Raw genomic sequence first — 115,343 nt, forward strand, 5'->3', positions numbered from 1 at the left:
CCTGCGCCCCCACCCACCGCGCCGCGTCCCCCCGCGACAGATCCGCGACCTCCACCTCCCGCAGCTCCCGCGACCGCTCCACCTGCGGCGACGCCACCTCCCTGACCGCACGCGAGTTCACGAACGCCCCCGCGACCAGCACCCCCGCCGCCGCCAGCGACAACCCCGCGGCGACCCGGACCTGCCGCCCAGGAGGCACCCCGAACCGCACCCGACCTCCCGGAATCCCGCCACCCGCTCACGCTTAGGGCACCACACCGCCAGACCGCGTCGCAACCCCGCCCCCGCTCCACCGGGCCGGAATCTTGACTGGAGACGAAAATTCATGAGAGATAAGAATTGGCGCCAAATGCCCTCTCGTGAATTCGGGGGGAGGGTACGTAGAGAACGGTAGGGCTCAGGGGACCGCGATCACGTTAGAGGTTGCCGCGATTGCTCGAAAACTCTGAAATGGGAGAGCCGCCGTTTCCGGCGTCCCTCGATGTCGAGGCACTTCTGGCGTCGGGGTGGAAACCCTATGCCTTCCACCAGTTCATTCTGAAGATTCACAGCCGCTGCGACCTGGCCTGCCGCCACTGCTACGTCTACGAAATGGCCGACCAGGGCTGGCGCGACCAGCCCCGCCGGATGTCGGAGGCCATCGTCGACCGGGTCGCGCTGCGCATCGGCGAGCACGCCATGGCCCACGGCCTCACCGAGGTCGACGTCATCCTGCACGGCGGCGAACCCCTCCTGGCCGGCCCCGACTTCATCGCGTACGCGGTGCGCGCCATCCGCCGCGCCATGGACACCGGCACCCGGGTCAACGTCAGCATCCAGACCAACGCGCTCCGCCTCGACGACACCTTCCTGCGCCTGTTCGACCAACTCGGCATCCGGGTCGGCGTCAGCCTCGACGGCGACGCCCAGGCGCACGACCGGCACCGCCTCTTCCGCGACGGCCGCGGCAGCCACGCCCAAGTCGTGGACTCGCTGCGGCGGCTGTCCAGCGGCCCCTTCCACCACCTGTTCAGCGGCCTGCTCTGCACCATCGACGTGCGCAACGACCCGGTCAAGACCTACGAGGCGCTACTCGCCTTCGACCCGCCCGCCGTGGACTTCCTGCTCCCGCACGGCAACTGGTCCACGCCACCGCCGTTCCGGGAGGCCGATTCGGCGGCGACGCCGTACGCGGACTGGCTGATGGCCATCTTCGACCGCTGGTACGGCCCGGCCGAAACCGAGATCCGCCTGTTCACCGAGATCCTGCGCCTGCTCACCGGCCGCCCGTCCCGGAGCGAGTCCATCGGCCTGTCACCCGCCCTGCTGGCCGTGATCGAAACCGACGGCAGCATCGAGCAGTCCGACATCCTCAAGTCGGCCTACCACGGCGCCGCCGCCACCCGGCTACATGTGCTCTCCCACCCGTTCGACGCCGCGCTCACCTTCCCATCCCTGGTCGCACGGCAGATCGGGATGGATGCGCTTTCCGGTACGTGTCACGAATGCGAGATCGTTTCCGTATGCGGCGGTGGGCTTTACGCACATCGTTATGACGACAATACGGGTTTTCGCAATCCCAGCGTGTACTGCCCTGACCTCTACCGGTTGATCTCCTATATAGATCGTGTTCTCGCCCGGGACGTGGCACGCTTGAGAGGACGCAGATGACTATCGTTCCCCACCGTATTTCGGAGAAGGCATTCCGGGCCATGGCGGCGGGGGCGGCGGCCCTGCGGCGATAGCCGAACCGCGGGCGCGCCGCGATCCCGTGCTCCCCGCCCGGTTCACCGGCGGCGAGCTGGCGCTGCCCTCGGCCGGATCGCTGCGCGCGCCACCGCGCGGAACACCTGATCAGATCGGCTGGGGGTCGAAGTCGCAGTCCACGCGGACGCGGCGGGCGGCGAGCTCCGCGTCGGGGTGGTTCTCGCCGTCCTGCGCCCGGTAGCGGGCCAGGGTGTCCTGGAGCATGGCCTCCGCCTCCTCCTCCGCGCCCACCGCGCGCAGGTCGAGGGATAGGTTGGCGGCGCACGCCAGTGACATGAAGTAATCCTTGCCGAACAGGGCGTGCAGACGGCCCAGGATCTCCCGGCCGAACCGGACCGCCTCCTCGGTCTCGCCCAGCGCGGCCAGGTCGGACTGGAGGTTGATGGCGCAGGTGAGGGTGTAGTCGTGCGGCCATCCCAACCGTTGCACCAGGGCGTCGACAGATGCCTGGTTCAGGCTCCTGGCCCTGGCCCGCTCACCGCACAGCCGGTACAGCACGGCCAGGTTGCCGTTGCAGGCGTGAGTGAAGGGGTGATCCTTGTCGTACACGACCGCATATCGGGGCACGGTCTCCTGAGCCAGCTCTAATGCCTTGTCCAGGTTGCCCCGCATCCGGTAGGCGTTGGACAGGTTGATCGCTGTCGCCATCGTGTCCGGGTGCTGCTCGCCGAGCAGCTGCCGCAACCGGGTGTGGGTGTCCTCGGCGAGTTCGAGTGCCTCCTCCACATCGCCCCTGCGGCGTTTGGCGATCGACAGGTCCTTGGCTGCGAGCAGCGTCTCGTGGTGGTCCAGCGACAGTTGCTGCTTGCCATAGTCGAACGCGTCCTGCCCCAGGTCGACGGCCATGCTGTAGTCGCCGCAGAGCCGCACCGCGCGGGAGAGGCCGCTGTAGGAGCCGAGCACCTGGCGCGGGCCCACCCCGCTCCTGGCCGTGCTGAGGTCGCGCAGCAGCGCTCTGAGCATGTCGCTGGCCTTGGTATATTCGCTCGTCAGCGAGTAACCGATGGCCAGGTTGTGGCGGACCCGGTACACGCTCACCGGGTTGGCCTGCTCCAGGGACTGGTAGCTGACCAGCAGTTCCTCGTACAGCTCGCAGGACCGGTGGAACTCGCCGCGGGTGCGGAGCGTGCTGCCGTAGCTGTTGGTGGCCCACAACGTCTCGGAGTGGTTGCGGCCAAGCACCTCGCGCATCTGGTCGAGCGTATCGTGATCGTTCTCGTACGCGGCGGAGTACATGCCCAGGCTACGCAGAATGTTGCCGAGGTGCTTGCGGGCCACCAGCACGTCGGCGTGCAGCGCGCCGTTCCGCTCGGTCCACCGCTCGATGAACTCATCCACGAAGCCGCGGGCCAGGTGGTAGTTGCCCGCCAGGTAAAGGTAGCGGACGGTGTTCAGCGCGAACTCGCGGACGTTCGGCTGCTCGCACTCCGCCAGGTTGGAGTGCACGATATGCGGCACGAGCTCCTCGAAGCTCTTCCAGTTGGCGTTGTCCTCGGGGTCCCTGGGCGCGCTGTGCGCCAGCAGCAGATGCACCTCGTGCCGGATATCGTGCTGCTCCTTCTCGTTGAGCTCCTCCCGGAGCAGAGTCTGGATCAGCCGATGCACTGTGATGGTTCGGGTGGCCGAGTCGATCTTGGCAAGCGCGTATCGGCCGAGTACGCTCAGCGCCCTGGTCAGCATCAGCGGATCGGCCAGAATCGGGGCAATGCGCGGGGTGTCGGCCTCGGTGCCGCGGCGAAACACGTCCCGCGGGATCGGCTCGGGCCCGAAGAACGCGCAGCAGCGGAGCACGTCGATGGCTTCGGGCAGCCGCCGCCGCAACTCGTGCACTGAGAGGCCCCACGCGGCCGCCATAGACTGCGGATAGCCTTCCGCCTTGTTGACCGCCATCAGCCGGGTGGTCTGCTGGTCCAGCAACTCGATGTACTCCTCGATGGACATGGCCGTCTCGAACATGAGGGCCCCCGCCTGCTCAAGCGCCAGCGGCAGGTCGCCGAGTTTTTCGGCCAGGGTGTCGGCCAGTTCGTCCTTGATCTCGCGGCGCACCCGCTTCTTCAGGAACGCAGCGCTTTCCTCCCGGTCGAAGACGCTTACCTGGAGGGTGGCGCCGTGGTTGGTCCATCGGGTGTTGCGGGAGGTGATCAGCACATGCCCGGTGCCGCGCGGGATGTAGTCCTCCAGGTCCGCCGGCTGGTTCGCATTGTCGAAGATCACCAGCCAACGCCGGTACGGCTCGCCGCGTTCCAGTGCCCGTTTCACCGCCGCAGCGGTCTCCTCGAACCCCATGCCCATGCTGGACGGCAGCTTGAGTTGCGGGGCCAGCGCGGCGAGCGAGGCCGGGACCAGTTCCCGCTGCTCGGCGGGAATCCAGCAGACGACGTCGTAGTGGCGGCGGTAACGCCACGCGTATTCGATGGCGAGTTGGGTCTTGCCCACGCCGCCTTGGCCCTGCAGCGCTTGCGGCTGCCCCTCCGGGACCACTGCGGTGACCTGGCCGACGCCGTCCCGCAATTTCACCAGCAGATCTTCGCGGCCGGTGAAGTGCGGATTGCGCGGGGGCACGCGTTCCCAGATGTCGGGTTGCCGGTCGGGAGTCGAATGCACGGCGCCACCTGAAAGTTCCATCTGAACCCTCCGCCCTGGCCCAGGATCTGGGATATAGCGCAATACTAAAGCTTGATTCACGGTCGCGGTGACTACAGAATCATAAGGAAGCGTGACGGGGTTTCGGGGCCACCCGCCGAGGGGGAACCCACCCTAAATCGGATATTGGGGCATCCGGAACCGAACCGATTGCGAGGAGTTCGCATGCAGGATCACGGGAGCGCCGGGATTGGCAACTACGGCATCGTGTCGCTCAAGGAACTCGAGGCGCTCAGTGTCGAGCAGGCTGCGTACGAGTATGTCAAGGCCGAGGGCGACGGAGTGGCGCGGTTCTCGAGCAGCGTGAGATAGGGCCCGCCGGCCCGGCAAGTAACGGAACGAACCGGCCCACCTGCCATCGAACTCGATATATGGTGCGGGAAAGTGGCTCGGGCCGATTCGACCGCGAGGTGGTGCCGCTACTTGAAGGAAATGACGGAGGCCGATTGGGAGCGGCTGCTCTTCCAGCTGAAAAAGGGCGCGAGCACACCCTTTCTCGGTGCCGGTGCATGCGCGGGAAGCCTGCCCTCGGGCGGTGAGCTCAGTGAACGGCTGGCGACCCGCTGGGGTTACCCGTTCGACGACAAGGCCAACCTCACCAAGGTCACGCAGTACGGCGCGATGAAGTTCGGCGAGTCTATGCATGTCAAAGAGCAGATCTGCGAGGAGTTGGCCGACACGGGCCGGGTGCCCGATTTCACCGACCTGCGCGAACCACACGGCCTGCTCGCCGGATTTCCGCTCCCAGTCTATCTGACCACTAATTACGATGACTTCGTCTACCAGGCGCTAAAGGCCAGCGGTAAAGATCCGAATGTGGCGCTCTGCCCCTGGCACGCCGGCCTCGTCTACGACGAGGATCTCTTCCGGCACAAATCGGGCTGGAATCCGGAAGCGCACGCTCCGCTGATCTATCATCTGCACGGCCGGATTCAAGATCCTGGATCCATCGTCATCACCGAGGATGATTATCTGGAGTTCGTCTTCAACCTGGCCTATGATCGGGCCGCGGAAACACCGATCATGCTTCCCTCCGCGGTCCTCCGGGCGCTGACCGTGCGCTCGCTCCTCTTTGTCGGCTACAGCCTGCAGGACTGGACCTTCCGTTTCCTGTTCAACAGCCTGCTGCGCGCGGTACCGGGAATCAATCGGCGCAGGCATGTCAGCGTCCAGCTCGCCCCCAATGTGGACAGCACGGCGGTCGGGGAGCTACAGAACCAGGTGGAGCGGTATTACGCGGGCTGGCAAGTATCGATTTTCTGGGGCACGGCGGCGCAATTTTGCGAGAAGCTTCGCGAGCGGATGGGAACGGTCACGTGATTACGGGCACCGGGAACGCGCACGTCACGGACCAGCCCTACGTCGGCTTGCGGGCCTTCCGGCGGGCCGATGGCCACAAGTTCTTCGGCCGCGAGCGCGAGTCCTACGAGGTCGCCACCCAATGGCAGGCCAACCGGCTGACCATCCTGCACGGGCCGTCCGGTGTGGGCAAGACGTCGTTGATCAACGCCGGGGTCCTGCCGCTGCTCGATCCGGACGCCACCGACGCGCTGCCGGTGGGCCGGGTCTCGCACGGCTCCGCGTTCCCGGTTGCGGGGAACGTCAGCTACCCGGCGGCCGCGCTGCCGCCGCAGCACAACCCCCACGTGTTCGCGCTGCTTTCGTCCTGGGCGCCGCAGGAGTCGCCGACCCGGCTGGCCCGCCTCACCCTGGAGAGCTTCCTGCGCAGCCGCCCCTCCCGGCAGGACCAGTTCGGTGATCCGGTCCTAGTGCTGCTCGCCATCGACCAGGCCGAGGAGCTGTTCGACGACTTCGCGCACCGGCAGTCCTATCGGGAGTGGTTCCTCGATCAGCTGAAGAAGGCGATCTCCGCGGACGAGAACATCCGGCTGCTGATGTGCATCAGGGACGATCATTTGGCCTCGATCATGCCGTACCGGTCCCAGTTGGCCGGCCATAGCCACTGGCGGGTCCGGCTCGATCCGCTCGGCCGCGAGCAGTCCAGGCAGGCGATCGAAGGGCCGCTGGCCGGGACCGGGCGCGGCTTCACCGACCACGCGGTGCGCAAGCTGCTCAACGACCTGTGCGTGGACCGGGGCGGGCTGCTCGGCGAGCGGGAGCAGGCCGAGCCAGTGCAGCTCCAGGTGGCCTGCTCCATGCTCTGGCGTTCGCTGCCGCCCGGGGTCACGAAGATCACCCCGTTCCAGATCGGGGAGGTGGTCGCCGCCGACGAGCAGGTCACCGAGTTCTTCGAGAAGACAGTGCGCGAGGTAGCCGCGGAGCACCTGGGCGGCGACATGCCCCGGCTGACGGCCTGGCTTGCCCGCACCTTCGTCACCGAGCTGGTGACCCGCCAGCGGGTCACCATCCGGGAGACGATGACGGCCGGCATGGACAACGCGCTGATCCAGGCGCTGGTGGACCGGCACATCCTGGACTCCGACCGGGGCGGCTGGTGTGAGCTCTCGCACGACCGGCTGATCCCCCCGGTGCTCAAGGCGGCCGGCCCCATCGACCTGTCCCGCCAGGTCAGCGATCCCGACGACGTCCTGAGCGCGGCCGAGCTGGCGCTGCGCGATCGGAACCTGGAGCTGGCGGAAAGCCTGGGCGAGGAGGCGCTCCAGCGGGCCTCGGGGGATGTGAGGCTGGCAGCCGAGATCGGCTCGTTCCTCGGCAATGTGGCCTACCAGGCTGAGGGGTACGACACCGCGATCGAGCGTTACCGCACCGCGGCGCAGCTATTCGAGACGCTCGGGGCGATCGACGCGGTGGCTCGGCTGCTGGTGGGCATCGGGCGGCTCAGGCTGGCGCAGGGCGAGCCCGGTCTGGCCGTGGACGAGCTCACCGCCGCGATGCGCAGATTCCGCCACGATCTCAGCATCCAGACCGCGCTGGCCTGGGCGCTCTGGCACGACGGCGCCTCGCAGGCGGCCAGGGACACCCTCACCGACGTGCTCGAGCAGGAAGGCGGCGCGTTGGACGCGCTGCAGGCGCGGGGCGAGATCCTGGCGAGCATGGGGGAGAACGCCGCCGCCCTGCGCGACCTCGATCGCGCCGGGCCGTTGCAGTGGCCCTCTACCAAGGCCGCGCACGCGCTGGCGGCCACCTGGCTGGCCGCCGACAGCGGCCACACCGAGATCGCGCAGGAGCACGACAAGGAGATCATGGAAGCCCTGGCTGACGCCCCCGACAGCGGCCCGGTCCAGCTCTACGCCGCCTGGATCAGCGCCGCCCAGGGCAACCGGGAGGCCGCCGCCGACCACGCCGGACGCGCGCTGTCGGCCAGGTCGCCGGGACTGCCCGGCCACCTGGTTCCCGAGGCGCGGCGGCTGAACTCGCTCGCCTGACGCTCAACTCAGGGCGCGCCCGGGTTGCGCCGCTCTGCGCCGCATCCCGAGCCGGCTCATCACCATGGCTACGGAGGTCACGGCGGCGAAGGCCACAGTGACCCAGAACACGGCCGCGGTGGCCTGCTGCGCGGTGAGCCGGGCCGCCAGCAGCCCGCCCAGCGGAGCCGCCAGGCAGACCGCGCCGTGCGCCATCAGCCGGTGCACGCTGACCACCCGGGCCAGCTTCTGCCGGTCCACGCTGCGGATCTCATACGTCCTGATCGACACGTTCACCAGCGCCCCGGTGCAGCCGGTGAGCACGGTGGCGATCGCGTAGGAGGCCGGCTCCCCCCAGGTGGCGATGAACAGCGCCAGTACCCAGATCCACAGCTGCGCGTAGAGCGTGTGGGATTCCGGTTTGAAGAGCCGCTGTATCGACGGCAGACGGGCCAGGCTCGATCCGATGGCGCCGCCGATGCCCCCGGCCGCCAGCACGAGGCCGACCAGGATCGAGGAAAGGCCAATCGATTCGGCCATGAAGATGATGATGACCGTGTTGATGGCCAGATTCGTGACGGCGGTGACCAGCATGGCCCTGCGCAGGAAAAGGTGGCCGCATAGCTCGCGGAATCCGCTCACCATGTCGGCGGACAATGGCCCGGTGGCCAGTTGGCGTACGCCCCTGCCGATTTCCTTCAGTACCCGGAATCGTTGCCGGCGCGGTTTTCTGGTGTGTGCCTCGCCGGACAGGAATGCGCTGGACAGTGCGAAGATTCCTGCATTCAGCAGGAATGCCCACAATTGGCCGAGGCCGAAGAACAGCCCGCCCAGCGGCCGCCCCGCGAGCACCGCGAAATGCACGCCGGTCTCGGCGGTGGCGAGTAGGGCCGGTGCGCTGTTCGGGGAGATGAGCGTGGAGAACAGCGCCGTTTCGGCGAGTGAATAGGTGACCCAGAGCGCGCCTTCGACGAATGCCGCCACGATGATGTGCGCTGCGGTCACCTGCCCGATGGCGATCGCGCCCAGCACGCTGAGCACGGCGAGACCGCGCACGGTCTCGGTGAACAGCATGATCGAGCGGGGATCGGTCCGGTCGGCCAGCACCCCCGCCGGCATGTAGAACAGCAAGCCCGGCACTGTGAGGGCGAAGGTCACCCAGCCAACCAGCATCGGCGATTGGGTGACCGACAGGGCCAGCAGCGGATAGGTGATGCCTATCGCCCGGGAGCCGAGCGTGGAGGTGGCGACGCTGCACACGGCCCGGATGAATTGTTTACGCTGCCGCCGCATTTCCGCCCGCTGCCTTTTCGCGGACGGCTCCCGCCTGGGCCTTTTCACCTACTGGTCCACGGGGCGGTCTGGTATATTGCCGCTATCGGATGTTGCCGGACCGTATTCGACCGCATATTTCGTTTCCATTCCCTCCGATTGGAGGGAATGGACCGGCCCGGTGAGTGGGGGAGAGGCGGCCAAAACTCTCCTTTACGGCCCGAAGCGGGGTGTGTGCGTAGTGGGATACCCGCACTTCAGGGAGCGTTTGCACGCGCCCTCGCGCCACTTGTGGATCTCCCGAGGAAACGAATCATACTCTGGCTGCGGTTCTCCCCGCACCAAGACACGTGGAGTCGCACAAACCTTCCACGATTAGAGTCGTGTCACCTTTATGCTGCTATTTCATCCCAATTTGGCAAAGATGCCTACCAGGTTGGCGCAGGCTATGCGAGCGCCGTGCGAGCCCCCGGGATACCGAACCTCGATAGCCCGCCGGCGGGCATGGACAACCGCCCTGATGTGGGGGAGAACCTCATAGAGGAGTGTTGACGGGGAGGCGCCTTGACCGTGCTCGTGAGCACAGCGGATGGCAGGAGACTGGCGGTTGAGGAACGGGGAGCGCCTGAGGGCAGTCCGGTGTTCCTGCTGCACGGCACACCGGGGAGCAGGCTCGGCCCGGCGCCGCGGCCGCAGGTGCTCTACCACCTGGGGGTCCGGCTCATCACCTTCGACCGGCCCGGCTACGGCCGCTCCGACCGGCTGAAGGGCCGCGCGATCGCCAGCATCGCCGCCGACGTGGCCACCATCGCCGACGATCTCGGCATCGAACGGTTCGCGGTCGTCGGCCGGTCCGGCGGCGCGCCGCATGCGCTCGCCTGCGGCGCCCTGCTGCCCGATCGCATCACCAAGGTGGCGGCGCTGGTGGGCCTGGCGCCGCCGAAGGCCGAAGGGCTCGACTGGTTCGAGGGCATGGCGGCCTCCAACGTGCGGGAGTACATCATCGGCCAGGGCGGCACCGGCGCGGTCGCGGCCAGCCTGGCCGCCGCGGCGGCCCAGATCCGCGCCGACCCGTCCAGCAAGCTGCGCCTCCTGGCCACCGAGTACACCGCGACCGACCGCAGGACCGTCGCCGACTTCGGTATCCGCACCATGCTGGTGGACAACTTCTCCGAGGCGCTCCGGGCCTCCGCGGACGGCTGGGTCGACGACATCGTGGCCTTCCGCTCCGACTGGTCGTTCGACCCGGCCGGAATCACCGTGCCCACCCTGGTGTGGCACGGCGAGCAGGACGTCTACTCCCCGGTCGGGCACGCCCGCTGGCTCGGCCGCCGGATTCCCGGCGCCATCCTGCGGATCGACCCCGGGATCGCGCACTTCGGCTCCATCGACGTCCTGCCGGACGTGCTGCTCTGGCTGATCAGGGAGCAGGCGTACTAGATCGGCTGGGGTTCCAGGTCGCGGTTGATCCGCCGCCACAGGCGGAGATCGTGGACGATCGGGTGCTCCTCACCGAGCTTGTCGGACAGTGCCTGCAAGGTCGCCGACTGGAGCTTGCCGGCGTCCTCGGTGCGGGAACTCTCGCGCAGCACGATGGCGAGATCGGCGCGGCACACCATCGTGTCCGGATGCCGGGGACCCAGCCTGTTCTCCAGACCGGTCAGGGTCTCCCGCAGCAGGGTCTCCGCCTCCGGCAGCCGTTCCAGATCCGCCAGGCAGTTGGCGACGTTGATCGCGCACGACAGCGAGTACGGATGGTCCGGCCCCAGCTGGGCACGGAACACCTCCAGCGCCTCCTCGCCGATGGACAACGCCTTCTTGGTCGAGCCCAGGGAGCGCAGGTAGATCATGAGGTTGTTGGCGGCGACCCGGGTGAAGGGGTGGGTCGGGCCGAGACGTTTGTCGTACTCCAGATAGGCGGCCTCGGCGGCCTGGCGGGCCAACTCCTTGTTGCCGAGCGCGGACAGGCAGGACGCCCGCTCCAGGTCGGCGGCCAGCGCCTCCGGCGGGGACGGGTAGTTGCGCTGGAAACTTTCCCAGACGCCCTGCGCGATGACCATCGCCTCCTGCTGCTCGCCCGCCTTGCGGAGTGAGACCGCAAGGCTCTTGGCGGCGCGCAGGGCCTCGAAGTATTCCTCCCCGAACGCCTCATGGTAGAGCTCCAGGGTGTCTCTGAGCTGGTTGATGGACTCGGTGTAGAAGCCCGCCTCGCGCAGGTCCCGGCCCAGGTTCTGGGCGCAACCGAGCGTGTCCAGGTGTTTGGGGCCCTTCACCCGGCTGTTGCGGTCGAGCGTGTCCTCGTCCAGGTCTCTGGCGCTGAAGCAGTCGCCGACCAGGCGGAACGACACCGCCAGGTTGTTGGCCGCCTTCAGCGTCATCTCGTAGTCCTCCCCGAACAGGTCCTTCCACCGCCCGTAGGTGTCCCGGTCCAGCTCCAGCGCCTCGGTGAACCGCCCGGCCGCGCGCAGGTCGGCGGCCCAGCCGAGGGTGGTCTGCAGGGTGTGTGCGTGGTTCGGACCGAGTAGCTCTGTCTGCCGGTCCAGCACCCACTTGGTGAGCTTCCTGGCCTCCTTCTCCTCACCCAGCGAGCGCTGCGCGTTGGAGACCGCGAACAGCATGTAGAGGCGCTGCCGTTCGACCTGGCCGAACTTGCCCTCCCAGAGGTTGGCCAATTGCTGGCCGAACTTGATCGCGTCGGTGTACTGGCCGCGCAGCCACAGGTAGCGGACACGTTCGGTGAGCAGCAGCCGGGTTGCCTCCTGCTGGACGCAGTTCTCCGCCTCGGACGGGACCAGGTGCGGCCAGATGATGTCGTACAGCGGCCAGTTGGCCGGGTCGTCCACCTCGCCCTTGCTCGGGCGGGCTCCGACCAGGATGTCGTGCACCAGGTGCGAGGTCGACTCGCGCTCCTCCTGGGTCATCTGGCTCTTGATCACGACCTGGACCAGGCGGTGAAGCTGGATGGAGTTGTTGCCCGGATCCACCTTGGCCAGCGCGAATCGGGTGATCTCCCGGATCAGCCGGGGCAGCATGGCCTTCTGGCCGTCCAGCATCGGATCATCCGGCAGCGCCTTCATCATCTCGTTGCTGTAGATGAGCTTCAGCGAGATCGGCTCCGCCGCGAAGAACGCGCACAGCTGGAGCATCCGGACCGCCGCGGGAGAACGCTCCTGCAGCTGTGTGAGGGAGAGGTTCCAGGTGGTCGCCACCGGCATCGGGTAGCCCGCCGGGGGGTCGGTAGACAGGATCCGCGCGGTCTGCGAGCGCAACTCGTCGATGTACTTGCTGGCCGAGACCCCGGTCTCCGCCAACCAGGCGGCGGCCTGCTCGACGGCCAGCGGCAGGTGGCCGAGCTCTTCGGCGACGGCCAGCGCCTCCGTGGGGTTCAACGTCTCCACCCGCCTGAGCATGTGCTCCAGGCTCTCCTGCTTGCTGAACACCTCCACCTCGAACGGGGTCGCGGTGGGCCCCCACGACTTGTTCCGTGAGGTCACCAGCACGTGTCCAGGGCCGTCCGGCAAGTATTCGAGGAGCTTCTCGGGGTCCCGGACGTTGTCGAAGATCAGCAGCCAACGGGCGTGCGGGTGCCCAATCCGGAGCGCCTCACGCGCCGCCTTGGCGGCCTCGACTACGTTCTCGCTGACCCGGATGTTGAGCTTGAGCGCCAGCTCGGCCAGCGCCGTGTTGATCAGTTCGGGCTGCTCAGCGGAGATCCACCAGACCAGATCGTAGTCGGCCCGGAACCGGTGCGCGTATTCCAGCGCGACCTGCGTCTTCCCCACCCCGCCGAGCCCGAATAGGGCCGCCACCTTCTGGGTGGACCCGGTGGACGGCGAGGCCCCCACCAGCTGGTCGCGCAGGTGCTCCAGCGCCGATCCGCGGCCGGTGAAGGAGATGTTCCGCAGGCCGACGTTCCAGATGGGCGGGATCAGGCCCGGATACCGGGATCCCGGTGGCGGGTGGTCGGCCGGGTACTCGCCCGGATCCCGCCCAGCCGCGCGCAGCACCGCGTCCGTCGCCTGCTGCTGGCTGAGCCGGTACAGGTCGACCGGCGGGCGGTCCGTGAACGACGTCGGCAGCCGCACGTCGGCGACCCGGAACGTGGTGATCTGGCGAGGGCCGCCGGTCAGGTCGGCGCTGATCGCCTGGGTCCAGTCCTCCATCGCCTGCGCCGCGCGGGTGAACGACGGCGACAGCAGCACCATCACCCGGCTGGCCTGATCGATCGGGTCCGCCTGCCCGCTGTTGGGGGTGAGCGCCCTGGGCGTGACCCGGCACCCCGCGTTCTCCAGCACAGAGGTCATCCAGTCCGCCCACATCCGGTCCTCGGGCGTGTAGCTGAGCACGATGTCGGCGTGGTCGACGGGCTGCCGCCGGGTGAACATCTCCAGCCACCGGACTCGAACCGCCTCCTCCATCGGCGCCAGGGCGGTGACCTTGCCGTTGGTGATCGCGGCGGTCAGCCGCTCGTACGCGGCCAGCAGCGAGCTGGGCGAGCCGGGCGTGTCCCCGAACGTGGCCAGGGTCTCCTCGAAGGCGTAGAAACGCTTGTACGGAATCTCCACCGATCCCCAGTACTGGTTGCGCTCCTCGGCGTTCATGCCCTTCGGGAACTGCTCGAACATGGACCTGGCGAACTGGCGGCCCGCGTCCAGCTTCTCCTTCTCCCCGTCGTCGATCCGCATCGGCACCGGCAGGATCCGCACGTCCCGCTTGTGGTGCCGCTCGTCGATGTAGTGCGCGACCCTGGCGGCCCCCTCGATGCTCTGGTCGGTCATGGTGAAGCAGTCGACCAGCAGGTCGGGCAGCTGCAGCGTGCACACGTCGGCGATGTCGCTCAACCCGGTCCTGCTGTCGATCAAGATGTAGTCGTAGTTGCGCTTCATGTTGTCCCTGAGCGCGTCAAGGAACCGCCCGCCGCCCAGCTCACCGTAGAAGTTGTCCCAGTTGAACCCGGACACCAGCGACGAGTAGTTCCGGTTCTCCTGCCCCGCCGAGATGAAGTCCAGCGTGCCGACCCCGGGGAACTCCCAGGACAGCGAGGTCGCGTGCGGCAGCACCTGCGCGTAGGTTATATGCAGGTCAGGCCGCAGGTCCGCGTGCGGGTCCGACTTCTGCTTCTTCGCTTCAAAGGCGTAGTCGGTGATGATGTCGATCACGCCCGGCGTGGAGGTGACCACGTCCACGTCCATGAACGGGCGCAGGAACTTGTGTAACCCTGGAGATTCCAGGTCCCAGTCCATCACCAGTACGCGCAGACCCTGGCTGGCCAGCACCCAGGCGGTATTGGCCAGCGCCATCGTGCGTCCGGTGCCACCCTTGTATGAGTAGAAAGTGATGATCTGGCCGTTAGTGTCGTTCATTTCAGCCTCCTCCAGGGTCCATCAGCCTTGGTCGTTGGGTCTTTGGCTCGACGGGGATGTCCTTCCCGATCGGGGGGATCACCAGGAACTGGTTGGTGGCCCGGCCGAGCGCGTCGGGCAGCGCGCGCCTGAACGCGGCGAAGGACGTGACCGTCTCGGTGTGCGGATCGGTGAGCCGCTCGCCGAGCACCTTCTCCAGCGCCTGGCGCAGTTCCGGCTCCTGCTCCCGCGTCTGCTCGTCGTCCAGATTCCACGGCACGATCACGCTCACCCAACCCCGCCGCAGCTTGTCGAAGTCGCTGAGCGCGGTGAGGAAGCCCGGGTGTGTGACCGCCCACGGGTCGATGATCATCACGCTGGGGCGGTCGGCCTTCTCTGACTCGCGCAGATCCGGCAGGTGATCGGCCAGCGAGCCGATCCGTGCGCGGAAGCCGTGCGCGGCGGCGATATCCACCGCGTATGAGCAAAGCGACCGCGCGTTATCTTCGCTCCGGTATGGATTCCACTCCTCGCACGCCCGCCCGTAGTAGTACGCGGTGCGATCGAGCGGTAATCGGGCCAGGTCCGGGGCGACGATGGTCAGCCGGAGCGGGCGCTCCGCCTTGTGGTCCAGGAAGGCGCTCGGCAGCGATTCGAAATCCAGCCGCTCGGAAGGCCGGATCCAGGTATTCTGCGCGGCGAAAACGATTCGGTTGGCCAGCTCCCAGGTGGCTATCTGATATTGCGTCCGCCGAGCCGCCAGCTTCGCCAGACCGTAAAAGCCCTCCTCCCGGTAGCGGGCTCCCAGTTGTTCGTTGGCGAACTGGATCCCCTTCGCCGCGAGTGGCAGGCTTTCCGGTGCCATGGGCGTCCACCACGCCGGAATGATCGCCTCTGGCGCCTGCCCGTCCGGCCCCACATGGTTGCTCAGTCTCCGGGCGAACGCGGTCCATTCGCGGCCGCAGTTGAGGCTCTCAAAATAGCGCGGCGAGTAGAGGGGGACAAAGACCCGGCACGTGGCCAGCGCTTCGGCCAGCCGTTCCTGCCACAACTGCCCGGACCTCAGGCCGATGTCCATGAAACCGGCCTGCGCCGGGTCGGTCAAGTTGGTGAGCTGCAGGATGTGTTCGCACAGGTCGCTGAACAGCTTGGCCACCCACTTGTTGGCGCGCCGGTGCGGGACATGTGTGGGAGTGTGGGCATAGCTCAAGAAGAAATAGGGCCCCGGAGAAGTCGGTCGCTGATCCATCCGCCTCCCTTCTGGGTTTCCCTTATGGAAACACAGAAGGGGCGGTCAGGGGGGCCGGTACGGCCTGATTATTCCGGCGCGCGGTGCCGGCGCATCCAAGTGATCGCGAAATCCACGGCGGTGGTTAATGGAAAGAAGTGGGAACTGCCGTGTCCGATCATGCCCATTCTGGTGCTTCCGGTCGCGGTGAAAGCCGCGCCAAGCGCCGCGAAGTCGCCATCGTGCAAGACGACATCCCGGTATTCCTGCCATCGAGGGCCTTCACCGTCGTCTGTCACGCAACGATAGAGGCGGGTGGGCGGGTCGGGCCGGTGCCGATATTCGGCGAGATGGAACGCGGTGCACACCTCGAAACCGACCCCAAGCAGCAGGACGTGGGCGCCGACGTCGTTGAGCCGGGACAGCGGGGAACGTTCGCCGAGATGGCAGTCCGGCGCGTGCGCGTCGGTCAGCTTCGCCGCTAGCGGGCCGATCGCGCTGAAGGAGGTCTGCGCGTGGCCGCTGCGGATCGAGCCGGGCAGCGCCCAGATCTCCTCGGCGATCCGGCCCATCCGCCAGGGCGGCGTCGTGGCGGGATCGAAGGCGGGCATCGACCGCCGGAACGCGTCGGTCTCGGCCGCCGTCATGCTCGCGGTGGCCTCCCGGAAGGCCGGCGAGGTGTCGGAGTTGTTGGCGGTGAAGGCGGGGGCCACCAGCGTGCCGTCCGGCCCCAGCACCTCGCGCAGCGCCGCCACCACCGCGGCCGCGCCGCCGGGGACGGGACCCAGGCGGCGTAGTGACGCGTGCACGAGCACGGTCTGTCCCGCGCGCAGCCCGAGCGCGCGCAGCCCGGCTCGCAACCCTGTCATCGAGTCCGGGCTTCGTACGCCTCCCGGTGCCGCCGCGCGGATTCCCTGGCGGCGGCCAGCGCCTCGGCGGGAACCTCCTCGGCGAGCCAGGGGGCGGCCGTCTCGCGCATCCGGGCGATGAATCGCGCGCCCAGCTCGGTGAGGGCTCCGCTGTCCGCCAGCGTCTCGATGGCGGTGGCGGTGTGCTCCCGCCACTGCGCGAAATGCCGGTGGGCGGTCGCCGGGTCGCCGGAGACATGCCGGTACCGACGCCAGAAGTCGGTGACCGCGAGGTGGGCGTAGGTGCCCTGCAGGAGCCCTTCGAGCGGGCGGGGGTCGTCCCGCCAGGGCGCGTAGAAGAGGCCGGTCTCGTGCTCGTCGTACAGGTCGAACATGTCCAGGATGGCGCCCAGCTTCACGTGCTGGAACTCGTGCACGATGAGCAGGGCCATGGTGGCGTCGTCGTGGGGCAGGGCCGCGGCGACCGCGCCGAAGGCGTGCCGCGCGGCCGAACTGACGTCCCGGCCGTCCGCCGCCGGGGACAGCGGCATCAGGGCGGTCAGCCCGGCGCGCAGGCCCGGAGCGTACTCCGGCAGGTGCGTGGTGATGAACTCCCAGGCGGTGGCGTACCGCTCACGCCAGGCGGCGAACTCGGCGTCGGACAGACGGGCGGCGGAGGGCCACTGATGGCAGCTGCGGTAAGGGTCGCAGTCCTCCAGCAGCACGCGGCGCTCGTCGTCGAGGAACCTGACCGGCTCCCATTCGCCTCTCGCCCCCGGGACGTCGACCACTCCGCCGGTCACCGAGACCGTGGCGGTCGGGCCGCGCAGCGCGCCGCGGAAGGTGCCCACGCCGGGCAGGTAGACCGCTCCATCGATCACCTCGGCGGTGAAGGAACCGGTGAACGAGCCGCTCGCGGCGGCCGCGGCGGCGGCAATGTTGCCGAGGTAGTCGGGGCTGTTCTTGCCGTCCAGCCGGTCCACGGCCCAGACCCGGACGTATGGGTGGGCGAGCACCTTGGCGACGGCGGCGGGCGCCCGCTCGTCCAGTTCGACCAGAGCGGCCCAGCTGGCCGGAGCGCTTTCCCTGACCGCCATGGCCAGTGACCGGCGCAGGCTGTTCTGGGCCTCGGCCAGGTCCTGGATCTCCCGCTCGCCGCCGAATCCGCTGGCGAGCAGGTCGAGGGTGGCGGCGGTCAGCGAATGATGGCTCATCGCGACGCTCTCCTTGATGTGGGTGATGAGCTTGAGCAGATCGTCGCAGTAGACGCTCGGGTTCAGGAAGGACCCGGCGCGGAACCGATGCGGGTAGAGGCCTCCGCCGCAGGAGTTCACGACCGGACACTGCCGGCACGTCTCGGCCAGCCCCGCCAGGCCGCGCTGCCGGGCCTGGACGCCGGGGTGCCGGGCGACCTCGTCCAGCGAGTCGTTGAAGACGTCGAAGCCGGTCGCGGGCGCGCCGTCGAAGGCGACCTTCAGCGAGTCGAGCTGCTCGTAGGAGCCGTCGGTGTCGATGACGACCAGGGTGCTCGGCTCCAGGCCGATCGCCTCGGTCATGCTGGGACGGCCGTACGTCGTCGCGATCACGGAGTCGAACAGCCGGATGCCGAACGGTCGCCCGTCCGACTCCCAGCGGTCGAAGATCTTGATCAGCCAGTCGGCGTACGCCACCGGCGATGGTCGCGGTGGGGGCTCCTCCCAGGTGGCGTGGGGGAGCAGGAAGTCGATCCTGGGCGGGTCCAGCTCGGCCAGGGCCTCGTAGACGGTGATCGGGTCGTTGGCCACGTCGATCGTGCAGAGCAGGCCGTTGTACAGCTCGGGCCGGGCGCGCAGCCGCCCGATGCCGCGGATGACCTTGTCGAACGAGCTGTTGCCGTTGGCGTAGCGGCGATGCCGGTCGTTCGCCGCGCGGTCGCCGTCCAGCGAGACGCCGACGCCGACCCGGTGCTTGCTGAAGACATCCAGGTATGCCTCGTTCAGCAGCACGCCATTGGTGTGGACCTTGAAGGTGACCTCGGTGACGCCCTCCAGCGCGCCGCGTAATGTCGTGAGGATGTCGTCCAGGCGCTGGGGGCCGGCCAGCAGCGGCTCGCCACCGTGCAGGATCACGTCGATCCTGGGCAGGCGATGGCGAGTCGCGTGCTCGGCGATACGTGTAGCGACCTGGGCACAGGTGTCCGGACTCAGGACCACCGGACGTCTTTGCCAGCTCTGATCCGCGTGCTCATAAACATAACAATGGTCGCAGGCCAGATCGCATCGACTATGAACCTTAACTACGAATTGATCCAGTGGTATGGTTTGTCCGGTCATTCTGTCCGTCCCAGGCGAAATTTAAATTGATGCCTGGAACGCTGCCACTTTGACGGTAGGGCGTGTAGTATCGCCTTTGACCCTCTGAAGCGTGTGCGGATCCAGCTGCAATTGCGCAAGCGAGACCCCCCGATTGTCGGAGATGCTCGAGGCGAACTCGCCATGTTGATTGTTCATCGCACCTGAACCCTTTCACCGGGCTATGACGTGCCACAACGCCCGTTGCTACGTCGACGCAACAGGCTGGCCTGGACGGCTGATGCTATCAGCTGTAGTGGCTGGTCGGGTGGCGTCGTTACCTAACTCTAGGGTGGCGTTGCCTAGCCCTTTGAGCTGTGTGTGCGGGTTTGCCCTTTTCTACGCGGCATCGGCGCCCGCTCCTATTCGGGACAATATTAAGCGAGGTTAATCATTTATTTGGTTATGCTAGAATCGGTCATTGCCGAAGCCGTGCTAGGCCTGCCCCGGCCGAAGTGTAGCTAGCCACAATCAGCCACGGGGGGTGGAATCGCCGGGTTCCGGGCTCAGCAGATTACCCAGAACCCGCACCCCGAATTCGAGTCCCGCCACCGGAACCCGTTCGTCGACGCCGTGGAACATGCCGAAGTAGTCGAGTTCCGGCGGCAGCAGCAGCGGTGTGAACCCATAGCCGCGGATTCCGATCCGGGCGAAGGATTTCGCGTCCGTCCCCCCGCTCATCACATAAGGAACCGGACGCGCCAGCGGATCCTCCCGCCGCAGCGCCGCGCAGAGCTCGTCGAACAGCCCGTGCACGGGCGCCGACGGAGCCTCCTCCAGGTTCAAGAACTCCCGGGTGATCTTCGGCCCCATCAGCCGGTCGATCGTGTCCAGATACTCCTGCTGCGAGCCGGGCAGGAACCGCCCGTCCACATGCGCCTCCGCCTTGCCGGGTATCGAGTTCACCTTGTCCCCCGCGCGCAGCATGGTCGGATTGGCCGAGTTGCGGATCACGCCCTTGAACAGCGCGGAAGCGGCCGGGGGCAGGCGACGGATCTCGCCGTCCAGGGCGTTGAGGTCGATCCGGGTGCCGAGCGCCTCCGCCAGCCCCTCGATCAGGGCCGCCACCTCCGGAGTGAGGTGGATGGGCCAGGTGTAGTCGGCCAGACGCGTCAGCGCCCGGGCCAGCTCGGCCACCGGGTTGTCGACGGGCGGCTTGGAGCCATGGCCGGGCACGCCACGCGCGGTGAACTTCATCCACGCGGTGCCGCGCTCGGCGACCGCCACCGGGTAGATCCTGGCCCCCTCGGCGGTGACGGTGAAGCCCCCCGACTCGCTGATCGCCTCGGTGCAACCGTCGAAGAGCTCCCGATGGTTCTCGACGACGTAGCGGGAGCCGTACGCGCCGGTGGACTCCTCGTCGGCGAGGAAGGCGAGAATCAGATCGCGGCGGGGACGCACGCCGCGCCTGGCCCAGTCGCGGACCAGGGCCAGCGTCATCGCCAGACTGCCCTTCATGTCGACCGCGCCCCGGCCGTGCACGCAGCCGCCGTCGATCTCGCCGGAGAACGGGTGGCGTTTCCACTCGGCCGCGTCGGCGGGGACCACGTCCAGGTGCCCGTGCACAAGCAAAGCGTCGGGGGAGTCGCCAGTGACGCGGGCGACCACGCTGGTCCGGCGGGGGGCCGACTCGATCAGCACCGGCTCGATGCCCGCCTCGGCGAGCAGGTCGGCCACGTGTTCGGCGGCGAGGCGTTCGCCCGGGCCGGGGTTGGTGGTGTCGATGCGGATCAACTGCGAGCAGATCTCGGCTACCTCGGTCATCGTGCCCTGTCCCTGAGTCGTCGGTTCTCCTTCCCATCGTGTCGGATCATGGACGAACGGTGGTTCACAAATGGGTCTTGCCGGTGTGAGGAGTTGGAGTAAGGCTCGAAGTCGACCTCGGGGGGCCGCGCGAGAAGGAAGGCGCCCCATGACCGAAGTCTCCTCGACCCGTCCCCTAGGCGTCAGCCGCCCGGATCTGGCCGTCACCGACCTGCCCGCCCCGGAGGAGGTGTTCAAGGTCTCCCGGATCGGGCCGAAGGAACTGATCAAGTTCGCCGTCGGCCCGAGCCTGATCGCGCTCGGCATCTCCATCGGCAGCGGCGAGTGGCTGCTCGGCCCGCAGGCCGTCGGCCAGTACGGCTTCATCGGCGTCGGCTGGGTGATCACCGTCTCGGCCCTGCTGCAGACCTTCTACAACGTCGAGATCTCGCGCTACATCATGGCGACCGGCGAGGCTCCGGTCGTCGGCTGGGGCCGCGTCCCGCCCGGCTACCTGCTGTGGGTGCCGCTCTCGGTCTTCGTCGTCATCTTCGCCTTCATCGCGGGCGGCTGGGCCGCCTCCGCGGGCCAGGGCGTGTACGCGCTGGTGCACGGCGAGGTTCCCCCCGCCGGAGCCGAGGAGCCCCGGCTGTGGGCGATCGCGCTGCTGCTCCTGGTCTTCCTGATCACCGCGGCCGCCCGCCGGGTCAGCCGGGCGCTGGAGCTGGCCAACTGGATCATGGTGGGCGCGATCCTGGCCGGGCTGCTGGTCATCGACCTGTTCGTGGTGCCGTTCAGCCAGTGGTGGGAGGCCATCCGCGGCTTCGTCACCCCGTCGGCCCCGCCCGCCGGGATCTCGGCCACCCAGCTCGGCGCGCTCGCCGGTTTCACCGCCCTCGCCTCCGGCCTGAACTGGTACGTGATGGGCCACTACCGGGACAAGGGCTACGGGATGGGATACCGCACCGGCTTCATCTCCGGTCTGCGCGGCGGGCGCACCGAGCTGCTGGCCAGCGGCGTGACCTTCCCCGACGACGAGAAGAACCGGAAGCTCTGGAAGCGCTGGTACCGGCTGCTCCTCACCGACATGTGGGGCATCTTCTTCGTCGGCGCGATCCTCGGCATGCTGCTGCCCACCATGCTGATGGCCCGCGCGGTCGAAATGTCGGGAGAACGCCCGACAACCGCGAACGTGCCCACGTTCGTGGCGGCGGCCCTCGGCGACGAGTACGGCCGGGGCATGTTCTACCTGATGCTGATCCTCGGCGTGCTCATCCTGTTCTCCACCCAGCTGGGGATCTTCGAGGCCATGGTCCGGGTCACCACCGACGCCGCCCACGGCACCAGCACCCGCCTGCGCGTCCTCATCGAGGGCGACCCCCGCCGCTTCTACTACCCGTTCATGCTGGTCCTGCTCGTGATCATCGCCGTCGTGCTGCACCTGGCGCTGCCGGTCAGCCTGGTGCAGTGGTCGGCCAACATGTCCAACCTGGGCGCGCTCATCTACCCGTTCCTGCTGATGTACCTCAACAGCAGGCTGCCGAAGGCGGCCCGACCGCGCTGGTACCACCACGTGATCCTGGTGCTCAACTTCCTCTTCTTCGGCTTCTTCTTCGTCAACTTCATCGCCGACTTCGTGGGCGACCCTCTCGTCACGTTTTAGGTAGGGCCTGGACGGCGCCCCCTCGCCGGCCGGCCGGTTGGCCGCGGACCTGGGGGAGTCAGGGACGAGATCGGGCGGGTGCGCGACGACGGGAACCTGGCCACCGAACAGCTTCCCGAGGTCGCGTCCTACCTGCTAGAGGTACAGGCCGATGCCGCCGACCGGCTCCGGCTCGATGGGCGGGCGGCCAGAACGTAGCGCGAACAGCTCGGCCAGCGTCGCCCCCGCCGGGCCGATGCCCTCGCGGGTGCCCAGCCAGGCCGCCGCCTGCTCGCTGTCCATCCGCCCCACCTCGATCTGGGCCAGGCACCGGCCCGGCCGGACCACGGCCGGGTGCAGCCGGGCCAGATCCTCGTTCGTGGTGATCGCCACCAGCACGTCACGCCCCTGGCCGAGCAGGCCGTCGGTCAGGTTGAGCAGCCGCGACAGGCCCTGTCCCGTGGACGCCTTGGCCTCGGCATGGATCAGCTCGTCACAGTCCTCCAGCACCAGCAGCCGCCACTTGCCCTCCCCGTGATCCGGGCACTCGCAGCCGACCGCGACCTCCATCAGGTAGCCGGGATCGTTGAACAGCCGCTCCGGGTCCAGCACGCAGTCGACCTGGCACCAGGTGGCCCACTCCCGGGCCAGCGTGCGCAGCAGCGTCGTCTTGCCCGTCCCCGGCGGGCCGTGCAACAGCAGCAGCCGCCCGTTCACGTCATCCGGGCGCGTCGCCATCAGCTGGTCGAGCCGCACGCTGGCGGCCCGCGGATAATTCGCCCGTACGGCGTCCCACGGCGAAGTCGTGATCTTCTTCCCCGACCGGCGGCGCCCATGCTCGCTCATCCACCAGAACCCCATGGACACCACGTCCGCGTCCTTCGGCGCCTCCTCCTCGGCGTCCTTGACGACCTCGTCCACGATCGCCACAGCGAGCTCCTCGCTGACCGCCGTCACCGCGACCGTCGCCGACTGGTTGGTGAACCGCACCACCCGCAGCGTCCACCCCTCGCCCCCGTACAACCGGGCATCAGGCCCATCCACAGCCGACGCCGACCGCAGCAACCGCCCACGCGAGGCCGTCAACGGCGCGTCCGCCCGGATCCGGTCGATCGTGACCGTCCGCGCCCACGGCTGCTCCCCCGTGGCGAACGGCGACAACGCCAGCGCGTCGATCACATCGGCCGGGCTGTCGCTGTCATCGATCCACACCTTCATCGCCAGCGGCTCCGGCGGCACGGAGAACTGAACCTCCTTAACCACATTGTCCATACCCTCATGATCCTCACCTGGGACCATGATTGTCGACACATTTTCCGTCACGGACGATGCTCACCTCCTGCTGTGACACAGGGTGTCTAGTTCCGGACCAGCAATAGGGCTTGATTGGCGTGGGACCCCTTATTCGGCTCCGTGAGAGCGATCAACGTATTGATGATTCTCCCGAGCCCTTCGATATCGGCTTGATGGCTGCCCCCGGGTTTATCACGAAGCTGGAGAGTCGCGGCGTGAAGGGCGGCGACGGAAAGCACGATATCGCGTTCACTCTGTTGTGCGGTTCGATCCAGCACAGGAGTGATCAAACCTTTCGCGTAACGGACCAGAGTGAGAACTCGTAAATCCGCGCCGCTCGCCGTCAGATTCCCCAATATGTGTTGCAGTGCCGTCGCGGGGTCTTCGAGGGAGCCGCAGCGGAGATGCTTTGAGAGGCTTTCCTTCAAGAACTCCTCAAAAGTGATCTCTTGCTTCTTCGATCCGGTGGACGAATTGATCCATGAGTTGAGCAGGCCCTCCGCCGCCGCGACCATTGTTGATAGTACTTCGAATGGCCGAGGACCGGCACCGGCACCGAGGACGCGGGCGAGCTGAAGCTTGGGGCCATGATTGAAGTCGAGCGGGAAGTGCGGGTGAGTGGCCAGGACCACCGCAATCTGCGGGCTGGCGAGGTGCATGGCCAATTGCCGGCGAGTAAGAATACCGCTGAGGGAGTCGATGTGGAAGGGCGAGCGACTCAGGGCGATACGGCCATCAAAAGTGCCGCGAAGCGAAACCGTACGGCTGTGTTTCAAATGCTGGTAGAGAACGCGCTCGAGCTTGCTGTTGAAGTCGTCTTGGCTGTCGCTAGCAGTGATCGGCTCGAATGCGGATAATCTGCTGGGATCGGCGGAAAGCTGCGCATAGGCCAGCAGGCGAGCAAGTGACCGGGCTTCGGGAATGAGCATGGAAAGGCGAAAGAAGAGATGAGTGTGACTGAGGATGAGTTCCGGGTAGCGGGCCAGCTGTTCCGGCGTCGGATCGTACGGCCACGGAGCGTCATTGGCCACAAGGCTGAACCGCTTGCCATCATGGGCCCAGATGGTGCGGCCGCCGAATGCGGGCAGACTCTGGAGATACTGATGAGTGGCTTCCGCGGGAGTGGGCAGCCGATAGGTGAGGCCGTCGTCGTAGAGGGCGTTCAGCCAGGAGACGAAGTTGGCCGCGTCCGCGACCACGATTGCGGTGGCCGGGATCGCGCTGGGATCCTGGACGGGTGTGTTGTAGCCATGTAGTTGGTAATAACGGGCAAACCGGTTCCACGCGTCAACGGTGACCAACTGCGAGCAGATCGCCGTCCCGTCATCCAGATGGACCACGTTGTGGAAGGTGCGCAGCATGGTGACCGCGTCGATGAGACGCCGCCGCCCGGCGCTGACGGTTTCGCCAGGGTCGAGTATTCGATCGAGCCTTGCCCTGACGGCGGGCTGAACCTGTCGACCCTGGTCGACGCAGGCGAACGCGAGCGCGAGAGCCCGGATCGTCCCGGAGTCCAGGCATGCTTCGATCAGGGGAGTGGAGTCGGAATCAGCGGCCCACAGGAGGCTGGCCTCCCGCCACCACGGGTCGTCGACATTGCCGGTCAACAGCTGGCGCAGATTATCGGGATATTCCTTGATCTGCGCGGCCGCGAGATATTCCTGGAGGGTGAGATGGGCGAATGAGAACAGGCCCTGCTCTCGCTCCACCAGCAGGCCGCTCTTGCCGGCTTCGCCGAGAAAGACCTCCGGCGTGGTGCTCTCACCGCAGACTTCGGCGAGGGGTTCCCTGACGACGCGCAGTGCGTCCACGGACGTGATGTCGCGCTGCCGGCTGCTCATCATGTAGACGGCGAGGTGCCGCATGACGGCCGCCTTCTGGGGTCCGGTCAGACCGGTGGGGTCGGTCAGGTTCTTGCCCTCCTGGCGGCGGTGCAGGAGAACGTCGCACATTTCCGCGTACAGCGCGGCCCGGCTGCCCGGTAGCGCTCCCCGGTAGCGGTGCACGCTCGCGATCATCGTGAGCAGGAGCGGATTCGCCGCCAGGTCGTACAACGCGGGCTGGCCGCGCAGCCGGCCGATCAGATCCAGGGCATTGCGCTCCGCGATCTCATAGACGTCTTGGTCGCGGCCCAGACGGGAGCGTCGTTCGATGGCCCGGTACCAGGAATGGAGAAACCGTGACACCTGGTCCGCTGTGAACCTCTGCACATGCAGCACGTCGGCGTTGGTCAGCGGGTTGGACAGGAAGCCGTATGGCCTGGACGTCACCACGAAGGTGTTGCGCGGATATCGGGCGATCTGATCGTGAACCCATCCCACCACGCGCTTTCGGTCCTGCTCGTCCGCGACCTCGTCCAGCCCGTCCAGCAGGACCACACAGCGGCCGCGGTCCAGCCGTCCTCGCAGCCACGCGGCCGGAATCCTGCCTCGAAGCCAGGGTGATGACGCGGCCACCTCGGCCAGGCTTTCCGGCTCCTCCGCGAGGAGTGAGGCGGTATGACCCCGCAGATAGAGCAGGACCGGGAGGCGGCGGGGACGCCAGAACTCGCGGCTGAGAACTCGCCAGTTCGGTTCGGAGAGCGCCAGGGCGGTGTATCTGGCCAGCGTCGTCTTTCCCGAGCCCGGTGCCCCCAGAACGGCGAACACTCGCCCTTCTCGCAGGAACGACGCCAGCGACCGCCGCTCACCCGACCGGCCGATCTCCTGCGATCCGGCGCCGAGCCCCGAGTCCCCGGCGGTGTCCCGCGCGGGACGAGGCTGGAGCGTCACATCCACGTACACCTGGCGCATCCGGAGCACGAACTCGCCCTGCGTCACCACGCCGATCGTCTCCATGTCGGCGACGGAAGCGCGCAATTGCCGCAGATAGACCCCACGCCGGATGTGCGGAAAGGGGGCGTTAAGCCGCGAAGGTTCGGCGCCTAGCCCCGAGCTCCCGGCGGTGTCCTGCGCGGGACGAGGCTGGGCGTTCAATTGGGAGGGCTCGGCCGCCGCCGCTGTCAGAAGGGCGACGAGGACGGTGAAACCGAAAGCTAGATATGCCCAAGTCCAACTAATTTGGCCGTCGTTGATGACTTGGTTGGCGGCGACTCCGGCCGTGACGGCGCCAGTCGCCGCCGCGATCGCCAGCGCGACGAACCGTAACCGAGGCATACCTGATCTCCAGCCCGATCTGATTGTCGTCGGCCCTCATGGCCGCGGAGCAGCATCGATGTGGGCGCCCTCGCGCGGCCCTTGTCGCGTTGCGTCCTCGTCCTCATCGTTCGCCGGAATTGCCGGTAATTTCCGGAAATTGGCCTCACTGCATGACGCTGTCGAATGTTAGTTGATCGCGACGTGGTGCTTGAGCCGCAGTGATTATATGTGTAACTTCCCGGAAACTCTGGCATACCGAGCGTGAAATTGGGCTGGCATAGGAGTGGGGCGTAGCGTAACCGGGACGTTCGACCTGGCCACTTTGGAGGATGGGTGGGGATCGATCCGTTCGTGTCGTGGGGAACGCCGTCAGGAGCAGAGTCGCGGGAGGGTTCCGGGGCGCTCGCGGGGGTGAGGCTGGCCGTCAAGGATGTCTTCGATGTCGCGGGGGAGCTGACGGGGGCGGGGCATCCGCGGTGGCTGGAGACGCATGAGCCGGCGGTCGAGGACGCGGTGGCGGTGGCGCGGTTGCGGGCGGCGGGGGCCGTACTGGCCGGGAAGACGCATACCGATGAGCTGGCCTACAGTCTGGGTGGGACGAATCAGCATTATGGGGCGCTGGAGAATCCGGCCGCGCCTGGGCATGTGTGCGGGGGGTCCTCCAGTGGGTCGGCCGCGGCGGTGGCCGCGGGGCGGGCCGATCTCGGGCTGGGGACCGACACCGCGGGATCGATCCGCGTGCCCGCCTCCTACACCGGCCTGTACGGCTTCCGCCCCACCCACGCCCGCGCCCCCCGCGAGGGAATCGTCCCCCTCGCCCCCACCTTCGACGTCCCGGGCCTGCTCACCCGCGACCTCGCCCTGCTCCGCGAGGCGGCCGGAATCCTCCTGGACGGCAGCGGAAGCGGCACGGCCACCCGGCTGTGCGTGCCCCCCGACCTGTGGGCCGACCAGTCGCCCCGGGTGGGGGCGGCACTCGCCCCGGCGATCGCCAGGCTCGGGCTTCCGGTGCACCGCACCCCGGTCGGCCACGACGTCACCGACGCGTTCGCGATCGCGCAGGCGGCGCAGGCCTGGAGCTGCCACGGCGCGTGGATCACCCAGGAACGGCCGGAGTTCGGGCCGGGCGTACAAGCGCGGTTCCGGCGGGGCGAGGGGCTCACCCGGGAGGAGGTCACGCTCGCCCGCAAGGCGCTGGACGAGGCCGCCGACCGGATCAGGGTGCTGCTCGACGGCGGCGGGATCCTGGTGCTGCCCACCGCGCCGGGCGCGGCTCCGGCGCTCGGCCGCCCCGAGGACCGCCGGCTGATGACGCTCCGGCTGACCTGCCTGGCGCCGCTGTCCGGCAGCCCGGCCCTCAGCCTGCCCGCCGGGCTGCTCGACGGCCGCCCGCTCGGCCTGTCGCTGATGGCGGCCCGGGGGCACGACGAGGTGCTCTTCGACCTGGCGGCCCGCGTCTAGGCTGATCCGATGTGAGGACGATTGACTGGGTCGACGGCGCGATCACGCTCGTCGACCAGACCCGGCTGCCGGGCGAGCTGACCTACCTGCGCATCACCACGGTCGCGGACCTGATCGACGCGATCCAGCGGCTGGCGGTCCGGGGCGCGCCCGCGCTCGGGGTCGCGGGCGCGATGGGCGTCGCGCTCGCGGCCAGGACCGGCGAGCCGATCGCGCCGCTGCGGGCGGCCAGGCCCACGGCCGTCAACCTGGCCTGGGGGGTCGACCAGGCGGCGGCGAGCGCGGACCCGCTGGCCCGGGCACTGGAGATCAGGGACGAGGACATCGCGGCCTGCCTGGCCATGGGCGCGCGCGGCGCCGACCTGCTGGCCGAGCACGCCGCCACCCGGGTGATGACCGTCTGCAACACCGGCGGCCTGGCCACCGTGGAACGAGGCACCGCGCTCGGCGTCATCCAGACCATGCACGAGCGCGGCGTGCTCGCCGAGGCCCTCGCGCTGGAGACCAGGCCGCTGCTCCAGGGGGCCAGGCTGACCGCCTGGGAACTGGCCAGGATGGGCGCGCCGCACCGCCTGATCGTCGACTCGGCCGGACCCTTCCTGCTGGCCAGGGGCGCCGCCGACGCCGTCCTCATCGGCGCGGACCGGATCGCCGCCAACGGCGACACCGCCAACAAGATCGGCTCCTACTCGCTCGCTCTCGGCGCCCGCCGTGCCGGGGTCCCGTTCCTGGTCATCGCCCCCGAGACCACGATCGACCTGGCCACTCCCACCGGCGACGCCATCCACATCGAGGACCGCGGCGCGGCCGAGGTCGTCTCCCTGGGCGGGGTGAAGATCGCACCCGACGGAACCCAGGCGCTCAACCCGGCCTTCGACGTCACCCCCGCCGACCTGATCACCGCGATCGTCACCGACCGCCGGGTGATTCGCCTGGATCGCGGCGAGACGCCGTGACACATGCGGATTCGGCCAAAGAGACACTGTTGTAGACCGTTCCGCAATACGCTCGGATACCGAACCAGATACAGGAGATCTTCGTGGCCATCGACCTCGTGACCCGCAGTGCTTGGGGCGCGCGAGCCCCGAAGGGGTCCTATTCGCCGCTCAGTTCGACGCGCGGCGTGAAAGTGCACTACACGGGCGGGCGCGTCGATCCGGCCATCATCACCGATCACGCCAAATGCGTGGCAATGGTGAAATCAATTCAGAATTTCCACATGGATGGAAATGGCTGGATAGATATTGGTTACTCGATGGTAGCTTGTCCGCATCGTAAGGTTTTCGCCGGTCGCGGGCCCAGGCATGTGCCCGCCGCCAACGGGGCCGGGCTCAACTCCGGTCACTACGCCGTGCTGGGCCTGGTGGGCAACGCCGGCCTGGTCGAGCCCACCGACGCGATCCTGCACGGGATTCTGGACGCGATCGAGTACCTGCGGGCCGAAGGCGGCGCGGGGCGGGAGATCAAGGGGCATCGGGACGGCTACAGCACCGACTGCCCGGGCGGCCCGCTGTACGCGTGGGTTCAGCGAGGCGCCCCCCGGCCCGGCGGTGGCGACCCGCCGGCGGAGCCCGGCGCGCCGCGCTGGCCGGGACGGCTGCTGAAGTACCCGCCGGTGATGCGGGGCGACGACGTGCGGACCTGGCAGACCCAGATGAAGCGCATCGGCTTCGAACTCGACGCGGACGGCGCGTACGGCCAGCGCTCCCGGGACGTCTGCAAGACCTTCCAGCGCCGGGTAGATCTTGACGATGACGGCATCGTGGGCCGCCTGACCTGGGAGGCTTCGTTCGACGCGAAGCCGTGACGCGCCGATACCGCACCCCGCTGGCGTCATAAGGAGCGCGTTCGGCTTAGCATCCACGCATGACGGTGTCACCTGTTGACCTCGCCGCCGAGTTCCCGCCCGGATCGCGGGAGCGGTGGCGCGAGCTCGCCCTCGGCGTGCTGCGCAAATCGGGCTTCGAAGGCGGCGATCCGGAGGACGCGCTGTCCTCCAGGACGTATGACGGGATCGAGATCGCGCCCCTCTACGACCGGCTGCCCACCGCCCCCCGGGTGCTGCGGCCGGGGACCGGCTGGGACGTGCGGCAGCGGCACGCGCACCCGGACCCGGCGGTGACCAGGGAGGCGATCCAGGCCGACCTCGAGAACGGGGTCACCTCGATCTGGCTGGACCTGACCTCCCTCGACCCCGCCGCGCTCCCGGCCGTGCTGGACGGGGTGTATCTGGATCTCGCCCCGGTGATCCTTGACGCGGGGCCGCGCACCGAGCAGGCGGCCACGATCTTCCTGGAGCTCGCCGCCGGGACCGCGCTGGCCGGGGGCAACCTCGGCGCCGGTCCGCTCGCCCCCGGCCTGGCCGAGCTGGTACGGCGCTGCGTCGCCGAGCAGCCCGCCGTCATGGCGGTGACCGTGGACGCGTTGCCGTACCACGACGCGGGCGCCGGGGACGCGGTGGAGCTGGGCTGCTCGATCGCGGCCGGGGTGGCGGGCCTGCGCGCGCTCACCGACGCCGGGATCTCCGCCGAGCAGGCGTTCGGCCAGCTGGAGTTCCGGTACGCGGCGACCGCCGACCAGTTCCTCACCGTCGCCAAGTTCCGGGCGGCCCGCCGCCTGTGGGCCAGGGTCGCCGAGGTCTGCGGGGTGCCGGGGGCGGCGCAGCGGCAGCACGCGGTGACCTCCTCGGCCATGATGACCGCCCGCGATCCGTGGGTGAACATGCTGCGCACCACGCTGGCCTGCTTCGGCGCGGGCGTCGGCGGCGCGGACGCGGTGACCGTGCAGCCGTTCGACGCGGTGCTCGGCCTGCCGGACGGTTTCGCCCGCAGGATCGCCCGCAACACCCAGTCCCTGCTGGTCGAGGAGGCCGGGGTGGCGCGGGTGAGCGACCCGGCGGGCGGCTCCTGGTATGTCGAGAACCTCACCGCCGACCTGGCCGAACGCGCCTGGTCGTGGTTCCAGGAGATCGAGCGCGCGGGCGGGCTCGCGGCGGCCGCTGAGACGCTGATCCCGGCGCGGCTGGCCAAAACCAGGGAGGCCAGGGCCCGGGACGTCGCCCGCAGGAAGAGCCCCATCACCGGCGTCAGCGAGTTCCCCAACCTGACCGAACGCGCCGTCGTGCGCGAGCCGGGCCCCGGGCTGCCCGCCGCGCCGGGGCGGGTCCGCTACGCGGCCGAGTTCGAGGCCCTCCGCGACCAGGCCGACGCCCGGCCCCAGCGGCCGCTGGTGTTCCTGGCCACGATCGGCCCGGTCGCCGTGCACACCGCGCGGGCTTCGTTCGCGGCCAACCTGTTCGCCGCCGGGGGCATCGCCACCGTCACCAGCGGCCCCGGCGTCGACCCGGCCGCGCTGGCCGAGGCCTTCCGCGACGCGGGCACGCCGGTCGCCTGCATCTGCTCCAGCGACCGCCTGTACGGCGAGCACGCGGAAGCCGTGGCCGCCGCGCTCCGCGCCGCCGGGGCGAGGCGGATCTGGCTGGCGGGCAAGGGCGAGTACGCCGGAGTGGACGACACGATCCGCGTCGGCGGCGACGCCCTGGACGCGCTCAGAAAGACATTCGCCGACCTGGGCATCGACGTGAAGGGGGATTCCGATGAGCATTCCTGATTTCTCCGGCATCGGGCTCGGCATCGGGAAGGACCACCTCCCCGCCCAGGACGCGGAACCTTGGGACACCCCCGAGGGCATCGCTGTGCGGGCCCGCTACGACGCCGCCGACCTCCCGGGCTATCTGCCGACCTATCCGGGGATCGCGCCGTACCTGCGCGGGCCGTACCCGACCATGTACGTCAACCAGCCGTGGACGATCCGCCAGTACGCCGGGTTCTCCACCGCCGAGGAGTCCAACGCCTTCTACCGGCGCAACCTGGCCGCCGGGCAGAAGGGCCTGTCGGTCGCGTTCGACCTGGCCACCCACCGCGGCTACGACTCCGACCATCCGCGGGTGGCGGGCGACGTCGGCATGGCGGGCGTGGCCATCGACTCGATCTACGACATGCGCCAGCTCTTCGACGGCATCCCGCTGGACAGGATGTCGGTCTCGATGACCATGAACGGCGCGGTGCTGCCCATCCTGGCGCTCTACATCGTGGCCGCCGAGGAGCAGGGCGTCGCGCCGGAGCAGCTGCAGGGGACCATCCAGAACGACATCCTCAAGGAGTTCATGGTCCGCAACACCTACATCTACCCGCCGGGGCCGTCGATGCGGATCATCTCCGACATCTTCGCCTACACCTCCGCCCGCATGCCCAAGTTCAACTCGATCTCCATCTCCGGCTACCACATCCAGGAGGCCGGGGCCACCTGCGACCTGGAGCTCGCCTACACCTTGGCGGACGGGGTCGAATACCTGCGCGCGGGGGTCGCGGCGGGCATGGACGTGGACACGTTCGCGCCGCGCCTGTCGTTCTTCTGGTGCATCGGCATGAACTTCTTCATGGAGGTCGCCAAGCTGCGCGCCGCCCGCCTGCTCTGGGCGGAGCTGGTCCGCGGCTTCGGCGCCAAGAACCCCAAGTCCCTGTCGCTGCGCACCCACTCCCAGACCTCCGGCTGGTCGCTCACCGCCCAGGACGTCTTCAACAACGTGGTACGCACCTGCGTGGAGGCGATGGCCGCCACCCAGGGCCACACCCAGTCGCTGCACACCAACGCGCTGGACGAGGCGCTCGCCCTGCCCACCGACTTCTCCGCCAGAATCGCCCGCAACACCCAGCTGCTGCTCCAGCAGGAGTCCGGCACGACCAGGGTCATCGACCCGTGGGGCGGCTCCTACTACGTCGAGCGCCTCACCGCCGAGCTGGCGGAGCGCGCCTGGGCGCACATCCAGGAGGTGGAGGAGTTCGGCGGCATGGCCCGCGCCATCGACAAGGGCCTGCCCAAGCTGCGCATCGAGGAGGCGGCGGCGCGCACCCAGGCCAGGATCGACTCCGGTCGCCAGCCGGTCATCGGCGTCAACCGCTACCGGCCGGAGGCGGACGAGCCGATCGAGGTGCTCAAGGTGGACAACACCTCGGTGCGCGACCAGCAGCTGGCCAAGCTGCGCCGGCTGCGCGAGGAACGCTCGCCCGCCGAGGTCGCCGCCGCCCTCGACGCGCTCGGCAAGGCCGCCGCCGGCACCGAGAACCTGCTCGAGCTGGCCGTCGACGCGGCCAGGGCGAAGGCCACCGTGGGGGAGATCTCCGACGCGCTGGAGAAGGTGTTCGGGCGGCACGAGGCGCGGATCCACACCATCACCGGGGTGTATCGGGAGGAAGTGGGATCCGGCATGGACGACGTGCGCGCCGCGTGCGAGGAGTTCGCGCGCGAGCAGGGCCGCCGCCCGCGCATCCTGGTCGCCAAGATGGGCCAGGACGGCCACGACCGCGGCCAGAAGGTGATCGCCACCGGCTTCGCCGACCTCGGCTTCGACGTGGACGTCGGCCCGCTGTTCCAGACGCCGGAGGAGGTCGCCAGGCAGGCGGTCGAGGCCGACGTGCACATCGTCGGCGTCTCCTCGCTCGCGGCCGGCCATCTGACCCTGGTGCCCGCGCTGAAGAAGGCCCTCGACGAGCTCGGCGCGGGCGACATCATGGTCGCGGTCGGCGGCGTGATCCCGCCCGGCGACTTCGAGGCGCTGCGCGCCGCCGGGGCCGCGGCGATCTTCCCGCCCGGCACGGTGATCGCCGAGGCGGCCCTGGACCTGCTGCGACAGCTGCGACGATGAGCGTGCGGGCCTACGCGGACGGCGTGCTGTCGGGCTCGCGCCGGGGCATCGCGCGCGCGATCACCCTGGTCGAGTCCACCCGGGCCGACCACCGGGAGCTCGCCCAGGAACTGCTCGCCGAGCTGGCGCCGCACGCGGGCAAGGCGCGCCGGGTGGGGATCAGCGGCGTGCCCGGGGTCGGCAAGTCCACCTTCATCGAGGCGCTGGGCACGCACCTGACCGGCCTGGACGCCCAGGTCGCCGTGCTCGCGGTGGACCCGTCCTCCACCCGGACAGGCGGCAGCATCCTGGGCGACAAGACCAGGATGGCGCGCCTGGCCGTGGACCCGAAGGCGTTCATCCGCCCGTCCCCGACGGCGGGCACCCTCGGCGGCGTGGCCAAGGCCACCCGGGAGGCGATGGTCGTGGTCGAGGCGGCCGGGTACGACACCGTCCTGGTGGAGACCGTCGGCGTCGGCCAGTCGGAGACCGCCGTGGCCGAGATGGTGGACACCTTCCTGCTGCTCACCCTGGCCCGCACCGGCGACCAGCTGCAGGGCATCAAGAAGGGCGTGCTGGAGCTGGCCGACGTGATCGCGGTCAACAAGGCCGACGGGGAGCACGAGATCTCCGCCAAACGGGCCGCGCGCGAGCTGAGCGGCGCGCTGCGCCTCATCCGGTCCGAGACGCCGGTGCTCACCTGCAGCGGCCTCACCGGCGCGGGCTTGGAGGAGCTGTGGGCGCAGGTGCTCCGCCATCAGGAGCTGACCGACCTGGTCGCGAAACGCCAGCGCCAGGCCGTCGACTGGACCTGGGCGATGGTGCGGGACCGGGTGCTCGGCGATCTCCGGGAGCGTACCGACGCGCTCGCCCCGCTGGTGGAGGCCCAGGTCCTGGACGGCACGCTCACGCCCGTCCAGGCGGCCGACCTGCTCTACAGGTCGAGCTCTGAACCGCCGAATCGGTCCTGAAGGAAGCGGCTCTGGGCTTTCAGGGCCTGCTCGTCGCCCTGGTAGACGGCGTCGGCCACCCTGCCGAGACCGGCCCGGAGCAGCTCCAGCTGCCCCAGGAGCTCGGCGTGGGCGGCCGGGCGGCGGGACATCGGCAGGTTGGCGTAGGCGTTGAGGCTGGTGGGCAGGTAGTCGCGGATGGTCTGCGACACCACGTGCAGCTGGTCGGGCGCGGTGGTGAGCACCTCCGCGCGGTCCAGCACCTCCTTGAGCAGCCCGCCCAGCTCCTGCGCCTGCCGCAGCACGTCGTCAGGAAATCTCCCGGGCAGCCCGGCGAGCAGGGTGTCGAGGTCCGCGCGCAGCTCGGCGGTCTCGACCTCGGCGTGGGAGAGCACCACGCGGGTGCGGTCGGGCGGGGCGAGCAGGGCGCCGATGCCGTACAGACCGGCGACGACCACCGGCCAGAACGCGCCCGCGACGCCCGCGAAGACCAGGCCGACGCCGATCAGGGCGAGGATCGAGCCGACGATGTTCTTCGTGGAGCCCAGGTAGCGGAAGATCCGCTCACTGGTAGCCACGGATCTCCTTGAAGGCGGCGGCCAGCGAGCCCGTGCGGGCGTCGAAGACCGCGCCGCCGGTGAGGGTGGCGATCCCGGTCATCTCCTCGACGTCGCTGTCGCCGAACAGCACCACGAAGGTCGGGACCGTCCGCTGCTGCTCCGGCAGGGAGCGGTAGAACCCGTCGAAGGCCGCCGCGTCGGAGCCGTCGGTGTTCTCGCCGTCGGTCATCAGCACGATCGAGGTGTAGTGGCCCGGCTCCACCGGCTCGGAGTAGGCGGTGCGGAGCGCGTCGAAGATGGCCGTGCCGCCCGCGGCCTGGAGGCTCTCGGCGAACGAGCGGATCTCGCCCAGCGCCGCCTCCGGGTCCCGTTCCGGCAGCGTGAACGCGCGGGGCGGCAGCGGCGCGTCGTTGAAGGGGATCATGGTGACCGCCTCGCGGTTGCGGAACCGGGAGAACGTGCCGGAGGCGGAGGTGTCCGCGCCGGTCAGGGTGACCAGGGCCTGGCGCAGCGCGGCGATCCTGTCGCCTTCCATGGAGCCCGAGGTGTCCAGCACGAACCTGGCTCGTGCGGGCACCCGCACCTCGTTCAGGTACGCGGCGATCAGCTCGTCGGCCGCCGAGCGCCGGTTCGGGAACGGCAGCTCCACGAGGGGCGGCGCGGTGCCGATGCCGGGCACGATCGGCCGCCGGAAGGTGGTGTTCATGATCTGCCGCTGGGTGTCCGGGGTGCGCAGCCAGGCGGCGAGCTGGTTGTAGGCGTCCTTCTTGGGGGAGGACGCCAGCAGGGTCAGCGGGTAGTCGGCGGAGACCACGCCGTCGCTCGGGTAGATCAGGGTGAGGTTCATGCCCCGCAGCACGGACTCGTAGTTGATCAGGCCGTCCACGCCGGGGCTGCGGTTGTACGCGTCGGCCAGCCAGCCGGAGGAGCCCGAGGTCAGCCGCTGGGCCGAGAAGAATCCCTTCAGCTTCGGGGTGACCGCGTCGATCTGCTCCGCGCTGAGCGCCTCGTCGGCGTCCGAGAGCGCCGCCGCCACGCCGACGAGCGCGGAGAAGCCGGAGTTGGAGGAGGCCGGGTTGGTCATGCCGAAGGTGAACTTGCCCTGCGTCGCCGCGGCCGTGATGTCCGACCACGACGGGGGAGCGCTGTCCCAGCCGAGTTCGGCGGCCTTGGCGGGCTTCAGGCCGAGCACGACCGGGGAGTTCATGATCTTGATCTCGCTGGACAGCCGTTCCCGCGCGCCGTCGATCAGCGACAGGTAGCGGTTGGAGGAGAACCAGATCGCGTCGTAGCGGCCGTCCGCGCCGCCGCTCGCCACCTGCTCGGCGCCGTCCAGGGTGCCGGTGTAGGTGAGCTCCACGTTCAGCCCGGAGTCCTTGAGCAGGGGTTCCAGGTCTTTGACCTCGCTTCCGGCGAGGATGCGGAAGGTGTCCTCCTCGCCGGAGCAGGCCGCGCTCGCCAGCAGGGCGAAGGCCAGCAGGACGTGGGCCAGGCGGGTCACTCGGCGCTCCTGGCCAGGTACGTCTGCGCGTGTTCCAGCTCCACGGTCAGGCTCGACACGGTGGTCGCCATGTTCTCGGTGGCCTGCGCGCGGAAGGTGTCGATCATGTCGATGGTGGCGTAGATGTTGTCGAACGCGCGGCGCAGCGAGTCCAGGTTGACCGTGGTCGAGGCGCTCTGGGTCTGGATCTCGGCGGCCTGCGTGCGCAGCAGCTCGCTGGTCGCCACGATCAGGTCGGAGGTGGTCTGGTTGAGGGCGCTGATCTGGTCCAGGACCAGCTTCTGCCCGGCCAGGGCCTGGGCCACCGTGACGGCGGTGCGCAGGGCCGCGATCGTGGTGGTCGTGGCGCGGTCCACGCCCTTGATGAGTTCCAGGTTGTTCTTCCGTACCAGGTCGAGGGCGAGGTAGCCCTGCGCGGAGACGGCGAGCTGGGTGAGCAGGTCCTGGTGCTTCTGGCGCACGCCGAACAGGGCGTCGGAGCGGAGCGCGACCGCCTGCTCCTCGTCGGCGGTGAGCAGGTGGTTCTCCAGCTCGGCGTCCAGGGCGGCGGCCAGCGTCGCGTACTCCTGGAGTTTCAGCATGGACTCCCAGAGCACGCGGCGCTCGCCCTCGATCGCGGCGTTGTCCTTCAGCAGCTCGTCCTGGCCGGATTTGAGGGCGCGGACGATGTCGTCCAGGTGCTTCTGCGCGCTATGAAATTTCGCGAAATAGTCGCGCAGGCCGGCGGGGATGAGGCCGAGGAACTTGCGGGCGCCGGTGGCCTGGCGAGGGTCCAGGTCGACGATCGTGCGACGCAGGGCGACCAGCTGGCCGGGGACCGGTCCGGACGCGCTCGCCACCGGGCGCTTCAGCATGCGGTTGGCCACCTGGGCGGACGAGCGGATCTCGGTGTCGCCCATGGCGGTGATGCCCGCGACCTTGCGGGTGAACTCCGGCGCGCGCGGGTCCATCGCGGCCAGCTCCGCGGCGAACCCGCGGGCCCGCTCGGCGAGTTCGGCGGCGCGGTCGGCCGGGATCGGCAGCATCGAGGCGGCCTTCTCGGCGGGCACCGGCGGAACCGGGTCGGGCGGGGTGAGTACTAGGTCCAACGGGGGATCCTCACGGGCTTCTGTGGCTTCTACGGCTTCTATGGCTTGAGGTAGCGCTCCTCGATCAACGAGATGAGCTGCTCCAAGTGGTCATATGTCGGAGGCTCGACCACGTTGACGAGGTTCGTGGTGAGCGGGGTGTTCTTGGCGAGGTTGGCGAAGACCTGGGGGTTCGCGGTGCGGAAGCCGTACCGGGCGGCGAGGGCGGCGAACTCGGGGTCCTCGGTGAGCAGGCGGCCGACCCGGGTGGCGGGCTCGTCGAAGGGGACCAGGGTGTGCTTGCTGAGCACGGTCGGCGAGGGGTACAGCAGGCGCATCTCGGGGCGGATCGCGCCGTCGGCGGCGAACAGGTGCGCCGCGTACTGGGCCTCATAGATCACGACCATGGGCGTCTTGCCCATGCCCATGGCGAGATAGTCCTCGAAGGGCGCCTCGGTCGTGGACTCGGAGTAGCCCTGGTCGAGGAAGAGCGGCGCCACCGCCTCGGCCACCTTCCCGGACTGTTCCGCCGATGTCACGACATCGTCGCCGTTGGCGACATAGCTGGTCATCGCCAGGTACATGGCGGCCGAGTTGGAGGTACGGATATCGGTGGTCGTCAGCAGGACCCGCTTACGCGCCTGATACGACGAACCCGGCAAAGAATCCCACCGAGTCCCCTTCGCCACCAAATCCAGATATTTCCGGATATCGAGGGTTTCGCCGGTGACCACGCCCGCCCGCGTCAGGGCGTCCACGATCGGCTCGAAGGTCGCCACGCTCATCGGCGAGTGGAACGGGGAGAACGTCACGCTTGCCCCGCGATCCTTCTTGATCTTCTCGGCGGCCGGCGCGCTCGACGGGAACGCGAAGGCGTACCCGCTCAGATCCACCGAACCCGCGATCTCCCGCGACCCGGCCGTGTCCACCTCGACCCGCAGCCCGTGCTTGGCGAAGGCGGCCTTGACCTGCGGGTCGTCGAAGAACGGCTTCTTCTCGGAACCGATCACCCCGCGCACCACGGTGAGCTCCGAGCCCTCCCGGTTCCCCAGCACCAGGGCCGCGGCGACTCCGCCGCAGAGCAGGAGCGCCAGCACGGCGCCAATCCAGCGTCTACTACTCATCTCACCCTGAATTATGTGAGCCGCCCGCTTTGCCCGGTGGTCCGGAAGACAGAATTCAGCGCGTGTTCATTTTGGGGTAATTGGGGGGTCGACTCCCCCCGGGGCTGCCTGTTATCCCACCCGGGCGCAGAGAACCCCTCCAGAACGCACGATTGCATTTTTTCGGTCCTGGCCTGATGTGACGATGCTTGCGTTTTCGATTACGGGGAGGCGAACGTGTACCGCGATCCGATGTTGCCGCCGGTGGTGGCCAGAGCGCTGGCGGAGTACCGCACGCTGCTGGCCGAACACGGCATCACCTGGGGAGAACCACCGCTGGGTTACGTGCGAATGATGAGCTTCCTCCGGTTCCCGGATGAGGCGTACCAGATGTCCAAAGAGCCGGACCTGGACCGGGCGTTCCGGGACGCGCTGGACGGCCATCCCACGCCGGACGGGCTGACCGTCCTGCGGCTGCTCCCCGCCGGGCTCCGGCTGGAGGCCCGCCCGCTGGCCATGCTCTCCGAGCACCCGCTGCCGTGCGTGCTGCTGATCGACTCCGCCCGCGACACGGCGACCCCCGTCCGCGTGGACGGGCAGACCCACCTCGTCCCGGCCGGCGGGGCCCGGCTGATCGAGATCACCACCGGCAGCGCCCTCACCGTGGCCGGGGAGGAAGTGGACCTGTCCGTGCTGACCAGGGCCGCCGTGCCCGCGCGGCTGCGGCTGCGGGCGGGCTTCCCGTGCCGGTGGAGCGTCACCACCACCGACGGCCAGGGATGGTATCCGGCGGGCGCCGACCGCCGCCGCGACTACCACGGCGTGCCGTTCTTCCACGGCGACGACCTGGTGCTGGACGTCCCCGCCGAACCCCTCACCGTGCGGGCCTGCCGCGGCATGGAGTACGGCACCGCCGAGACCGCCGCCCACCCCGCCCCCTGGCGGGAGACCCTGGTCGAGCTGGCCCCCGAGCGCCTCTACGACGCCGCCGCCCGCGGCTGGTACGGCGCGGACCTGCACGTGCACCTCAACTGGGCGGGCGACATCGTGGGCACCCCCGCCGCGGCCGCCGCCATGCAGCACGGCGAGGACCTGCACGTGCTCAACCTGGTCGCCGGGAACGTCGCCGGCGAGCGCGTCTACGACCGCGAGGCGCTGCAGCACTGGGCGGGCCGCGACCTGCCCTGGTCGGACGCCTCGCACGTGGCCAGGATGGGCGTCGAATACCGCAACGACCTGCTCGGCCACGTGCACGCGTTCGGCCTGACCGCGCCCCCGTCGATCTACCACACCGGCTTCCTCGGCCAGGCCGACTGGCCGCCCAACGGCGCCGCCTGCGGCGAGCTGAAGGAACTGCGGGCCGTGCTCGGCTACGCGCACCCGTTCCACGGCCCGATCCTGGAGCCCCGCGAGATCACCGGCTCCGGCGAGCGCAACTGCGACGCCCGCGCCCTGGTCGTGGACGCCGCGCTCGGCCTGGTGGACGGCATGGAGCTGCTGCACTTCTCCGAGATCTCCGGCACGGTGAGCGTCTACCGCCGCCTGATCGGCGCGGGCAACCGGCTGGCGGCCCTGGCGGGCACCGACACGATGCTCTCCTTCACCCGGCAGGACACGGTCTCCAGCCCGCCCGGCTGGGAACGCGTCTACGCGCGCCTCGGCGGCCCCCTCTCCGCCGAGTCGTTCGCGAACGCCGTACGGCACGGGCGGACCTTCGCCACCACCGGACCCTGGCTCGAACTCCGCGTGACCGACGAGAACACCGGCGTCGCCCGCGACGTCGGCGACACCCTGCACCTGCGGCCCGGCGACCGGGTCACCGTCACCGCCCGCACCATCGGCCCCGAGGTGGAGCGCCTCGAACTGCACACCGCGGGCGGCCTGCTCGCCGTCGGCCCCGCCGGTGAGCTGTCGGCCACCCTCGACGTCCTGGAGCCCACCTACGTCGTCGCCGCGGCCGCCGGCGGGCGCCACCCCCGATCGCTCCACCGCGAGGTGTACGCCCACACCAGCCCGGTCTACCTGGACGTGGCCGGACGCCACGTGGCGCGGGCCGAGGACGTGCGCTGGTGCCTGGAGTGGCTCACCCTGCTGGCGGGCACCGTGCGCGAGCACGCCCGCCTCGACTCGCCCGACCAGCTCCGCGACCACCTCGACCTGATCGAGAAGGCCGCCGCCGTCTACAAGTCCCGGCTCTAAGGTTTGACTTGGAGCGCGCTCCAGATCCCAGACTTCCTCTCAGCGCCCGATCTGGAACGGGCGCGGGAGAGGAATCCGGATGAGATACCGCACGATCGGCACGAACCCGGACACCCGCCGCGAGGTGAGCGTGCTCAGCCTCGGCGCGATGTTGTTCGGCACCGCCACCGACGAGCCCACGTCGATGGCCATCCTCGACCGGTACGTCGAGGCCGGGGGCACCTTCATCGACACCTCCGGCAACTACGCGTTCTGGATGAACGGCGGCCAGGGCGGCGAGAGCGAGGGCGTGCTCGGCCGCTGGCGGCGCAGCCGCGGCGTCGGCGACGAGATCGTCATCGCCACCAAGGTGGGCGGTCGCCCGCTCGCCCCCGGCACCAGCTACACCGACAACCCCGAGGGCCTGTCGGCCAAGGTGATCAGGGAGTCGGCGGAGCGCAGCAGGGAACGCCTCGGCATGGACCGGCTGCACCTGATGTACGCGCACATCGAGGACACCCGGGTGCCGCTCAGGGAGACCGTCGAGGGCTTCGCCGAGCTGGTCGCCGACGGCACGGTCGGCCTGCTCGGCGTGAGCAACCACTGGACCTGGCGGGTCGAGCGGGCGCGCAGCCTCGCGGCGGCGGCGGGCCTGCCCGGCTACGAGGTGCTCCAGTACCAGCACAGCTACGTGCGCCGCCGTACCGACCGGCCCTCCCAGCTGTCGGCGGACGGCGACCTGGGCGCGACCAGCGGGGACCTGCTCAGCTATGTGCGGGAGAACCCCGAGCTGACGCTGGTGGCGTACGGGCCGCTGCTCAGGGGCGGCTACGTCCGGACGGACCGGCTCGACGCGGGTCTTGACGGGCCGGGCAAGCAGCCGAGGCTGGCCGCGCTCGCCGAGGTGGCCAAGGAGACGGGGGCGACCGTCAACCAGGTGGTGCTGGCCTGGCTGATGGGCGGGGAGATCCCGGTGCTGCCGCTGGTCGGCTGTTCCTCGGTGGCCCAGCTGGAGGAGGCGCTGGGCGCGGTCGACCTGGACCTGAGCGTGGCGCAGCGGGCCCGGCTGGACGCGGCGGGGGTCAGCTGAACAGGGTCCGGCCCCAGTAGTCGCCCGCGTCCCGCACGCCCGGCGGGATCGCGAACAGGCCGCTGGAGACGTGCTTGATGTACTCGTTGAGCACGTCCTGCCGGGCCAGCGCCAGCTGCACGGGGACGAACTGGCGGTGCGGGTCGCGCTGGTAGGCGATGAAGAACAGCCCGGCGTCCAGGCGGCCCAGGCCGTCGGAGCCGTCCACGAAGTTGTAGCCGCGGCGGAGCAGGCGGGCCCCGCCGTGGCTGGACGGATGGGCGAGCTTGACGTGCGCGACGGCGGCGATCAAGGGCTGGCCGTCGGGGCCCTTCCTGGCGAAGTCGGGCTCGTCGAACTCCTTCGCCATGCCGAGGGCGGCGCCCTCGCCCTTGCTGCGGCCGAAGATCGCCTCCTGCTCGGTGAGCGAGGTGCGGTCCCAGGTCTCGATGTGCATCCTGATCTTGCGGGTGACCAGGTAGCTGCCCCCGGTCATCCAGGATGCGCCGTCCTCCTCGGCCACCCACAGGTGGTCGCGGAGCATGCCGGTGTCCTCCAGCTTCAGGTTGGCGGTGCCGTCCTTGAAGCCCATCAGGTTGCGCGGCGTGGCCTGGGCCCGCGAGGTCGAGGAGGTGCGGCCGAAACCCAGCTGGGAGTAGCGCACCGACACCTTGCCGAAGCCGATCCTGGCCAGGTTGCGGATCGCGTGCACGGCCACCTGCGGGTCGTGCGCGCACGCCTGCACGCACAGGTCGCCGCCGGAGATCTCCGGCAGCAGCGCCTCGCCGGGGAACTTGGGCAGCTCGGCCAGGGCCGCCGGCTTGCGGTCGGCCAGCCCGAACCGGCCGTCGAACAGGGACGGGCCGAAGCCGATCGTCAGGGTCAGGCCGGACGCGGGCAGGCCCAGGGCCTCGCCGGTGTCGTCCGGCGGGGCCTCCGGCACGCCGCCGACCGCGCCGAACGTCCCGGCGTCATGGCCCTGGGTCATCCGGGCGGCGGCGGCCGTCCACTCCTGCAGCAGGTCCACCAGCTCGGCGCGGTCCTTCGTGGTGACGTCGAAGGCCACGAAATGCAGGCGGTCCTGGGCGGGCGTGACGATCCCGGCCTGGTGCTCGCCATAGAACGGCACCGGGTCGGAGGCCGACCCGGAGGGCGTGGCGGTGGCGGCCTCGTCCGGCAGGGACCGCACCGCCAGCGTGCCCGCCCCCGCGGCGGCCACCCCGGCCGCGCCGAGGCCGAACAGTTTCCGGCGGCTGATGCCCGGCATATGCGCTCCTAGAATTAACTAGAAAGTCGTGATCTGGACAGCCGCAGCGGTGAATGGCCTGGTTGGCGGTCATGCGGCTGTCCATGGGACGGGTTTCTGGTTAATAGTGCTGTCTTACTGTGCCACCACGGCGGCGATCTTACTGACCGGCTCCGCCAGGGCGTTGATCGCGTCCGAGAGGACCTTCAGCTCGTCCTTGCTCAGCTCGGTGTGGAGCTTCCAGCCGTCGCCCTTACGGTGCGCCTCGAGGGCGGTCTCGGCGGCGGTGAACTTCTCGTCCAAGGTCTTCACCAGGGCCGCGTCCCGCGCCTCCAGCACCGGGCGCAGCGCCTGCACGGCGGCCTGCGAGCCCTCCAGGTTGGCCGCGAAGTCCCACAGGTCGGTGTGCGAGTAGCGGTCCTCCTCACCGGTGATCTTGCCGGTGGCCACCTCGTCCAGCAGTTCCTTCGCGCCGTTGCCCAGCTGCAGCGGCGACAGCTTCTCCGCGTTCGCCTTCTCCACCACCAGCTTCACGTCGCTCATCAGCTGGTCGGCGATCGGGCCTGAGCCGCTGATGTCCTTGGTCGCCCACAGGTCCTTCTCCAGCCGGTGGTAGCCGGTGAACTCCATGCCCTCCTCGATGACCTCCTCACGGCCGTCGATCTTCGGGTCCAGGTCGCCGAAGATCTCCGCCACCGGCTCGATCCGCTCCCAGTAGGTCCGCGACACCGGGAACAGCGCCTTGGCCTTCTCCTGGTCGCCCGCCTTGACCGCGTCCACGAACTCCTGCGTCTTGACCAGCAGCGCGTCGGTCTGGCTCCGCACGTACCGCTGGTAGCTGGCGGTGGCCTCGGCCAGCTGGGCGTCGTCGGTGAGCGGCTTGTGCTCGCCGGTCACCTTGAGCGGGCCGCGGATGCCCTTGCCGATCATGCCGGGCTTGCAGGCCGTCTCGTACGTCCCGGCCGGCAGCTCGATCACCAGGTCGCGGGTGAGGCCGGGGACGATGTTCTCCACCTCGCCCATGACCCGGTCGCCCGGGGCGTACACGTAGAACTCGGTGACCTTGCTGCCGCCGTTGGTGATCGAGAACGTCGCGGTGCCGGCCGCGACCTCGGCCGTGCCGACCTGGCAGGCGGTGTCGCTGGCGGCCACCGCCACCTTCCCGTTCCCGGCCGGGGCCGCGCCGCTCGCGGCGGGGGCGGCCGGCTCGGTGCCGCCGCAGGCGGTGAGGGTGGCCAGGGCGAGAGCGCCGAGGAGAAGGGTGTTGCGCATGGATGTACTCCCGTTACGAAATGGACTCGGCGACCTTGGCCGGGGCGGCCGGCGGGCGGAGGAAGAGGAACATCACCGGCAGCACGTAGGCCGCCCAGGCGGTCACCTCCAGCACGCTCGGCGTGGCGGTGATGTTGAACATGCCGCTGAGCAGGGCCGAATACCAGGCACTCGGGTCGAGCACGCCGCTGATGTCGAAGGCGAGGGTGTTCAGGCCCGGCAGGATCCCGGCCTCCTGGAGGTCGTGCACGCCGTATTTGAGGATGCCCCCGGCGACCAGGATGAGCAGCAGGCCGGTCCAGGTGAAGAATTTTGTGAGGTTGACGCGGATCGCGCTGGCGTAGAGGCCCCAGCCGATGAGGATGGAGGTGAGCAGGCCGAGGGTGATCCCGATGAGCGGGGTGGCGGTGGTCGCGGCGCCCTGCGCGGAGGCGAAGAAGAGCAGCGAGGTCTCCAGGCCCTCCCTGACCACGGACAGGAACGCCATCACCGCGACCGCCACCGAGCCGACCTGGAGCGCCTCGCCCAGCTTGGCCCGCAGGTCGGAGGAGATCTTGCGGGCCGCGCCGCGCATCCAGAAGATCATCCAGGTGACGAAGACGGTCGCCGCGATCGAGGCGACCGCCTCGAACAGCTCCTGCTGCTCGAAGGCCAGGTGGGCGGCGGTGAAGGAGAGCAGCGCGCCGAAGGCGACCGACAGCGCGACCGCGGCGGCGACGCCCGTCCAGACCAGGGGTAGCCTGTCTCGCCGGTCGCTCTTGACGAGGAAGGCCACCAGGATGGAGACGACCAGGGTCGCCTCCAGCCCTTCCCGGAGTCCGATGAGGTAGCTGGCGAACACGCGATCACTTCCACAAGGTGAGGCTTGCCTAATTTAGGCGAGCTTTACCTTACCCATACGCGCGGCGGGCCACGCCGGTGGGGGTGGGTCGTAATTCGTTTGATGCGCGCGGAGGGTCCGCGTAACGTGAGCCGCGTCTAATCCCCGTCCCTGGGAGTTTCCATTGAGGTTCTGAGGTCGACGCCAGCTCTGATCACTGTCTGATCGTTGGCGTCCTCGCGTGTCCATGAACACGACCTCACAGGGACGGCCTCTTCTATGTTGGCAATTCAAGATCTTTCTTTCGCGTGGGCGGATGGCACTCCGGTGTTCGACGGGGTGGAGCTCGCGTTCGGGCCGGGGCGTACCGGCCTGGTCGGGGTCAACGGATCCGGGAAATCCACGCTTTTGCGGGTGATGGCGGGCGAGCTGACGCCCAGCCGGGGGAGCGTGCGCGCGGGCGGGGTCATCGGGTACCTGCCGCAGAACCTGCCGCTCGGGGTGGCCAGGACGGTGTCCGACCTGCTCGGCATCACGGCGGCGCGCGAGGCGCTGCACGCGATCGAGCGGGGGGACGTCTCGGAGGCCAACTACGCGGCCGTCGTGTGGGACGTCGAGGAGCGGGCGCGCGGCGAGCTGGACCGGCTCGGGCTGCGCGACGTGGGGCTCGACCGCCAGGTCGCCGCGCTGTCCGGCGGGGAGACCGTGCTGGTCGGGCTGGCCGCGCGGTTCCTGCTGGAGCCGGACGTGCTGCTGCTGGACGAGCCCACCAACAACCTCGACCTGGCGGCGCGCCACCGCCTCTACGACGCGGTCCTGGCATGGAACCGCACGCTGGTGGTCGTCAGCCACGACCGGACGCTGCTCGGCCTGGTCGACCAGATCGTCGAGCTGCCGTCCACGCGGGTGTTCGGGGGCAACTTCACCGCGTACGAGGAGATCCTGGCCGCGGAGCGGTCCGCCGCCGAGCGCGCGGTGCGGACGGCCGAGGGGGACCTCAAGCGGCAGCGGCGCGATCTGGCCGACGCGCGGGTCAAGCTCGACAAGCGCGCCAGGTACGGCAAGAAGATGAACGAGCAGAAGAACGAACCGAAGATCGTCATGGGAAACCGGAAGCGGCAGGCCGAGGTGTCGGCGGGCAAACACCGCAACCTGCACGAGGAAAAGGTCGAGCAAGCCCGCGAACGCCTCACCGAGGCCGAGCAGGCCGTCCGCGACGACGCCGAGATCCGCGTCACCCTCCCCGCGACGACCGTCCCCACCGGGCGCATCGTCCTTTCCCTCCCGCTGTACGGCCTGACCGCAACAGACCACGATATTTCCGAAATTTCGGTCGATAGCGTGACTTCGGGACGCGAGCTGAGCCGGCTCGTCGTCAAAGGCCCGGAGCGAATCGCCCTGGTCGGCCCGAACGGCTCAGGAAAGACAACCCTGCTGGAGCGCATCGCGACCCACACCCGCGAGGCGGGATCCCCCGACGGCGTCCTCGTGCCGATGCGCTACCTCCCGCAACGCCTGGACATTCTCGACGACGACCTGAGCGTGCTCGACAACGTCCGCGCGGTCGCACCGGAAACCTCGACGAACAACATCCGCGCAGGTCTGGCGCGATTCCTCTTCCGGGGCGCCCGCGTCGACCAGCCCGCCGGCACCCTCTCCGGCGGCGAACGGTTCCGCGCCGTCCTGGCCGCGCTGCTGCTCGCCGACCCCCAGCTCCTGCTCATGGACGAGCCCACCAACAACCTCGACCTGGCCAGCGTGCGGCAACTCGCCCAGGCGCTGTCCGCCTACCGGGGCGCGCTGATCGTGGCAAGCCACGATCTTCCGTTCCTGGATTCGATCAGCCCGACTCGCCGAATTGACACCTCCGGACTTGTCGGTAAACAGTTGGACGGGTGATCACTCCCCGGTTCCTCGCCGCCGCCGCGGCGGCGGTCACGCTCAGCGCCTGCACCGCGGCCCCGGCCTCGCCGGGCGACCCCGTCTCCCCGGCTCCCGGCAGCGCCGCCGGCTCACCGTCGCCGTCGGGCCTCAGCCCCGCCGCCTACCGCACCACCCTGGACTCGGCGGGCGGCCCGGTGGACAGCGCGCTCAAGGACCTGTCCAAGGCCAAGACCCCCAAGACGCTCGGGGACCGGCTGACCCGGGCCGAGACAGCGGTAGGCGACGCCCTGACCCAGCTCGGACCGGTCCAGCCGCCCGCCGACATCACCACCGAGCACTCCGACTACCTGGCCGCGCTGCGCGGCATGGAGACCACCCTCGGCGATCTGCGGACCGGCGTGGAGGAGCTGTCGCTGTGCACGGCGACGGCGGTGCTGGCCCGGCTGGGCAAGTCCGACGACTTCGCCGCGCTCAAGGAGGCGGGCATCGACCTGGCCTCGCTCGGCGACTACCCGGGCGGCAAGGTCTCCGTCAAACCGCCCAAGGAGGAGAACCGCCGGCAGGCCAACGGGAAGGTGCTGCGCTCCTCCATACGCGGGGGGCGGAGCAAGCTGATCGTGAAGAACGGCGGCGGGCAGGACGCGGTGCTCACCATGATGCTCGGCAAGCGCAAGGCGGTGACGGTCTACGTGCGCAAGAAGAGCCGGGCCACCGTGCCGAACATCAAGGACGGCAACTACCGGGTGTTCTTCGCGACCGGGGTCGACTACGACAGCAAGAAACGGCGGTTCAACCGGACCTGCAGCTTCGAGCGGTTCGACGACTCGGTGCGGTTCAGGACCACGTTCAGCGGCAGCACGATCCGCTGGAGCGACTGGACGCTCACCCTCAACAAGGTCACCGGCGGCAACGCGCCGTCGAGCAAGGTCGACCCGGACGACTTCCCCGCATGACGAAGCCGCGGTCCCCCACGGGACCGCGGCCTGGAAAAGCTCAGCTGGAGAAGAGCGCGTTCACCCAGCTCTTGCGGTGGCCATGGTGGTAGCCGTGGCCGCCGTGGTGGCCGCCGCCCCAGGCCGGGCCGGGAGCGGGGGGCGGGGGAGCCGCGTTCCACTGGTTCTCCATGCGGGAGAGCGTCTCCAGCTCGCCGTAGTCGAGGAAGATTCCACGGCAGTTGTCGCACTGCTCGATGTGGACGCCGTTACGGTCAAAAGTCCGCATGTTCCCGCGGCACTTGGGGCACTGCATGAGCGTCATCTCCTTATGAGGCGTTAACCATTCACCCTACGACGGTGGCGGTGTGGCCAGGATCCTCTCGCAGGAGGAGATCAGAGCCTCTGCCGCCTCGTCAAGGGCGGTGTTGTCGCGGCGCGCGGTGGCCATTGCCGTGGCGGCCAGTTGGACCGTCAACGCGCGGGCCGGCCCGTCGAGTTCCCGCCACGGGTCGCCCGGCGAGACGGCGGTCCCCCCGGCGGCCAGGTAGGAGCCGAGGAACCGGTTCCATTCGTCCGGCGAGACGAGCCCGGACGCGAACCAGGCGGCTGGCCGGGCGAGATCCCAGGCGGGGTCGCCGTACCCGAGGTCGTCGGGGTCGATCAGCAGCCACGCGCCATCCAAGCGGATGAGCTGCCCCAGATGCCAGTCGCCATGCGCCAGGCCGTACGCGCGTTGCCGCAGATCCAGCGTCTGGTACGCCTTGCGGGGCAGATCGCCGGGTTCGAGCTGGGCGACGGCCCGGGTGACCCGCGCGGGCCCGCCCATCGGGGGTAACCCGGCGGGCAGGGGCTGGGCGTGCAGCCGCGCCAGCAGCCGCCCGCCCTCCTCCCACGGCGGCGTCTCGAGATCGTCGGGCGTGAGCGGCTCCCCGGCGGGCCAGATGGTGACAATGCGGTCGCCCACCCGGTCGGTCCCCAGCGGTTCCAGCAGCAGGCCGGGCAGCCGCACCTCTAGGCGGGCCTTCAGCTCGGCCTCGTCGGTCCCGGCCGGGTGCGCCTTCACCACGACGTCGCCCACCCTGATCACCAGGACGCGGGTGTCCTTGAGCACGGTGGGCGGGCCTGCGCGGCCGGACAGCCGTACCAGCTGAGAGACCAGGTCGGGGGGCACCGGCTCAATCTACCCGGCGGGCTCTAGGGTTGGCCGTATGAGAATTGGATTCGCGGTGCCGGTGTCCGGGTCGTGGGCGACGCCCGGCAACATGGCGCGGGTGGCGACCCGGGCCGAGGAGCTCGGCTACCACGAGGTGTGGACGTTCCAGCGGCTGCTCTACCCGGTCGGCCACACGATGGGGTCCAGCTACCGGAGCGTTCAGGACCCGATCGTCACGTTGTCGTACGTGGCGGGTAGTACCTCCCGGATCCAGCTCGGCGTGGCCGTCCTGAACCTGCCCTTCTACTCCCCGGCCATGCTGGCCAAGCAGCTCGCCAGCCTGCAGATCGTCTCCGGCGGCCGCCTGGACGTGGGTGTCGGCCTGGGCTGGGTGGAGGAGGAGTTCGCCGCCTCCGCGGTCCCGATGGAACGCCGCGGCAAGCGCGCCGAGGAGTATGTGCAGCTGCTCCGCAAGCTCTGGACCGAGGACCCGGTCGAGCACAAGGGCGAGTTCTACGCCCTGCCCCCGGTCCACCAGGACCCCAAGCCCGCGCCCGTCCCGCCGATCCTGATGGGCGGCGCGGCTCCGGTCGCCCTGCGCCGCGCGGGCCGCCTGGCCGACGGCTGGATCAGCTCCAGCCGGATGGACCTGTCCAGGCTCCACGAGCAGATCTCCATTGTGAAGGAGTCGGCCCGCGAGGCCGGGCGCGACCCCGGCGCGCTGCGTTTCATCTGCCGCGGCGTGACCCGCCCCGGGTCCGACAGCTCCGCACCGCTCGCCGGTTCGTACGACAAGATCCGGGAGGACGTCGCGGCCCTGGCCGAGCAGGGGGTCACCGAGGTCTTCCACGACCTCAACTTCAACCCCGAGTTCGGCTCCGTCGACGCCGACCCCGTCGCCTCGATGCGGCGCGCCGAGGAGGCCCTGGAGGCGCTCAAGCCCTAGGGCGTCATCTCGTAGGCCTGCGCGATCAGTTCGTAGGACCGGATTCGCGTGTCCGTGCCGTGCACCGTCGTGGTGATCATCAGCTCGTCCGCGGCGGTGCGCTTGCGCAGTTCCTCCAGGCCGGTCCTGACCTGATCCGGGTCGCCGTAGACGACGTCGGCCAGCCGTCCGTACACGAACTCGGTCTCCGCCGCCGAATACGGATACGCGGCCGCCTCCTCCGGCGTCGGGAACCGGCCGGGACGCCCGAGCCGCATCCGCAGGAACGCCAGCGCGCCCGCCATGGCCTGCCGCAGCGCCTCCTGCTCGCTCTCGGCCGCCAGCGCGGAGACCCCGATCATCGCGTACGGCTCCGCGAGCACCTCCGACGGACGGAACGAGGTGCGGTAGAGCTCCAGCGCGGGCTCGGTGCCGGCCGCGCTGAAGTGGTGCGCGTACGCGAACGGCAGGCCCAGCAGCCCGGCCAGCCGCGCGCTGAACCCGCTGGAACCCAGCAGCCAGATGGGAGGCCGGTCGTCCCCGCGCGGGATCGCCTGGACCCGGGGGTTGGCGCCGTCCAGGAAGGCGGTCAGCGCGGCGACCTCCTGCGGGAACTCGTCCGGGTCGACGTTCGCGCTGCGCCGCAGCGCCTGCGCGGTGACCATGTCGGTGCCCGGCGCCCGGCCCAGGCCGAGATCGATGCGCCCGGGATGCAACGCGTGCAACGTGCCGAACTGCTCGGCGATCACCAGCGGCGCGTGGTTGGGCAGCATCACCCCGCCGGACCCCAGCCGGATCGTGCTCGTGGACGCCGCCAGGTGCGCGATGAGCACGGCGGGGGAGGAGCTGGCCACGCCCGGCATGCCGTGATGCTCCGCCACCCAGATCCGGTGATATCCCCACTGCTCCGCCCGCTTCGCGAGCTCGGTCGCGCCCCGCAGCGCCTCGCCCGGGCTGCCGCCCTCCCCGACCGTGGCCAGTTCGAGCACCGACAGAGGAACCTCGGCCGCACCGCGCGCGACGCCGCGAATATTCTCCATGAACGCAGACAACCGGGGATGCGCTCCGGATATTTCTGGATCATCCGCGCACCTGCGATGCTTGGGGCATGACTGAACGCAAGCCCATCGACTGCTGGCTGTCGGACATGGACGGCGTCCTGGTCCACGAGGGCAAGCCCGTGCCCGGCGCCGACGAGTTCATCCAGAAGCTGGGCGAATCCGGCAAACGTTTCCTCGTCCTCACCAACAACTCCATCTACACCCCCCGCGACCTGTCGGTACGGCTCCGCGTGGCCGGCCTCAACGTGCCGCCGGAGGCGATCTGGACCTCCGCCATGGCCACCGCCGACTTCCTGTCCGCCCAGCGCCCCGAAGGCTCCGCGTACGTGATCGGGGAGTCGGGCCTGACCACCGCCCTGCACGAGGCCGGCTACATCCTCACCGACCTGGACCCCGACTACGTGGTCCTGGGCGAGACCCGCACCTACAGCTTCTCCCACATCACCCGCGCCATCCGCCTGATCGAGAACGGCGCCCGCTTCATCGCCACCAACCCCGACGCGGTCGGCCCCTCCCACGAGGGCAACCTGCCCGCCTGCGGCGCCGTGGCCGCCATGATCACCAAAGCCACCGGCGTCGAGCCGTACTTCGTGGGCAAGCCGAACCCGATGATGATGCGCAGCGCGCTCAACCGCATCGAGGGCCACAGCGAGAGCACCGCCATGATCGGCGACCGGATGGACACCGACATCGTCTGCGGCATGGAGGCCGGGCTGCACACCATCCTGGTCCTCACCGGCGTCACCCAGCGCGAGCAGATCGACCGTTTCCCGTTCCGCCCGTCCCGGATCGTCCCCTCGGTCGCGGACCTGATCGATCTGGTCGAGTAACTGCCACGCCCTGTCAGCATCCCGTGCGAGGCTGACGGGATGAACCACCTCTACCTGGAGATCGGCCCCAAGAAGGTCTTCGCCTGCTCCATCGACTGGCCCGGCTGGTGCCGCATCGGCGGCTCCGAGGATCAGGCGATCGAGGCGTTCCTCACCTATGAACCCCGCTACCGCGTCATCGCCGACCGCGCGGGCCTGCCCTTCACCCCCGGCGACCCCGTGATCACCGAACATGTCAAAGGCGACATGACCACCGATTTCGGTGCCCCCGGCGCCATCCCGCCCAGCGACCACACCCCCGTGACCGAAGCGGAAGCCGTCCGCGCCGCCGCCCTGCTCACCGCCGCCTGGGCCGAGTTCGACGCCTACGCCACGGTGGCCCCCGAAGAACTCCGCAAGGGCCCCCGGGGCGGCGGCCGCGACCGCACCAAGATGATCGGCCACGTCACCGAAGCGGAACGCGCCTACGCCCGCAAGATCGGCCTGAAGCACAAACCCCTCAAGTCCCCCGAAGACCTCACCGCCATGCGCGCCGCCATCACCGAAACCCTCGGCGCCCCTTCCGCCGGCGGCGCCGAACAGGGCTGGCCCGCCCGCTACGCCACCCGCCGCATCATCTGGCACGTCCTGGACCACCTGTGGGAAATGCAGGACCGCTCCACCTGACGAAAGTCGCGCGCATTTCCCCGGCCGCCGGGGTGACCTTCGAGCCGGTCGGAACGTGTGCCGGTCAGTCGTCGGCGCGGCGAAGACGCTTGAGGGCTGAGCGGTGTCTCTTGGTGGCGAGGCGGTGTTCGACCGCGCCTCTGGAGGGTTTGGTGGGGCGGCGCTTGCGGGGCGGGGGCGCGATGGCCTCGCGGAGAAGCTGCGCCAGGCGCATCTCCGCGGCTTCGCGGTTGCGGAGCTGGGAGCGGTATTCGGAGGCGGCGATGGTGATGGCGCCGTCGACGAGGCGGGCGGCCAGGCGGGTGAGGGCGCGGGCCTTCAGAGCCGGGGGCAGCGCGGTGGTGGCGGCCACGTCGTAGGTGAGCTCGGCGCGGCTGTCGGTGGTGTTGACACCCTGCCCGCCGGGGCCGGAGGAGCGGGAGAAGCGCCAGCTCAGCTCGGCTTCGGGGATGGTGACGGAAGCGGTGACGATGAGCGGTCCTGGCATGTGGCTCTCCTCCTCTCGGTGCTGCCAAGGGTATCTGGGGTGCATACCCACCGATCAACGGATTTATGGGGACGATACGGTCCGTGACCGCCTTGGTTCGATCGCGCCTTGGGTGACATGCGTGTGAAGTGCAACCTTCGAGATGTGAGCCGGGCCTTCCCTAACTCGTCGTCACACGTTCGGCGGGCGTTCAATTACCGTGGGTAATCCGCATGTCTGTTCACTTATGGTTTTTTCGCAGGTCAGCGGGCTAACCTGTATTCGACAACCAGGTGGTCTTTCCTGTTAGGGTGCAGGGAAAAGCGTCACGCAGAGTGTTCCTGTCCAGTGTGGCCGTCGGCGGGCTCCTTCTGACCGGAGCCGGATACGCGCCCACTCGATCCCTCCGTCAGGACCCGTTCGGGGTCGGCGTCGCCTCGGGTGACCCTTCCGCCGACGGATTCGTGCTCTGGACCCGGCTGGTCTTAGATCCCCTGGGGTTGAACGGCCGGGGTGGCATGCCGTCCCGGGACTACGACGTGCAGTGGCAGGTGGCCACAGACGAGCGGTTCGCGGACATCGTCCGTACCGGCACGGAGACGGCGTCCTGGCGGGCGGCGCACAGCGTGCACGTGGAGTTGAAGGGCCTCCAGGCGGGGCGGGAGTACTTCTACCGGTTCAAGGCGGACGGGCATGTGTCGCCGGCCGGTAGGACGCGGACCTCGCCGCCGGGGTTGTCGGCATTGTCGTTCGCGATCGCGGCGTGCGCGCACTACGAGCACGGCTACTACACGGCGTACAAGCGGCTCGCCGAGCAGGAGCCCGACCTGGTCGTGCATCTCGGCGACTACATGTACGAATACCAGCCCGACGGATACACCGCCCCCGGCGGAAACATCCGGCAGCACTCCGGCGGGCACAAGTGCGCCACCCTCGCCGACTACCGGATGCGGCACGCGCAGTACAAGAGCGACCCCGACCTGCAGGCCGCGCACGCCGTCGCCCCCTGGCTGGTCGCCTTCGACGACCACGAGATCGAGAACAACTGGGCGGGCCCCAAGTCGAGCACCGGCGCGCCCGCGTTCGAGCGCCGCCGCGCCAACGCCTTCCAGGCCTACTACGAGAACATGCCGCTGCGCCGCACCAGCGTCCCGCACGGCGCCGCCATCAAGATCAACAGGCGGGTCACCTGGGGCGCGCTGGCCCAGTTCCACCTGCTCGACACCCGCCAGTTCCGCGACGACCAGGCCTGCGAGGACGGGGTGCGCGCGGGCTGCGACGACCGTCTCGCCGAAGGCCGCACTCTCCTCGGCGAGGATCAGCACCGCTGGCTGCTGGACGGCCTGGGGCGGTCCGGGGCGCGCTGGAACCTCATCGGCCAGCAGATCATCATGGCCCAGAAGGACTTCAAGCTCGGCCCCGGCAGCGAGGTCAACCTCGACTCCTGGGACGGGTACGCCGCCGAGCGCACCGCGCTGCTCAAGGGGCTCAAGGACGTCGCCAACCCGGTCGTGCTCACCGGCGACGCGCACATGCACCACGCCGCCGAGCTCCACGCCGACCCCGGCGACCCGGACACCAAGGCCGCCGTCGAGCTGGTCACCTCCTCGATCGCCAGCGACGGCGACGGCTACCGCGACACCGAGCGCACCGCCGCGACCCTCGCCGAGAATCCCCATATTTCCTACATCGACCAGCGGCGCGGCTACATCATGGCCAGGCTCACCGAGGACGCGCTCACCGCGGACTTCCGCACCCTCGACTACATCAGCCGCCGGGGCGCGCCCGCCCGCACCTCCGCTCGCTTCACCATCCCGTCGGGCGAGCGGAGCCTGGTGTGAAGACCCTGCTCGCCGTCCTCCTCCTCCCGATGCTGCCGAGCACGGCCGCCGCCTGCCCGGGCGTCCCGGCCGACTACAACGGCGACGGGCGCCCCGATCTGGCGGTCGGCATGCCGTACGCGACGGTGGGCGGCCACGACCGCGCCGGCGCGGTCGCGCTGTTCACCGGCACGAGCGGCGGCTTCCGCAAGGGCCCGGTGATCTCCCAGGACAGCGACGGCATCCCCGGCGAAGCCGAACGCGGCGACTCGTTCGGCGCGGCCCTGGCCACCGGCGACTTCAACGGCGACGGCTGCGCCGACCTGGCCGTCGGCGCGTCGGAGGAGTTCGTCGGCCGCGAGCCGGTCACCGGCGCGGACGGCCACGGCATGGTCCACCTGCTGTACGGCTCCCGCACGGGACTCCACCACGCCAAAGTCCTCGACCTGCCGCAACACGACACCGACCGGTTCGGCGCCGCCCTCGCGGCGGGCGACCTGGACGGCGACGGCGACGACGAGCTCGCCATCGGCGCCCCCGGCTACGAGGGCGGCGGCGCGGTCGTGATCCACGGCGCCAAGATTAAAATGATCAAGAATTCCGGCACGTCGACCGACCAGTTCGGCGCCGCCCTGGCCACCGGCGACTTCGACGGTGACGGCACCGCGGAACTGGCCATCGGCGCCCCCGGCGACAATCTGGAGAAGAAGGCGGAAGGCACGGTCACCGTCGTCGAGAAGGGCCGCAGAACGCTCTACAGCCAGGACAGCCCCTGGGTGAAGGGCTTCGCGGAGAGCTGGGACTACTTCGGCTCCGCCCTGGCCGCCGCCGACTTCAACGGCGACGGCCGCGACGACCTGGCCATCGGCGTCCCCGGCGAGGGCCTGTCGGTCTACCCGCGCGCCATGGAGTACGGCGAGGGAACCGTGCACGTCATCTACGGCTCCAGCGGCGGCCTCAAGACCTCCACCACCGAAGGCTGGACCCAGAACAGCCTGGTCGGCATCCCTCGCATGTACGACAGATTCGGCTCCTCCCTCGCCGCCGGCGACCTCAACGGCGACGGCGACGCGGAACTGGCCGTGGGCATCCCCGGCGAGAACGCCGTGCAGGTCCTGGCGGGCACCAAGTCTGGCGGCCTCACCAAGAACCACAATCTCCTCATCCCCGGCCCCAAGGGCGGCGAGTTCGGCGCGGCCGTCACCATCGTCGGCGGCAACCTGATCGTCGGCGCCCCCATGCTCGGCGAGATCACCCTCTTCCGCGGCCACCGCAAGATCGGCTCCTACCCGGGCGTCACCAAGAAGGGCGTGCGGCTGGGCAAGGGCCCCGGCCTGTACGGCTACAGCCTGATCTGAACCGCCACGAACGAGATGAGCGCCGACAGCGCCATCATCCCCGCGCAGATGAACATCGCCAGCTGGAACCCGGCCGACAACACGGCCGGGTTGTCGTAGGCCTCCCCGGTCAGCCCCACGATCGGTGGGATCGCCGCCACCGCCAGCAGGCTCCCGGTGCGCGCGACCGCGTTGTTGATGCCACTGGCGATGCCCGCGTGCCGCTCGTCCGCGCTGGCCAGCACCGTCGCGGTGAGCGGTGCGACGGCCGCCGACAGCCCGAGCCCGAACACCGTGGCCGCGGGCAGCACCCCCGTCAGGTAACTCGTCCCCGCCCCGATCCCGCTCATCATCAGGAACCCGAGCCCGCACAGCAGGATCCCCGCCGTCATCGGGATCTTCGGCCCGATCCGCCGGGCCAGCTCACCGGCCCGGGGGGAGAGCAGCAGCATGAGGATCGTCACCGGCAGCATGGCCGAACCGGCCGCGATCGGCGTGAACCCCGACGACACCTGAAGTTGCAGGACCAGCAGGAAGAACACCGCGCCCATCGCCGCGTACATGAACAGGGTGACGACGTTCACCGACGTGAACGTGCGCGAGGTGAAGATGTCCACCGGGATGAGCGGATTCCGCCGGGAACGCTCGACCAGCACGAACACCACCAGCAGCGCGAATCCCCCGATCATCGGCAGGACGAGCTCCTCGATCAGGCCGTAGGTGAGCCCGGCCAGCGCGAGCGCCGCCAGCGCGGAGCCGAGCAGGTCGAACTCGCCCGACGCGCTCTCGTCCTTGCTTTCCGGCACGTGCCGGAGAGCCACCGCGATCACCAGCGCGGCCAGCGGGAGGTTGATCAGGAACACCCAGCGCCAGCCGGCCGCCTCCACGATCCACCCGCCCAGCAGCGGCCCGATAGCCGCGGCCATGCCGCCGAGCCCGGACCACAGGCCGATCGCCCGGGGCCGGTCCACCCGGGCGAAGCTCGACTGGATGATCGCCAGCGATCCCGGCGTGAGCAGCGCGCCGCCGACGCCCTGCAGCGCGCGGGACAGGATCAGGACCTCGATGTTGGGGGCGATCCCGCACAACGCCGACGCCACCGCGAACCAGACCACGCCGATGAGGAAGACCTTGCGCCGCCCGTACCGGTCGCCGAGGGAGCCGCCCAGCAGGATGAGCCCGGCCAGCGTCAGCGTGTACGCGTTGATCGTCCACTGCAGCCCGGCCACGTCGGCCGCCAGGTCGGTGCCGAGCACGCGCAGGGCCACGTTGACCACAGTGCCGTCCAGCATCACGATCCCCGACCCGAGCACGGTCGTGAACACGATCCACCGGCCGGTGCCCGACTTCAGCTGAACGGAATCCATGGGGGCTGCCGATCAGGTGAGCGCGCGGAGGATGAAGCCGGTGACGAACTCCGCCGCCTCGTCGACCGTGACCGAGCCGTCCATCAGCGGAAGGCGTTCCGCGCCCAGGACGGCCAGCACGATCCGGGCTGTCGCGGTCACGTCGGAGGTCTGGAACTCGCCCGAGTCCACGCCGCTCTGGATGATCTCGCAGAGGATGCGCTGCATGGGCGCCACGTGCGCGGCCAGCTGCTGGTAGGCGTCGGGGCCGAGGGTGGCCGACAGGTCGGCCGCGCCGGGATGCGGGTGCGCCATCAGCCCGGTGAGCTGGAGCCGGATGAACGCGCCCAGCCGCACTGAGGGGGAAGCCCCGGCCGGGAGGTCGCGGGCGTAGCTCTCCACGAAATACTGGGTGACCCGTTCGGTGAAGCTCAGCAGCAGCGACGCCTTGTCCGGGAAGTAGTTGTAGAGCACGGTCCGGGTGATGCCCGCCTCGGCCGCCACGTCCGTCATCGAGATCGCGTCGATGCCCTGGCGGCGGGACAGCCGCGCCACCGCCTCCAGGACGCGCTCCTGGGTCTGGGCGCGGTGCTCCCCGATCGTCGCGGCCGAGATCCGGGGCACGTCAGGCCGCCGCCCGGGCGAGCCGGCCGAGGTCGCCGAGGACCTCGGTGTTGAGCTGGTAGGCGAGCTTGGTCTCCCGGATGATCCGCTGCCGTTCGGCCTCGTCGAGGTCGAGCGCGTCCAGGCGGCGGCGGTACTCGTCCTTGAAGCGGGGCAGGCTGCCGATGTCGAAGTAGTAGAAGTCCACGCCGCCGCCCCTCTCGTACCCGTAGATCTTCTGCAGTTCCATCCGGATGAACTGGCCGCCGGACAGGTCGCCGAGATACCGAGTGTAGTGGTGGGCGATATATCCGCCAGGCCAGTCGGCGACCTGGTCGATCCGGGCGACCAGCGTCCTGGTCGGCTTGCTGGGCTGGATCCGGTCCGCCCAGTCCGGGCCGAAGATCGTGGTCAGGTCGCGGACCAGGGCCTGCTCCCGGTAGAGCTCGGGGAAGACGAAGGCACCCGCGACCGGGTGCCCGGCGAGCGCCTTCGAAGCTCCGTCCAGGGCCAGATAGGCGAAGTAGTGCTGCGCCACCATCTCGCCGTACGCCTCCCGGCTGAGCCGCCCGGCCATCAGGCTCTTCAGATAGCCGTCATCCTCGGCGGACTCGTGATCGCTCCAGGTCGCGGCCCGCAAAACCTCGGAAAAGCCCATCTGTTTCTCCTTAAGGGTCGTTCATGACGAAGTGTCACAAAAACAGATGAGCCCCGTCAACGCTTTGACGACAGTGTGTCATGAACCCGCCCGCACCAAGCCGATCTCAGAGGGCTGATTACACGATTACGCTCGCTCACAGCGAACACGCGCAGATGTGGGAACACGGGCGCACTCCTGTTAGTTGAGCGTGCATAACTCAACCTTTGGGAGTACGCATGACTGAGATCCTTCCGGTCCTGCCGCTGGACGACGAGGTCGTCCTGCCCGGCATGGTCGTCCCCCTCGATCTGTCCGACTCCGAGGTGCGCGCGGCGATCGAGGCGGCCCAGGCCACCGGCGCCAAGAAGCCGCATGTCCTGCTGGTGCCGCGGATCGACGGCCACTACGGGGCCGTGGGCGTGACCGCGGTCGTGGAGCAGGTCGGGCGGCTGCCCGGGGGCGAGCCCGCGGCCGTCGTGCGCGGAGTGAACCGGGCCAGGGTCGGCACCGGCACCACAGGACCCGGCGCGGCGCTCTGGGTGCAGGCCACGGTCGTCGAGCGCGTCGACGCTCCGGCCGAGGCGCTGATGAAGGAATACAAGGCGCTCACCATCACCATCCTGCAGAAGCGCGGCGCCTGGCAGGTCGTGGACGCGGTGAACGCGATCAAGGACGCGTCCGAGCTGGCCGACAGCTCCGGCTACGCGCCCTGGCTGTCGACCGCGCAGAAGCTGCTGCTGCTGGAGACCGCCGACCCGGCCGAGCGGCTGGAGAAGCTGGTCGGCTGGGCCCGCGACCACCTGGCCGAGGTGGACGTGGCCGAGACGATCCGCAAGGACGTGCAGGAGGGCATGGAGAAGCAGCAGCGCGAGTTCCTGCTCCGCCAGCAGCTGGCCGCCGTCCGCAAGGAGCTGGCCGAGCTCAACGGCGACCCGGAGACCGAGGAGCAGGACTACCGCGCCCGGGTCGAGGCCGCCGACCTGCCGGAGAAGGTGCGCGACGCCGCCCTCAAGGAGGTCGACAAGCTGGAGCGCACCTCCGACCAGTCACCCGAGACCGGCTGGATCAGGACCTGGCTGGACACCGTCCTCGACATGCCCTGGAACACCAGGACCGAGGATGAGTACGACATCGCGGGCGCGCGTGCGGTGCTGGACGCCGACCACACCGGCCTGGAGGACGTCAAGGACCGGATCATCGAGTATCTGGCCGTCCGCAAGCGCCGCGCCGACCAGGGCCTGGGCGTCGTGGGCGGGCGCCGCAGCGGCGCCGTGCTGGCGCTGGCCGGGCCTCCCGGCGTGGGCAAGACCTCGCTCGGCGAGTCGGTGGCCCGCGCGATGGGCCGCAAATTCGTCCGGGTCTCGCTCGGCGGCATCCGCGACGAGGCCGAGATCCGCGGCCACCGGCGCACCTACGTCGGCGCGCTGCCCGGCCGCATCGTCCGGGCCATCCGCGAAGCCGGGTCGATGAACCCGGTCGTGCTGCTCGACGAGATCGACAAGGTGGGCGCCGACTACCGGGGCGACCCGACCGCCGCCCTGCTCGAAGTGCTCGACCCCGCCCAGAACCACACCTTCAGGGACCACTACCTGGAGGTCGAGCTGGACCTGTCCGACGTGCTCTTCCTGGCCACCGCCAACGCGCTGGAGCAGGTGCCCGGCCCGCTGCTGGACCGCATGGAGATCGTCACCCTGGACGGGTACACCGAGGACGAGAAGGTCGTCATCGCCCGCGAGCACCTGCTGCCGCGCCAGCTCGACAAGGCCGGGCTGACCGCCGCCGACGTGGTCGTCGACGACGAGGCGCTGCGCCGGCTGGCGGGGGAGTACACCCGCGAGGCGGGCGTGCGTTCCCTGGAGCGGTCGATCGCCCGCATCCTGCGCAAGGTCACGGCCGGTCTCGCGCTCGGCACCAGGACGCTGCCCGTGCGGGTCACCGACCTGGTCGACTACCTCGGCCGGCCACGGCACGTCCCCGAGTCCGCGCTCCCCGAGTCCCGGCAGCGCACGGCGGTGCCCGGCGTCGCCACCGGCCTCGCGGTCACCGGCGCGGGCGGCGACGTGCTCTACGTGGAGGCGTCCCTGGCCGACCCGGAGACCGGCACCACCGGCGTCACCCTCACCGGCCAGCTCGGCGACGTGATGAAGGAGTCGGCCCAGATCGCGCTCTCCTACCTGCGCTCCCGGGGCGTGGAACTGGAGCTCCCGGTCGGCTCGCTCAAGGACCGCTCCGTCCACATCCACGTCCCCGCCGGCGCGGTCCCCAAGGACGGCCCCTCGGCCGGCGTCACCATGACGACCGCCCTGGCCTCCCTGCTGTCCGGCCGCCCCGTCCGCGGCGACGTGGCCATGACCGGCGAGGTCTCCCTCACCGGCCGCGTCCTCCCCATCGGCGGCGTCAAGCAGAAGCTCCTCGCCGCCCACCGCGCGGGCGTCACCACCGTCCTCATCCCCGCCCGCAACGAGCCCGACCTCGACGACGTCCCCGCCGACGTCCTGGCCGACCTCACCGTCCACCCCGTCAGCGACGTCCGCGAGGTCCTCAACCTGGCCCTCACCCCCGCCACCGTCACCCAACCAGCCGCCGCCTGACCCCATCCCATCCGGTGCGGCTCCCGTCAACCTTGGCGGGAGCCGTCTCTATGAATGAGTCACTTAGCTGTTTGACTCAATGATTTATTCATGCTGTCATGGCTAGATGCTATTCGGGACGCCGGAACTCATGCGGGAAGATCTCGCGGTCCTCGGTGAGATCGAGGACATGCGACGTGATCTCAAGTATCGCCTCGCGGAGCCTCATCGATGGGACGGCGCACTGCGGAAACACCTGCAGGCGCGGGCGATCCAGGGGTCGAACTCCATCGAGGGCTATCGCGCCAGCGTTGAAGACGTCGAATCGATCATGTCTGGCGACGAACCGACGGACGCCACGCCCAGCGTGACCCGAGAAATCCTCGGGTACAGGCAAGCACTCACATACATTGGAGAGTTGGCGCGTGCGTCGGTGTTCGCCTACGACGCCGGTTTGCTTCATTCGCTCAACTTCATGATGATCGGGCACCATCTCAACAAATCGCCTGGCACGGTGCGGCCAGGTGGGATCTATGTCCGCAACTCGCTCACCGGTGAGGTGGTCTACGAGGGACCTGACGCGCCGGACGTCCCTGAATTACTTGGCGAGTTGGTCGCATGGCTCAACACTGGAGACCTCGACCAGCCCAGTTACGTGCGCGCGGCCATGGCCCATTTCAACTTGGTTTCCATCCATCCGTGGCGAGATGGTAACGGACGCATGTCTAGGGCCCTCCAGACGCTGGTTCTCGGACGAGGCCAGATCCTCACGCCCGAGTTCTGCTCGATTGAGGAGTGGCTCGGCATTCAGGAGAACACGGTCGACTACTACCGGGTTCTATCCGATGTGAGGCGGGGCTGGACGCCGCACTCGGATACGTTGCCCTGGGTGCGCTTCTGCCTGCGGGCTCACCATATGCAGGCGCAACGGGTGCGGCGGCGGCTCGCTGACGCCTCCGAGGTGTGGCTCTTGCTTGAGGAGAAAGCCGAAGCGGACGGACTGAACACTCGCTGCGTGTCCGCGATGTACCAGGTCTTCGTGAGCACTCGGCTGCGAAGGACGGGCTATCAACAGGAGGAGTCCCTCAGCCAAGGGCAGGCAACTCGGGACATGCGGGAGTTGGCGGAGAAGGGATGGCTCGCCTCATCTGGGGAGACCAAGGCAAGGTTCTACGCGCCTGGACCGAGGATGTTGGAACTCAAAGCTGCTTATGCCCAGCGGATTCAGGTGTTGGTTGATCCCTATCGGAAGGGTTAGAGGGGCGTTTCCTGGGGGTGAGTCGGGGGTGTCAGGAGGTGTGAAGGGCGCTCCTGGGGGACTGGGATCGGGTCCCGAAAGGAGGGCCTGAATGCGATTCGTAACCCGAGTCGTGGCTGGAATCGGCTCCGCTGCGCTGTTGGTAGTCGCCGCACCGGTGGCGTCCGCGCAGGCGGCCGAGGCCTTGGCAGCCCCCGTAGCGTGGGGTCCGTACGCGTCCGGTGACGGGAAGGCGAAAGCCTCCGGAACCGTGACCGTGACGGAGAAGGTGGGGAAGGTCGGCTACTGGAAACGGTGGTGGACCTGGGAGAAGAAGTGTTCCTGGCGTGATGGCGACAGGGTCTGCAAGAAGGTCAAGGTGTGGCACAAGAAGTGGGCGCACAAGCGGGTCCGCTTCGAGGTGTTCACCGTGGACTCGACGCTGGTGAACCACAGGAGCCACGCGCGTAAGTTCCGGTGCGCGTGGGAGACCTTCCGCGTGGTGAAGAAGAACGGAGACCGCGTCCTGCGCAGTGCGAAGGCCTGCGGCGGCTCCGCGAAGCTGTCCTTCACCGTCGTGAACGCCGACCGGATCTGGGTCGACGTCTCGCGCGGCACGTTCAGCGAGCCGAAGGGCGAACACTCCGGCTGGAAGGCCGTCCACCCGGCGGTCTGACCCCGGCGGAACCGAAGGCCGCGCCCCCTGAGCGCTCAGGGGGCGCGGCCTTCGCTTGATCACCCTTCGGAGTTTCCCGTGATCAGGGGCCTGAGCAGGTGGTTAAAGCGCCTTGAAAGCGGCCGTTAACTGCTTCCGCTTATTCATTAGGCGTCAGAAATCCTTCCCGAGAGGACCCGCAATGCGATTCATCAAGAAGTTCGCGGTGAGCGCGGTCGCAGCCGCTGCGCTCATCGGGGGCGCGCTGCTTTCGCCGGCTTCGGCGAACGCGGCCGTGCCCTACTTCGACGGCCCCTGGGGCCCCTACTTCTCCTCCGACCACAAGGCCGAGGCCAGCGGCTTCGTGTCGGTCGAGAAGCACAAGACCAAGAAGTGGTACTGGGACAAGAAGAAGGTCCTGGTCAAGGAGTGCTACTGGAAGCACGGCGAGAAGAAGTGCGACTGGAAGTACGTCTGGAAGAAGTTCAAGGCCTGGAAGTGGGTGGACGAGTACAAGTTCACCGTGAAGGGCGAGCTCATCAACCACGCCTGGGACACCCACCACAAGAAGTACAGGTGCGCGTGGGCGACCTTCAAGATCGAGCCGTTCTCCGGCCCGACCTACTTCAAGAAGTTCAAGAACTGCGGCGAGGACCCGAAGCACTTCTGGTTCAGCGGTAAGAACGCCGAGCACATCTCGGTCAAGGTTTCCCGCGGCGACCACTGGGGCCCGAAGGGCTTCTTCGGTCCCTGGGGCACCGTGTACGACCACGTCTGATCCCCTCGTCAGGCCATGTGAACAGCAGTAAAGACGGCTCGCGCTCCCTCTCCCGCGCGGGCCGTACCCGTGCCCGCCGTCCTTTCCCATCGAGCGTGCGACCGATTAACGTTCGGTTCATGCACCCGGGAGCCATCGCCGCCGCCACTCCGGACAAACCCGCCGTGATCATGGCAGGGTCCGGGCGGGTCGTCACCTTCCGCGAACTCGACGAGGAGTCCAACCGGCTGGCCCACCTGCTGCGCGCGGCCGGGCTGCGGCCCGGGGACCACATCGCGTTCATGCTGGAGAACCACCCGCTGTACCTGGCGATCGCGTGGGCCGCGCACCGGTCCGGCCTCTACTACACGGCCATCAGCTCCCGCCTCCAGGCCGGGGAACTCGCGTACATCCTGAAAAACTGCCAGGCCCGCGCTTTCATCTCGTCCAAGGCCATGGAAGCGGTCGCGGCCACCGTCACCGGCGTCGAACTCCAGCTCATGCTGGACGGCGTCGCCCCCGGGTTCGCCTCCTACGAGGAGGCCACCGCCGCCCAGCCCGGCACGCCGATCGCGGACGAATGCCAGGGCTCGGACATGCTCTACTCGTCCGGCACCACCGGCCGCCCGAAAGGTGTCAAACCGGCGCTGAGCCTGGCCCCGCTCGACACGCCCGGGCCCCTGATGCGGCTGGTGAGCCTGCTGTTCGCGCCCACCGCCGACAGCGTCTACCTCTCGCCCGCGCCCCTCTACCACGCCGCCCCGCTCCGCTACTGCCTGGCCTTCCTCCGGTTCGGCGCCACCGTCGTCGTCATGGAGAGGTTCGACCCCGAGGCCGCCCTGGCCACCATCGAGCGGTACGGCGTGACCCACGCCCAGTGGGTTCCCACCATGTTCATCAAACTCCTCAAACTCCCCGCCGAGGCGCGGACCCGGCACGACCTGTCGACGCTGCGCTGCGCCATCCACGCCGCCGCGCCCTGCCCGGTCCCGGTCAAGGAGCAGATGATGGAGTGGTGGGGGCCGATCGTGCACGAGTACTACGCGGGCACCGAGGGCAACGGCTTCCTCTACGCGAGCCCCGAGGACTGGCTCAACCATCGCGGCACGGTGGGGCGGCCGCTGCTCGGCGTGCCGCACGTGTGCGACGAGGACGGCCGCGAGCTGCCGCCGGGCGAGCAGGGGACGGTGTACTTCTCCGACGGGCCGGCCTTCGAGTACCACGACGATCCCGCCAAGACGCGTTCCGGGCAGGATCCGCTCGGGCGGGGGTGGACGACGTTGGGGGACATCGGGTACCTGGACGAGGAAGGATTCCTCTACCTGACCGACCGCAGGTCGTACATGATCATTTCGGGTGGGGTGAACATCTACCCGCAGGAGGCGGAGAACTTGCTGGCCGTACATCCGAAAGTGGCGGATGTGGCGGTGTTCGGGGTGCCGGACGAGGAGATGGGCGAGCAGGTCAAGGCGGTCGTGGAGGCCGTCGTGCCGGAGGAGGCGGGCCCCGGCCTGGAAGCCGAGCTGATCGAGTACTGCCGGGCCAATCTCGCCCACTACAAGTGTCCCAAGAGCGTGGACTTCCGGGCCGAGCTGCCGCGCCACCCGACCGGCAAACTTTTCAAGCGAATTCTTCGCGCCGAGTACTGGCCACCCGAACAGCGCGGATAAGGATTCTGTACGCTTTCGCGAGGTCAGCGGGTTGATCGCTTAGCCGGGCCTTATCGCGGCTTTGTCATCGTAGAGGAGTACCGGCGGACAGCCGGGGGCTTCTGTAAGGGGATGGCACACACATGAACGCTGACGAGCCGCGCGAGCAGACTCCGGGTTCTCCGGCGAACGCTGCGCACGAGACCGGCACTCCGGCTGACCCGGAGGCTACCGGGCAGACCGAGGTCCTGAACACGCAGGGGTGGAGCCAGTTCGGGGACCGTCCTCCGGCGACCGGGCAGTTCCGGTCCGGGAACACCGCCGTATTCACGGTCCCGCCCCCACCTCCGCCGCCGCCCGCACCCGCGGCCAAGGCATCCGGGAGCGGCCTCAAGAAGGGCGGCGCGGTCCTCGCGCTCGCCGCCATGGCACTGGGCGGCGGGGTCGCGGGGGCCCTCGTCACCAACGCCATCTCCGGCCCGCAAACCGTGATCTCCAGCCCTGTCGTCAACTCCGGTTCGTCCACCGGGACCACGATCGCCGACGTCGCCCGCCGGGTGCAGCCCTCGGTCGTGATGATCACCGTCACCTCGCAGACGGGCGGTGGCGAGGGATCCGGCGTCATCCTCTCCGACGACGGGCTCATCCTCACCAACAACCACGTCGTCACGGGCGCGGGCGACAACGCCCAGCTCAGCGTCAAGTTCAGCGACGGCCGCACCGCCAAGGCGACCCTGGTCGGCACCGACCCGACCACCGATATCGCGGTCATCCGCGCGCAGGACGTGTCCGGCCTGACCAAGGCATCCCTCGGCGACAGCGACCGCCTCCAGGTCGGTGACTCGGTGCTGGCGATCGGCAGCCCGCTCGGCCTGGAAGGCTCGGTCACCGCGGGCATCATCAGCGCCCTCGACCGTACGGTCACCTCCGGCGGCGGCCAGCCCGAGCAGCAGATGCCGCCCGGGTGGGGCCAGCTCCAGGGCTCCCAGGCGGAGCCCACCACCATCGGCGGCATGATCCAGACCGACGCCGCGATCAACCCCGGCAACTCGGGCGGGGCCCTGGTCAACGCCGCCGGCCAGGTCATCGGCGTCAACACCGCGATCGCCACCTCCGGCGGCAACGGCAACATCGGCGTCGGCTTCGCCATCCCGATCACCACCGCCAAGCAGGTCGCCGAACAACTGATCAACACCGGCAAGGCCGTCCACGTCTACCTGGGCGTCAGCGTCAGCGACGCCACCGGCGACACCCCCGGCGCCCTCGTGGGCCCCGTCACCGCCGGCAGCCCCGCCGCCAAGGCCGGCCTCCAGCAGGGCGACATCATCACCAAGATCGACGACACTTCCATCGACGCCGGTGAAACCGTGGTCGGCATCATCCGCGGTCACCAGCCCGGCGACAAAATCACTCTCACCTACATCCGCAACGGCCAGCCCACCACGGTCACCGTGTCCCTGGAGGAGAAAACCGCCACCAACTAACCACGAACCCAGATCGGCCGCGCCACTCGGGAGGCGCGGCCGATTCGCGTTTCCGGCTTGCCTGAATGATCCCGGGGTGTCGCCCCATAAGGGGTCAAAATGGAAATTTTGACACTTCATTTCGAAGCTCGCGGGAAGAAATATCGGCATATATCAGGTCGGGTGGTGCTTATCCTTCGCCGGGCCGTAGAAGTGGCGGCGATAAGCTGCCTCCGAAGGGAGCGGGGGACTCACTTCTGGGTATGCCTTCGGTTATGAGGCAGCTGCTGTCCTGGAGCGTGTGCGCGACAAGTGCCGACTGCATTGGGGTGGCGTGGCAGCCTTACGGCCGTTGCCTGCGCCACCTGGACGCCGATGAGCTGGGGGAGTGTCTCCAGAGGCTCTTCCCGGGGCAGGCGGTGGACCTGCGCGGCACCGTGATCACCGGCGAATTACTCGCCCGGATCCTGGCCGCCACTCGCCATACCATCGGCCGGGCTCGATTCGACCAGGCCAGATTCCTGTCCGCCGTCCGCTTCGGCGACGCCACGTTCACCGGCGACGCCTCCTTCGACGGCGCCCGCTTCGACGGCCTCGCCTCGTTCTTCGGCACCAGCTTCGGCGGCAACGCCAGCTTCCATCGCGTCCGCTTCGCTCGCGAATTCTCCCTGCACGGCTCCCGCGTGCGCGGCCACCTCTCCCTGGACGAGGCGGTGGTCATCAGCGACGCGCTGTTCGGCGAGGCGTGCCTGGGCTCGGCGTCGTTCCGCAGGAGCGAGTTCCACGGGTTCGCGTCATTCGACCGGACCCGTTTCCATGGGGACGCCACCTTCCGGGGCGCGCGCTTCTGGCGGGCGGTGTCGTTCCGCCGGACCGGATTCGACGGCTCGTCCGGGTTCGAATCGGTGCGGTTCGTCGGGAAGGCGTTCCTGGCGCCGTCGGCGGTGGCCAGGAAGCTGGTGCTGAGCGAGGCGCGGGCGCAGGGCGCGGTGGAGATCGACGCCAGCGGCTGCCCGGTGGTGCTGGACGGGGCCCGGGTGCTGGGGCGGCTGGTGGTCCGGCTCGGCGACGCGGACCTGGACCTGCGCGGCCTGGTCAGCCGGGGGACGTCCAGCGTGACCCGGCGCGGCGGGGAGATCCGGGTGGTTTCGGTGGACCGGCTGGACGCCGAGGAGCTGACCATCGACGGCGCCGACCTGAGCGGCTGCCACCTGCCGGGGGTGGTCGGGCCCGAGCGGCTGCGGCTGCGGGACTGCGTGTTCGCGAGCACGCCGCGCGGTGGCCACCAATTGCGGCTCAGCTGGCCGCCCCGCTGGCCCTTTCGCCGCGAGAACCGGGCGAAGAGGACGCCGCGGTTACGTAAGGTCACCTGGTTCGCGTTGGTGGCCGTGGTGACGGTGGCCGCGCTGGTGCTGTCGGCCACGCCGCAGCCGAGTTCGCGCCGCCCGATCGGGCACCGGCCCACCGTGCCGCCGGTGGCCACCCAGCACGACGGGCTGCACGGCTGAGCATGAGGGTTCCCCGAGGCCGTTGTCAGGGTTCACCCTGATGCCGCCGGGTGGCGGGAACGCGTAGCCTGTCAGGCGACCATGGAGACTTTAATCGCCGCAGAGACCGTCGAGGGGTATGTCGCCCGGCTGGGCCGTACCCTGCACGGGCCTGGGCGGTTGAAGCGGGACATGCTCGCGGAGGCGCGCGACGGCCTGCTCGACGCCGCCGAGGCTTACCAGGCCGACGGGCTCGACCGGGCGAGCGCCGAGCGGCTCGCCGTCGAGGAGTTCGGGCCGATCGAGGTGATCGCGCCCGGCTACCAGGAGGAGCTCACCGCCGGTCAGGGCCGCAGGACGGCGGCGATACTGTTCATCACCGTGCCGTTCACCGCGCTCATGTGGTCGCTGATCTGGCATGTCTTCCCGGCGGCCGAGACGGCGGCCAAGCCCGGCTGGTTCGGCGGGGTCGCGGTCACCGTCGACTACCTGCAGCTCACCACCGGACTCCTGAGCGGCCTCGTCCTGTACGGCTTGCGCCGCGGCCGCCGCCCGCGCGTGCTGACCCGCTCGCTCGGGCTGCTCGTGATCGGGCAGATGCCGGTGATGGCCGTGCTGTGCGGGGGCCTGGTCTGGGGTTCGCAGCACGCGGTGAACATGGCGGCGTACCCGCCGGGAACGGCGGCGACCTTACTCAGCGTGGTGCTGTGGGGATGGCAGCTCTGGTGCGCGGCGCGCTGTCTCAGCGTCAGCTCGAAGGTTCGCGCGACGGGTTGAGCACGCTGCCGATCACGCTGGTGAAGGCGGTCCAGGCGGACCTCTCACCCGCCAGTTCCGCGCGGCCCGCGCCGGTCAGGCGGTAGGTGCGGCGTCTGCGGCCGCCGACTATGGCCCACTCGCTGGCCAGGTAGCCCGCGCGCTCCAACCGGCGCAGGGCGGGATAGATCGTTCCGGTGGGCAGGTCGAGCTCGCCGCCGCTGCGGTCGCGCAGCGCCTCGATGATCGCGTAGCCGTGCTGCGGCTCGTGTTCGAGCACCGAGAGGAGCAGGGCGTCCAGATGCCCGCGGAGCGCGTCGGCGTTCACGCCTTTACCTTATCCGGATTCGTCATGTAGCCAGTCTACATGTAGGCTCCCTATATGTAGCCACACATAAGGAGCCTCATGGACGTTCTTGACCTGGCCCGGCTGCAGTTCGCCGTGACAGGAAGCCTGCACTTCCTGTTCGTGGCGCTGACACTCGGCCTGGCCCCCCTTGTCGCGATCATGAACACCCGCTACGTGCGCACCGGCAACCCCGAACACGAGCGGATGACCCGGTTCTGGGGTCAGATCTATGTCACCAACTACGCGCTCGGCATCGTCACCGGCCTGGTGATGGAGTTCCAGTTCGGGATGAGCTGGAGCGGGCTCTCGCACTACGCGGGCGACGTGTTCGGCGCGCCGCTGGCCATCGAGACGCTGGTCGCGTTCTTCCTTGAGTCGACCTTCCTGGGCCTGTGGATCTTCGGGTGGCACCGGCTGCCGAAACGGCTCCATCTGGCCTGCATCTGGCTGGTGGCGCTGACCGCGTACGCGTCGGCGTTCTGGATCATGGTGGCCAACTCCTTCCTGCAGAACCCCGCCGGGGCGACCGTCCAGGGCGACCGGCTGGCGCTCACCGACTTCGGGGCGCTGCTCAGCAATCCGACGCTGGTGATGGCGCTGCCCCACGTGCTCTCCGCCGGGCTGCTGACCGCGGGGTGCGTGGTGATGGGGGCGAGCGCGTACCAGCTGTACCGGCGGACCGCGGAACGGGCGTTCTTCACGACCTCACTGCGGATCGGCGTGGTGACGGCCTTCGTGGGCGGGTTCCTCACGGTCGGCTTCGGATACGCCCAGTTCGGGTTCGTCGAGACGGTTCAGCCCGACAAATGGTCCGCGAACGCGCTCGCCGGAACCGGGCTCGGCAGCATGCAGTCGATCGGCGAGACGCTGCAGCTGATCACCTTCCTGCTGCTGGTGTGCGTCAAGTGGCTGCCGCGCTGGCGGTGGGCCCAGCCGGTGCTGATGCTGCTCACGGCGCTGCCGTTCATCGCCCTGGTGCTCGGCTGGATCGCCCGCGAGGAGGGCCGCCAGCCCTGGCTCATCTACGGCAAGCTCACCGTCGCCGACGCGCTCACCCCCGGGCTGACCGCGGGGCAGATCACGCTGTCGTTCCTCGCCTTCGTCGGGGTGCTCGGCATGCTGGCCGTCGTCGACTACCTGCTGATCGCCCGCCTGGTCCGGCGCGGTCCCGGCGTGGTCGCGCTGGGCGAGCAGCCGGCCCCCCAACCCGTCCTGACTTTCTAAGGAGCTGTCGTGGAGATCCTCTGGTTCGGGATTCTCGCCGTCCTGCTGGCCGGCTACTTCGCCCTGGAGGGCTTCGACATCGGGGTCGGGCTGCTGCTGCCCTTCACCGGGGAGCGCGATCGGGCGGTGGGGGCGATCGCGCCGTTCGTGCTGGCCAACGAGGTGTGGCTGGTCGGGCTCGCGGGCGTGCTGTTCGGGGCCTTCCCGGTGCTGGAAGGGGAGGTGCTGAGCGAGCTCTACCCGGTGGTGGTGGGGTTGCTGGTGTCGTGGGTCGTACGGGACGCGGGGTTGTGGTTCCGCCGCAGGCTGGACGGGAGCGGCTGGCGGTCGTTCTGGACGGCGGCGGTCGCGGCGGGGTCGCTGGGGCTGGCGCTGTCCTGGGGTGGCGTGATCGCGGGGATCACCGGGGCGCCCGCGCTGCTGGGCGTGGTGTACGGGGTGGTGGTCGCGGTGGTGTTCGCGTTCCACGGGTGGACGTTCCTGGCGTGGCGGCTGCCGGGGGAGGCGGTGGCGCAGGGCGCGAGCCGTACCGGCCGGGGGCTGGCGCTGTCGGCGGCCGTGGCCGTCGCGCCGGTCGTGGCGCCGCTGGCGGTCCTGGCCCCTGACGTGCTCGGCGAGGCCGCCCCGTCGGCGACACTGTCGGTGCTGAGCCTTATGGTGTTGCCAGTCGTTCCCCTCATGGTGGGCGCGCAGATCTGGGTCTGGCGCGTGTTCCGGAGGGGCGCCGTTCCGACGTTCTTCTAGCCTCGGGGGAATCGTGCACCGGGATCTGATGCGGGTGCTGCCGCGGCGGCACCTGGCGGTCTGCCTGGGCGCCGCGATCGTGGCCGGGCTGCTGGTGCTGGTGCAGGCCGAACTGCTGGCCGGGGTGCTGTCCGGGCGGTTCGCGGTGAGCGCGCTGCTGCCGCTGGCGCTGGTGATCGGGCTGCGCGGGGCGCTCGGCTGGGCGCAGGGCGTCGCGGCCGGGCGCACCGCGAGCGGGGTGAAGTCGCTGCTGCGGCATCGGCTGCTGTCCCGGTTCCAGGAGCTGAGCCCGGCCGAGCATCGCTCGGGTGAGCTGGTGACGCTGACCGGGCGGGGTCTGGACGCGCTCGATCCCTATCTGACGGGATATCTGCCGTCGGTGGCGGTGGCCGCGGTGGTGCCGGTGGCAGTGCTGATCCGGCTCTTCGTGGCGGATCTGGCGACGGCGATCATCGTGCTGCTGACGCTGCCGCTGATTCCGATCTTCGGGGCGCTGGTCGGGATGACCACCAAGGCGGTGACCGAGCGGCAGTGGCGCGCGCTGGCGCGGCTGGGCGGCCATTTCCTCGACGTGGTGCGCGGGCTGCCGACGCTGCGCGCGTTCGGGCGGGCCCGCTACCAGGCGTCGGTGATTCGCGACGTGGCCGATCAGCACCGGTCGGCGACCATGCGCACGCTGCGGGTGGCGTTCCTGTCGTCGCTGGTGCTGGAACTGGTCGCGTCGTTGTCGCTTGCGCTGGTGGCGGTCCCGGTGGGGTTGCGGCTGCTGTCGGGGTCACTGGATCTGAGCACGGCGCTGCTGGTGCTGCTGCTGGCGCCGGAGGCGTATCTGCCGTTGCGGGCGATGGGGACCAGGTTCCACGCCGCGATGGAAGGGGTGACCGCCGCCGACCAGGCGTTCGCACTGCTGGGCGAGGAACGCCCCGGGGAGCCCGGGCGGCTGACAGCCCCCGAGGGCGTGCCCGAGATCCGCCTGGAGTCGGTGACCGTGCGCTATCCCGGCCGGGAGGACGCGGCGCTGACCGATGTCTCCCTGGTGATCGAGCCGGGCGAGCGGGTCGCCCTGGTGGGCCCGAGCGGAGCGGGCAAGAGCACCCTGCTCCACCTGCTGCTCGGTTTCGTCACCCCCACATCCGGCCGGGTACTGGTCGGCGGCGTCGACCTAGCCGACCTCGACCTGGACACCTGGCGCCGCCGCCTCGCCTTCGTCCCCCAGCGCCCCCACCTGTTCGCCACCTCGGTCGCCGACAACATCCGCCTCGGCTCCTCCGCCTCCCCCGACCAGATCCGCACGGCCTCCGCCGCCGCCCAAGCCGCCGAATTCATCGAAACCCTCCCGGAAGGCTACGACACAATCCTCGGCGAACGCGGCGCCAACCTCTCAGCAGGCCAACGCCAGCGCGTCGCCCTGGCCCGCGCCTTCTGCCGCCCCAACGCCGACCTCCTCCTCCTAGACGAACCCACCGCCCGCCTCGACGGCCGAAGCGAATCCACCGTCCTCACCTCCACCCGCCACCTCGCCGAAGGCCGCACCGCCATAATCGTCGCCCACCGCCCCGCCATGATCGACCTCGCCGACCGCGTAATCCACATAACCAACGGCGCAATCACCAAAGACCACGCACGCCCCGTAGGAGGCCTACGGTGACCAGCGCCTCCCCGGCCAACCGGACCGCGGGCAATCCGTCGGATGCTCCCGTTTGTGGGAGGTTTGCGTTGATCACCGCATCTTCGGCCAGTCGGCTTACGGGCATTCCGTCGGGTTCTCCCCTTCCTGGGAGGTCTGCGCTGGCCAGCGCCTCCCCGGCCAACCTGACTGCAGGCGATCTGACGGGTGCTCCCGTTTCTGGGCGGTTTGCGGTAGTTGGCACACCTTCGGTCAGTTGGACTGCGGACGATCCGGTGGGCGCTGCCCTTTCTGGGAGGTCTGCGGTGGCCAGCGCCTCCCCGGCCAACCTGACTGCAGGCGATCTGGCGGGTGCTCCCGTTTCTGGGCGGTTTGCGGTAGTTGGCACACCTTCGGTCAGTTGGACTGTGGACGATCCGGTGGGCGCTGCCCTTTCTGGGAGGCGTGCGGTGATCACCGCATTCCGGGCCAGGCTGCGGACATTCCTCGTTCTGGGGGGATTCTGATGAGTGGGTTGATTCCGAGCGGTCTGAATCGGCGGCTGGTCGTCGCCGCGCTGGCCGGGTCTGCGGCCGATCTGGCGGGGCTTGGGCTGATTGCTTCCGCCGCGTGGCTGATCACCAGGGCCGCTGAGCAGCCGCCGTTGGCCGCGCTTTCTGTGGCGATCGTCGGGGTGCGCGCGTTCGCGACTAGCCGGGGGGTCTTCCGTTATGCGGAGCGGCTCGCGGGGCATGACGTCGCGCTGCGTGCTCAGGCGGCGACGCGGGAGCGGCTCTACGAGGCGTTGATCCCGTCCGGGCCTCTCAGCCATCGTGGCGCGGATCTGCTCAGCCGCATGGTGGACGACACCGACGCGGTCCAGGATCTGCTGGTCCGGTGCTTGCTGCCCGCCATCGCCGCTCTCGTCACCGGAGCGGTGGCTGTCGTGATCGCGCTCTTCTTGTTGCCTGCGGCGGCCTTCGCTCTGCTGGCCGGACTCGTGATCGCCGGAGTCCTGCTGCCGATCGGCACGGCCGCCGCCTCCCGTCGCTGGTCGGCGCGGTTGGCTCCGGCTCGCGCCGACCTGGCCGCCCGCGTCGCCGATCTGGTGCACGGGTCCGCCGACCTCGCCGCGTACGGCGCGAAGGGGGAGGCGCTGGCCGCGGGGATGGCGGCGGACGACCATCTCGCGGCGCTTGAGCGTCGCCAGTCCCGGGTGAGTGCCACCGCGCTGCTGACCGGGGTGCTTACCCAGGGCCTCACCGTCGTCGCCATCGTGTGGATCTGCCAGGCCACCGGGACCGGCTCGGTGGCGACTGCTGTCCTGGCCCTGATGTCCCTGGTCGCCTTCGAACCCGTGCTTCCCCTGGCCGCGGCCGGAGAGCGCCTCACCGGCGTCCTCGCCGCTCTGCGCCGCCTCACCGATCTTCGATCCCTCCCGGCGGCCGTGACCGAACCGGCCGCCCCCGCCGTCACCCCGTCGGGACCGCTCACCATCGAGGTCTCCAATCTGGTGGTGCGGCACGGCGAAGCCCGGCCCGCCCTCAATGGCGTGAGTCTCACCCTCACCCCTGGGCGCCGCGTCGCCATCGTGGGCCCGAGCGGAGCCGGAAAGAGCACCCTGCTCTCCGCCCTGATGCGCACCATCGACTACGAATCCGGAAATATCACCATCAACGAGGTCGAAGCGAGAGACCTCCCCTCCGAAACCGTCCGCCACCTCATGACCGGCCTCACCCAGGACCCCTACGTCTTCCAGGCATCCTTCAAGGACAACCTCCGCCTGGCCGGCCCCGAAGCCTCAGACGAGGGACTCGCCAACGCCGTCCAGGCGGCCCACCTGGACACCTGGGCCGACCGCACCGGCTGGGACACCCCCCTGGGCGAAGACGGCCGCACCCTCTCCGGCGGCCAACTCCAACGCCTCGCCCTGGCCCGAGCCCTCCTCTACAACCCGCCCGTCCTCCTCCTCGACGAACCCGCCGAAGCCCTGGACGAACAGACCGCCGCCGCCCTGATGGCCGACCTCCTGGACGCCACCCACGGCCGCACCACCCTCCTCATCACCCACCGCCTGCGCGGCCTGGAAGCGGTAGACGAAATCCTCGTCCTGGAAGACGGCCAGATCACCCAACGCGGCACCCACACCGACCTCACCACAACCGACGGCTACTACCGCACCCTCTGGCAATCCGAAGCCATGCTCCACACCTGACCCGGCCACCACGCCGCGGCCGCCGCTCGCGTCCACCGCACAGGCCATGCTCCACACCTGACGCGGCCCCGCCACGCCGTGGTCGCCGTTCCCGTCCGCCGCACTGGCCATGCTCCACGTTCTGACGCGAGCCACTGCGCGCATCTGGACCGGCGGGCCGACCAGAGCCCATCGGCCTGAACCCGGAGATTCCGGCCACCACCAGGTCCAGCCGCCACCGGGTCTGGCCACCGATGGGCGTCCCCGGCCACCGCCGGGAGCGCCCATCGCCTTTTAGCCGAGCTGGGTGATTCGCGGTGGTTTGAGGGTGGACAGGATCTCATCGCTGCAGGAGCACGAGCCGCATCCGGGGTACATGGGCCTCTCCTCATCTAGGGTTCTTTCCTTGGAGTCTGACGCGAGAAGCCTAGGAATGCTGGGCGCGGGCACATGGTTGTGTCCGATGAAGAAGGGAGTCGTGTGTGGCGACGATCGAGGTAACCGAGAAGAACTTCAACGAGATCGCGGACAGCGGGATCGTCTTGCTCGACTTCTGGGCGGCGTGGTGCGGGCCCTGCCGGACGTTCGGGCCGATCTTTGAGAAGGCGTCCGAGGAGCACGCGGACATCACGTTCGGCAAGATCGATACGGAGGCGCAGCCCGCGTTGGCGCAGGGTTTCGACATCACCGCGATTCCCACCATCATGGCGGTCCGGGACGGCATCGTGGTGTTCTCCCAGCCGGGAGCCCTGCCGGGGGCGGCGCTTGAGGATCTGATCAAGCAGCTGCGGGCGCTGGACATGGACGCGATCCGCGCCGAGATCAACTCCGAGCTGAAGCCAAGCTAGGAAAACGAAACAGGGCCTCCCGGCGGGGGGCCCTGTTCGTCTTTGAGCACTTGGCCGATTCGGAACCGGCCGATTCGTAGCTTCCGGCCGGTTGAGCTTGCGCCTGGTTTGGAGTTCCCGGCGGCTCGAAGCTTGCGCTCAGTTTGTTTTCCGGACCGGTTTGTGGTTCCCGGACAGGTTCAGCCTTTGCGCCTGGTTCGGAGTTTCCGGACACGTTCGGTCTCCGCGCCTGGTTCAGAGTTTGCGCCTGGTTCGGGGTTCCTGGGCAGGTTCAACCCGCGGCCGGTTCGGGGTTACCGACCGGTTCGGAGTTGCGCCTGGTTCGGGGCTCCCGGATGGGTTCAGCCCTCGCGGCCGGTTCAGGGTTTTCGGCCGGTTCGGGTTTGGGGTTGGTTAGAGTTTGCGGCCGACGCCGCCGAAGCCGACTGAGGCGTGGGTGTCGGGGAGGTAGGTGTCCGCGTCGGGGCGCCAGTCGCGGGGGGCGACCAGGCCGGGGGCGAGGAGTTCGTAGCCGTCGAAGAACGGGAGGATTTCCTCGTATTCGCGTAGGGCCAGGGCTGCGGTGGCCTTCTTGTAGATCTCCAGGGCGGCTTCGCTGACGTCGGGGATCGCGGGTGCGGCGTGGGTGAGGGCCAGGTAGCTGCCGGGGGCGCTCAGGTCCCGCAGCTGGGCGACGATCTCGTATGGCTTGTCGGCTTCGTGGACGAAGTGCAGGAGCGCGAAGAGGAGGAACGCCACCGGGCGGTCGAAGTCGATCTCCTGGCTGACCTTGGCCAGCAGGTCGTCGGGCTGGCGGAAGTCGCCCATGACGACCTCCACGTTCTCGCCGCGGCTGAGCAGGGCCTGCCCGTGCGCGACCACGACGGGGTCGTAGTCGACGTAGACCACCTTGCAGTCCGGTGCGACCCGGTGGGCGATCTCGTGCACGTTGCCCTGGGTGGGCAGGCCCGAGCCGATGTCCACGATCTGGCGGATCCCGGCCTCGGCGAGGCAGTGCACGGTCCTGGCCAGGAATGCCCGATTCTCCAGCGCCGCCGCCCTGACGTCGGGGAACAGACTGGTCATCTGCTCCGCGGCGGCCCGGTCGGCGGCGAAGTTGTCCTTGCCCCCCAAGTAGTAGTCATACATGCGGGCCACATTGGGCGTATTCGGATCGACGCCGGGCGGCGGCGGCTGGCTCATCGGTTCTCCCCTGGCTGCAGAGTGACGATCATACGGGGAAATCCCGAAATATCGTCACTGGGCCCGGTAGAGTTCGGCGACCCGGAACGCCAGGTCGAGCGACTGGCCCCGATTGAGCCGGGGATCGCACGCGGTCTCGTAGCGCAGCGCCAGATCGCCCTCCACGATCGGGTGTCCGCCGCCGACACACTCGGTGACATCGTCGCCGGTGAACTCGATGTGGATGCCGCCCGGGTGGGTGCCCAGCGCGCGGTGCACCTCGAAGAACCCGGCCACCTCGTCCAGCACGTCGTCGAGCCGCCGGGTCTTGTAGCCCCCGGCCGCCTCGAAGGTGTTGCCGTGCATCGGGTCGCACACCCAGGCCACCGTCGCCCCGCTGGCACTGACCTTCTCCACCAGCATCGGCAGCGCCTCGCGAACCCTGCCCGCGCCCATCCGGGTGATGAAGGTGAGCCGCCCCGGCTCGTTGTCCGGGTTGAGCTTCTCCACCAGGGTGAGCGCCTCCTCCGGCGTGGTGGCCGGGCCCAGCTTCACCCCGATCGGGTTGCGGATCTTGCTGAAGAACTCCACGTGCGCGCCGTCCAGCTGCCGGGTGCGCTCACCGATCCAGACCATGTGCGCGGACACGTCGTAGGGCAGACCGGTGCGCGAGTCGATCCGGGTGAGCGCGTGATCGTAGTCGAGGATCAGCGCTTCGTGCGACGAGTAGAACTCAACAGTGTGGAATTCTTCGGGTTCGGCCCCGCAAGCGCGCATGAACGCGAGCGCGTGATCGATCTCGCGGGCCAGTTGCTCATACCGCTGCCCGGCCGGGGAACCCGCCACGAAGTCCTGGTTCCAGGCGTGCACCTGGCGCAGGTCGGCGTAGCCGCCCTTGGTGAAGGCGCGGGCCAGGTTGAGCGTCACCGCCGAGGAGTGGTAGGCGCGCAGCAGCCGGCCCGGGTCGGGAACCCGGGCCTCGGGGGTGAAGTCGAAGCCGTTGACCATGTCGCCCCGGTAGGCGGGCAGCTCCACGCCCTGCCGGGTCTCGGTGTTCTTGGAGCGCGGCTTGGCGAACTGCCCGGCCAGCCGCCCGATCTTGACCACCGGCACCCGCCCCGCGTAGGTGAGCACGATCGCCATCTGGAGCAGCGTCTTGAGCTTGTTCCGCACGTTGTCGGCGGTGGCTCCGGCGAAGGTCTCGGCGCAGTCGCCGCCCTGCAGCACGAAGGCCTCGCCCCGGGCGACCGCGGCCAGGTGGTCCTTGAGCTGGTCGCACTCGCCGGCGAAGACCAGTGGCGGCAGCCCCTTGAGCTCGGCCACCACGTGGTCCAACGCGGCCCGGTCGGGCCATTCGGGCTGCTGGGCGGCGGGCAGGTCACGCCAGGTATCGAGGTTCAGAGCGCTCACGACAACCCAGGTTATTGCACGGCGTCCACCGTCACCGCCCTCATGTCCACGTGGTGAGACCGTACGTGTTCCGGCAGGAAGCCGAGGCCGACCACCCGCCCGGCCAGCCGCTTCAGCGGTCCGGGGATGTTCCGGGCCGCGCCGCCGAGGTCCTGGGAGAGCTCCTGGCCGGACAGGACCTTGGCGATGACCCGGTTCTGGATCTGCAGCTGCAGGAACTGGGTGGCCACCGTCGGATACATCCGCCGCCGCTGCACCCGGGCCAGCAGCGAGTCCGGCACCGGATCGAGCACCGGGCGCCTGCGCCGCTGGGCCTTCGCCATCGGCCCGGCCAGGATGTTGGCCGCCGCCACCGCGTCCTGCACGGCCAGGTTGATGCCGACGCCGGCGATCGGGGACATGGCGTGCGCGGCGTCGCCGATCACCAGCAGCCCGGGCAGGTGCCAGCGGCGCAGCCGGTTCACGCGCACGGTGAGCACGCTCACGTCGTCGAAGGTCAGCGCGTCCGGCTCGAGGAAGGGCACCAGACGCTTGACGGTGTCCCGGAAAGCGGCCACGCCGCGCGCCTTGAGCGCCTCGTAACCGCCCTTTGGGATCAGATAGGCCAGCTGCCAGTAGGAGTCCCGGTTGATCGCCGCGACGCCGACGCCGGCGCCCGGCCGCAGGAACGTCTCCACCGGGTCGCCGTCGTGCCGGTCCAGCCGGAACCAGGCCACGTCCATCGGCGCGCCCAGCTCGACCGGCTGGAACCCGGCCGCCCGCCGCAGGCCGGATCCCCGCCCGTCGGCCGCGACGGTGAGCGCCGCCCGGATCTCCCGCTCCCGCCCCTCCTCCCGGTACTTCACGCCGCGCACGGCGCCGCCGTCCCTGATCAGGTCGTACGCCTCCGCCCGCATGATCAGCCTGAAGTTGGGCAGCCGGGCGGCGGCCGTGGTGATCATGTTCAGGAACTCCCACTGCGGCACCATCGCGACATGCCGGTACCGGCAGGGCAGCCGCCGGAAGTCGGCCAGCGGCACCAGCTCCTCGCCGGTGTTCAGCGCCAGGAACGGCAGGGTGTGGTGCGGCAGCTTCTCGAACTCCGCCATCAGGCCCAGCTCGTCCAGGACCTGCAGGGTGGACGGATGGATGGTGTCGCCCCTGAAGTCGCGCAGGAAGTCGGCGTGCTTCTCCAGCAGGGTCACGTCGATCCCGGCCCGGGCCAGCAGCAGCGCCAGCATCGCTCCCGCGGGCCCGCCGCCCGCGATCACGCACGTGGTGTCGGTCATAATTCATCACCCCTTGAAATATGGTGTCACCCGCCGGCGGCCGGCTGAAGCCGCCTACCCGGGAAAAATCCCGGCAACCCCACCAATCCACGGGGGCCCTGGTGGCGAATAGCCCAGTGTGAACGAGGTTGTGTCCATGCTCGCGGCGGGACGCGGCCCGGGGCTCGAGGAGCTGCTGGGTGAGGTCGCGCGCGGCGATGAAGCGGCTTTCGAGCGGTTCTACGACCGTGTCAGCGGCCAGGTCTTCGGGCTGATCCGTCGGGTCCTGCGGGACCGGGCGCAGGCCGAGGAGGTGGCCCAGGAGGTCCTGGTCGAGGTCTGGCGCACGGCCGCCCGGTTCGACCCGGACAAGGGGAGCGCCCTGTCCTGGGTCCTGACGATGGCGCACCGCCGCGCGGTCGACCGGGTCAGGTCGGCGCAGGCCGCCACCGACCGGGAGGAACGCGCCGCCCGGCTGGACAACGACGTCGCCTACGACCAGGTCGCCGAGGCGGTGACCACCCGCTTGGAGGGCGAACGGGTGCGTCGCTGCCTCGACGGCCTGACCGACCTGCAACGCCAGGCGGTCACGATGGCGTACTACGGGGGATACAGCTACCCGGAAGTAGCCGGGTTGCTCAAGGTGCCACTGGGCACAGTCAAGACACGCATGCGCGACGGACTGGTTCGACTGCGCGACTGCATGGGGGTGGACAAATGAACGACGACCTCCACACCCTCTCGGGGGCGTACGCGCTGAACGCACTGCCGCACCGGGATCAGGGGTTGTTCGAGGAGCACCTGGCGCGCTGCGAGGCGTGCGCGGACGAGGTGCGCGGGCTGCGCGAGACCGCGGCGCGGCTGGCCGCGGGCGTGGCCGAACCGCCGCCGCTGGCCTTGAAGCGGCGGGTGCTGGCCGAGATCGCGCAGGTGCGGCAGGAGCCGCCGAGGCCGGTCAGGACCGAGCGCGCCAACCGCGCGAATGTGGTCGTGCCGCTGGCTCCCCGCTGGCGGTCCCGGCTGGCCGTCGGGCTGGCGGCGGCCTCGGTGGCCGCGGCCGTCACGGTCGGGGTGGTGGCGGTCAACACGGTCCAGCAGCGGGACCGCACGCTGGCCGAGACCCAGAACTTGCTGGCGGCGACCCAGAACCTGCTGGCCGCGCCGGACGCCGTGGTCCGGCGGGTGCCGATGACGGGCGGCGGAGGGGCGACCATCGTGCTCTCGCCGCACCAGGGCAAGCTCATGTTCGCCTCGGACATGCCCGGGCTGCCGTCCGACCAGACGTACCAGATGTGGCTGATCGGCCCGACCGGGATCCACTCGGCCGGTCTGGTGGACGGCGGCGGCGGGGTCAGGACGGCCACGCTGACCGTCCCCGGCGAGGCGGAGCGGTTCGGCGTGACGGTCGAGCCCGCGGGCGGTTCCCGGCAGCCGACCACCACGCCGATCCTGCTCACGAAGCTCGCCTGAGCACCTCCAGGGCCCGGACCAGGCTCTCGGTGGCCAGCCCGCGGATCCGCGCGTAGGACTCCTCGGGGTACTGCCGGGGGCCGTTCTCGACCAGCAGGATCAGGTAGAGGTAGGCCCGGTAGAGCGCCACCCTGACCTCGGTGGTGTGGGTGAACAGGCCGAACCCGCCGCCGTCGTGGTATCCGGCCAGCATCGGGTCGTCGCCCTGGATCTCGCCGAAGATCGTCGGGGTGACGAAGTCGGCGATCGGGTCGCCCCAGAAGGCCCGCTCGTGGTCGATGAGCGCCTCGATCCTGCCGTCCTTGAGGAAGACGTTGCCGGGCCAGATGTCGAAGTGCACCAGCCGGGGGGTGACGATCTCGTCCAGCGCGGCGGCGTTGGTGTGGAACAGGCGGGCGATCTCCACGATGGTGGCGGGCAGCGGCGTGGCGTAGCGCACGGCGTCGTCCAGCAGCGCCCCGGCCATGACCAGGAACGCCTCCCGCCAGGTGCCGCCGGTGAGTCCCGCGTACGGGTAGCCGAACACGCCCGTGCCCGGGATCGCGTGCAGCGTGGCCAGGTGGCGGCCGAGCTCGAAGCGGATCTCGCGGTCCTGGGCGGGCTCCAGGGTGGCATGGTTCCACGGCACCCCGTCCAGGGCGGCCAGGATCAGGTAGTCGCCGCCGATCAGGGCGTCGTCGAAACCCGCGTGCAGCAGCGCGGGGAGCGGCAGGCCGGTGCCGGCCGCGAGGTCGTAGACCATCGCCTCGGTGCGCAGCAGATCCCGCTCGTAGGTGAGGAGTTTCAGGTCGGGCGGGGGGCCGACCTTGAGCACGACGTCCCGGCCGTCCTCCAGGCCGAGCCGCCAGACGGCGTTGGCGAAGCCGTCGGGTAACTCCTCGGAGGAGACCATCCCGACGCCCAGCGCGCCGAGCACGAGGGCGTCCAGTTCGGCGGCGGAGAGCCGTCGTTTCGTCCTGCTGTCCATAGATGGGAGTCCTAGTTGATGGCGAGGGTCCAGGCGGCCTCGTGCGTGTCTCCGGGCTTCAGCACGATCAGGTCGGTGCCGGAGTTGAACGCGTCCGGCGGGCAGGTCATGGGTTCGACGGCCAGCCCGCGGAAGCCGAGCCCGGTCCCGGTGCAGACCTGAACCCAGGGCAGCACCTCCGGGTCCCACGACATCTCCAGGCCGCCTTCCGGGCCGCGCACCCGCACCCGCCCGGCCGTCAGGCCGGTGAAGGCGTGGTCGATCGCCGTCTCCCCGATCTGGCGGGGGGCGCGGTAGTCGTACGGCGTGTACGTGACGTCCTCCAGCGTGACGGGCGCGAGGATGTCGTTGACGAGCAGGACCTTGGCCGCGGGCAGATCCAGCTCGTACTCCCGGACGTCCGGGCCGGAGAGCAGCCACGGGTGCGGCCCGGTGCCGTAGGGCGCGGCGGTCTCGCCCACGTTCTCGGCGGTCATGGTGGTCGTCAGGCCGTTCGCCGACAGGTCGTGCCGCAGCTCGAACCGCAGCCGGAACGGGTAGCCCGGTCTCGGCTCCAACGCGAGCGTCAGGCGGATGAACGCGTGCTCGTCCTCGACGGAGGCGAACTCCACCGCCGTCCACGGCACGTCCGCGACGAACCCGTGCAGCGCGTGACCCCGGTCGGGCTCGTTGACCGGCAGCTCGAAGCACTCGTCGGCGAACACGTATCGGGCGCCCACCACCCGGTTCGGCCACGGCGCGAGCACCGCCCCGCTGTAGAAGGGGATCGGGCCGTCCTCCGGCCAGCTCGGCAGGAGCTCGTGGCCACCGCGCCAGAGGCCGTTGACGGCGCCGCCGAGCTCGGTGACATCGGCGCGATAGCCACCACCGAGAAGTGTGAACTGGGACACGGGGGTCCTTTCTAGGCATTGGCCGTACCTGAGGCACGGCGGGACCCATATTAATGACAATTCCGGCAAGGCTGTGGGAGCGCTCCCACAGATTAAGGCGACTTTGATGGGATAGTCAACTAATTGAAATCAGGGAATCACCGCAGTTCTCCGGTCCTGATCAGGTCGCGGTACCAGTGGGCGCTGTCCTTCGGAACGCGCTTCTGCGTCTCGAAGTCGACGTGCACGATGCCGAAACGCTGGGCGTAGCCCTCGGCCCACTCGAAGTTGTCGAGCAGCGACCAGACGTGGTAGCCCTCGACCCGCACGCCCGCCTTCATCGCGCGGTGCATCGCGGCCAGGTGGCCGCGCAGGTAGGAGATCCGGTCCTCGTCGGCGACGCGCCCGTCCGCGCCCGGCTCGTCGTCGGTGGCCAGGCCGTTCTCGGTGATGACGAGGGGGACTTCGGGGTAGTCGCGCTTGACCCGGACCAGGATGTCGTGGAAGCCGTCCGGGTAGTCCTCCAGCCAGCCCGCCTGCCGGGTCCGGTGTCTGATCACCCGGCGCTGGTCGGGGCCGACGAAGATGGGCGTGTAGTACTGCACGCCGAGCAGGTCGATCGGCTCGCTGATCGCGGCCAGGTCGTCTTCCCGGATGTGGCTCCGGTCGGCGGGCAGCGTCTCCTCGGGGTAGAACCCCTTGAAGATCGGATCCAGGTAGAGCCGGTTCTCGACGGCGTCCTGCCGCACGGCCGCGTCCCTGGCCTCCTGGCTGTCCTCGGCCGGGTAGGTGGGGTGCAGGTTGAGGGCGGGGCCGATCCGGCGCCCGGGATGCTGCTCGTGCAGCAGGCGGGAGGCCAGGCCGTGCGCCAACAGCAGGTGGTGGCAGGCCACCAGGGCGCGGCCGGAGTCGGCGATCCCCGGCGCGTGCACGCCCTGCCGGTAGCCGCAGTCCACCACGGTCTTCGGCTCGTTGACGGTCAGCCAGTCGCGCGCGTGCAGCGCCCCGAAGACGATCTCCGCGTACTCGGCGAACCGGAGCGCCGTGTCCCGGCTCTCCCAGCCGCCCGCGTCCTGCAGGGCCTGCGGCAGGTCCCAGTGGAAGAGCGTCACCATCGGCCGGATGCCGCGCTCGACCAGGCCGTCGATCAGCCGCCGGTAGAAGTCCAGGCCCTTCTGGTTGGCCTTGCCGGAACCGTTGGGCTGGATCCGCGGCCAGGCCACCGAGAACCGGTAGCTCTGCAGGCCGAGGTCCCGCATCAGGTCGAGGTCCTGGGCGTAGCGGTGGTAGTGGTCGGCGCCGGGGTCCCCGGTGTCGCCGCCGCGCACCTTCCCGGGCGTGGCGGCGAAGGTGTCCCAGATGGACACCCCCCGGCCGTCCTCCTTGGTCGCTCCCTCGATCTGGTACGCCGACGTGGACGCACCCCAGACGAAGTCACTGGGGAACCTCAAGGCGTTCATGAACCTCCTAGCTGGGTTGTCAGTGTCAGCAGGAATACGCGCTTACGACGAGTTATTCCAGCCATCGCCGCGGCGTCTCCAGCATCTGCTTCACCGCGCCCAGGAACATCGCGGCGTCCCGCCCGTTGACCACCCGATGGTCGAAGGCGAGCCCGAGCTGCACGGTCTGCCGGACCGTGAAACCGCCATCATCGGCGGGCGCCACTTCCTGCTGCGTCGCCGCCAGCGACAGCGCGCACACGTGGCCCGGGTAGACGATCGGGACGGCGAGCGTGATCGCGCCGTCGTTGTGCAGGGTGACGGCGATGTTGGCGCCCTCCAGGTCCCGCTCCCGGAAGCTGCCGCGCAGCGCGGTCATCCGGTAGTCCATGAGCTCGCGGGCGACCGAGTCCAGCGGCCGCGCGTCCGCGTCGCGGACGACCGGGATGAACAGGCCCTTGCCGACGTCGATGGTCACCCCGACGTGCGCGCCCTCGGCGAGCCGGACGTAGCCGGGCTCGACCAGGGTGGCGAACAGCAGCGGGAACTCGGCCCGCTGGTCGGCGACGGCCTTCACCACCAGCTCGGATAGGCCGATCAGGGTGCGCGCGTGCTTGGACAGGTCGCGGGTGAGCTTGGCTGTGCCGGTGACGTCGATCTTGACGGCGGTGAAGGCGGCCGGGATCGTCTGGTGCGAGCGGGTGACCACGTCGCCGGTCAGCCGCTGCGCCTTGCTCAGCGCGACGAGACCGGCGCGGGCGTCCGGTTCGGGGGCGCGGGTGAGGGCCTCCACGTCCTCGCGGCGGATCACCTTCTTGCCGAGCGTGCGCACCCGCTCCGCGGGCACCCCGAGCTCGTCCATGAGCGCCCGCGCGGGAGCGGTGATGACGATCTCCCCGGCCGCGTCCTGCCGGCCCGCCGCCACGCTCACCTGCTGGGGCACGGCCTCGCCCGGCGCCTGCAACCGGGCGATGACCTGCCCGGGTTCGCAGTCGGAGCCCTCGGCCACCACCCGGCGCAGGATGCCCGCGTCCTCGGCGAGCAGCTCCTCGGCGGTCTTGGAGGTCTCCACCACGACCAGCGGATCGCCGATCGCCACCGCCTCGCCGTCGGCGGCCAGCCACTCCACCAGGATGTAGCTGGTGTCGTTGTTGTTGAGCTTGGGCACCTTGATCTCGATCACGCCAGCACCGCTCTCCTGATGGTGTCCGCCTGGACGAGGACCTCGCGTTCCAGGTGCGCGGCCGTGGGGATGATCGAGTCGGCCGCGCTGACCAGCCGGATGGGCCCGGACAGGGAGGCCCATAACTCGGGATGGAGCAGCCGGGCCACCTCGGCCCCCCAGGTGCCGCCCGCGGAGCCGTCCTCGGCCACGACGATCGTGCCCGCGCCGCGCAGCACATGCATGATGGGGGCCGGGTCGAGCGGGTAGAGGCGTTCCGGGACCAGCAGCACGCAGGTGATCTCGTGGTCGATGAGCAGGTCGCGCATGGCCTCCAGGGCGCGGTCGGTCAGCCCGCCGGGGGCGATGATCACGCAGTCGGGGGGCACGTCGCCGTCGGCGTACACGCGGGCCCAGCCGCCGATCAGCTCGAACCTGAACAGGTCGTCGACGACGCCGTCCCGGCAGATCCGCCGGGTGTAGAGGACCTTGTCCTCGAAGAGCACGCAGGGGTTCTGGCGGGCGAACATGGTGGCCAGCAGGGTGTGCGCGTCGTGGAAGGGGCTCAGCTCGTACAGGTCAAGGCCGGGGATGCCGATGAAGTGTTTCTGCAGGCTCTGGCTGTGGGTGGGGCCGTAGCCGCGCCGGCCGCCGGTGGGGCAGCGGACGATGAGGGGGATCGGGACGCGCCTGCCGTACATGGTGGTGGACTTGCTGGCGAAGTTGAGCAGCTGGTCGAAGGCGAGGGCGGCGAAGTCGCCGAACATGATCTCGACGATGGCGCGGTCGCCCGCCAGGGCGAGACCGGCGCCGACGCCGACGATGCCGCCCTCGCTGAGCGGGGTGGAGATGACCCGGGAGCCGTGCTTGGCGGACAGGCCCTTGGTGATCTTGAAGGCGCCGCCGTAGGGGTCGGCGATGTCCTCGCCGAGCACGTGCACGGCGGGGTCGGCGTCCAGCAGCGCGTGCAGCGCCTCGTTCAGGTGCTCCGCGACCCTCATCACCGCTCCCATTCGGAAGCCGGGCGGATCAGGACGTCGTCGACCATCCGGGCGATGAAGGCGCGCTGCTCCTCCTCCAGGCGGGCGAACTGCTCGGGGAACGCCTCGGCGTAGCGCGGGTGCCAGTCGCCCTCGGCGGCCTCGCGCAGCTCCTCCGGGGTGCGGGTGTCGTCGCCCTTGCTGTGCGGCCCGGCCCGATGCACCGCGATCTCCGCCACCACCGGCCGGAACTCGGATCTGACCACGGCCGCCAGCGGGGCCAGCTCGGCCCTGATCACGTTCACGTCCACCGACTCGATCCGGTGGTGGAGCACGCCGAACCCGGCCGCGCGGCCGGCGATCGAGCCGGACAACTGCGCGGTCGTCGGCGTGGACTGGGCGATCCGGTTGTGTTCCACCACGACCAGCAGGGGCGCCCGCCACAGCTGCGCCATGTTCAGCGCCTCGTAGACCGACCCCTCACCCCACGTCCCGTCCCCGATGTACGCGCAGGCGAGCCGTCCCGGCGTGACCCGCTTCAGCCGCAGCGCCACCCCGACCGCCACCGGCAGGCTCTCGCCCTGCACCCCGGTGGACAGGAACCGCTCGTGGTAGACGTGCTGGCTGCCGCCGACGCCGTTGCAGACCGCCCCGGCCCGGCCCATGATCTCGGCCAGCAGCGCGTGCGGCTCGTCGTGCCTGGCCAGGAAGTGGCCGTGGCCGCGATGGTTGCTGAACACGTAGTCGTCCGGGTCGAGCAGACCGCTGACCGCGACGGGGACGTGCTCCTGGCCCAGGCAGGTGTGCGTGGTGCCGTTGAGCTGGCCGCGCTCGAACAGGCGCAGCAGCGCCCGCTCGAAATGCCTGATCCTGAGCATGCGCCCCAGATCCGCGTCGGCCACAGGCGTGAGGGCCCGCACCCGCTCCTGAATCGCGCCGATCATGTCGTCGCTATCCTGCCTTCCTTCGTACGGGCCGCGAGCGCCGCCAGCGCGGCCTGCCGCCGGTTCGGGCGCAGCGCGGTGAGATGGGTCTCCAGCGCGTCCTCGTCCAGCGACGCGATGAAGTCACGGGCCGACGCCCGGGACCGCCGCGACAGCTCGTGGTAGAGGTCGGGATGGGCCAGCACGGCCGACAGCGCGTCCGCCCACGGCCCCAGATCCTGCTCGGGCACCACCGGGACCGGCCGCGCGTGGCCCGCCGACTCGTACTTCTCGATCCGCCGCACCGGCAGCAGATAGGGCACGCCCAGCTTGGCCTCGGCCAGGCCGCCGACGTCGGAGGCCAGCACCGGGATGCCGCGCGCCATCGCCTCCACGCAGGTGTAGCCGAACGTCTCGTCCCACAACGACGGCATCAGCAGCACCCGGGTGCGGGCCAGGATGTCGTCGATCTCGTCGGACGGCTCGATCACCGTGATGTTCGGCCGCCGCTCCAGCTCGGCCAGCTCCTGCGTGGTCGCCCCCCAGGTGGGCACGGCCAGGAACGGCACGTCGGGCCGCGCGTCGGCCAGCCCCAGCAGGATGGGCAGCCCTTTGTAGCCGCACGGGTTGATCATCGTGACGTGCGTGCCCTCGGTCAGCTCTTGCGGGTCGCCGTAGATGTGCGGGTAGATCAGCGTAGACCGCAGCTCCCCCCACCGCTCCATGTAGGACTGCGCGGCCTTGCTCACGGCCAGCACGCTCGCCGCCCGCTTCACCATCCGGGTCCCCGCCCCGCTCGGATAGAACGAGCCGGGGCCGAACGGCAGCTGCTGCAGCGTGTGCGCGAGATACACCACCCGCTCCGGCGTCGCCTTCAGCGCCGCCCCCAGCATCAGCAATCCTGGATCGTCGGACGGCACCAGCGTCCAGTCCGGCTTGACCTCGGCCGCCACCTCCCCGACCCGGCGGGCCAGCTGCGGCGGGCGCGCCACCGCGCTCGCGCGCACTCCCCGGTACGCGTACTCCACCCCGTCCTCGGTCGCCGACGTGATCGTGGCGCCGAGACCCCGCAGGTAGGCCACGTGCTCGTCCACCGAGGTGGCCCGGAGCGCGCCCGACATCGGCGCCACCACATGGCAGTCGTGGCCGCGCGCCGCGAGCTGCTCCAGCAGGACCCGGTTGGACTTGTTCGCCCCGCCGTGACTCGGCAGGTGGAACATGTTCTGGGCCAGCAGCACCCTCATGCGTCTTCCGAGAGCAGTTCGCTGATCTCCTCGTCGGACATGCCCTCCAGCTGCTTGAGCAACTCGGCCAGCTCCTGTTCGCCGACCGCGTCCAACCGGCCCTGGTCGATCGCCTTGGCCACCTCGGCGACCGTGAAGCCGGAGGTGAACAGGACGTCGATGGGGAGCTCCACGCCGTACTGCTCCTCGACCCTGGCCAGGAACTGGACCATGGTCAGCGACTGGCCGCCGAGCTCGAAGAAGTCGTCGTGCGGGGTCGGCGGGGCCTGCCCGAGCAGCTCGGTCCAGATCTCCGTGACGGCGGACTCGGTGGGGGTCATGCCAAAATCCTTTCAGCGGGCGAGTTCCTAGCGTTCAGCTCCGCGAGGCCGGCCAGATCGTCCGGCTCGGCGTCGGGAGTGTCCCGGTCGAAGTGGGCGAGCGCGGGATGGCGCAGCGCGACGGCGATGGTGACCGCCATCGCCAGGCCGCAGATCAGGTAGAGCAGGCCGATGCCGCGCCCCTCGCCCACCCCGATCAGCGCGCCCACGGTCGGCGCGAGCGCGCCGCCCTCCCGCAGCAGCGGTTCGAAGACAAGACCGGCCGCCCACGCCTGCACGGCCAGGCCGACCGGCTGGGTGGACATGGCCAGCATCTGGTTGATCGAGATCACCCGGGCGTGGTAGCGCTGCGGGACCTTGGCGTGGATGATCGTGATCCAGATGCCGTCGCCGATCGACATCATCAGCGCCATCCCGGCCGCGCACACCGCGATCAGCGCCAGCGACGGGCGCAGGCCCATCGCGAAGGCGAACGCCGCCACGACCCCCACCGAGGCGAGCATTCCGAACATCCGGCGGCGTTTCGGGCCGCCCCAGAGGGAGATGGCGAAACCGCCCGCGACCGCGCCCAGACCGGCGATCAGCGCGATCCTGCCGGTGTCGGCCAGATCCCCGATCGACAGCACCAGCGGCGATATCATCACGAACGCGGTGAACAGGAAGAAGTTCACGGCGAACATGGTCAGCGCCATCGCCCGCAGGCCGCGCCGCCGCCACAGGTAGCGGAAGCCGTTGCGGATCTCCGCGCCGACGCTCTCCCGCCGCGTCCAGGCCAGCCGCTTCGGGAACGGCGTGAGCAGGGTGACCGTGACGGCTGCCACGTAGCAGGCCACGTTGGCGATCAGGATGCCGTCCAGGCCGATCGCGGCCAGCACGCCGACCGCGAACAGCGGCACCATCAGGCGGCCGATCGCGTTGCCGAGCTGGAGCACGCCGCCGGCGTGGCCGAGGTAGTGCTTGGGCGCCAGCTGCGGCACCGCCGACGACCAGGCCAGTCGCTGCACGGTCAGCGAGATGGACAGCAGGGTCAGGATGCCGTACAGGGCGGGCATGGACAGGTTGCCGGTGAGCAGCAGGGCCAGCATCACCGCCTGCAGGGCCAGGCAGGCGCCGTCCCCGGCCAGCATGGCCAGCCGGCGGTCGTTCCGGTCCACCAGCGCGCCGATCACGGGGGACAGCACGAGTCCCGGCACCAGGCCGATGATGGCGAACAGGCTGAACTGGAGCAGCGAGCCGGTCTGCAGGTAGGCCCAGATCGGCACGGCGAACTCGGTCATCGCGGTGCCGATCATCGACACCATCTGGCCGCCCGCGACGCGCAGGAACCGGCCGAGCCGGGCGTCGGCGGGCGGCGCCTCCCGGGAGACCGCCTCCTTGCGCCAGGTCCCGGCCTCGTGCGGGCCGTCCAGCGACCGGTGCACCGTGGTGACGATCGTGGCGAGCTCGGCGGCGCGGTAGCGGAGGAAGTAGTGCCCGGCCTCGTCGATGACGACCAGGGCGGTGGTCCCGGCGGTGACGTGCCAGTCCCGGTAACGCTCCGGGTAGTAGTCGGTGATCGGGTCGCGGCTGCCGACGATCGAGATGACCGGCGCGGACAGCAGCGGCGCGCCGGTCTCGATCAGGTCGGTGAAGTACTCCTCGCCCGCGCGGGCGTCGCCGCGCATGGTCGCGACGATCGCCTCCACCTGGGCGGTGTCCAGGCCGTCCAGGTCGGCGCCGATGGCGCGCAGCCAGGCGGCCTCGCCGGTGCCGCTGAGGGTGCGCTCGCGGCGGAAGCAGCGGGCCAGCAGGCCGTTGAGGCCCTTGCGGGGGGCGGCGAAGGGGAAGCTGCCGCCGATGTAGACGGCGTCGATGGTCCGGCTCGCCTGTTCCACCCGGCGGGCGATCTCGGTGGTGAGGGCGCTGCCGACGCAGTGGCCGTACAGGACGAGCGGGCCGCGGACGGCGGTCAGGATCTCGGCGGCGACCCGCTCGGCGGCCTCGTGGAAGGGCAGCGCGTCCTCCTCGACGCCCAGCTCGTGGCCGGGCAGGGCGACCGCGTGCAGGGCCACGCCCGCCGGCAGCGCCTCGGCGAGGGCCTGGTAGACGACCGCGCTGCCGCCGCCGTACGGCACGCAGACCAGCGTCGCCGTGGCCGGCCCTGGGGGAGTGAGGCGGACCAGCAGCCCCCGGCCCTCGTCGAGGGGGCCGTCCATGAGGGCGGCCAGGGCGGCGATCGTCCGGTTGGCGAGCGCGTCCAGGACGCTGACCGGGCGTTCCGGGAGGACCTGGCGGAGGCGGGCGATCATCCGGATCATCAGCAGCGAGTGGCCGCCCAGCGCCACGAAGTCGTCCTCGACGCCGGCGTCCCGCCCGAGCACCTCCCGCCAGACGTCCGCGATCACTCGCTCGGTCTCGGTGCGCGGCCCGGCCGTGCCGGTGATCGCCGCGGGTTCGGGCAGAGCGTTCCTGTCCACCTTGCCGTTGGCGTTGAGCGGGATCGTGTCCAGCTCGGTGAAGGCGACCGGGACCATGTAGTCGGGCAGCCGCAGCGCGCAATGCCCGGCCAGGTCCTCGGCCGGCCCTGCCGAGACGTAGTAGGCGACCAGGCGGTCGTTCCGCACGACGGCCACCGCGTCGCGTATCCCCGGATGGTCCAGCAGGGCCGCGCGGACCTCGTCCAGCTCGATCCGGTAGCCGCGGATCTTGACCTGGTCGTCGAAACGGCCGAGGAAGGCGACGTTCCCGTCGGGCAGCCAGTGCACGCGGTCGCCGGTGCGGTAGACGCGCTCGCCCTCGAAGGTGACGAAACGTTCGGCGGTGAGGTCGGGGCGGTTCACGTAGCCCCGGGTGACGCCGGTTCCGCCGACGTAGAGCTCGCCGGGGACTCCGGCGGGGACGAGCTTCCCGGCCGGGTCCAGGACGTACATCCGCATGTTGGGCAGCGGGCGGCCGATGGGCACCACCTCGTGGTGCTGGCGGTGGACGATCGGGTAGATGCAGGTGCCGACCGACGCCTCGGTGGGGCCGTACTCGTTGATCAGGCGGCCAGGGCCGAGGATGTCCAGCCAGCGGTCGGCCAGCGAGCCGGGCAGCGCCTCGCCCGCCACGACGATCACCCCCGCCAGCCGCGCGGCGCGCGAGTCGTCCAGCTGGTGGCCGAGGATTTCGAGGTGGCCGGGGGTGAGCTTAATAAAGCTGAAGGGTCCGGAGCGTGCCAGAATCTCGCCGAGCTCAGCCAGGTCCACGTCTTGCGGGAGGATCGTCACGGTCTGACCGGCCACCAGCGGGGCCCACAGATTGGGCACCACCAGATCGAACGCGACCGATCCCAGCAACGGCGCGCCGCCATCGCCCTTCGAGGCGAGCTCCTGGACGGCCCACCAGACGTGGTTGAGCAGCCCTCGATGGGTGACCTGCACGCCTTTCGGACGTCCGGTCGACCCCGAGGTGAAGATCAGATAGGCCAGCCGGTCGAGGTCATAGGGCACGCCCGGTGGTGTCGCGGGCTGCGCCTCGATCGACGGATCGGCGATGTCGAGCACCTCGACGCCGCTGAACAGATCGGCGTACGCGGCCTCCGTCACCACTAATCGGGTTCCGGCGGTTTCCAGCATGTCGGCGATCCGCCGCGCCGGGAACGCCGGATCCATCGGCACGTAGGCCGCGCCCGCCTGCCACACCCCGAGCAGCGTCGCGATGAGGTCGGGAGAACGATCCAGCAGCACGCCGACCGTCGACTCGGTCCCCACGCCCAGCTCCCGCAGCCGGTTGGCGATCCGGTTCGCCCGCGCGTGCAACTGGCCGTAGGTCGTGGCGACCCCGTCGAAAACGATCGCGACGCCGTCCCGCCGTTCCTGGAGCAGCTCCGGCAGCGGCGCCTCGGGGTAGATGGCCGCCGAGTCGTTCCACGGCCCGCGGATGAGCTCCCGCTCCTCGGGCGTCACCAGCTCGAGCGCCGACAGCGGCAAAGTGGGATCGGCGGCGATCTGCCCGGCCAGCCAGTGGAAGTGCCGGGACATGCGGTCGATCGTGTCGTCGTCCAGCACGTCCCTGCGGTAGGTGAAGTCGAGCCCCACCCTGTCCCCGTCCAGGTGCACGAGCAGCGACAGCTCGTAGGCCAGGTCGTCGACCTCGTGGCCCCAGACCGACACGGTCAGGCCCGGCCAGTCGCCGCCGCGCTGGTCGCGGAAGCCGCGCAGCGAGAAGCTCACCGGGAGGGCCAGGTCGATCGAGGCGCGCTCGGCCAGCAGCGCCAGCGGCAGCTGGCTGGTGAGCGCGCCGCCTACCGAGCGGCGCAGCCGGGCGGCCACCTCGGGGAACGCCGGATCGCCGGATAAATCCCCGCGAACTGGGAGGGCGCTCACGAAACAGCCCACGATCGGTTCGAGTTCGACCCGGCGGCGCCCGCCGTTGGTGGAGGCCAGGGTCAGGTCGTGCTCGCCGGTGTAGCGGGCCAGCAGCATGGCGAAGACCGCCAGCAGCGCGGTGAACGGAGTCGTTCCCGGCCCGCCGGCCGCCTGGAGCCTGGGCAGCACATCCGGCGAGAGGAGGGTCCAGTGGGTGTTGGTCTTGCGGCCGCCGGGGGCCGGGCGCTCGCGGCGCATCGGCAGCCGCACCCCGGCCGCGCCGTCCAGCACGCGCCGCCAGTACTCCACCCGGGCGTCCGGGGTGTGCTCGGCGCGGGACCAGGCCGCGTAGTCGGCGTACTGGATCGGGAGCGGCGGCAGGTCGGGTTCCCGGCCGTCGAGGGCGGCGGCGTAGCGGGTGGCGAGCTCGTCGGCGATCAGCCCCATCGACCAGCCGTCGGCGGCGATGTGGTGGCACACCACCAGCAACGCGTGCGAATCCTCGGCCAGGCGGATCAGGGTGGCCCGGACGACCGGGCCTTCGCGCATGTCGAAGCGGTGGGTGACGGCGCGGGCGGTGGCCTCGACGGCGATGTCGGGAGTGTCGACGTATTCCAGCGGCATCGGGAACGGCGGGTGGATCCGCTGGCGGGGTTCGTCCCCCTCGTAGGTGGTCCGCAGGCTCTCGTGCCGGGCCAGCACGCCGTCCAGGGCGGTGGAGAGCGCGGCCAGGTCCAGCGTTCCGTCCAGGCGGAGCCCGAGGGTCGCGTTGGGCGCGGTCCCGTCGAGCTGGTGGCCCAGCCACATCTGGCCCTGCTCGTACGAGCAGGGCAACGGCTCGCCATCCCGGGGCACGCGCGGAATCGGAGCCTTCGCGCGAGCCGGGAGGAGCCGGGCGAGCGCGGCCTGGCGCTGGGGAGACAGACCTCCGATCGACGAGCGCGGCGCTGAGGTGGATGTCACTGCCACTGAGTGGCCTCTCCTCTTCGAGCTTCGAACATGGGCGAGCTCTGACGAACACACCCACGCAGAAATCGGCCGGCGCGCCATTCTCGGTCGCCCGCCTTATTTCGGTGCCGTCGTCAAATGCCAAGCTTATTCAGGCATGGGAGCGCTCCCACAGCGCCTCCCAAAGAGATTAAATGAACCCCTCCACCAGCGCAAGACTGATGGCGGCAATCATGTCACACGGTCGCGCGTAAAGCGGATCCGTGTCACATCCGGTGAACAATGGAGTGCGTGGGAGCGCGTCCACCTCCGGCGGGCTTCGTGCAGGTCACGTGCGTTCGACCAGGATAGTGTGATACTTAAAAAAAGTCACGGCCTCGACGCTGAGGAACCGGATGTGCGAGCGTTCCAGATTTCGGGATCACCGTTGACAAGGATACGTCCGTACTGCTTCTTTGTACTCATTCCGGGGTTGGGGAAGAGTGCAAGAGAGCGCTCTCCGAATGGGAGTATCACTCACCGCGCGCCATCGATGCAAGGGAAATGAAAGTTTCATGTCCAAGACGCTGTCAGGTGGTTTCCCCGTGCCGGAGTGGTGCGTGTGACGCGGATCGTGCTGGTGACCCACGGCACCGACGGCGACGTGCTGCCCTTCGTCCGGCTCGGCGCCGAACTCCGCGCCGCCGGGCACGAGATCACGCTGGTCAGCCACGCACCCTACCGGGATCGCTGCGATCTTGACTTCGTGGCGATCGACACGCCGGAGGAGTTCGCCCGCCACCAGGCCGACACCGCCCATCTCATGGACACCCGGGGCGAGTCAAGCTGGCTCGGCTTCTACCTGCGCAACGGGCTCTTCGACCAGCTGCTCCGGGAATGCCACGTCATGATGGCCGCCCACCGGCCGGGCGACACCGTCCTGGTCGGCCGCCACACCTCGGCGGTCTCGGTCCGCTTCGCGGGCGAGCTGCTCGGCGCGCCCGTCGCCTGGGTGGCCGTCTCCCCGATCCAGGTCATGTCCGCCCGCCTCGCCGCCCACATGTACGGCACCGAACTCGCCCCCCGCTTCGCCCAGGTACGCGCCGAGCTCGGCCTGCCCGAGATCACCGACTGGCAGAAATGGTTCGCCGGGGCCGACCTCGACATCGGGCTGTGGCCGGGCTGGTTCGACCGGGCCGGGGCGCGCGCGCCGGAGCGGTTCGCGCTGACCGGCTTCGCCGTACCGGACGAGGGGGAGGAGCGGCTGCCGGACGGGGCAGAGGAGGCGCTGGCCGGGCGGCCTGTGCTGATCACCGGCGGGACCGGGCGCATGCTCAACACCCGTTTCTACGAGGCCGCCGTGGAGGGCTGCGCGGGCCGCCCGGCGCTGCTGGTAGTGCCGCACCAGGACCTGGTGCCCCGGCCGCTGCCGCCGGAGATCACCTGGTTTCCCCGGCTGCCGTTCCGCCAGGTGATGCCCCGGGTCGCCGCGGTCGTGCACCACGGCGGCATCGGCACGCTCACCCGGGCGCTGGCGGCCGGAACCCCGCAGGTGGTGCTGGCCGACGGCGCCGACCGGCCCGACAACGCGTCCCGGCTGGCCCGGCTCGGCCTCGCCGCCTGGCTGCCGCCCGCGCGCTGGGGCGAGACCGCCGCCGCGCTCGGCGGCGTGCTGGCCGACCGCGGCCTGGCCGGACGGCTGCCCGGGGACCTCGATCCGTCGGCCGGGATCGCCGGGGCGGCCCGGCTGATCGAGAAACTGGCCGATCCGGTTCCGCCCGCCCGGCCCAAACTCACCCCGCACCAGCGCCTCGCGCTCAGAAAACACCTCAGCTCGGCGAAGAGAGATCACCCATAACGAGAGATCACCCACAACCCCGGATAGCCCTGGCCTCGGAACCCTCGTGGAGATCCACTTCATGCCGTGAACGGCCCAGCGGCGCCACCCGGGAACGACGGTAGAGTGGTCGGGTTGAACGAGCGGCAGCACGTGATGTGGGGTCCGGATGGCGCCGAACACGACGGCTGTGCCGGCGCGGCGAGACGGTTCGATCGACGGGTTCGCCAAGCGGATCGCGAGCAGGACCGCGTCCGGCATCGCGAACGATGTGCGAGCACAGATTCACGCCGGCGAGATCAGACCGGGGACTCGGCTGCCCGCGATCCGGGATGTCGCGCGGGCGCTGGACGTGAGCCCGACCACCGTCCAGGAGGCATGGAACCAGCTGACCCGAGCCGGAATGCTGCGCGCGTCCGGGCGGCGCGGCACGCTCGTCCTCCCGGTCGGCAGCCGGGTGGAGATCCAGACGCCCAGCGGCGTCCTGTCGGTGGACCGTGCCGACGGCGCTCCCGATCCGTCGCTGTTCCCGCCGCTCGACGAGGCGATCCTGGCCGGGATGCGATCGCCGGATCTGCACGCGCACGATTTCGCGTTCGTGACCACGGAGCTGCTGGGCGCGGTCAAGCGGACGTGGCCGTTCCGGGCGGAGTCCTGGACCACCGCCGACGGTGACTGGCACGGGAACTTCCTGGGCGTGCAGGCGGTCCTGACACCGGGTGCGCCGGTGGCCGTCGAGCAGCCGACGATGATGAGAACGTTGACATTGCTCCGCCATCTCCAGGTTCCGGCGATCGGCGTGGAGTGGGACGACGAGGGGCCGAGCCCCGACATGCTGCGCGCCGCGCTCCGGCGAGGCGCCGGGGCGTTCGTCTACCAGCCGAGAGGTCACGTGCCGACCGGCCGGCGGGTGAGCGACCGGCGACTTGACGAGCTGGCCTCCGTGCTGGAGCGCCATCCCCGCGTCCAGGTTTTCGAGGATGACACGCTAGGGCCGCTGTGCGGGGGGCGGGATCTGAGTCTGGGCGCTCTGCTGGCGGGCCGGGTGTTGCGGCACCGGTCGTACTGCGCCGCTTTCGGGCTCGACCTGCGGACCTCGGTGCTGGCTGGACCGGAGCAGCTGGTGCGTGCCGTCAACCGGATCCGGGGCATGTCGGGCGTCTGGAACAGCAGGATCCTGCAGGGCGCGCTCGCGTACTTGCTGAAGGACGCGCGCACCCGCCGCCTGGTCGACCGGGCGGCGCGCACGTACCGGCGCCGCCGGTCGACCTTGGTCGCGGCGCTCGCCGACCGCGGAGTTCACATCGGCGGCGAGGACGGACTGATCGTCTGGCTTCCGGTCGCCGACGAGGAACGGGCGTTCTCCGGCTTGGCCCACGCCGGCGTTGAGGCCGGCCTGGGTTCCACGAGCTGGCTTACGCCCCGGCGCACCGGCCACTACCTGCGGGTCGAGACCGGCAGGCTGTCCACCCAGGCGCTGGAGATCGAGTACCTGGCCGACTCACTGGCCCGGTTCGCCCGAACCGACTGATTCAGGAGTGCCACGCCTCGGCGAGCAGGCGAAGCGAAGAGTCGACGTCGTCCGAGTCGTGGGCCGCCATCGTGACGATCAGCTCGGCCGCCCCGGTCAGCCTCTGGAGCGCGGCCAGCCTCTCGACGACGACCTCGGGCACTCCGGCGATATGGGTGCTTGTGCGGTCGGCGACCAGCTCCAACTCGGCGTCCGTCCATTGGTGCGCGACCGCCTCATCGGTGGTGGGATATGCGGTCAGGCCGCCGCCGGAACGCTGCCGGCGCACCCACTCGGCGCGTTGCGCGGCGACCTCGCGCGCGTGGACGGCGGTCTCGGCCACGTACACGTCGGCGGCGACCGCGAGATACGGCCAGCGGTGCTCGGGCCCCGGGTGAAACGCCTGGCGATAGGCGCCGGCCGCGTCGAGAACCTGGCCCGGGTTCATGTGGTAGTCGGCGGCGAAGGGCAGACCCAGCTGTCCCGCGAGCCGCGCGCTCTCGCCACCGCTGCTGCCCAGCGCCCACACCGGTACGCCGGGGGCGCCACCGGGAAACGCCGAAGCCGGCGTGCCGTCGTCGAACCGGTAGCGGTCGGCGAGAAAACCGAGAATCGCCGCCACCTGGTCCGGGTAGGGGAGGGCTTGCGCTCCGGGCTGCTGCAGCAGCTCGCGCTGGCGCAGCGCCCGGGGCGAGGCGGTGATCGCACTGCGGTCGTAAGGGGCGGGGATGACCACGCCCTCCACAGTCCTGGCGACCGGCCTCTCGCCGCCCGGGGCCTGCTCGCGGGTGGTCCGGCCGCGACCGGCCGAACGTCCCAGGCCGAGGTCGATCCGTCCGTCGTACAGAGCGTCGAGCGTGCAGAAGTCCTCGGCGATGGACAGCGCGGTGCGGTGGCCGGTGAGGATCGCGCCGGAACCGACCCGAATGGTCGTCGTCGCCGCCGCGACGGCGCTGATCAGCACCGCGGGGCTGGGGGAGGCCAGGCCGGCGCTGAAATGATGCTCGGCGATCCAGTAGCGCCGGTACCCCAGGGACTCGGCGAGCCGGGCGCGTCGCGGCACCGCCCGCAGCGCCGGCCGAGGGTCGGTGCCCGACGGGATGTGCGCGAGGTCCAGGACGGACAGGGGAACGCGCGTCATGCGCCACCGCCCGCGGTGGAGACTGCGGCGGCGAGCCGGGTGACGGCCTCTTCGAGGTCGGTGTCCGGGATGTCGCTGAAGCCGAGGCGGAGATGGCGGTCGTGATCGTGGCCGCCGGGGACGGCGAACGAGGTGCCGCGCGAGAAGTTGGTTCCATGGGCGAGGGCCGCGTGATGGAGGGGTTCCAGGGAGAGGGCGGGGTCGAGTAGCCGGGCCCAGATGAAGAAGCCGCCGTCCGGCCGCTCGGCCTCGATGTGCCCGGCCAGGTGGGTTCGCAGACTGGTCGCCAGCGTGGTGGCTCGAGAGTGGTGCAGCGCCGACAAGTCGGCCAGGATCCGATCGAAGGCGCCGGCCGGGCGCACGACGCCGAGGATCGCCGCCTGGGTGAAGGTCGAGGGGTGCTGGTCGGTGCGCGCGCGGATGTTCAGCACGGGCTGGACGAGCCAGGACGGCAGCGCGAGCCAGCCGAGACGGAGACCGGGACCCAGAGACTTCGCGAACGTGTTGATCCGGACGACTCTGTCGCTGTCCGTCGGGAAATCCGGTACGTCTTCGCCCGCGAACCGTGACGTGCGGTAGGGGTTGTCGGAGAGAACGACGAAACCGAACCGTTCGGCCAGTTCCACCAGCCGGGTGCGCGCCCGCGCGCCGAGCACCGCGCCGGTGGGGTTCTGGAAGTCGGCCACCGTGTAGACCGCCCTCGGCCGGACGCCCTCGGCCAGGAGACGCTCAAGCGCCTCGACGTCCAGCCCGTCGCGCCCCACCGGGACGGGTACGGCGTGGGCGCCGGTCAGCTGGAGCACGCGCAGCGCGATGGGGAAGATCGGGTCGTCGGTGACCACGGAGTCACCCGCGTCCAGGAGCGCCTGCGTGACCAGCGACAACGCGTGCAGCCCACCGTTGGTGACGACGATCCGCGCCGGGTCGATCCCCTCCCGGGCCGCCAGCCAGGCGACGAACTCGTCGAGGCCGCGCGGCCCGGAGTACCGCAGGGCCGCCGTGGCGCGGGCGGGGTCGGCGAGCAGCTCGTGGACGCTCGCGTTCAGCGCCTCGGCCGGAAGGGCCTCCGACGCGGGATTTCCGCCGAGCAACTCGACCGCGTCCCGCCGGAGATTGCCGAGCACGCCCACGAACGACTGGGGGCTCGTCAGTCTCGACGCGAGCCGGGACAGCTGGGCGCCGTCGAAGTCGGTCACGAAGCCTCCGTAGTGTCGGGTGTTCATCGGTCGATCGCGCGCGCGACGTGGTTGACGGCGAGCACCGAGAGGGTCACGACCAGGCAGGGCAGCAGGCTGATCCACCAGGCCGAGGCCAGGTGGTCGCGCCCTTCCGCGATGAGGCTTCCCCACTCCGGCGTCGGCGGCGGCGCGCCGAACCCGAGGAAGCTCAGCGAGGAGATCGACAACATCGCGCCGGCGATGGTCGTGGTGGCGAGCACGATCGCCGGGCCCGCCGCGTTGGGGACGACATGCCAGAACATGATCGGGCCGCGCCGCACGCCGAGCATCGTCGCGGCCTCGACATAGCCAGACTCCCTGATGCGCAGGACCTCGGCGCGGACCACCCTGGCGAACCCCGGCATCGAGCCGATCCCGACGGCCCACGCGATCTTCCCGGTGCCCGGGCCCAGCGCCGCCACGATCACCAGGGACACCAGCAGGCCCGGTAGGGCGAGCAGCACGTCCACCAGCCGCATGATGAGCGCGTCGGCCAGCCCACGGGAGAACCCCGCGAGCAGGCCGAGCGCCGAGCCGAGCACCAGGGCTATGGCCACCGCCGCCAGCGTCGACTGCAGCGACAGGGCGGTGCCGTGCACCACGCGGCTGTACAGGTCGCGGCCGAGCTCGTCGGTGCCGAACAGGTAACCGGCGCCGGGCGGCCGGAGGCGTTCGGCGGGCACGACGCGCAGCGGATCGCGGGCCGCCAGCACGCCGGGCAGGGCCGCCCAGCAGAGCACGAGCAGCAGATAGAGCACCGAGACGGTGCGACCGGGCGCGCGAACGGCCGCGCGCAGGACGGCCGTCACCGGGACACCGCGATTCTGGGATCGAGCAGCGGATACAGCAGATCCACGGCCAGGTTGACCACGGTGAAGACGCAGGCGCCGACGGTGACCACGCCCAGAATGACCGGCAGGTCTCTGGCCCCCACCGCGGCCAGCGCCAGGCGGCCGAGCCCGGCGCGGGAGAAGACGGTCTCCGCCACGATGGACCCGCCGAACAGCTCACCGGCCAGCACGCCCGCCATGGTCAGCGCCGGCAGCAGCGCGTTCCTGGCCACATGGGCGAGGTGCACCCGAAGACGCGAGAGACCCTTGGCCAGCGCGATCTCGGCGTACTCCGCCGACTGCTCCGCCTCGATGCTCCTGGACAGCAGCTGCGCGATCAGCGCCCCGACGGGAAGGCTGAGCGAGAGCACGGGCAGGATCAGCGACTCGGCCCCCGACGAGCCGAAGGCCGGCAGCAGCCCCCAGCGGAAGGACACCAGCTGGAGGAGGACCAGGCCGACACAGAACGTCGGCACCGACACCCCCACCGCCGGGACGGCGGCCAGCGCGTTCCTGAGCCCGCGCCCCGGGACGAACGTGGTGACGAGGGCGAGGGCGGAGCCCAGGAGGATGCCGCCGAGCATGCCGAGCGCGGCGAGCAGCATCGTCGGCCCGAGCGCCTGGACCAGCATCTGGGTCACCGGACTCCCGGTCTGCGTCGATGTTCCGAGGTCGCCCCGCAACGCCCGGCCCAGCGCCTGGACATACTGGACGTACACCGGCTGGTCGAGCCCGAACCGGGCGCGGAAGGCGGCGAGCGTGGCCGCGTCGACGCCCGCGGTGCTGTCGCTGCCGGCGGCCATGATCTCGGCCGCGTCGCTGGGCAGCAGGAACACGGCGAAGAACGTGAGCGTGTACGCGGCCCACAGGACGAGGACGGCCTGGCCCACGCGGCGCGCCGCGTACCCGGTCACGGCGCGGCCGATCGTCCGGTGGCGTACCGGTTGGCCGGCCGGGCCAGCCCGAACCTCTCCCGCAAGGTCGCACGGGGCGGCAGCGCGGAATCACGGCGCGCCGGTTCCCCGTCCACCGGCAGAATGACGCCGTCCAGCGCGCCGCTTCCCGCCAGGCGGTCGACGCCCTCGGCCCCACCGGCGGGCAGCTCGCCGAGCACGCGGATCAGGTGGCGCCGCCTTCCGGAGCGTGCGACCACCTCGTCGACCCGCCTCGTGATCGTGTGGATCGGCGCCGCCGGGTCGACGTCGATGATGATCACGTCCGCCTGGGCGATCACCCCGTCCCCGCCGCTGTCCGCCCGTACGGCGACGACCGGATGCCCTTGCGGAGGACGCGGGGTGATGGAGGGTCCCTCAATCGAGAAGGCCGACCCCGCGTAGCCGACCCGGTGCAGGCGCCGCCGGTCCAGGTAACGCCCGGTGCTCACGTCGCGGATGACGGCGTCGTCCTCCCAGCTGTCCCACAGCCTCCCGACGACGTCGACGACCTCGCCGGCCTCCTCCCACAGCTCCGCCTCCGGCCGCGTTCCGGCGCCGTGCAGCTCGGCCTGCGCCGCGGTGGGCGAGGTGATCACCAGCCAACCGGCCCGCCCGTCGCTGAGGTGGTCGAGCGTGGCCAGCCCCGAGGAGATCACCAGAGGCTCGGCGAAGGTCGTCGTGGCCGCCGCGATCACCCCGATCCGGGAGGTGGCCGCCGCGATCCGGGCCGCGAGCATGACGGGATCGAGCCCGACGCCGTGCCCGCCTCCCGCGTACGCGTCGTCGATGAGGACGAAGTCGAAACCGGCGGATTCCGCTCGCAGGGCCGTCCGCCGATGCCAGGCGATCTCGGCAGGCGCGGCGGGATCGTCCAGCCGCAGGCCCACCACGAACCGATGGTCAGTCATCCCCGTTGATCCGTTTCGTGAAGCACACGCTGACGACGGTGTCGTCCGCGTAAGGGCCGAACGGCGGGATCCGCCGCCACCCGAGCGATTCGTACAGGCTGATCGCCTCCGGCTGGCGGATGCCCGTCTGCAGGACGAGCCGGTCGATTCCGCGCGCCGCGGCGAGCTCCTCGACGGCCGACACCAACGCGCGCGCGAGCCCGCGGCGCCGGTGGCCGCGCGCCACGACGACCCGCTTGACCTCGAAGAAGCCTTCGACCTCGACCAGCGAGGCCGTCCCGACCGGCTGCTCTCCGCGGTAGACCACGAGCGTCGCCACGACGTCACCGGCGCGGGGCGGTGTCACACGCTGGGCGGACAGGTCGAGATCCGCGTAGCGTGGCACGACTTCCTCCGCCATCAGGGTCCGCAGCCGGAGCGCCCCGGCGTCGTCCCACGGCACCTGCCCGACCGTGTAGTCCGGGGGAAACTCGGTCACGAGGCCCACCGGTTCTGCGGATACGTGACGCCGAGGTGATCGCGCAGAGTACGGCCGGTGTACTCGCGCCGGAACACGCCCCGGTCCTGCAGGATGGGCACCACCCGCGCGAAGAAGCGGGTCAGGGCGTCCTGGTACGGCGGCATGACGATGAACCCGTCCGCGCCTCCGGCCAGGAACCAGCGCTCCAGCTCGTCGGCCACCTGCTCGGCCGTGCCCACCAGCCGCCAGTGGCCGTAGGACGCCACCTCCAGCCCGACCAGCCGCCGCACGGTCCACCGCTCGTTCCTGGCGAGGTCGGCGAAGATCTGGAAGCGGCTGCGGCGGCGCTCGACGTCGGCGGCGGCGGGGAGCCGTTCCAGCGGGATCGGCTCGTTGAAACCGATGCCGGTCAGGTCGATTCCGCCCAGCTGGTCGGCCAGCCGGGCGGTCGCGGTCGCCTCGTCGACCAGGTCGAGCAGGCTCTCCTGGATCGCCTTGGCGTCCGCCGCGCTGTCCCCGATGATCGGGCTCACTCCGGGCAGGATGGCGATGTCGGTGCCGGGCCTGCCGTACGAGGCGGCCCGCGCCTTGAGATCGCGATAGAACTCCTGGGCCTCGGCCAGATCCTGCTGCGCGGTGAAGACCATGTTGGCGTGGCGCGCCGCGAGATCCCGGCCGGCCGGCGACGAGCCCGCCTGGACGATCACCGGACGGCCCTGCGGGGTACGGCGCACGTTCAGCGGCCCGGCGACCGCGAAATGCGGACCCTCGTGGTCGATCGTGTGGATCTTGTCGATGTCGGCGAAGACGCCAGACGCCCGGTCGTGGACCAGGGCATCCTGCTCCCAGCTGTCCCACAGCTGCTCGACCACGTCGATGAACTCCGCGGCGCGCTCGTACCGCCCGGCGTGGTCGGGCCACGGCCGCCGCCCGAAGTTCTGCTCGCCGATGCTGGAGGTGACCGCGTTCCAGCCGGCCCGCCCGCCGCTCAGGTGGTCCAGCGTCGCCACCTGGCGGGCCAGGTTGTACGGCTCGTGGAAGGTCGTCGAAGCGGTCGCGATCACGCCGATCCTGCTGGTGGCCCGCGCGATCGCCACCGCCGCGAGCAGCGGCTCGAAGTAGAGGTAGGGCGCCTGAACCCGGGTCAGCGCCCGGTTGGGCGAGGACACGTCCGAGAGGAAGAACGCGTCGAACCTGGCCGCCTCCGTCTCCCGCGCCAGCGAGATGATCAGTTCCGGGGTGCCCCAGTCCTCGGTACGGCTGTCGGGCCGCCGCCACGCGCCCTGGTGCACCCCGCCGACCCCCGCGGACAGCGCGAGCCGCATCTGGCGCCGCCCGCTCACTTGCCGAGCCACGTGTCGTAGAAGATCAGCCGGGACGAGGACTCGAAGCCCAGGCCCTGGACGGCCGCGCTCACCGCCGCGACCTGGGACAGCTCGTAGACGGGGATCGCGTAGGCGTTCTCGATCAGCTGATCCTGGATCTCGCCGCCGATCCCGTTCCTGGCCGCCGTGTCGGCCGCGGACTGCTCCTCCACATAGAGCTTCTCCAGACTGTCGCTGGTCTCCTTGGCCGTGACCGCCGCCGTCGACGAGAACGCCGACCGCAGCACGTCCAGGTCCGGACGGGTGAAGTTGCCGAACGTGAAGTTGACCTTGGGATCCTGGGCCGCCTTGAGATAGTCGGCCACGGCGAGCGGCCGCAGCTTCAGCTCGACGCCGAGATCCTTCAGCTGCTGCTGGACCACCTCCAGGACGCTCTGGTTGGTGACCACGGTGGAGATGTACACGACGTCGGGGCTGAGGCGCTTCCCGTTCTTGACGCGGATCCCGTCGCCGCCCTTCACCCAGCCGGCGTCGTCCAGGAGCTTGCCCGCGGCCGCGGGGTCGCTCTTCAGCGCGCCTTGCCCGTCCTTGTACCCGGGTGTCGTCTTCGCCAGGACGGACGTGGCCGGCTGGTAGCTGCCGCTCAGCACCGACGTCAGCTGGGCGCGGTCCAGGCCGATCTGGATCGCCTCGCGGATCGTGGCGTCGGCGGCGAACTCGGAGGTGGGCTTGGGGAACAGGGTGTTGACCACGCCGGGGTTGGCGCGGGCCAGGATGGTGAACCCGCCGCTCTTCAGCGTGGCCTCGTCGTCCGGCTGCACGTCGGTGATCGCGTCGAGCTGTCCCGACCGCAGCGAGCCGGTGCGCACGCTCGCCTCGCTGACGATGTGGAACTCGATCGAGTCCAGATGCGCCTCGCCGCCGTGCCGCGCCACCGCGGACGGCCAGGCATAGCCCGGCCGGCGGGTCAGGACGGCCGACTGGTTCGGCGTGTAGGACTTCAGGACGAACGGGCCGGAGCCGACGAGGCCGTCCGCCTGGCAGCGTTGCTCGGCGGTCTTGGCCACCGTGCCCGCCGACAGGATGCCGAGCTGCACGACCGACGTCGCCTGGAGGAAGCCGGCGTTCGGCTGCGAGAAATCGACCCGGACGGTGTGGTCGTCCAGCACGGTGGTCTTCTCGTAGCCGCCCAGGTATCCGGTCACCAGCGACGTGGCGGCGCCCAGCTTGACCACGGTGTCGAGGTTCTCCTTGACGACCGCGGCCGTGACGCCCGACCCGTCGCTGAAGGTCACGCCGTCCCGCAGGGTGAAGGTGAACTGTGTCGCGTTCTCGTTGACCGTCCACGATGAGGCCAGCCATGGCTCGATCGTGCCCGTGTCCGGATCCAGATAGGTCAGGCTGTCGACGAGCTGACGGCTGATGTTGATCGACGACGCGTTGCCGTTCTGCTGCGGATCCAGGCAGCCGGGATCGCCGGACAGGCCGATCTTCAACGTACCGGCCTGGCGGGGGGTGGCGCTCCCGCCGGACGCGGCGCCACCGCCGGGCGCGCAGGCGGCGAGGACGGTGGCGGCGGCCAGCGCGACGCCGCTGATGACGACCGCCGGTGGTCGCCGGCGCTTCTGGAGACGTGACGCAGTCAGGCGCACGGTTGATTCCTCACTGGGTGCGGGCCGGCGGAAGGCACCGAACCGACTTTACCTATCGGATTTACATAGATTTGGAACAGCCGCAGGCGCGGACATTCTGGACCCCAGGGACGTTAGCGGAGCCCTTTCTCCCGTGTCAACCGCCTAGCTGGTACGTATCGAGCTAGTTGAGGCACTGAATCTGTAACAAAAGCTCTGCCGGGGGTGTAACGAAGGAGCACAAAACGACCCGCTATCCTTCAGCCCATGCCCAACGCGCCGTCGACAGGCGGTATCCCCTCGCTGCCGTCACGACCTCGCCGGATGCATCTGGCGGCGTTCGTGGAGGGCGTCAACCACACCACGGTGTGGCGGGACCCCCGGGCAGGCGACCAGATGGCCTTCTCCTCCTTCCGCCACGCGGCGCGGACCGCGGAGCGCGGCCTGTTCGACTTCTTCTTCCTCGGTCAGGGCCTGCGGATGCGCGAGCAGCGCGGCGAGCTGTTCGAGCTCGACATCGCCGGCCGCCCCGACTCCTTCGCCCTGCTGGCCGCGCTCTCCGAGGTCACCGACCGGATCGGGCTGGCGGCGACGGTGAACACGACGTTCTACGAACCGGCCGAGCTGGCGCGGGCCTTCGGCACGCTCGACCACCTCAGCGGCGGACGAGCGGCGTGGAACATGGTGACGTCCTCGGACGCGTTCACCGGCGCCAACTTCCGCCGCGGCGGTTACCTCCCCTACGCCGATCGTTACGTCCGGGCGCGGGAGGTGCTGTCGGCCTGCCGCGCGCTGTGGGAACGCGCCCCGGCATCCACCGCGCCCGCCGAGTACGCGGGCAGGTACGTCGACGTGCGGGGCCGGCCGGCGATTCCCCCCTCGCCGCAGGGACAGCCGATCCTCATCCAGGCCGGTGACTCCTCCGGCGGCAGGGACTTCGGCGTGTCGGTCGCCGATGTCATCTTCTCGCGGCACAGCGGCCTCGACGAGGGCATCGCCTTCCGCCGCGACATCGACGCGCGCGCCGTCGCCGCGGGCCGGGCCCCGGAGTCCGTGCTGGTCCTGCCGATCGCCAGGATCGTGCTGGGCGACACCGCGCGGGACGCCGCCGAGCGGGCCCGCGAGATCGGCTTCGCCCAGATCGGGCCCGAGCGCGCCCTGGCCTTCGCCGAGCAGGTGTGGGGGCGTGACCTGCACGGCTGGGACCCGGACGGGCCGCTTCCCGACATCGGGCCCGACGTGCGGGACGCACCGGTGATGCAGGGGCGCGTGCAGTCCAAGGCCGACCCTCGCGCGACCGTCGCGTCGTGGCGGGCGCTGGCCGAACGCGACGGCCACACCCTGCGCAGCCTCATGGTCGAGATCTACGCCAAGCCCACGTTCGTCGGCTCCCCGGAGGAGGTCGCCACCACCATGGCGGAACGGTTCAGAGCCGGCGCATGCGACGGCTATGTCCTGTCCACCCACCTCATGCCGAGCGGCCTGGACGACGTCGTCGCCGACGTCGTCCCGCTGTTGCAGGAGGCCGGCCTCTTCCGTACCGGCTACGAGGGCGGCACTCTTCGTGACCTGCTCTTCCCGCGCGTGTCATGACCCCTTTGTTGTCCATCGACGATCTTCGCGTGCGTTACCGCGCCGGCACGACGAGCCCCGCGCTGGACGGGGTCAGCCTCACTGTGGGTAACGGCGAGGTCGTCGCCGTTGTCGGTGAGTCAGGGTCCGGCAAGTCGACGATGGCCCGGGCCGTACTCGGCCTGACCCCGTCGACGGCGCGGCTGTCGGGACGGATCGCGTTCCACGGCCGCGACCTGCTGGGGCTCGGCGCCCGGCGGTGGCGGGAGATCCGCGGCAGAAGGATCGGCCTCATCGCCCAGGACCCCCTGGCCGCGCTGGACCCCGTCAAGCGCGTCGGCGACCAGGTGGCCGAGGCGCTGCTCGCGCACCGGCTGGCCGGTCGGCGGAGCGTACGAGGCCAGGTGGCCGAGGCCCTCGCGGCCGCCGGGCTCGACGACCCGGACCTGCAGGCGCGCCGCTACCCCCACGAGCTCTCCGGGGGCATGCGCCAGCGGGTGCTCATCGGCCTCATCATCGCCCTGCGGCCCCAGCTGATCGTCGCCGACGAGCCGACCAGCGCGCTCGACGTGACCGTCCAGCGCACCATCCTCGACCAGATCACGGCGCTCAACGCCGACGGCACCGGGGTCCTGCTGATCACCCACGACCTCGCCGTCGCCACCGAACGGGCCCACCGGATCGTCGTCCTCAGCCACGGGCAGGTCGTCGAGACCGGCCCGGCCGCGCGGGTCCTCAACGAGCCCACGATGGACTACACCCGGCGGCTCATCGCCGCGGCGCCCAGCCTGACCTCCGCGCGCCGGGTACGGCAGCCGCCCCCGGCCGGCCGGCCGCCGCTGCTGTCCGTCCGCGACCTGGGCAAGGTGTACCGCCGGACCGCCGTGGCCGTCGACGGCGTCAGCTTCGACGTCCATCCCGGCGAAACCGTGGCCATCGTCGGCGAATCCGGCTCGGGCAAGACGACGACCGCCCGGATGGTCCTGCGACTGGCCGACGCGACCTCCGGCCGCATCCTCTTCAAGGGCGGCGACATCACCGCGGCCGGCGGACGCGACCTCCGGCGGCTACGCCGGCACGTCCAACTGATCCACCAGGACCCCGCGTCCACCCTGGACCCCAGATTCACCGTGGAACGCTGCGTCGCCGAACCCCTGAAAGCCCTGACCTCCGGCTCGGCGGCCGAACGACGGCGAACGGTCACGCGGCTGCTCGAGGAGGTGGCGCTCGGCCCCGACCTGCTCCGCCGCAGGTCGACCGAGCTTTCCGGCGGGCAACGCCAGCGGGTGGCCATCGCCCGCGCACTGGCGTGCCGGCCCGATCTGATCGTGTGCGACGAACCCGTCTCGGCCCTCGACGTGTCGGTCCAGGCGCAGATCCTCGACCTTCTCGTCCGCCTCCAGGAGGAACTGTCGCTCAGCTATCTCTTCATCTCGCACGACCTGGCGGTGGTGCGGCAGATCGCCCATCGCATCCTCGTCATGCGCCAGGGCCGGGTGGTCGAGATCGGACGGACCGAGCAGATCTTCGAAGCCCCGCGTCACGAATACACCAAGGCGTTGCTGGCCGCGATACCCGGCAGAGCCCCGTTACGATGATCCCTACTGAGGGGCGCCCGCGTCGCGCGGGCGCCCCAGTCAGGTAGAAGCCCGGATCACCAAGTGGGTGTCCAGGATGACCACGGGTTGTTCGAGCGGTTCGCCGTTGATCCGGGCCACCAGGAGCTGGACCATCTGCCGGCCCATGGATTCGGTCGGCTGATGGACGCTGGTGAGCGGGGGATCGGTGTGCAGGGCCACCTTGGAGTCCTCGAAACCGATCAGCGCGACGTCGCCGGGGACCGACTTGCCGCGTTCCCGGAGCACTCGGAGCGCTCCCACGGCCATCGGGTCGGAGGCCGCGAACACCGCGTCGAGGTCGCCGTGCCGGTCCAGCAGCTCGCGCATCGCCGTGGAGCCGCTCTCCTCGGAGAAGTCGCCGTACGACACCCGTTCCGGCGTGCCGGTGGCGAGCAGCGCGTCCCGATACCCGGCCAGCCGGTCCACGCCCACGCCCATGTCCTGCGGGCCCGCGATCGTGGCCACCCGGGACCGGCCGTTGCCGAGCAGGTACTTCACCGCCTGCCGGGCCCCGGCCCGGTTGTCCATGTCCACGTAGCTGTACGGATTGAGCCCCACCGGACGGCCGCCCAGCACGGTCGGCACGCCCAGGTTCTCCAGCCGCCCCGGCAGCGGGTCGGCGCCGTGCACCGAGGTCAGCAGGACTCCGTCCACGTGCTGCCCGGTCAGGTAGTTCTCCAGCCGGTCGTGCTCGTTCCTGTTCTGCGCCATGCTCAGGATCAGCTGCAGCCCGGTCTCGGCCAGCGCCGAGCCGATGCCGCGGATGAGCCCCGCGAAGTACGGCTCGTCGAACACGCGCTGCTCGGACTCCGACACCACCAGCGCGATGGTGTCGGTCCGATTGGTGACCAGGGTCCTGGCCGCCCGGTTCGGCACATATCCGAGTTCGTCGATGGCGAGCAGGACGGCGTCGCGGGCCTTGTCGCTCACCTTCGGCGACCCGTTGATGACCCGTGACACCGTGCCACGCCCGACCCCGGCCCTGGCCGCGACCGCTTCGAGAGTCGGTCTGGCGGCCAAGCGGCGGTCCCCGTTCATCAAATCTGCCCCCTCATCACTTGGGCCTATTCTGCCGGACCCCGAAGGCCTCCGTGCCGGATGGTCTCGGCGTACCAGAGAGCGCTATCTTTCAGGATCCTCGTCTGTGCTGAATAGTCCACATAGACCAGCCCGAACCGCTTGCCGTAGCCCCAGGCCCATTCGAAGTTGTCCATGAGGGACCAGGCGAAGTAGCCCTGCAGGGGCACGCCACCCTCGATGGCCTGGTGACAAACGCGCAGGTGGGTCTCGATGAAGGCGCGCCGCTCCACGTCGTGGACGGCGCCGTCCTCGGTCAGGACGTCGTCGTAGGCGGCGCCGTTCTCTGAAATGTACAGAGGAATGGCGGGGTACTCGCGGACCAGGCGGGTGAGCACCTCGTACAGAGCGGTCCCGTCCACCTCCCATCCCATGGACGTCACCGGGTGGCCCGCGTTGACGAAACCGATGTGCTCGCTGCCGACCCAGGGTGATCCGGAGTCGGTGGGCGCGGCGGCGGCCGACTGGGCTCCGCCGGGCGCGCCGGACACCGTGAACCGGCTGTAGTAGTTGATCAGCAGCATGTCCAGCGGTGCCGCGATCTTCGCCAGGTCGCCGTCCTGGATGAACTCTGGGCCGGTCAGGTGGCTCACGTCCGCCAGCACGTCGTCCGGGTAGCGGCCGTGCATGATCGCGTCCAGGAAGAAGCGGTTCTGCAGGCCGTCGATGCGGCGGGCCGCGTCCTGGTCGGCCTCGCTCTCGGTGGCCGGGGTGACCGCGTACAGGTTGACGCAGCCGCCGATCCTGGAGTCGGCGTGCTGGGCGCGCATCGCCTCCACGGCCAGGCCGTGGGCCAGGTTGAGGTGGTGCGCGGCGTGGATCGCCAGGGCGGGCTCACGCCGTCCCGGTGCGTGCTCCCCCGAGGCGTACCCCAGGTACGCCGCGCACCACGGCTCGTTGACGGTGCTCCAGTTCTTCACCCGGTCGCCGAGCGCCCCGTGCACCACCGCCGCGTAGTCCGCGAAGCGCTTCGACGTGTCTCGTGACGGCCACCCGCCCGCGTCTTCGAGCGCCTGCGGCAGGTCCCAGTGGTAGAGCGTCACCCACGGGTCGATCCCGTAGCTGAGCAGCTCGTCCACCAGGCTCTTGTAGAAGTCCAGGCCCTTGGTGTTGATCGCGCCGCTGCCGAGCGGCTGGATCCGGGGCCAGGACACCGAGAACCGGTACGCGGACAGACCGAGGTCGGCCATCAGGCGCACGTCGTCCCGGTAGCGGTTGTAGTGGTCGATCGCGACGTCGGCGTGCTCGCCGTTGACCACGTGGCCGGGCTGGGCGACGAAGGCGTCCCAGATCGAGCGGCCGCGCCCGTCGGTCGCGACCGCGCCCTCGATCTGGTACGCCGAGGTGGCCGAACCCCACACGAAACCGGTGGGGAACACCAGAGCCGGGGCTTCGAGCTGGGTGTCTGTCTTCTGGGTGGTCACGCGTCCTCCTCCTTCGCCGGCCGTGTGACCGATGCGCTTGTTGGGCTGCCTAATGGGTAGTGAATAATTTCCGCTCGCGGGCTCACTCCTTGACCGCGCCTTCCATGAGTCCGCCGATGATCTGGCGGCCGAAGAGGACGAAGACGAGCAGCAGCGGGATGATCGAGATCGTGGTGCCCGCGAAGATGAGCACGTAGTTGGTGGAGTATCGGTCATTCAGCGCCCGGAGCGCGACCTGCACGGTCGGATTGTCCGGGGTCAGGATGATCAGCGGCCAGAGGAATTCGTTCCAGATCAGCATGAAGGTCTGGATGGCGAGCACCGCCATGCCGGGCCGGACCGCCGGGACCGCGACGTTCCACCAGATCCTGATCGTGTTGGCGCCGTCCACCCGGGCCGCCTCGACCAGTTCCCGCGGCACCGCCTGCCGGGTGTACTGGGTCATCAGGAAGACGCCGAACCCGTTCACCAGGAACGGGAGGATGACCGCCTTGAGGGTGTTCGTCCAGCCCAGCGTGACCATCATCTGGTACAGCGGGACGATGCCCATCTGCTGCAGGGGGACCATCATGGTCAGCACGACCGACAGCAGCAGCAGGTTGCGGCCGCGGAAGTTGAGCGAGGCGAACGCGAAACCGGCCAGCGTCGAGATCACCACGATGCCCAGCGTGACCGTGGACGCGATGATGATCGAGTTGATGATGCCGGTCATGAAGTGGGCGTTCTCGGCGTCGAAGACCGCCTGGATGTTCTCGCCCAGGTTGCCGCCCGGCAGGAACGGCGGCGGCACGCTGTGCGCGTCCTCGTTGCTGCGGGTGGCGATGATGATCATCCAGTAGATCGGGAAGATCGACAGGAAGATCGCCAGGGCCAGCATGGCCTTGGTGAACGGGGTGGCCCGGAACGGGTCGAGCCGGGCGCCGCCCGCGCGGGGCGCCCTCGGCCGGGTCTGCGTCAGCGTGGTCATCGTGATCTCCCGAGGCCGCGGACGAGCGCGAAGTTGATCAGAGCGGAGATCAGGATCAGCAGGAACAGGATCCAGGCCGCCGCCGCGGCGTAGCCGTACTGGAAGTCACGGAAACCCTCCTTGACGATGAACATGGCCACCGTCTGGAACTGGCCCGTGGTGCCGCCGGTCATGAGCCCGGCGCCGAACATCACCGGCTCGGCGAACAGGGTGAAGCCGCCGATGGTGGAGACGATCACGGTGAAGATGATCGTGGGCTTGAGCAGGGGGACGGTGATCCCCCAGAACTGGCGCCGGGGGCTGGCGCCGTCGATCGCGGCCGCCTCGTACAGGTCCTTGGGGATGGTCTGCATGGCGGCCAGGTAGATGATCGCGTTGTAGCCGGTCCAGCGCCAGTCCACCATCGTGGCGATCGCGATCCAGGACGTCCATTTCTCGTTCTGCCAGTGGATGGCGTCCACCCCGAACAGGCTGAGCAGCCAGTTGACCAGGCCGTAGTCGCGCCCGTACAGCTGGGTGAAGACGACCGCCACCGCGACCACCGAGGTGACCAGCGGCGCGAGCACGCTCAGCCGCAGCACCAGCCGACCGCGCAGCTTCTTGTTCAGCGCGTTGGCCAGCAGCAGCGCGAGCAGCAGCTGCGGCACCGTGGCGATCACGAAGATGCCCACGGTGTTGACGACGGAGTTCCAGAACTTGTCGTCGGCGAGGAGCTCGGTGTAGTTCTCCATGCCGATGAAGGTCTTGTCGCCGGCGAGCTGCCAGTCGTGCAGGGAGACCCAGAGCGTGAAGATCAGCGGGAAGATGCCGAAGATCGCGAAGAGCACGAAGTACGGGGAGACGAAGAAATAGGGCGCTGCCCGCAGGTCCAGCCAGGACAACAGCCGCCGGGGTCCTGGCGGCCGGGCGTGCCGCCGTTGGTTCGACGGCAGCGTGCGGGTCCTATGGCCCGCGTCGACGTCGAGGCTCATCACGGAAACCTTTCGTGGAAGGAGCGGCCAGAGGGCGGGGTCCCGCTCTGGCCGCTCTTGAGTCGAGACGACCGGCCCGCCCGCGGGCTGCGGGGGGCCGGTGACGTTCGCGGCCGGGGGATCAGCCCGCGGCCTTGACGCCCTCCTCCACGAACCGGGTCCAGGCGTCGGCCCACTTGACCGAACCCTGGTCTGCGCCCACGAGGACCTCCTCCACGGCGGCCTTCACCTGGGCGTGCTTCTCACCGAAGAACACCGGCGACAGCTGCGCGACCGAGGCGGCGAAGATCGGCCCGCTCGGCGCGTCGTTGAAGTAGGGGTTCTTGGCGTCCGCGACGGCCGGGTCCTGCTGGGCCGGGATGCTGCTCGGGAAGTTGCCGCCCTCCTTGAAGGCGGCGACGTGGCCTTCCTTACCGGTCAGGTAGTTGAGGACCTCGGCGGCCTCCTTCGGGTGCTTGCTCTGCGACGGGACCATCAGCCAGGAGCCGCCCCAGTTGCCGCTGGCGCCGGGAACCGCCGCGACGTCCCAGTTGCCCTTGTTGGCGTCGCCGGAGGTGCCGGAGATGACGCCGAGCATCCAGCTCGGGCAGCCCATGGTGGCGAAGCCGCCCTTCTGCATGGCGGTGTTCCACTCCTCCGTCCAGGAGCGCAGCTTGGCCGTCAGACCGGCCGTGCTGAGCGTCTGCACGTAGTCGAACGCCGCCTTGACGCCCGGGTTCTTGTCGACGATGAGCGTCTGGTTCTGGTCGAAGTAGACCTGGCCGCCGTTCTTGCCGGCCTCCTGCGCGAGGACGGAGTTGTAGACCG

The 115,343-nt window shown here is 69.9% G+C and carries 90 protein-coding genes (1 of these 90 cut by a window edge); 40 read left to right on the plus strand and 50 right to left on the minus strand.

The genetic code is table 11. From position 1 onward, the window contains the following. Positions 1–211: hypothetical protein (locus Aple_RS52145; RefSeq protein ID WP_170321596.1), on the minus strand; the 211-nt coding region annotated here is incomplete at its 3' end. Between the two features lie 239 nt (positions 212–450). On the opposite strand from Aple_RS52145, the gene Aple_RS21140 reads away from it, so the two are divergent. Continuing rightward, positions 451–1,650, plus strand: coding sequence for an FxsB family cyclophane-forming radical SAM/SPASM peptide maturase (locus Aple_RS21140; RefSeq protein WP_155346383.1), 1,200 nt, complete (start codon positions 451–453; stop codon positions 1,648–1,650). Between the two features lie 183 nt (positions 1,651–1,833). Here Aple_RS21140 and fxsT (Aple_RS21145) read toward each other — a convergent pair whose 3' ends face one another. Beyond that, positions 1,834–4,371, minus strand: coding sequence for an FxSxx-COOH system tetratricopeptide repeat protein (gene fxsT / locus Aple_RS21145; protein ID WP_155346384.1), 2,538 nt, complete (start codon positions 4,369–4,371; stop codon positions 1,834–1,836). Between the two features lie 183 nt (positions 4,372–4,554). On the opposite strand from fxsT (Aple_RS21145), the gene Aple_RS21150 reads away from it, so the two are divergent. The 3 genes from Aple_RS21150 to Aple_RS21160 all read left to right on the plus strand — a co-directional run bounded on the left by Aple_RS21150 (position 4,555) and on the right by Aple_RS21160 (position 7,736). Further along, entirely contained in the window at positions 4,555–4,701 is a 147-nt protein-coding gene (locus Aple_RS21150; protein WP_155346385.1) for a hypothetical protein, read from the plus strand. A gap of 120 nt (positions 4,702–4,821) precedes the next feature. After that, positions 4,822–5,709: an SIR2 family NAD-dependent protein deacylase gene (locus tag Aple_RS21155; protein ID WP_155346386.1), complete on the plus strand. Its 888-nt coding sequence runs from the start codon at positions 4,822–4,824 to the stop codon at positions 5,707–5,709. Beyond that, positions 5,706–7,736: an nSTAND1 domain-containing NTPase gene (locus Aple_RS21160; protein ID WP_155346387.1), complete on the plus strand. Its 2,031-nt coding sequence runs from the start codon at positions 5,706–5,708 to the stop codon at positions 7,734–7,736. Before Aple_RS21155 ends, Aple_RS21160 begins: the two co-directional genes overlap by 4 nt. A gap of 3 nt (positions 7,737–7,739) precedes the next feature. Here the strand turns inward: Aple_RS21160 and Aple_RS21165 are convergent, their stop codons facing one another. Then, positions 7,740–9,008 carry an MFS transporter gene (locus Aple_RS21165; RefSeq protein ID WP_155346388.1) on the minus strand — a complete coding sequence of 423 codons (1,269 nt, stop codon included), beginning with the start codon at positions 9,006–9,008 and terminating at the stop codon, positions 7,740–7,742. A 549-nt stretch (positions 9,009–9,557) separates the two neighbouring features. Between Aple_RS21165 and Aple_RS21170 the strand changes: the two genes are divergently transcribed. Beyond that, positions 9,558–10,427 (plus strand): alpha/beta fold hydrolase, encoded by an 870-nt coding sequence (locus tag Aple_RS21170; RefSeq protein WP_246264685.1) that lies wholly within the window; start codon positions 9,558–9,560, stop codon positions 10,425–10,427. Here Aple_RS21170 and fxsT (Aple_RS21175) read toward each other — a convergent pair. The 5 genes from fxsT (Aple_RS21175) to Aple_RS21195 all read right to left on the minus strand — a co-directional run bounded on the left by fxsT (Aple_RS21175) (position 10,424) and on the right by Aple_RS21195 (position 20,499). Continuing rightward, on the minus strand, positions 10,424–14,350 hold the full coding sequence (fxsT, locus tag Aple_RS21175; protein ID WP_155346390.1) for an FxSxx-COOH system tetratricopeptide repeat protein: 3,927 nt from the start codon (positions 14,348–14,350) through the stop codon (positions 10,424–10,426). The genes Aple_RS21170 and fxsT (Aple_RS21175) overlap by 4 nt on opposite strands. Before the next feature lies 1 nt (position 14,351). Next, positions 14,352–15,539, minus strand: a complete 1,188-nt coding sequence (locus Aple_RS21180; protein WP_170321599.1) for a TIR-like protein FxsC — start codon at positions 15,537–15,539, stop codon at positions 14,352–14,354. A 107-nt stretch (positions 15,540–15,646) separates the two neighbouring features. Beyond that, entirely contained in the window at positions 15,647–16,426 is a 780-nt protein-coding gene (locus Aple_RS21185) for an AAC(3) family N-acetyltransferase (RefSeq protein ID WP_246264674.1), read from the minus strand. Next, entirely contained in the window at positions 16,423–18,717 is a 2,295-nt protein-coding gene (locus Aple_RS21190) for an FxsB family cyclophane-forming radical SAM/SPASM peptide maturase (RefSeq protein ID WP_155346392.1), read from the minus strand. Before Aple_RS21190 ends, Aple_RS21185 begins: the two co-directional genes overlap by 4 nt. A 489-nt stretch (positions 18,718–19,206) precedes the next feature. Next, entirely contained in the window at positions 19,207–20,499 is a 1,293-nt protein-coding gene (locus tag Aple_RS21195) for a M20/M25/M40 family metallo-hydrolase (protein ID WP_155346393.1), read from the minus strand. Between the two features lie 148 nt (positions 20,500–20,647). Between Aple_RS21195 and Aple_RS21200 the strand changes: the two genes are divergently transcribed. Further along, entirely contained in the window at positions 20,648–22,141 is a 1,494-nt protein-coding gene (locus Aple_RS21200) for an Nramp family divalent metal transporter (protein WP_155346394.1), read from the plus strand. Between the two features lie 135 nt (positions 22,142–22,276). On the opposite strand, the gene Aple_RS21205 is transcribed toward Aple_RS21200, so the two are convergent. Both Aple_RS21205 and Aple_RS21210 read right to left on the minus strand, forming a co-directional pair. Beyond that, complete coding sequence (locus Aple_RS21205; protein WP_246264675.1) at positions 22,277–23,392, minus strand: DUF5925 domain-containing protein; 1,116 nt, start codon at positions 23,390–23,392, stop codon at positions 22,277–22,279. An 86-nt stretch (positions 23,393–23,478) separates the two neighbouring features. After that, entirely contained in the window at positions 23,479–26,568 is a 3,090-nt protein-coding gene (locus Aple_RS21210) for an NACHT domain-containing protein (protein ID WP_155346395.1), read from the minus strand. A gap of 315 nt (positions 26,569–26,883) precedes the next feature. Here Aple_RS21210 and Aple_RS21215 point away from each other — a divergent pair, with 315 nt between their 5' ends. The 6 genes from Aple_RS21215 to meaB all read left to right on the plus strand — a co-directional run bounded on the left by Aple_RS21215 (position 26,884) and on the right by meaB (position 34,665). Next, a complete protein-coding gene (locus Aple_RS21215) occupies positions 26,884–28,011 on the plus strand; it encodes an amidase family protein (RefSeq protein WP_155346396.1) in 1,128 nt (375 codons plus the stop codon). Between the two features lie 11 nt (positions 28,012–28,022). After that, the gene (gene mtnA / locus Aple_RS21220; protein ID WP_155346397.1) at positions 28,023–28,967 is read left to right on the plus strand and encodes an S-methyl-5-thioribose-1-phosphate isomerase; all 945 of its coding nucleotides are present in this window, start codon (positions 28,023–28,025) and stop codon (positions 28,965–28,967) included. An 83-nt stretch (positions 28,968–29,050) separates the two neighbouring features. Next, positions 29,051–29,818, plus strand: a complete 768-nt coding sequence (locus Aple_RS21225) for a peptidoglycan recognition protein family protein (RefSeq protein ID WP_155346398.1) — start codon at positions 29,051–29,053, stop codon at positions 29,816–29,818. Positions 29,819–29,877: 59 nt separating this feature from the next. Continuing rightward, positions 29,878–31,620 carry a methylmalonyl-CoA mutase family protein gene (locus Aple_RS21230; protein ID WP_155346399.1) on the plus strand — a complete coding sequence of 581 codons (1,743 nt, stop codon included), beginning with the start codon at positions 29,878–29,880 and terminating at the stop codon, positions 31,618–31,620. Next, positions 31,607–33,715, plus strand: coding sequence for a methylmalonyl-CoA mutase (gene scpA / locus Aple_RS21235; protein WP_155346400.1), 2,109 nt, complete (start codon positions 31,607–31,609; stop codon positions 33,713–33,715). Before Aple_RS21230 ends, scpA begins: the two co-directional genes overlap by 14 nt. Then, entirely contained in the window at positions 33,712–34,665 is a 954-nt protein-coding gene (gene meaB, locus Aple_RS21240) for a methylmalonyl Co-A mutase-associated GTPase MeaB (RefSeq protein ID WP_155346401.1), read from the plus strand. The genes scpA and meaB overlap by 4 nt, the downstream gene beginning before the upstream one ends. On the opposite strand, the gene Aple_RS21245 is transcribed toward meaB, so the two are convergent. Genes Aple_RS21245 through Aple_RS21260 form a run of 4 tightly spaced genes read right to left on the minus strand, consistent with a single transcriptional unit; the run spans position 34,629 to position 38,896 of the window. Further along, positions 34,629–35,222 (minus strand): hypothetical protein, encoded by a 594-nt coding sequence (locus Aple_RS21245; protein WP_155346402.1) that lies wholly within the window; start codon positions 35,220–35,222, stop codon positions 34,629–34,631. The genes meaB and Aple_RS21245 overlap by 37 nt on opposite strands. Then, a complete protein-coding gene (locus Aple_RS21250; protein ID WP_155346403.1) occupies positions 35,209–36,705 on the minus strand; it encodes an extracellular solute-binding protein in 1,497 nt (498 codons plus the stop codon). Before Aple_RS21250 ends, Aple_RS21245 begins: the two co-directional genes overlap by 14 nt. After that, entirely contained in the window at positions 36,702–37,793 is a 1,092-nt protein-coding gene (locus Aple_RS21255) for a toxic anion resistance protein (protein ID WP_246264676.1), read from the minus strand. Before Aple_RS21255 ends, Aple_RS21250 begins: the two co-directional genes overlap by 4 nt. A 38-nt stretch (positions 37,794–37,831) precedes the next feature. Continuing rightward, entirely contained in the window at positions 37,832–38,896 is a 1,065-nt protein-coding gene (locus tag Aple_RS21260) for a hypothetical protein (protein WP_155346404.1), read from the minus strand. A gap of 216 nt (positions 38,897–39,112) precedes the next feature. Here Aple_RS21260 and Aple_RS21265 point away from each other — a divergent pair, with 216 nt between their 5' ends. Both Aple_RS21265 and Aple_RS21270 read left to right on the plus strand, forming a co-directional pair. After that, the gene (locus Aple_RS21265; RefSeq protein ID WP_246264677.1) at positions 39,113–41,074 is read left to right on the plus strand and encodes a CehA/McbA family metallohydrolase; all 1,962 of its coding nucleotides are present in this window, start codon (positions 39,113–39,115) and stop codon (positions 41,072–41,074) included. 79 nt (positions 41,075–41,153) lie between these two features. Beyond that, a complete protein-coding gene (locus Aple_RS21270; RefSeq protein ID WP_155346405.1) occupies positions 41,154–42,143 on the plus strand; it encodes an aldo/keto reductase in 990 nt (329 codons plus the stop codon). Here the strand turns inward: Aple_RS21270 and efeB are convergent. From efeB to efeU, 3 genes are all read right to left on the minus strand, one after another. Continuing rightward, positions 42,136–43,389, minus strand: coding sequence for an iron uptake transporter deferrochelatase/peroxidase subunit (efeB, locus tag Aple_RS21275; protein ID WP_155346406.1), 1,254 nt, complete (start codon positions 43,387–43,389; stop codon positions 42,136–42,138). The genes Aple_RS21270 and efeB overlap by 8 nt on opposite strands. A 114-nt stretch (positions 43,390–43,503) precedes the next feature. Beyond that, positions 43,504–44,640, minus strand: a complete 1,137-nt coding sequence (gene efeO / locus Aple_RS21280) for an iron uptake system protein EfeO (protein ID WP_155346407.1) — start codon at positions 44,638–44,640, stop codon at positions 43,504–43,506. 13 nt (positions 44,641–44,653) lie between these two features. Then, positions 44,654–45,481, minus strand: a complete 828-nt coding sequence (gene efeU / locus Aple_RS21285; RefSeq protein ID WP_155346408.1) for an iron uptake transporter permease EfeU — start codon at positions 45,479–45,481, stop codon at positions 44,654–44,656. 258 nt (positions 45,482–45,739) lie between these two features. Here efeU and Aple_RS21290 point away from each other — a divergent pair, with 258 nt between their 5' ends. Both Aple_RS21290 and Aple_RS21295 read left to right on the plus strand, forming a co-directional pair. After that, complete coding sequence (locus Aple_RS21290; RefSeq protein ID WP_155346409.1) at positions 45,740–47,359, plus strand: ABC-F family ATP-binding cassette domain-containing protein; 1,620 nt, start codon at positions 45,740–45,742, stop codon at positions 47,357–47,359. Further along, a complete protein-coding gene (locus Aple_RS21295) occupies positions 47,356–48,297 on the plus strand; it encodes a hypothetical protein (RefSeq protein ID WP_155346410.1) in 942 nt (313 codons plus the stop codon). Before Aple_RS21290 ends, Aple_RS21295 begins: the two co-directional genes overlap by 4 nt. A gap of 40 nt (positions 48,298–48,337) precedes the next feature. Here Aple_RS21295 and Aple_RS21300 read toward each other — a convergent pair whose 3' ends face one another. Beyond that, a complete protein-coding gene (locus tag Aple_RS21300) occupies positions 48,338–48,601 on the minus strand; it encodes a TFIIB-type zinc ribbon-containing protein (protein WP_373869610.1) in 264 nt (87 codons plus the stop codon). 27 nt (positions 48,602–48,628) lie between these two features. Next, entirely contained in the window at positions 48,629–49,450 is an 822-nt protein-coding gene (locus Aple_RS21305) for a phosphotransferase family protein (RefSeq protein WP_155346411.1), read from the minus strand. A 37-nt stretch (positions 49,451–49,487) separates the two neighbouring features. Between Aple_RS21305 and Aple_RS21310 the strand changes: the two genes are divergently transcribed. Then, complete coding sequence (locus tag Aple_RS21310; RefSeq protein ID WP_155346412.1) at positions 49,488–50,378, plus strand: TIGR03619 family F420-dependent LLM class oxidoreductase; 891 nt, start codon at positions 49,488–49,490, stop codon at positions 50,376–50,378. Here Aple_RS21310 and Aple_RS21315 read toward each other — a convergent pair. Further along, positions 50,375–51,397 (minus strand): LLM class flavin-dependent oxidoreductase, encoded by a 1,023-nt coding sequence (locus Aple_RS21315; RefSeq protein WP_155346413.1) that lies wholly within the window; start codon positions 51,395–51,397, stop codon positions 50,375–50,377. The genes Aple_RS21310 and Aple_RS21315 overlap by 4 nt on opposite strands. A 68-nt stretch (positions 51,398–51,465) precedes the next feature. Here Aple_RS21315 and Aple_RS21320 point away from each other — a divergent pair, with 68 nt between their 5' ends. Together Aple_RS21320 and Aple_RS21325 are read left to right on the plus strand one after the other, a co-directional pair. Continuing rightward, positions 51,466–52,248: an HAD-IIA family hydrolase gene (locus tag Aple_RS21320; RefSeq protein WP_155346414.1), complete on the plus strand. Its 783-nt coding sequence runs from the start codon at positions 51,466–51,468 to the stop codon at positions 52,246–52,248. Positions 52,249–52,287: 39 nt separating this feature from the next. After that, a complete protein-coding gene (locus Aple_RS21325) occupies positions 52,288–52,914 on the plus strand; it encodes a hypothetical protein (RefSeq protein WP_155346415.1) in 627 nt (208 codons plus the stop codon). A gap of 64 nt (positions 52,915–52,978) precedes the next feature. Here the strand turns inward: Aple_RS21325 and arfB are convergent, their stop codons facing one another. Continuing rightward, positions 52,979–53,401: an alternative ribosome rescue aminoacyl-tRNA hydrolase ArfB gene (arfB, locus tag Aple_RS21330; protein ID WP_155346416.1), complete on the minus strand. Its 423-nt coding sequence runs from the start codon at positions 53,399–53,401 to the stop codon at positions 52,979–52,981. A 314-nt stretch (positions 53,402–53,715) separates the two neighbouring features. Here arfB and Aple_RS21335 point away from each other — a divergent pair, with 314 nt between their 5' ends. Then, complete coding sequence (locus tag Aple_RS21335; RefSeq protein WP_246264678.1) at positions 53,716–55,221, plus strand: alkaline phosphatase D family protein; 1,506 nt, start codon at positions 53,716–53,718, stop codon at positions 55,219–55,221. After that, entirely contained in the window at positions 55,218–56,558 is a 1,341-nt protein-coding gene (locus Aple_RS21340; RefSeq protein ID WP_246264679.1) for an FG-GAP and VCBS repeat-containing protein, read from the plus strand. The genes Aple_RS21335 and Aple_RS21340 overlap by 4 nt, the downstream gene beginning before the upstream one ends. On the opposite strand, the gene Aple_RS21345 is transcribed toward Aple_RS21340, so the two are convergent. The 3 genes from Aple_RS21345 to Aple_RS21355 are packed head-to-tail and all read right to left on the minus strand — an operon-like array spanning position 56,543 to position 59,144. Continuing rightward, positions 56,543–57,904, minus strand: a complete 1,362-nt coding sequence (locus tag Aple_RS21345; RefSeq protein WP_155346418.1) for an MFS transporter — start codon at positions 57,902–57,904, stop codon at positions 56,543–56,545. The genes Aple_RS21340 and Aple_RS21345 overlap by 16 nt on opposite strands. 12 nt (positions 57,905–57,916) lie before the next feature. Further along, positions 57,917–58,507 (minus strand): TetR/AcrR family transcriptional regulator, encoded by a 591-nt coding sequence (locus Aple_RS21350; protein WP_155346419.1) that lies wholly within the window; start codon positions 58,505–58,507, stop codon positions 57,917–57,919. Between the two features lies 1 nt (position 58,508). Continuing rightward, positions 58,509–59,144: a biliverdin-producing heme oxygenase gene (locus Aple_RS21355; protein ID WP_155346420.1), complete on the minus strand. Its 636-nt coding sequence runs from the start codon at positions 59,142–59,144 to the stop codon at positions 58,509–58,511. Between the two features lie 218 nt (positions 59,145–59,362). Between Aple_RS21355 and lon the strand changes: the two genes are divergently transcribed. From lon to Aple_RS21395, 8 genes are all read left to right on the plus strand, one after another. Continuing rightward, positions 59,363–61,717, plus strand: a complete 2,355-nt coding sequence (gene lon, locus Aple_RS21360; RefSeq protein WP_155346421.1) for an endopeptidase La — start codon at positions 59,363–59,365, stop codon at positions 61,715–61,717. Positions 61,718–61,823: 106 nt separating this feature from the next. Beyond that, entirely contained in the window at positions 61,824–62,954 is a 1,131-nt protein-coding gene (locus Aple_RS21365; RefSeq protein ID WP_155346422.1) for a Fic family protein, read from the plus strand. Positions 62,955–63,045: 91 nt separating this feature from the next. Beyond that, positions 63,046–63,609 (plus strand): hypothetical protein, encoded by a 564-nt coding sequence (locus tag Aple_RS21370; protein WP_155346423.1) that lies wholly within the window; start codon positions 63,046–63,048, stop codon positions 63,607–63,609. A gap of 181 nt (positions 63,610–63,790) precedes the next feature. After that, on the plus strand, positions 63,791–64,366 hold the full coding sequence (locus Aple_RS21375; RefSeq protein WP_155346424.1) for a hypothetical protein: 576 nt from the start codon (positions 63,791–63,793) through the stop codon (positions 64,364–64,366). Between the two features lie 119 nt (positions 64,367–64,485). Continuing rightward, positions 64,486–66,015: an AMP-binding protein gene (locus tag Aple_RS21380; protein ID WP_155346425.1), complete on the plus strand. Its 1,530-nt coding sequence runs from the start codon at positions 64,486–64,488 to the stop codon at positions 66,013–66,015. A gap of 122 nt (positions 66,016–66,137) precedes the next feature. Next, positions 66,138–67,478, plus strand: coding sequence for a S1C family serine protease (locus Aple_RS21385; RefSeq protein ID WP_155346426.1), 1,341 nt, complete (start codon positions 66,138–66,140; stop codon positions 67,476–67,478). A gap of 254 nt (positions 67,479–67,732) precedes the next feature. Continuing rightward, positions 67,733–68,965 (plus strand): pentapeptide repeat-containing protein, encoded by a 1,233-nt coding sequence (locus tag Aple_RS21390; RefSeq protein WP_170321600.1) that lies wholly within the window; start codon positions 67,733–67,735, stop codon positions 68,963–68,965. 81 nt (positions 68,966–69,046) lie between these two features. Continuing rightward, positions 69,047–69,721, plus strand: coding sequence for a permease prefix domain 1-containing protein (locus Aple_RS21395; RefSeq protein WP_155346428.1), 675 nt, complete (start codon positions 69,047–69,049; stop codon positions 69,719–69,721). On the opposite strand, the gene Aple_RS21400 is transcribed toward Aple_RS21395, so the two are convergent. Next, a complete protein-coding gene (locus Aple_RS21400) occupies positions 69,693–70,028 on the minus strand; it encodes a PadR family transcriptional regulator (protein ID WP_155346429.1) in 336 nt (111 codons plus the stop codon). The two genes, Aple_RS21395 and Aple_RS21400, sit on opposite strands and share 29 nt — an antisense overlap. A gap of 78 nt (positions 70,029–70,106) precedes the next feature. Here Aple_RS21400 and Aple_RS21405 point away from each other — a divergent pair, with 78 nt between their 5' ends. The 5 genes from Aple_RS21405 (at position 70,107) to trxA (ending at position 76,665) form a co-directional block, all read left to right on the plus strand. Next, positions 70,107–71,273 (plus strand): cytochrome ubiquinol oxidase subunit I, encoded by a 1,167-nt coding sequence (locus Aple_RS21405; RefSeq protein ID WP_155346430.1) that lies wholly within the window; start codon positions 70,107–70,109, stop codon positions 71,271–71,273. A 9-nt stretch (positions 71,274–71,282) separates the two neighbouring features. Next, positions 71,283–72,017, plus strand: coding sequence for a cytochrome d ubiquinol oxidase subunit II (locus tag Aple_RS21410; protein ID WP_155346431.1), 735 nt, complete (start codon positions 71,283–71,285; stop codon positions 72,015–72,017). Positions 72,018–72,030: 13 nt separating this feature from the next. Continuing rightward, entirely contained in the window at positions 72,031–73,665 is a 1,635-nt protein-coding gene (cydD, locus tag Aple_RS21415) for a thiol reductant ABC exporter subunit CydD (RefSeq protein ID WP_218038445.1), read from the plus strand. 484 nt (positions 73,666–74,149) lie between these two features. Beyond that, positions 74,150–75,838: a thiol reductant ABC exporter subunit CydC gene (gene cydC, locus Aple_RS21420; protein WP_246264680.1), complete on the plus strand. Its 1,689-nt coding sequence runs from the start codon at positions 74,150–74,152 to the stop codon at positions 75,836–75,838. Between the two features lie 461 nt (positions 75,839–76,299). Next, entirely contained in the window at positions 76,300–76,665 is a 366-nt protein-coding gene (gene trxA / locus Aple_RS21425) for a thioredoxin (RefSeq protein WP_155346432.1), read from the plus strand. Positions 76,666–77,058: 393 nt separating this feature from the next. Here trxA and Aple_RS21430 read toward each other — a convergent pair whose 3' ends face one another. Genes Aple_RS21430 through Aple_RS21440 form a run of 3 tightly spaced genes read right to left on the minus strand, consistent with a single transcriptional unit; the run spans position 77,059 to position 80,504 of the window. Continuing rightward, positions 77,059–77,847, minus strand: a complete 789-nt coding sequence (locus Aple_RS21430; RefSeq protein ID WP_155346433.1) for an SAM-dependent methyltransferase — start codon at positions 77,845–77,847, stop codon at positions 77,059–77,061. Between the two features lie 54 nt (positions 77,848–77,901). Beyond that, positions 77,902–79,236, minus strand: a complete 1,335-nt coding sequence (locus tag Aple_RS21435) for a class II 3-deoxy-7-phosphoheptulonate synthase (protein ID WP_218038446.1) — start codon at positions 79,234–79,236, stop codon at positions 77,902–77,904. Positions 79,237–79,247: 11 nt separating this feature from the next. Further along, positions 79,248–80,504 (minus strand): FAD-dependent oxidoreductase, encoded by a 1,257-nt coding sequence (locus tag Aple_RS21440; protein WP_155346434.1) that lies wholly within the window; start codon positions 80,502–80,504, stop codon positions 79,248–79,250. Between the two features lie 136 nt (positions 80,505–80,640). Between Aple_RS21440 and Aple_RS21445 the strand changes: the two genes are divergently transcribed. Together Aple_RS21445 and Aple_RS21450 are read left to right on the plus strand one after the other, a co-directional pair. Continuing rightward, positions 80,641–81,204, plus strand: coding sequence for a sigma-70 family RNA polymerase sigma factor (locus Aple_RS21445; protein WP_155346477.1), 564 nt, complete (start codon positions 80,641–80,643; stop codon positions 81,202–81,204). Beyond that, positions 81,201–81,953, plus strand: coding sequence for an anti-sigma factor (locus tag Aple_RS21450; RefSeq protein ID WP_155346435.1), 753 nt, complete (start codon positions 81,201–81,203; stop codon positions 81,951–81,953). The genes Aple_RS21445 and Aple_RS21450 overlap by 4 nt, the downstream gene beginning before the upstream one ends. Here the strand turns inward: Aple_RS21450 and Aple_RS21455 are convergent. From Aple_RS21455 to Aple_RS55585, 9 genes are all read right to left on the minus strand, one after another. Next, on the minus strand, positions 81,937–82,920 hold the full coding sequence (locus Aple_RS21455; protein ID WP_155346436.1) for a phosphotransferase family protein: 984 nt from the start codon (positions 82,918–82,920) through the stop codon (positions 81,937–81,939). The genes Aple_RS21450 and Aple_RS21455 overlap by 17 nt on opposite strands. A gap of 11 nt (positions 82,921–82,931) precedes the next feature. After that, on the minus strand, positions 82,932–83,810 hold the full coding sequence (locus Aple_RS21460) for an aldose 1-epimerase family protein (RefSeq protein ID WP_155346437.1): 879 nt from the start codon (positions 83,808–83,810) through the stop codon (positions 82,932–82,934). Positions 83,811–83,947: 137 nt separating this feature from the next. Beyond that, positions 83,948–85,249, minus strand: coding sequence for a GH1 family beta-glucosidase (locus Aple_RS21465; protein WP_155346438.1), 1,302 nt, complete (start codon positions 85,247–85,249; stop codon positions 83,948–83,950). Between the two features lie 52 nt (positions 85,250–85,301). Continuing rightward, entirely contained in the window at positions 85,302–86,411 is a 1,110-nt protein-coding gene (locus Aple_RS52150; RefSeq protein WP_170321601.1) for a 2-oxo acid dehydrogenase subunit E2, read from the minus strand. After that, positions 86,408–87,391, minus strand: a complete 984-nt coding sequence (locus Aple_RS52155; RefSeq protein ID WP_170321602.1) for an alpha-ketoacid dehydrogenase subunit beta — start codon at positions 87,389–87,391, stop codon at positions 86,408–86,410. Before Aple_RS52155 ends, Aple_RS52150 begins: the two co-directional genes overlap by 4 nt. After that, a complete protein-coding gene (locus tag Aple_RS21475) occupies positions 87,391–88,314 on the minus strand; it encodes a thiamine pyrophosphate-dependent dehydrogenase E1 component subunit alpha (RefSeq protein ID WP_155346439.1) in 924 nt (307 codons plus the stop codon). Before Aple_RS21475 ends, Aple_RS52155 begins: the two co-directional genes overlap by 1 nt. Beyond that, positions 88,311–89,537: a glycosyltransferase family 4 protein gene (locus tag Aple_RS21480; protein ID WP_155346440.1), complete on the minus strand. Its 1,227-nt coding sequence runs from the start codon at positions 89,535–89,537 to the stop codon at positions 88,311–88,313. Before Aple_RS21480 ends, Aple_RS21475 begins: the two co-directional genes overlap by 4 nt. Beyond that, a complete protein-coding gene (locus tag Aple_RS21485) occupies positions 89,534–89,857 on the minus strand; it encodes a phosphopantetheine-binding protein (protein ID WP_155346441.1) in 324 nt (107 codons plus the stop codon). Before Aple_RS21485 ends, Aple_RS21480 begins: the two co-directional genes overlap by 4 nt. Next, positions 89,854–95,154 (minus strand): non-ribosomal peptide synthetase/MFS transporter, encoded by a 5,301-nt coding sequence (locus tag Aple_RS55585; RefSeq protein ID WP_170321603.1) that lies wholly within the window; start codon positions 95,152–95,154, stop codon positions 89,854–89,856. Before Aple_RS55585 ends, Aple_RS21485 begins: the two co-directional genes overlap by 4 nt. A gap of 580 nt (positions 95,155–95,734) precedes the next feature. Here Aple_RS55585 and Aple_RS21495 point away from each other — a divergent pair. Then, the gene (locus tag Aple_RS21495) at positions 95,735–96,970 is read left to right on the plus strand and encodes a glycosyltransferase (protein WP_155346443.1); all 1,236 of its coding nucleotides are present in this window, start codon (positions 95,735–95,737) and stop codon (positions 96,968–96,970) included. Between the two features lie 148 nt (positions 96,971–97,118). Next, positions 97,119–98,480 (plus strand): aminotransferase class I/II-fold pyridoxal phosphate-dependent enzyme, encoded by a 1,362-nt coding sequence (locus Aple_RS21500; RefSeq protein WP_155346444.1) that lies wholly within the window; start codon positions 97,119–97,121, stop codon positions 98,478–98,480. A gap of 1 nt (position 98,481) precedes the next feature. Here Aple_RS21500 and Aple_RS21505 read toward each other — a convergent pair whose 3' ends face one another. The 8 genes from Aple_RS21505 to Aple_RS21540 are packed head-to-tail and all read right to left on the minus strand — an operon-like array spanning position 98,482 to position 106,927. Next, positions 98,482–99,600: an LLM class flavin-dependent oxidoreductase gene (locus tag Aple_RS21505; protein ID WP_155346445.1), complete on the minus strand. Its 1,119-nt coding sequence runs from the start codon at positions 99,598–99,600 to the stop codon at positions 98,482–98,484. Next, the gene (locus Aple_RS21510; RefSeq protein WP_155346446.1) at positions 99,597–100,823 is read right to left on the minus strand and encodes an aminotransferase-like domain-containing protein; all 1,227 of its coding nucleotides are present in this window, start codon (positions 100,821–100,823) and stop codon (positions 99,597–99,599) included. The genes Aple_RS21505 and Aple_RS21510 overlap by 4 nt, the downstream gene beginning before the upstream one ends. Continuing rightward, on the minus strand, positions 100,820–101,626 hold the full coding sequence (locus tag Aple_RS21515; protein WP_218038447.1) for an ABC transporter permease: 807 nt from the start codon (positions 101,624–101,626) through the stop codon (positions 100,820–100,822). The genes Aple_RS21510 and Aple_RS21515 overlap by 4 nt, the downstream gene beginning before the upstream one ends. Next, complete coding sequence (locus tag Aple_RS21520; protein WP_155346447.1) at positions 101,623–102,561, minus strand: ABC transporter permease; 939 nt, start codon at positions 102,559–102,561, stop codon at positions 101,623–101,625. The genes Aple_RS21515 and Aple_RS21520 overlap by 4 nt, the downstream gene beginning before the upstream one ends. After that, entirely contained in the window at positions 102,558–103,490 is a 933-nt protein-coding gene (locus Aple_RS21525; RefSeq protein WP_155346448.1) for an LLM class flavin-dependent oxidoreductase, read from the minus strand. Before Aple_RS21525 ends, Aple_RS21520 begins: the two co-directional genes overlap by 4 nt. Further along, the gene (locus tag Aple_RS21530; protein WP_218038448.1) at positions 103,483–103,968 is read right to left on the minus strand and encodes a GNAT family N-acetyltransferase; all 486 of its coding nucleotides are present in this window, start codon (positions 103,966–103,968) and stop codon (positions 103,483–103,485) included. Before Aple_RS21530 ends, Aple_RS21525 begins: the two co-directional genes overlap by 8 nt. Then, positions 103,965–105,305, minus strand: a complete 1,341-nt coding sequence (locus tag Aple_RS21535; protein ID WP_218038449.1) for an LLM class flavin-dependent oxidoreductase — start codon at positions 105,303–105,305, stop codon at positions 103,965–103,967. Before Aple_RS21535 ends, Aple_RS21530 begins: the two co-directional genes overlap by 4 nt. Beyond that, the gene (locus Aple_RS21540) at positions 105,290–106,927 is read right to left on the minus strand and encodes an ABC transporter substrate-binding protein (RefSeq protein ID WP_155346449.1); all 1,638 of its coding nucleotides are present in this window, start codon (positions 106,925–106,927) and stop codon (positions 105,290–105,292) included. Before Aple_RS21540 ends, Aple_RS21535 begins: the two co-directional genes overlap by 16 nt. 246 nt (positions 106,928–107,173) lie before the next feature. On the opposite strand from Aple_RS21540, the gene Aple_RS21545 reads away from it, so the two are divergent. Further along, a complete protein-coding gene (locus Aple_RS21545; protein ID WP_155346450.1) occupies positions 107,174–108,499 on the plus strand; it encodes an NtaA/DmoA family FMN-dependent monooxygenase in 1,326 nt (441 codons plus the stop codon). Continuing rightward, entirely contained in the window at positions 108,496–110,076 is a 1,581-nt protein-coding gene (locus tag Aple_RS21550) for a dipeptide ABC transporter ATP-binding protein (protein WP_155346451.1), read from the plus strand. Before Aple_RS21545 ends, Aple_RS21550 begins: the two co-directional genes overlap by 4 nt. Positions 110,077–110,115: 39 nt before the next feature. On the opposite strand, the gene Aple_RS21555 is transcribed toward Aple_RS21550, so the two are convergent. The 5 genes from Aple_RS21555 to Aple_RS21575 all read right to left on the minus strand — a co-directional run. Beyond that, the gene (locus tag Aple_RS21555; protein WP_155346452.1) at positions 110,116–111,135 is read right to left on the minus strand and encodes a LacI family DNA-binding transcriptional regulator; all 1,020 of its coding nucleotides are present in this window, start codon (positions 111,133–111,135) and stop codon (positions 110,116–110,118) included. 26 nt (positions 111,136–111,161) lie between these two features. After that, a complete protein-coding gene (locus Aple_RS21560; protein WP_155346453.1) occupies positions 111,162–112,598 on the minus strand; it encodes a GH1 family beta-glucosidase in 1,437 nt (478 codons plus the stop codon). An 82-nt stretch (positions 112,599–112,680) separates the two neighbouring features. Beyond that, a complete protein-coding gene (locus Aple_RS21565; RefSeq protein ID WP_155346454.1) occupies positions 112,681–113,565 on the minus strand; it encodes a carbohydrate ABC transporter permease in 885 nt (294 codons plus the stop codon). Next, entirely contained in the window at positions 113,562–114,536 is a 975-nt protein-coding gene (locus tag Aple_RS21570; RefSeq protein WP_155346455.1) for a carbohydrate ABC transporter permease, read from the minus strand. Before Aple_RS21570 ends, Aple_RS21565 begins: the two co-directional genes overlap by 4 nt. A 121-nt stretch (positions 114,537–114,657) precedes the next feature. After that, a protein-coding gene (locus tag Aple_RS21575; RefSeq protein WP_155346456.1) for an ABC transporter substrate-binding protein crosses the window boundary here: on the minus strand, positions 114,658–115,343 show its 3' portion. Its footprint extends 658 nt past the window's final position; the window shows 686 of its 1,344 coding nt (coding positions 659–1,344); the start codon falls outside the window, past its right edge — the gene reads right to left on this strand; the stop codon is at positions 114,658–114,660.

Origin of the sequence: Acrocarpospora pleiomorpha, from assembly GCF_009687885.1 — a bacterium.
GTDB classification, from domain to species: Bacteria; Actinomycetota; Actinomycetes; order Streptosporangiales; family Streptosporangiaceae; genus Acrocarpospora; species Acrocarpospora pleiomorpha.

Excerpts from the sequence above, each read along its gene's own strand:
- Aple_RS21140 (WP_155346383.1), top strand. The coding sequence starts at position 451 with ATGGGAGAGCCGCCGTTTCCGGCGTCCCTCGATGTCGAGGCACTTCTG.
- fxsT (WP_155346384.1), bottom strand. The coding sequence starts at position 4,371 with ATGGAACTTTCAGGTGGCGCCGTGCATTCGACTCCCGACCGGCAACCC.
- Aple_RS21150 (WP_155346385.1), top strand. The coding sequence starts at position 4,555 with ATGCAGGATCACGGGAGCGCCGGGATTGGCAACTACGGCATCGTGTCG.
- Aple_RS21155 (WP_155346386.1), top strand. The coding sequence starts at position 4,822 with ATGACGGAGGCCGATTGGGAGCGGCTGCTCTTCCAGCTGAAAAAGGGC.
- Aple_RS21165 (WP_155346388.1), bottom strand. The coding sequence starts at position 9,008 with ATGCGGCGGCAGCGTAAACAATTCATCCGGGCCGTGTGCAGCGTCGCC.
- fxsT (WP_155346390.1), bottom strand. The coding sequence starts at position 14,350 with ATGAACGACACTAACGGCCAGATCATCACTTTCTACTCATACAAGGGT.
- Aple_RS21185 (WP_246264674.1), bottom strand. The coding sequence starts at position 16,426 with ATGACAGGGTTGCGAGCCGGGCTGCGCGCGCTCGGGCTGCGCGCGGGA.
- Aple_RS21190 (WP_155346392.1), bottom strand. The coding sequence starts at position 18,717 with ATGACCGGACAAACCATACCACTGGATCAATTCGTAGTTAAGGTTCAT.
- Aple_RS21195 (WP_155346393.1), bottom strand. The coding sequence starts at position 20,499 with ATGACCGAGGTAGCCGAGATCTGCTCGCAGTTGATCCGCATCGACACC.
- Aple_RS21200 (WP_155346394.1), top strand. The coding sequence starts at position 20,648 with ATGACCGAAGTCTCCTCGACCCGTCCCCTAGGCGTCAGCCGCCCGGAT.
- Aple_RS21205 (WP_246264675.1), bottom strand. The coding sequence starts at position 23,392 with ATGGACAATGTGGTTAAGGAGGTTCAGTTCTCCGTGCCGCCGGAGCCG.
- Aple_RS21210 (WP_155346395.1), bottom strand. The coding sequence starts at position 26,568 with ATGCCTCGGTTACGGTTCGTCGCGCTGGCGATCGCGGCGGCGACTGGC.
- Aple_RS21230 (WP_155346399.1), top strand. The coding sequence starts at position 29,878 with ATGACGGTGTCACCTGTTGACCTCGCCGCCGAGTTCCCGCCCGGATCG.
- scpA (WP_155346400.1), top strand. The coding sequence starts at position 31,607 with ATGAGCATTCCTGATTTCTCCGGCATCGGGCTCGGCATCGGGAAGGAC.
- meaB (WP_155346401.1), top strand. The coding sequence starts at position 33,712 with ATGAGCGTGCGGGCCTACGCGGACGGCGTGCTGTCGGGCTCGCGCCGG.
- Aple_RS21260 (WP_155346404.1), bottom strand. The coding sequence starts at position 38,896 with ATGAGTAGTAGACGCTGGATTGGCGCCGTGCTGGCGCTCCTGCTCTGC.
- Aple_RS21270 (WP_155346405.1), top strand. The coding sequence starts at position 41,154 with ATGAGATACCGCACGATCGGCACGAACCCGGACACCCGCCGCGAGGTG.
- efeB (WP_155346406.1), bottom strand. The coding sequence starts at position 43,389 with ATGCCGGGCATCAGCCGCCGGAAACTGTTCGGCCTCGGCGCGGCCGGG.
- efeO (WP_155346407.1), bottom strand. The coding sequence starts at position 44,640 with ATGCGCAACACCCTTCTCCTCGGCGCTCTCGCCCTGGCCACCCTCACC.
- Aple_RS21290 (WP_155346409.1), top strand. The coding sequence starts at position 45,740 with ATGTTGGCAATTCAAGATCTTTCTTTCGCGTGGGCGGATGGCACTCCG.
- Aple_RS21300 (WP_373869610.1), bottom strand. The coding sequence starts at position 48,601 with ATGACGCTCATGCAGTGCCCCAAGTGCCGCGGGAACATGCGGACTTTT.
- Aple_RS21310 (WP_155346412.1), top strand. The coding sequence starts at position 49,488 with ATGAGAATTGGATTCGCGGTGCCGGTGTCCGGGTCGTGGGCGACGCCC.
- Aple_RS21315 (WP_155346413.1), bottom strand. The coding sequence starts at position 51,397 with ATGGAGAATATTCGCGGCGTCGCGCGCGGTGCGGCCGAGGTTCCTCTG.
- Aple_RS21320 (WP_155346414.1), top strand. The coding sequence starts at position 51,466 with ATGACTGAACGCAAGCCCATCGACTGCTGGCTGTCGGACATGGACGGC.
- Aple_RS21325 (WP_155346415.1), top strand. The coding sequence starts at position 52,288 with ATGAACCACCTCTACCTGGAGATCGGCCCCAAGAAGGTCTTCGCCTGC.
- arfB (WP_155346416.1), bottom strand. The coding sequence starts at position 53,401 with ATGCCAGGACCGCTCATCGTCACCGCTTCCGTCACCATCCCCGAAGCC.
- Aple_RS21345 (WP_155346418.1), bottom strand. The coding sequence starts at position 57,904 with ATGGATTCCGTTCAGCTGAAGTCGGGCACCGGCCGGTGGATCGTGTTC.
- Aple_RS21355 (WP_155346420.1), bottom strand. The coding sequence starts at position 59,144 with ATGGGCTTTTCCGAGGTTTTGCGGGCCGCGACCTGGAGCGATCACGAG.
- lon (WP_155346421.1), top strand. The coding sequence starts at position 59,363 with ATGACTGAGATCCTTCCGGTCCTGCCGCTGGACGACGAGGTCGTCCTG.
- Aple_RS21365 (WP_155346422.1), top strand. The coding sequence starts at position 61,824 with ATGCTATTCGGGACGCCGGAACTCATGCGGGAAGATCTCGCGGTCCTC.
- Aple_RS21370 (WP_155346423.1), top strand. The coding sequence starts at position 63,046 with ATGCGATTCGTAACCCGAGTCGTGGCTGGAATCGGCTCCGCTGCGCTG.
- Aple_RS21375 (WP_155346424.1), top strand. The coding sequence starts at position 63,791 with ATGCGATTCATCAAGAAGTTCGCGGTGAGCGCGGTCGCAGCCGCTGCG.
- Aple_RS21380 (WP_155346425.1), top strand. The coding sequence starts at position 64,486 with ATGCACCCGGGAGCCATCGCCGCCGCCACTCCGGACAAACCCGCCGTG.
- Aple_RS21385 (WP_155346426.1), top strand. The coding sequence starts at position 66,138 with ATGAACGCTGACGAGCCGCGCGAGCAGACTCCGGGTTCTCCGGCGAAC.
- Aple_RS21390 (WP_170321600.1), top strand. The coding sequence starts at position 67,733 with ATGAGGCAGCTGCTGTCCTGGAGCGTGTGCGCGACAAGTGCCGACTGC.
- Aple_RS21395 (WP_155346428.1), top strand. The coding sequence starts at position 69,047 with ATGGAGACTTTAATCGCCGCAGAGACCGTCGAGGGGTATGTCGCCCGG.
- Aple_RS21405 (WP_155346430.1), top strand. The coding sequence starts at position 70,107 with ATGGACGTTCTTGACCTGGCCCGGCTGCAGTTCGCCGTGACAGGAAGC.
- cydC (WP_246264680.1), top strand. The coding sequence starts at position 74,150 with ATGAGTGGGTTGATTCCGAGCGGTCTGAATCGGCGGCTGGTCGTCGCC.
- Aple_RS21430 (WP_155346433.1), bottom strand. The coding sequence starts at position 77,847 with ATGAGCCAGCCGCCGCCGCCCGGCGTCGATCCGAATACGCCCAATGTG.
- Aple_RS21440 (WP_155346434.1), bottom strand. The coding sequence starts at position 80,504 with ATGACCGACACCACGTGCGTGATCGCGGGCGGCGGGCCCGCGGGAGCG.
- Aple_RS21445 (WP_155346477.1), top strand. The coding sequence starts at position 80,641 with ATGCTCGCGGCGGGACGCGGCCCGGGGCTCGAGGAGCTGCTGGGTGAG.
- Aple_RS21450 (WP_155346435.1), top strand. The coding sequence starts at position 81,201 with ATGAACGACGACCTCCACACCCTCTCGGGGGCGTACGCGCTGAACGCA.
- Aple_RS21455 (WP_155346436.1), bottom strand. The coding sequence starts at position 82,920 with ATGGACAGCAGGACGAAACGACGGCTCTCCGCCGCCGAACTGGACGCC.
- Aple_RS21465 (WP_155346438.1), bottom strand. The coding sequence starts at position 85,249 with ATGAACGCCTTGAGGTTCCCCAGTGACTTCGTCTGGGGTGCGTCCACG.
- Aple_RS52155 (WP_170321602.1), bottom strand. The coding sequence starts at position 87,391 with ATGAGGGTCGCGGAGCACCTGAACGAGGCGCTGCACGCGCTGCTGGAC.
- Aple_RS21475 (WP_155346439.1), bottom strand. The coding sequence starts at position 88,314 with ATGATCGGCGCGATTCAGGAGCGGGTGCGGGCCCTCACGCCTGTGGCC.
- Aple_RS21480 (WP_155346440.1), bottom strand. The coding sequence starts at position 89,537 with ATGAGGGTGCTGCTGGCCCAGAACATGTTCCACCTGCCGAGTCACGGC.
- Aple_RS21485 (WP_155346441.1), bottom strand. The coding sequence starts at position 89,857 with ATGACCCCCACCGAGTCCGCCGTCACGGAGATCTGGACCGAGCTGCTC.
- Aple_RS21500 (WP_155346444.1), top strand. The coding sequence starts at position 97,119 with ATGGCGCCGAACACGACGGCTGTGCCGGCGCGGCGAGACGGTTCGATC.
- Aple_RS21505 (WP_155346445.1), bottom strand. The coding sequence starts at position 99,600 with ATGACGCGCGTTCCCCTGTCCGTCCTGGACCTCGCGCACATCCCGTCG.
- Aple_RS21510 (WP_155346446.1), bottom strand. The coding sequence starts at position 100,823 with ATGAACACCCGACACTACGGAGGCTTCGTGACCGACTTCGACGGCGCC.
- Aple_RS21525 (WP_155346448.1), bottom strand. The coding sequence starts at position 103,490 with ATGACTGACCATCGGTTCGTGGTGGGCCTGCGGCTGGACGATCCCGCC.
- Aple_RS21545 (WP_155346450.1), top strand. The coding sequence starts at position 107,174 with ATGCCCAACGCGCCGTCGACAGGCGGTATCCCCTCGCTGCCGTCACGA.
- Aple_RS21550 (WP_155346451.1), top strand. The coding sequence starts at position 108,496 with ATGACCCCTTTGTTGTCCATCGACGATCTTCGCGTGCGTTACCGCGCC.
- Aple_RS21555 (WP_155346452.1), bottom strand. The coding sequence starts at position 111,135 with ATGAACGGGGACCGCCGCTTGGCCGCCAGACCGACTCTCGAAGCGGTC.
- Aple_RS21565 (WP_155346454.1), bottom strand. The coding sequence starts at position 113,565 with ATGACCACGCTGACGCAGACCCGGCCGAGGGCGCCCCGCGCGGGCGGC.
- Aple_RS21570 (WP_155346455.1), bottom strand. The coding sequence starts at position 114,536 with ATGAGCCTCGACGTCGACGCGGGCCATAGGACCCGCACGCTGCCGTCG.